Raw genomic sequence first — 112,486 nt, 5'->3', positions numbered from 1 at the left:
CGCACTGCGTGGTCGAGGCCGCGCAGAAGGGCGGCCCGGAGGCCGAGGAGAAGGTCCGGGAGGCCTCCGACGCGATCGCCCGCCTGGTCCGTAGCTGAAACTTCGAGAAGGAGCCTGATATGACCACCACCACGTACGCCGTCACCGGGATGACCTGCGGCCACTGCGAGTCGGCCGTCACCGAGGAGCTGACCAAGCTCGTCGGTGTCCAGGACGTGAAGATCGACCTCGTCGCCGGCGGCACGTCCGCTGTGCACGTGACGAGTCAGTCTGAGCTCGACGAGGCCGCCGTCCGCGAGGCCGTCGACGAGGCAGGCTACGAACTGGCGGCGTCGTGAACCGGGCCGTCGCGCTCCGGCTCGGCGCGTTCGCCGGTGCGCTCGTGCTCGCCTTCGCGGCGGCGTACGGCATCGGCTCCGCGGTCGACCCGATCGCGGCGGCCGACACGCCCGCCCAGGCCGCTCAGCCCACCGACGGGATGGCGGACATGGGTGCCGAGCACGGCGGCGGTCACGACTCCGGCGGGCAGCTGCCGGGCCTGGCCGTCTCCGATGCCGGCTACACGTTCGCACCGGCGACCACGTTCTTCACCAGCGGCGCGAAGACCCAGCTGCGCTTCACGATCCAGGGCCCGGACGGCAGGCCGGTCACGAAGTACACCAAGACGCACGAGAAGGACCTGCACCTGATCGTGGTCCGGCGCGATCTGTCCGGCTTCCACCACGTGCACCCGACGCTCGCCGCCGATGGCACGTGGAGCATCCCGTTCACGTTCACCGCGGGTGGGACCTGGCGGCTGTACGCCGACTTCCAGCCGGCGGGGCTGGACCGCAACCTCACGCTCGGCACCGACGTCAACGTCTCCGGCCTCTACATCCCGGTCCCGTTGAACGACCCGGCCGCCGTCACGAGCGTGCAGGGGTACGACGTGACCCTCGCGGGCACGCCCGTTGCGGGCAAGGAGTCCCAGCTGACGTTCAAGGTCAGCCGCGGCGGCAAGCCGGTGACCGACCTGCAGCCGTACCTGGGCGCCTTCGGCCACCTGGTCTCGCTGCGTAGCGGCGACCTGGCCTACCTGCACAACCACCCGGCGCAGCACGCCGAACCAGGCATGAAGGGCGGGCCGGAGATCACCTTCGCGACGACCTTCCCGACCGCGGGTACGTACAGCCTGTTCCTGGACTTCCAGCACGCCGGCGCGGTGCACACCGCCGAGTTCACCGTGAAGGTCGGCTCCACGGGTACCGCGATCGTCCCGCCCACCGCCGTACCAGCGCACGAGGAGCACGAGGAGGAGGACCACAGCCATGAACCAGTCCGTTGAGCTCATCATCGGTGGGATGACCTGTGCCTCCTGCGCGGCGCGGGTCGAGAAGAAGCTGAATCGGATGGACGGCGTGACCGCGACGGTCAACTACGCCACCGAGAAGGCGAAGGTCAGCTACCCCGACGGCGTTTCGCCCGACGACCTGGTCGCCACGGTCGAGAAGACCGGTTACACCGCGGCCTTGCCGTCGCCGGCCGTCGAGCCTGTGGCCGAGGCCGACGAGCTCAAACCGCTGCGGGAGCGACTGATCGCCAGCATCGTCCTCGCCGTACCGGTGATCGCCTTCGGGATGGTCCCGGCGCTGCAGTTCGACTCGTGGCAGTGGGCGTCGCTGACACTCGCCTTCCCGGTGGTGACGTGGGCGGCCTGGCCGTTCCACAAGGCCGCCTGGACGAACCTGCGGCACGGCGCCGCGACGATGGACACGTTGATCTCGCTGGGCGTGGTGAGCGCGTTCCTGTGGTCGCTGTACGCGCTGTTCCTCGGTTCCGCCGGTGCGCCTGGGATGAAGATGCCGTTCACGCTGATCCCCTCCCGCGGCAGCGGCGCGGAGGAGATCTATCTCGAGGTCGCGGCCGGCGTGACCACGTTCATCCTCGCCGGCCGGTACTTCGAGGCGCGGGCCAAGCGCCGGTCCGGCGCGGCCTTGCGAGCGCTGCTCGAGCTGGGTGCAAAGGACGTCGCCGTACTGCGCAACGGCGTGGAGACCCGGATCCCGGCCGACCAACTGGTCGTGGGTGACGAGTTCGTCGTCCGGCCGGGCGAGAAGATCGCGACCGACGGCGTGATCGTCACCGGGAGCAGCGCGGTCGACGCGTCGATGCTGACCGGTGAGTCCGTGCCGGTCGAGGTGAGCGCGGGCGACGCCGTGGTTGGCGCGACCGTGAACGCCGGCGGCCGGCTGGTCGTGCGGGCTTCGCGCGTCGGCTCGGATACGCAGCTCGCGCAGATGGCCCGGCTGGTCGAGGACGCGCAGAACGGGAAGGCCGCCGTCCAGCGGCTGGCGGACAAGGTGTCCGGGATCTTCGTGCCGATCGTGATCGGGCTGGCGCTGACGACGCTCGGCTTCTGGCTTGGGAACGGTTCGCCGGTCGAGGTCGCGTTCACCGCGGCGGTCGCCGTACTGATCATCGCCTGCCCGTGTGCGCTCGGGCTGGCCACGCCGACCGCATTGATGGTCGGTACCGGTCGGGGTGCGCAGCTGGGCATCCTGATCAGGGGGCCGGAGGTGCTGGAGTCCACCCGGCGGGTCGACACCGTCGTGCTGGACAAGACCGGCACCGTGACTACGGGCCGGATGGAGCTGGTCGACGTACTGCTGGCGCCCGGGCAGGAGCGGGCCGACGTACTGCGGTTGGCCGGGGCGCTGGAGCACTCGAGCGAGCACCCGATCGCCGCCGCGATCGCACGAGCCGCTGCTTCGGAGGTCGGGACACTTCCCGAGGTCGAGGACTTCGGCAACGTGGAAGGCCTTGGTGTGCAGGGGATCGTCGACGGGCACGCCGTACTGGTCGGGCGGACGCGGTTGCTAGAGGAGTGGAGCCAGCACCTGCCGTCCGAGCTCGCCCACGCGAAAGAGCACGCCGAGGCTGAGGGCAGTACTGCGGTGGCCGTCGGGTGGGACGGGGTGGCACGAGCCGTCCTGGTCGTCGCGGACACGGTGAAGCCGACGTCTGTCGAGGCGATCGCTCAGCTGAGGTCGTTGGGGTTGCGGCCGGTGCTGCTGACCGGTGACAACGAGGCAGTGGCGACGAAGGTGGCCGGCGCGGTCGGCATCGACGAGGTGATCGCCGAGGTCCTGCCGGCCGGCAAGGTCGACGTGATCAAGAAGCTGCAGGACGAGGGCCGCGTGGTCGCGATGGTCGGCGACGGCGTCAACGACGCCGCGGCCCTGGCCCAGGCGGATCTCGGTCTGAGCATGGGCACCGGCACCGACGTCGCGATCGAGGCCAGCGACCTCACCCTGGTCCGCGGCGACCTCCGCGCCGCCGCCGACGCCATCCGCCTCTCCCGCAGCACCCTCCGCACCATCAAGGGCAACCTGTTCTGGGCCTTCGCCTACAACGTGGCCGCCATCCCCCTGGCCGCCGCCGGCCTCCTCAACCCCATGCTCGCCGGCGCGGCCATGGCCTTCAGCTCCATCTTCGTAGTAACCAACAGCCTCCGCCTCCGCCGATTCGACCCTCTCAACTGATCCAAGCGGTGCCGGTCAGCGGATCCAGGCTGTGGCGTCGCTGGGGAGTTTGCCGTCGTCGAGGGGGGTGCTGCTCAGCAGCACCTCCTCGTGCGGCGGTAGGTCCACCGCGTCCGGGCTGAGGTTGGTCACGCAGGTGAGGCGCTCACGGGTGAAGGTGAGCACCTCGTCAGGCGACTCGACCCAGGACAGAGCGCCGTCCCCCAGCAACTCCCGCCGAAGCCGCAGTCCGTCGCGGTACAGGGTCATCATCGCGTTCTGGTCGTGCTGCTGGGATTCGACGGTCAGGTTCTTCCAGTCGGCCGGCTGTGGGAGCCACGGCGTACCGGCGCCGAAGCCGAACGGTGGTTCCTTGCCCGACCAAGGTAGGGGCACTCGGCAACCATCTCGGCCACGATCGGTACCGCCGGAGCGGATGAAGATCGGGTCCTGCAGGAGCTCGTCCGGCAGATCCTCCACCTCGGGCAGACCCAGTTCCTCGCCCTGATAGACGTAGAGGCTGCCGGGCAGCGCCATGGCGAGCAGCGCGGCGGCGCGAGCCCGCCGCTCGCCCAGCACGAGATCGGTCCGCATCCCGTGCTTGCGGTCCTGGTGCGAGAACGACGTGTCCGGTCGCCCGTACTTCGTCACCGGCCGCGTCACGTCGTGGTTGGACAGGACCCAGGTCGGCGGCGCCCCGATCGGTACGTGGGTCGACAGCGTCAGGTCGATCGACGCCTTCAGCTCCGCCGCCTCCCACGGGCGCGACAGGAAGTCGAAGTTGAACGCGGTCTGCATCTCGTCCGGCCGCAGGTACAGCGCGAACCGCTCCTGGTCCGGCATCCACATCTCGCCGACCAGGAACCGGCCGTCGTAGGAGTCGGTGATCCGCCGCCAGCCGCGGTACACCTCGTGCACCTCGTCGTGATCGGTGTACGACTCCTCGACGCTGTCCAGGTCCTTGAACAGTACGGCGGCGCTGTCGATCCGGATCCCGTCGACACCGCGGTCCAGCCAGAACCGGAGGATGTCGTGGAACTCCTCGACCACCTCGGGGTTGCGCCAGTTGAAGTCCGGCTGCTCGGGCGCGAACAGGTGCAGGTACCACTCGCCGTCCGCGACCCGCGTCCAGGCCGGCCCGTTGAAGATCGACTGCCAGTCGTTGGGCGGACCATCACCACGGCCCGGCCGGAACAGGAACCGCTCGCGCTCCGGCGACCCCGGTCCGGCCTGCAGCGCCAGGCGGAACCAGTCCTGCTGGTCCGAGCCGTGGTTCGGGACGATGTCGATGATCGTGCGGATGTTCAGCGCGTGCGCCTCCGCGATGTACGCCTCGGCCTCGGCCAGCGTGCCGAACGCCGGGTCGATCGCGCGGTAGTCGGCGACGTCGTACCCGCCGTCGGCCATCGGGGACGGGTACCACGGGTTCAGCCAGATCGCGTCCACCCCGAGCTCGGCCAGGTACGGCAGCTTGGCGCGCAGCCCGGCGAGGTCGCCGATCCCGTCATCGTTGCCATCGGCAAAGCTCCGCAGGTACACCTGGTAGATCGCGGCACCGCGCCACCATTCGTCGGCCATCGATTCTCCTCAACCTTTCAGGCTTCCCGCGGTGAGACCGGCCATGATGCTTCGCTGGAACACGAAGAACACCAGGATGGTCGGCAGGCTGGCGATCACCAGGGAAGCGATCAGCACGTTCTGGGGCATCTGCGCGGACAGGGACGCGATGCCGACACTGATCGACATCTTGTCCGTCTCTGGGAGGACGAGCAGCGGCCAGACGAAGTCCTTCCACACCGTCACGACGGACAGGATCGACACCACACCGATGATCGGCCGCGACACCGGCAGGATGATCGACCAGAGGATCCGCAGCGGCGAGGCGCCGTCGATCTCCGCGGCCTCGAGCAGTTCGCGGGGGATCGAGTCGAAGAACCGCTTGAGCAGGAACACGAAGAACCCGTTCGCCGCGGCCGGCAGCCAGATCGCCCACGGGGTGTTCAGCAGATCCGCGTGCAGGATCGGCAGGTCCTTCGCCACCAGGTACGTCGGCAGCAGCAGGACCATCGGCGGGATCATCAGGGTCGCCAGCATCGCGCCGAGTACGAGCTTGCCGAGGACCGGGCGCAGCTTCGAGAGTGCGTACGCCGCGGTGACGTCGACGGCGAGCGTGAACAACCAGGCGCCACCGGCGTACAGGGCGGTGTTCTTCAGGAAGACGCCGAGCTGGAGCTGCTCCCAGGCGTCCTGGTAGACGCTGAAGTCGAAGCTCTTCGGGAAGAAGCTGGGTGGGATCTGCGCCAGTTCGTCGGGCGACTTGAGCGCGCCGGTCACCATCCAGTAGAGCGGGAAGACGAACGCGCCGGTAAAGGTGACGACGGTGACGGTCAGGATCGTCCAGTAGATGATCCGGCCGCGCCGGGTGCGGAGGCTCAGCGGGGACACCAGAGTTCTCATCGGGCCTCCTCCTCGCGGGACACGCGCAGGTAGATCGTCGAGAAGACCAGCAGCACGATCATCAGCATCAGGCCGAGTGCGGAGCCGCCGCCGAAGTCGCCGAAGTTGAAGGCGTACTGGTACATCAGGTAGGCGACCGTGACGGTCGCGTTCTCCGGGCCGCCGCCGGTGAGCAGGTAGGGCTCGATGAAGACCTGCATGGTGGCGACGATCTGCAGCAGCAACATCACCAGGAGGATCAGCTTGGTCTGCGGGATCGTGACATGCCAGACGCGCTTCAGCAGGCCCGCGCCGTCGAGCTCGGCGGATTCGTACAGGTCCCCTGGGATGCTCTGCAGCGCGGCCAGGTAGATCAGCGTCCCGGTCCCCAGATTCATCCAGGTCGACACGATCACCAGACTGATCAACGCCGTACCGGTCGAGTCCAGCCAACTGAGCGGCGGGAGGTTCACCGCCCCCAGCGCCTGGTTGAACAGCCCGGATCCCGGATCGTAGAACCACTTGAACAACAGCACGGCAACGGCCGGCGGCAACATCACCGGCAGATACACGACAAACCTCAGGTAGGCCTTGGCGTGCCTCAGCTCGTTGAGCACCACGGCCAGCACGAACGGCACCGCATACCCGATCACCAGCGCAAGCCCGCTGAACGCGGCCGTGTTCAACCAAGCCGCCCGAAACGCCGGATCCTCGATCACGGTCCGGAAGTTGTCCAGCCCAACCCACTTGCCCGGGTCGACGAAGTTGTTCTCCTGAAAACTGAGCACAACCTCCCGAACCATCGGATACCAGGAGAACAAGGCAAAACAGATCAACGCCCCACAAAGAAACCCATAAGCAGTGAGGTTCCGCCTGACCGCCCTCCGCAGTGCGCCGTGGTCGTCCGGTGACGGCTGGTCCGCCGTCCCCGCTACCAGGGGACGGCGGACCTGCTCCTCAGTAACAGCCATCAGGTGTTCTTGGCCAGGATCTTGTTGGCCTTGGATTCTGCGTCGCTCAGGAGTTTGTTGATGTCGGCGTCCTTGCGGGTCAGGACTGCGGACATTGCCACGTCGAGGACGGCGTACAGCTCCTGGGCCTTGGGGGGCTCGAGTTTGTTGGTGATGTTGCCCTGGGCCTTGACGTACGGCGTGAAGTTGTCCACCGGGACGGTGGCGAACTGCTTGCGGAGGGCATTGATCTGCGTGCCCGGCGCCGTGGTGCCGTAGAGGTCGGGGATCGGGAGGCCCACCGGACGACCCTGCGCCTTGGAGCGTTCGTAGTTGAACTGCCCCTGGCCCGGCGTGAGCTCATGGAACTCCAGCCACAGCAGCCCGGCCTTGATCTTCTCCGGCGTCGCCTTCGGGTTGAACATGTACCCGTCGCCGCCGCTCAGCGACGACTTGCCGTCCGACTCCGGTACGGCGGTCACCCCGTAGTCCTCGAACTTGCCCTTGAAGTCGTTGTTCACCGACTGTACGACATCCGGCGCGCCGACCATCATGCCGAGCTTGCCGCCGCCCATCATCCGCATCAGGTCCTCCCACTGGAGGAGCTGCTTGGACCCCATCGAGTTGTCGTCCCAGCGCATCCGCTGCAGGTTCTCCAGCACCGCCTTGCCCTCGTCGCTGTTGAACGCGGCGGTCTTCCCGTCGTCGCTCACCATCGACCCACCGCGGGCGTACAGCTCGGCGGCGAAGTGCCATCCACCGGTGTTCCCGGCCGAGTACTCGCCGTACCCGACGTACCCCGCCCCGAGCCCGGCGATCTTCTTCGCGGCCGCGCGCACGTCGTCCCACGTCTTCGGCGGGTTCGCCGGATCGAGACCGGCCTGGGTGAAGAGCTTCCGGTTGTAGACCAGCCCCATGTTGTAGTTGTTCCGCGGCAGCCCGTACGTCTTGTCGCCGTCCTTGAAGACGCTCATCACGTCCGGCCGCAGGTCCTTCAGCGGCTTCACGCTGCCGACGTACTGACTGATGTCGGCGGCCTGCTTCTTGTCGATGATCTTCCGTACGTCGGTGTAGTAGACGTAGAACAGATCCTCCTGGGTGCCACCGGCCAGCTTCGCCTGGAAGGTGTCCGGGTTGATGCAGGGGAAGGCGTCCTTGCCCTGCACCGTGATGTTCGGGTGCAGCTTCTGGAACGCGGCGACGTCCGCCTCCCAGGCCTCGCGTTCCTTCGGGTTGCTCTTCGGCGGCTCGCAGCCGACCGTGATCGTCACCGGTCCGTCCGACGCTCCCCCGGCGGCCGGCTTGTTCCCGTCGTCCGACCCGCAGGACGCGGCCACCAGCCCGAGTCCCATCACCAGCAGCAGGCTGAGCCCACGGCGCGTTGTCCTCATCTCCACCCTCTCCCTCAGATCGTGCGATCACCGTAGGGAACTCAACCGTTGAGCGCAAGAGTTGGATTGTGGAATGCAAAATCGTGACTTCATCAAGGAAGAGCACAAACGCCAGCAGCCGCCGACCGGACGACCCAGTCAGCGGCTGCGGAGGTACGGCGACTAGATGCGGGCGCGCGCGGTTGACGCGCGGACCACCAGCTCGGGCTCGAAGAGGAGTTCGTCGGCCGGGACCGAGGCGCGTTCGATCAGGGCCACCAGCATGTCCACCGCGGCGCGGCCCATGGCGTCGATCGGCTGCCGGACGGTGGTGAGGGGCGGGTCGGTGCAGTTCATCATCGCGGAGTCGTCGTACCCGATCACGGAGACCTCGTCGGGGACGCTCAGGCCGGCTCGCCGTACGGCGCGGATCGCGCCCAGCGCCAGGATGTCGCTGGCGCAAACGATCCCGGTAACGCCCTTGTTCACCAGCCGGGTCGCGGCCGCGTGCCCGCCCTCGAGCGAGAACATCGTGTGCTCGACCAGGTCGAGGTCGGCCTCGTCCGCGGCCAGGTAGGCGTCCAGCTTGCGCCGTGACGGAATGTGGTCACGCGGCCCGAGCACCATGCCGATCCGGCGGTGACCGAGCGCGCGGAGGTGCCCGATCGCCATCTCCGCGGCGACGTGGTCGTCCGAGGAGACCTGCGGGAACCCGAGGTGATCGACCGCCGCGTTCACCAGCACGGTCGGCAGCTTGCGCTCCTGGATCAGCTCGTAGTGCTGATGCGGCGCGTCCGCCTGCGCGTAGAACCCACCGGCGAAGACGACACCGGAAACCTGCTGCTGGAGCAGAAGGTCCACGTAGTCCGCCTCGGACACGCCACCGACGGTCCGGGTGCAGAGCAAGGACGTGAAACCTTGCTGCGCGAGCGCTCCGCCGACGACCTCGGCGAACGCCGGGAAGATCGGGTTCTGCAACTCCGGCAGGACCAGACCGACGAGCCGGGCGCGATCGCCGCGCAGCTGCGTAGGACGCTCGTACCCGAGCACGTCGAGCGCGGTGAGCACGGCTTCCCGGGTCGCCTCGGACACGCCGGGCTTGCCGTTCAGGACCCGGCTGACGGTGGCTTCGCTGACTCCGACCTTCTTCGCCACCTCTGCAAGTCGTCGCGTCATGACGCAAACTGTACGCCTTCCAACGCAAGAACTTGCAACGACTTGCGTAGGGTTGAATCGGCTCCCTGCCGGGTCAGGATGCTGACAGACTGGTGCCGTGCCCCGATTCGTTGCCACCCGCCCGGACACCGGCCTGCTGTCGCTTCCCTGGGACGTGCCGCTGGAGGACTGGCCCGAGGACCAGCTGGTCGCGCTGCCGCGCGGTATTTCGCGGCACGTGGTCCGGTTCGTCCGGGTCAGCGGCACCGTGTACGCGATCAAGGAGGTGCTCGAGCACCTCGCGATGCACGAGTACCGCCTGCTGCGCGACCTCGAGCGGCTGGAGGCACCCTCGGTCGAGCCCGTCGGCGTGATCACCGACCGGATCGACCGGAACGGCGAGCCGATCGACTCGATCCTGATCACCAAGCACCTGCAGTTCTCGCTCCCGTACCGCGCCCTGTTCTCCAGCACGCTCCGGCCGGACACGGTGAACCGCCTGATCGACGCGCTGGTCGCGCTGATCGTCCGGCTGCACCTGCTCGGGTTCTTCTGGGGTGACTGCTCGCTGTCCAACACCCTGTTCCGGCGCGACGCGGGCGCGTTCGCGGCGTACCTCGTGGACGCGGAGACCGGCGAGCTGCACCAGGAGATCTCCGACGGACAGCGGGCGCACGACCTGTACACGGCGGAGATCAACCTGTTCGGTGAGCTGCTCGACCTGCAGGAGGGCGGTCTGCTGGACGAGTCGATCGACCCGCAGGAGACGGTCGAGTCGATCCAGAAGCGGTACGAGGCGCTGTGGGCCGAGCTGACCGCGCCGGAGGAGTTCGCCACCGACGAGATGCACCGGCTCGACTCCCGGATCCGCCGACTGAACGAGCTCGGCTTCGACGTCGCCGAGATCGACATCATCACCGACTGGGACGGCAGCCAGGTCCGGATCCAGCCGAAGGTCGTGGACGCCGGCCACCACTCGCGGCGGCTGCTCCGGCTGACCGGCCTGGACGTCGAGGAGAACCAGGCGCGGCGGCTGCTCAACGACCTGGACTCGTTCGCCGCCGCGACCGATCAGCAGAACGAGGACGAGGAGATCGTCGCCCACCAGTGGCTGACCGACGTCTTCGAGCCCGTCGTACGGTCGGTGCCGCGGGACCTGAACCGCAAGCTCGAGCCGGCCGAGGTGTTCCACGAGGTGCTCGAGCACCGCTGGTTCCTGTCCGAGCAGGCCGGGCACGAGGTCGACACGATGGAGGCGGCCCGGTCGTACGTCGACGACGTACTGAGCGCGAAGCCGGACGAGAAGCTGGCGCTGCCGACCTCTCCGGTCCCGGACATGGACTGACCCTTGCCATCTCGCCGTCTCTCGCCGCCGATGGGCTGGAACAGCTGGGACTGCTTCGGGACGACGGTGACGGAGCCCGAGGTCCTGGCCAATGCGCGGGTGATGTCTTCGCAGTTGCTGGCGTTCGGCTGGGACACGGTCGTCGTCGACATCGCGTGGTACGACCCGACGGCGCGGGCGCACGGGTACAACTCCGATGCTCCGGTTGTGCTGGATGGCTACGGCCGCCAACTGCCGGCGCCCAACCGCTTCCCCTCGGGATTCGCGGCGTTGGCCGCTGAGGTGCACGCGCTCGGGCTCAAGTTCGGCCTGCACATCATGCGCGGGATCCCTCGGCGCGCGGTCGAGCTCGACCTGCCCATCTTCGGTACGTCGTGGACCGCTGCCGAGGTCGCGGACCGCGACAACGTCTGCGCCTGGAACCCCGACAACTTCGGGCTGAACCACGACCATCCTGGAGCGCAGGCGTACTACGACTCTCAGGTAGCCCAGTTCGCCGCGTGGGGCGTCGACTTCATCAAGGCCGACGACATGCTCGCGCCGTACCACCACCGCGAGATCGAGTCCTATGCCGAAGCGATCAGACGCAGCGGGCGGGACATCACGCTCTCCCTGTCGCCCGGCACGTGGCTGTCCACCGACCACGTCGACCACCTCCGCGAGAACGCGGCGATGTGGCGAATCTCCGACGACCTCTGGGACCGCTGGGAAGACATCCACGCCCAATTCGCCCGCCTGGCCCGCTGGGCTCCTTTCCAGCAGCCCGGCGGCTGGGCCGACGCCGACATGCTCCCCCTGGGCCATATAGGCATCCGCGCCGAACGCGGCGACGACCGCGCCAGCCGCTTGACCCTCGACGAACAGAAGACCCTGCTAACCCTCTGGTCGATGGCCCGCTCCCCCCTCATGATGGGCGGCGACCTCCCCACCACCTCCCCGGAAACCGTTGCCCTACTGAAGAATCCGGCCCTCGCCGAACTCTTGACAACCTCCTACAACAACCGCGAGATCACCCGCGAGCCCATCGCCGACGGCGAACTCATCGTCTGGAGAGCCCGAGGCGAGCACTGCTCCTACGAGGCAACCTTCTGGACCGGCCCAACCCCGCACGCATTCCCTACCAACGGCCCAGACCTCTGGGGCGCCACCGACGCCCACATCCCCGCCCACGGCGTCCGCTGGTTCAAACTACCGCCAACGCCCTGAGGCGGCGCATCAGCGTGGGGGCATGCGGAGGGCGCCGTCCAGGCGGATTACTTCGCCGTTGAGGAGTTGGTTGTCGAGGATGTGGTGGACGAGGGCGGCGTACTCCGACGGCTTGCCCAGGCGGGAGGGGTGCGGGACCTGCTGCTCGAGGACGGTGCGGGTTTCTTCGGGGAGGCCGGCGAGCATGGGGGTTTCCATGGTGCCGGGGGCGATGGTGACGACCCGGATGCCCTTGTCGGCCAGGTCGCGGGCCGCGGTCAGGGTGAGGGCCACGATGCCGCCCTTGCTGGACGCGTACGCCGCCTGGCCGATCTGGCCGTCGTACGCCGCAATCGAGGCGGTCATCACGATCACGCCGCGGTCGCCGTCCTCGCCGGGGTCGGTGGCGATCATCCGCTCGGCCGCCAAGCGGACCACGTTGAAGGTGCCGATCAGGTTGACCTCGATCACCTGCCGGAAGGTTGCCAGCGGCAACGGACCCTTGCGGCCGACGACCCGCCCAGGGGTCGCGATGCCGGCGCAGTTGACGACCACGCGGAGGGTGCCCAGCGAAGCAGCCGCATCCAGGGCCGCGGTGACGGCAGTCTCGTCGGTGACGTCGGCCGGCGCGAAGACGACGCGGTCGCCCAGCTCCTCCGCGACCGCCTTACCAGCCGACGACGGCAAGTCGACGATGACGACCCCGAGCCCGTCCGCGGCCAACCGCCGTACCGTCGCCTCACCGAGCCCCGAACCACCACCGGTGACGAGAGCGACATCGGCCGGACCAAGCTTCATCACATGCTCCTAGGGTCCTGTGAGTGCTGTGACTCGAACGATAGCGGTGTCCAGGTGCGTGCATCGGGGTGCTTGGGCAGTGGCCTCGATGCGGAGCATCGTGGGCGCTGGCCAAGTGCCGCGAGGTGCGTGCCTGGGCGCCGATAGCGTCGAGTCACAGCACTCACAGGACCCTCAGAAGATCGCGGCTGATGACCAGCCGCTGGATCTGGTTGGTTCCTTCGAAGATCTGCGTCACCTTGGCCTCGCGCATGTACCGCTCGGCCGGGAACTCCCGGGTGTAACCGTACCCACCGAGCACCTGGACCGCGTCGGTGGTGACCTTCATCGCCGCGTCCGTGCAGACCAGCTTCGCGATCGCCGCCTCGCGCGTGAACGAGCGCCCGAGATCCCGCCGGCGCGCCGCGTGCAGGTACGTCGCCCGCCCGGACTCGACCGCCGCCGCCATGTCGGCGAGCAGGAACTGGATCCCCTGGAAGTCCGCGATCGCCTGCCCGAACTGCTGCCGCTCCCGCGCGTACGCCATCGCCACGTCCAGCGCCGCCTGCCCGAGCCCGATCGCGCACGCGGCGATCCCGAGCCGCCCGGAGTCGAGCGCGGACAACGCGATCCGCATCCCGTCACCCTCTGCGCCGATCAGGTTCGAGACCGGCACGCGTACGCCGTCGTAGTTCACCAGCGTCGTGGTCGACCCGGTCAACCCCATCTTCCGCTCCGGCGCCCCGAAGCTCAGCCCCACGGCGGAGGCCGGCACGTGAAACGCCGAGATCCCGTGCGTCCGGTGGTCGGACGTCCGGGCGAAGGTGGTGTAGAAGTCGGCGTGCGACCCGTGGCTGATCCAGGCCTTCGTCCCGGTCAGCACGTACTCCGATCCGTCGCGGACAGCCCGGGTGGTCATCGAGGTGATGTCGGACCCGGCCTGCGGCTCGGACAGCGCGTACGCGCCGAGCATCTCCCCGCCGACCATGTCCGGCAGCAACCGGGCCCGCTGCTCGTCGGTCCCGAACGTCGCCAGCGCGTACGACGTCATCGTGTGCACCGAGATGCCCACGCCGACCGACATCCAGGCGGACGCGACCTCCTCGAGCATCTGCAGATACACCTCGTACGGCTGCTCGGCGCCGCCGTACTGCTCCGGGTAGGGCAGACCGAGCAGCCCGGCCTTCCCCAGCGTCCGGAACGCGTCCCGCGGGAACGTCTCACTCTCCTCCGCCGCAGCGGCGTACGGAGCGAGCTCGTGCTCGCACAGGTCCCGGACCAGTGCGAGTAGATCGACAGATTCTTCTGTCGGCAGCAGACGATCGACAGCCATCAGGCACCCCTCTCAACCCCTGCCGGAATGATACTAGTAGTGATACTGGAGAACATAATCCCGTATCGTTCTATGCTGTCTCGATATGACAACAGTCGTTCCGGGGCGTCGCACCCGCCGGCAGTCCGAGCTGCTCGACCGGCTCCTGTCCCTGTTCCTCGAGCAGGGCTTCAGCCGGTTCACCCTGGACGACCTGGCCGCCGAGCTGCGCTGCAGCAAGACCACGCTGTACGCGCTCGCGCCGAGCAAGGAACAGCTCGCGGTCGAGGTGGTCAAGCACTACTTCAAGAACGCCACCGCCCAGGTGGAGTCCGCGGTGTCCCGGCAGACCCGCCACGACCGGCGGATCGCGGCGTACCTGAACGCCGTCGCCGACGCGCTCCGGCCGGCCAGCCGCACCTTCCTCGACGACGTCGCGACCTTCGCGCCGGCCCGGTCCGTGTACGAGCGGAACACCCGGATCGCCGCCGACCGGGTCCGGACCCTGATCGAGGACGGCATCAACCACAAGACCTTCCGGCAGGTCGACATCGCGTTCGCGGCCGAGATGGTCGCGCACACCATGCAGGCGATCCAGCGCGGCGACATCGCCCGCCGGACCGGCCTGAACGACGCCGAGGCGTACCGCGAGCTGGCGTCGTTCGTCCTGCACTCGCTGCGTCTGGACTGAGCCGCTGCAGGTCCTAGACTCAGCGCGCTGAAACGTTTGACGTCCGGAAGCTGCCAGACGTCCCATCAGAGCCGTACGCCCCGGAAGGCTGATGACATGAGATCCCTACGAAGCACCGCGGCCCTGGTCGCCGCCGCGGCTCTGACCGTCGGCGGCACCGTGGCGGTGACGGCGCCGGCCAAGGCCGACCCGGTCAAACCGCCCCGGTTGTCCGCCGCCGCGATCACCAAGAAGCTGAACGACCAGATCTACACCCCGGGTACGGCGTGGATGACGAAGCCCGACGGCACCGTCGTGGTGTCGTACGACCCGACCGTCACCGGCACGAAGCTGTCCCAGCTGACCGGCCTGACCAAGCAGCTCGGCCCGAACGTCAAGCTGGAGAAGCTGCCCGGCAAGCTGCAGAAGTACATCAGCGGCGGCATGGCGACGTACGGCGGCGAGTACAAGTGCTCGGTCGGCTTCAACGTGCAGCGGCGCGGGAAGTACTACTTCCTGACCGCGGGCCACTGCGGTGAGGTCGCGGCCCGCTGGTACCAGGACCCGAACCACCGGGTCTTCACCGGCGCGGTGCACCACGCCAGCTACCCGTGGAACGACTACTCCCTGGTCGTGTACCGGACCGACATCCCGATGAAGCCGCCGGGCGGCAGCGTCTACCTGTACAACGGCCACTCGCAGGACATCACCAAGGCCGTCAACCCGGGCATCGGGCAGTACGTGTACCGCTCCGGCGCGACGAGTGGCCTGCACAGCGGCCGGGTTACCGGCCTGAACGCGGTGGTCAACTACGGTGACGGCCGGGTGGCCGGTCTGATCCGGACCAGCGTGTGCGCGGAGCCGGGCGACTCGGGCGGCCCGCTGTTCTACCGGCAGTACGCGTTCGGCCTGACCTCGGGCGGCTCGGGTGACTGCAACACCGGTGGGGTGACCTACTTCCAGCCGGTGGTGGAGGCCCTCAACGTGTACGGGGTCTCGATCTACTAGGCGGAGGGTTTCCCTACGCTCCGAATTCAGCTGAATACTCAGGGAGATCCTGGGTACTAATGCTCACGGTTGAAGTCAAGGACGCCCCGCCCCGAAGGCGTCCTCATCGTGAGGAGGCTGAAACCGTGAACCTCAATTCCATCCGCCGTACCACCGCCCTCCTGGCCGCGGCCGGGCTTGCGACCGCCGGACTGCTGGCGACGCAGGCCTCGGCCGCGCCGATCGCCCCGTCGACCCTGTCGGCGTCCGCGATCACCGCGACCCTGAGCAAGGACGCGACGATCCCGGGCACCGCCTGGCAGACCAACCCCGACGGCCGGATCATCGTCTCGTACGACGACACCGTCAGCGGCACCAAGATGTCCAAGCTGAAAGCCGTCACCCAGCAGTTCGGCGACCGGGTCTCGCTGGAGCGGATCCCCGGCAAGCTGACGAAGTACATCGCCGGTGGCGACGCCATCTACGGTGGTCAGTACCGCTGCTCGCTCGGCTTCAACGTCCGCTCCGGCAGCACGTACTACTTCCTGACCGCGGGCCACTGCGGCAACATCGCGTCGACCTGGTACTCGAACTCCAGCCACACCACGGTGCTCGGGACGACCGCCGGGTCGAGCTTCCCCGGCAACGACTACGCGATCGTGCGGTACAGCTCGTCGTTCACGAACCACCCCGGCACGGTGGACCTGTACAACGGCACCTCGCAGGACATCACGTCGGCCGGCAACGCGTACGTCGGTGAGGCGGTCAAGCGCAGCGGTAGCACCACCGGTGTGCACAGCGGCACGGTCCAGGCGGTGAACGCCACGGTGAACTACGCCGAGGGCACCGTCACCGGCCTGATCCGCACCAACGTCTGCGCGGAAGGCGGCGACTCCGGTGGGTCCCTCTTCGCCGGCACGGTAGCCCTCGGCCTCACCTCCGGCGGCTCCGGCAACTGCTCCTCCGGCGGCACCACCTTCTTCCAGCCCGTCACCGAACCGCTCAGCGTCTACGGCGTGAGCGTCTACTGACCCAACCAACAACAGCGCCCCGGCTCCTGGTGGACCGGGGCGCTGTGCTGTGGTCGTTCAGGACGCGCGGCGGCGGGAGATTTCGTAGAGGGCTACGCCGGTGGCTATTCCGGCGTTCAGGGACTCGGTGGCGGACGTCATCGGGATCGAGACGATCAGGTCGCAGTTCTCCCGGACCAGACGGGCCAGGCCCTTGCCTTCGGAGCCGACGACCAGGACGACCGGCTCGGTGGCGGCCTCGAGCTCCGGCAGGTCGACCTCGCCGTCCATGTCCAGGCCGATGACCAGGAGGCCGGCGTCCTTGTAGGACTTGAGGGCGCGGTTGAGGTTGGTGACGCGAGCGACCGGGATCCGGGCCGCGGCACCGGCCGACGTCTTCCAGGCCGACGCCGACATCGACGCTGCCCGGCGCTCGGGGACGACCACGCCGTGCGCGCCGAAGGCGGCCGCGGAGCGGGTGATCGCGCCGAGGTTACGCGGGTCCGTCACGCCGTCGAGCGCAACGATCAACGGCACCTGACCAGCGTTGTACGCCAGCGTCAGCAGGTCGTCCGGGTGCGCATACTCGTACGGCGGGATCTGGATCGCGAGACCCTGGTGCGAACCGCCGGCGGTGACCCGGTCGAGCTCGGTCCGCGGGACCTCGAGCACCGAGATCCCGCGCTCGGCCGCAAGCAGCAGCGCCTCGCGCAGCCGGGCGTCCCGCTCGGTGCCTTCGGCAACATGCAGCGCGGCCGCCGGTACGCCGGCCCGCAGCGCCTCGACGACCGGGTTGCGCCCGTACACCCACTCGACCGTGGAATCGGTGTCCTTGCGCGCCGGGCGCCGGGTGCGCTCCCGCTCCTGGGCCCGCTCCTTCGCCTTGGCCCGCTTGTGGGCCGGGTGCTTGACCCGGTCGACCGCCTTCGGCGTCGGGCCCTTGCCCTCGAGACCCCGCCGGACCCGCCCCCCGGACCCCGCCGTCGCGTTCCCGCGCGGCTTCTTCCGAACGGCGCCCTTACGCTGACTACTGCCTGGCACTTCAGCTTCCTTCGTCTGTAGATGCAAGGGTCCATCGCGGACCCTGCGGGGTGTCCTCGACGACGACGCCGAGTGCCTTCAAACGGTCGCGGACTGCGTCCGCGGCCGCGTAATCCTTGCGTTCGCGGGCGGCCGTGCGCTGCTCCAGCAGCGCCTTGACCAGGCCGTCTACGACCTCCGTCAGCTCGTCGCCGCCCGACGCCCGCGACGCCCACGGCTCGGCCAGCGGGTCCAGCCCGAGCACACCGAGCATCCCGCGCACCGACGCCAGCGCATCGCGCAGCGCGGCCGAGTCGCCGTCGGCAACCAGCTTGTTCCCGTCGCGCACGGTGTTGTGCAGCACGGCGATCGCCGCCGGCGTCCCCAGGTCGTCGTCCATCGCCGCCGAGAAGTCGGCCGGCAGCTCAGCAGCCGCCTCGACCCCGCCGGTGACCTCGTCGGCCCGGGAGACGAACCCCTCGACCCGCTGGAAGCTCTTCGCGGCCTCGTCCAGCGCCTCGAAGGAGAACTCCACCACCGACCGGTAGTGCGACTGCACCAGGTAGTAGCGCAGCTCGATCGGGCGGACCCGCTCGACCACGTTGCGGACGACGGCGCTGTTGCCCATCGACTTCGACATCTTCTCGCCGGCCGTGGTGACGAGCGCGTTGTGCATCCAGAACCGGGCGAACTTCTGCCCGACCGCGGTCGACTGGGCCAGCTCGTTCTCATGGTGCGGGAACCGCAGGTCCAGCCCGCCGCCGTGGATGTCGAACTCCGCGCCGAGGTACTTCCCGGCCATCGCCGAGCACTCGATGTGCCAGCCCGGGCGCCCGCGGCCCCACGGCGCCGGCCAGGACGCGGTCCGCGGCGTGGCGTCGGTCCAGCCCTTCCAGAGGGCGAAGTCGCGCGGGTCCCGCTTGCCGCGCGGGTCGGCGTCGCCGGCCGGCTCCATGTCCTGGATCCGCTGGTGCGACAAGGCGCCGTACGCCGGCCAGGACTTCACGTCGAAGTAGACGTCACCCGACCCGTCCGGGGCGACGTACGCGTGCCCGCGCTCGATCAGCTGCTCGATCAGCTCGAGCATCTCCGGGATGTGCCCGGTCGCGCGCGGCTCGTACGTCGGCGGGCGGCAGCCGAGCACGTCGTACGCCCAGTGCAGCTCGCGCTCGAACTCGTAGGCGTGCGCCCACCACGGGACGCCGCGGTCGGCGGACTTGGCCAGGATCTTGTCCTCGATGTCGGTCACGTTCGCAATGACCGTCACCTCGAAGCCCGAGCGCTCGAACCAGCGCCGCAGGACGTCGAAGACAACCTCCTTGTAGATGTGCCCGACGTGCGGGGCACCCTGCACCGTCAGCCCACAGTGGTAGATCCCGACCTTGCCCGGATGGACCGGCTCGAAATCCCTCACTGCTGCTGTCGCGGTGTCGTACAAGCGAAGTGTCACCGGTCAAGAGTAACGGGAGTGACACCCCCCTCTTGACAAGATATCCACAGACGCCTACTCGGGAGGACGTGTCTTGTCGAACCAGGGGCCGTACGGGCCACCGCCGCAGGGACCGCAGTATCCGCCGCCACCCCAGTACGGACCGCCTCCCCAGCAGTACGGACCGCCGTCGCCGCAGTGGGGACCGCCGCCTGCCCAGCAGCAGCAGTTCGGCTGGGGCGCTCCGCCTGGTGGACCGCGGCCGCCGAAGAGCGGGAAGGGCCCGCTGATCGCCCTGGCCGTCATTCTCGGCGTGGTGCTGTTGGGTGCGGTCGGGCTGGCCGTGGTGTCCAACATCCTCAAGCACAACGGCAGCGACGACCCGTACTACAGCTCCCCGACGAACTCCACCTCGGAGTACACCCCGCCGGCCGAGACGCCGTCGGCGTACCCGACCGACGCGCCGAGCACCACCGCCGCCACCTCGGCACCCCGGACCACCGCGGCACCGCGGACCACTCGCACGCAGCCGGCGCGGCCGACTCCCACCAGGACCACTCCGCCGCCACCGTCCGACCTGGACCTCGTGGCGCGGAACCGGATCTACAAGTCCGGTGTTCAGGCATCGGTCGGCTGCCGTGAGCCGGCGGCGCGGCCGTCGACCGCCGGCGGCGCGCAGCGGTACTACCAGGGGATCCTGGCCTGCCTGAACAGGGCGTGGCCGAGACAGATCGTGAAGTCGGGCGGCCAGGTGCAGGCCCCACGCCTGGTCGTCTTCACCGGCGGTCAGGCGTCCAGCCCGTGTTCCGGGAACTTCCCAGGGGCGTTCTACTGCGGCTCGAACGACACCATCTACATGGACGCCGGCGACGACGTGACGTTCTGGCGGCAGTACGGCAACGTCGGCTATCAGCAGCATTACGGCCGGATGCGGATGGCCGACACCGTCGCGCACGAGTACGGCCACCACGTGCAGGAGATGGTCGGCATCATGGAAGCGCAGAACCGGATGCGATACGAGGCCGGGTCCGAGGCGGCCGCGCTGCAGATCTCCCGGCGGACGGAGCTGCAGGCCAGCTGCTTCGGGAATGTGTTCCTCGGGTCGAACCGGAACAGCCTCGGGATCAAGGGCGACCTGAAGTTCCAGCTCGACTGGCTGCACGCGCACCAGGGCGACGAGTACGGCGCGCAGCCGGACCACGGCAGCCGCGAGGTGCTGAAGGTCTGGACCGCGCGCGCCTACGCCAGCCGTAACCCGGCGTCCTGCAACACGTTCACGGCCTCACCCCAGATGGTTCGGTAATCTTTCACTGCGAACCCGGATTCGATGGTTGATTCTTTCCGAATCCGGGTATCACTCCGCCGAGCGCTCTGATCCGCCCCATCGCTCTCAGGAGGAAACCGTGAAGTCCGCCCTTTTCACGGGTGCCGCCGTCGCACTCGGCCTGCTGCTGGCCTCGACCGGCTCCGCCCAAGCAAGCACCACCACCGACACGCCCACCCCGACCGCTCGTCAGCACGGCATCACCAAGGCCGGCGAGGCCTACATGGGATGGCTGCAGAACACCACGACCACCAGCGCCGGCGCCGCACCGGCCGTGATGGCCCCCGATGCCGTTGTCGAGGGCATCGACGTCTCCAGTCACCAGGGCAACGTCGACTGGGCCTCCCAGTGGAACTCCGGCAAGCGGTTCGCGTACGTGAAGGCCACCGAGGGCACGTCGTACAAGAACCCGTACTTCGCCCAGCAGTACAACGGCTCGTACAACGTCGGCATGATCCGCGGCTCGTACCACTTCGCGCTGCCGGACAACTCCAGCGGTGCCACGCAGGCGAACTACTTCGCCAGCAACGGCGGCGGCTGGTCCCGGGACGGCAAGACACTCCCGGGCTCGCTCGACATCGAGTACAACCCGTACGGCGCCACCTGCTACGGGCTGAGCCAGGCCTCGATGGTCAACTGGATCAGGGACTTCGTGAACACCTACAAGTCCCGCACCGGTCGCGACGCGGTCATCTACACCAACCTGGACTGGTGGACGCGCTGCACCGGTAACACCACCGCGTTCAACACGACCAACCCGCTCTGGGTGGCCCGCTACGCGTCCGCTCCGGGCACGCTGCCCGGCGGCTGGCCGTTCTACACGTTCTGGCAGTGGACGTCCTCACCGCTCGACCAGGACCACTTCAACGGCGACATGTCCCGGCTGCAGGCCCTCGCCAACGGATAGCTGTGCCCAATCAATAAAGGGTTTGCGGAGGTCGCATAGTCTCGATCGGTGAGCTACTCGCTGCCGATCGAGACCGACCGCCTGACCCTTCGCCGGTACGTCGAGACCGACTACGACGACCTGCTGAAACTGCAGTCCGACCCGGATGTCACCCGGTTCCTGCTGTACGACGTCCGCACCCCCGAACAGGTACGGGAAGCCCTCGCCGGCCGGATGGCCGACGTCCCGATGGACACCAACGGCCAAGCGCTCACCGTCGCGGTGATCCTCCGGGAGACCGGCCGGCACGTCGGCGAGGTCACCCTGTTCATGGACACCGTCGAGCATCGCGGCGGCGAGCTCGGGTACGTCTTCCAGCCCGAGTTCCACGGCCGCGGGTACGCCGCGGAGGCGGCGGTCGAGCTGCTCCGCCTCGGGTTCGAGGAGCTCGGCCTGCACCGGATCATCGCGCGGCTGGACGCCCGCAACACCGGCTCGGTGAAGCTGCTGCAGCGGCTCGGCCTGCGCCAGGAGGCGCACTTCGTGCGCAACGAGTTTTTCAAGGGCGAGTGGTCCGACGAGCTCGTGTTCGCGATGCTGCGGGACGAGTGGCACAAACGTTCGTAAGTTTCTGTCACGGCACGCCGTCCCGCTGACAACTACTGCCACCGGGACTACCGTCGAAGGATGACCACCGCCCGTTCCGTTACCGCCCTGCTCGTCGGCGCGGTCGTGCTGAGCACCGGCACGCTCCCCAGCGAAGCCGTCAAGGTCGCCCCAGCACGGGAGATCGCCTACCGCACGTGGACGTCGACCTCCGACTTCCTCACCGGTGCCCAGTACGGCACCACCGTCACCGACGGCGCCCTCACCTTCGGTACGTCGACCGGTACCACGTCGTACGTCGATCCGTTCGGGGACGGCACCGCCAAGAGCTACGACCAGACCAGCTGGATCTCACCGCACGTCAGCACCGGCTTCGGACTGACCGAGCTGGTCGCGTCCTGGAACGCCACCACCCCGCCCGGCACCTGGGTCGAGGTGTCGATGGCCGGCGTCACCGACACCGGTGCCACCACCAAGTGGTACGTGCTGGGCCGCTGGACCAGTGGCGACGACACGGCCGCCGGCGACATCCACCGCACCTCGGTGCCGAGCCAGGGCGACGCGAACGGATCCGTTGCCGTCGACACCTTCCAGGCCGCCACCGGGCACTGGCTGGACCGTTGGCAGCTCAAGGTCACCCTGTACCGGCTGAGCGGGACGACGCAGGCGCCGGTGGTCCGGTCCGTCGGCGCGATGGCCTCCCGCCTCCCGTCCGACAAGAAGGTTGCCGCGAGCCCCCTTGGTGGCGCGGAGGGGATCACTCTCGACGTTCCGGCGTACTCGCAGGAGACGCACATCGGCCAGTACCCGCAGTGGGACGGTGGTGGCGAGGCCTGGTGCTCGGCGACCTCGACCGCGATGGTGCTCGACTACTGGGGCGCCGGCCCGTCCTCGACCGAGACAGCGTGGGTCGACCCGTCCTACAGCGATCCACAGGTGGACCACTCCGCCCGGTCGGTCTTCGACTACTCGTACGACGGCGCCGGGAACTGGCCGTTCAACACGGCGTACGCCGGCTCGCGTGGTGTGGACGGGTTCATCACCCGGCTGCGGTCGCTGACCGAGGCGGAGCAGTTCATCAAGGCAGGGATCCCACTGGTCGCCTCGCTGTCGTTCAAGAAGGGTGACCTGCCCGGTGCGGGCTACGGGACCAACGGGCACCTGATGGTGATCGTCGGCTTCGACCAGGCCGGCAACGTGGTGGTGAACGACCCTGCGTCGCACCTGATCCCCAGCAACGACCAGGTACGGACGACCTACGACCGGACCGCGTTCGAGAACGCATGGGTGCCGCACTCGGGTGGACTGGTGTACGTGATCCACCCTGAGGGTGTGGCGCTGCCGGGGCCGGTTGGTCCGCAGCACAACTGGTAACAGACGACAGGGCCCGTCCCGCCGGGGCGGCAGGACGGGCCCTGTTCTACAGCTCTACTGGGCTGTTGTGAGCTCTAGCGTGCGAACAGTGCGCCGGTCAGGTTCGTCGTGAGGTTGCGGAGCGAGTCCGGCAGGTACTGCAGGTGCCAGCCGCGCGGACCGCGGTACCACGTGAAGCCCTCGTCCTCCTCGTCCGGCGTGCTGTCCGTGGCGACCAGCGCGTCGATCCAGCGCTCCGATCCGCCCAGGACCACGGCGTACGGCAGAGCGCGCGAGCACAGCTCGGCGTGCTGGTCGATCGGCAGCTCGCTGACGTCCATCTCCAGCAGCTCACCGCGGATCGCGGCGACCTGGCCGAGCACCCGGCCGGCGGCCGGTGCCTTGGCCGGCATGTAGCGGCCGACGACGAGTAGGCCCACACCGACCAGGGTGATGGCGATACCGAGCAGACCCCAGGTGGACAGCAGCGCCAGCAGGACAGTCGCGATGACGCCGACCACCGTGGTGGCGATGCCGATCGTGGCCCACAGCGATCGGGTGCGGTCCGGGCGCTCGTTGAACCAGCCGCGCTTGACGACACCGTCGTACAGCGCGTCCTGCACCTGGGCCAGGTTGGCGCGGACCTGCTTGCCGAGCTCGGAGACGAGCACCGAGTCGGAGTCGCCGAAGATCGCGCGGATCAGGACGTTCTCGTAGCGCTGCAGCTCCTCGGACGGCGCGTTCGAGACCCGGCGCAGCTCCCAGTCCGGGCGCGCGTACTCGGTCGAGTGGTCCTGCTCGACGATCGTGATGTGCCCCCGGACGGCCAGGTCGATGATCGTCGCGGTGACATCGACCGGGTCGATCCGCTCGTCGATCAGCGTGCCGACCTCGCCGGGCCGCAGGTCGGACGGCGGGGTGAAGTCGATCTTCGCGTCGGTGCCGAGGCTGAACAGCGACGCCGGTACGACGCGCCGCGGGTCGACCTGGTCCCGGCCGCGCAGCCGGTACAGCACGAGCAGCGCGATCGCACCGAGCAGCAGCACCGCCAGCGCGGTGATCAGCTGCGCGGCGTCGGTCGAGAAGGCCCGCTTGACGGTGTGCCGGTACTCGACGATCGAGTTCGCCGCGATCTCGCCGTCGGGGAAGCCGATCGTCATCCGCATCGTGTTGCCGGGCGGCAGCCCCTGCTGCTCGAAGGTCGGTCCGGCCGTCTCACCGATCTGCGCCAACGTGCACGGGGTGTTGTCCATCGGCCCGGCGAAGCAGGAGACGTGCGAGACCCTGGGGGTGCTGTAGAGGATGTTCGCGTCCTGGACGGCCAGGTTGATCCCGGACAGCGGGCTGAACTGCATCTCGGTGCCGTTCAGGGTCTTCGCCACCGCACCCTTGACCGTGTAGCTGATGTCCAGCTGGGTGGTGGTGCCGCTGATGCTGTCGATCGCCATCGAGGTGACGTCACCGTCGGTCTTGACCGTCGGCTGCTTGTCCTGGCCGCCGACCTTGACCGCGACGTCACCGATCTGCTGCACGTGGTCGATGTCGTCCGGCAGGTGGTCGCGGGTGACCAGGAAGCGGGTGAAGGTCCCGTTCACGTTGCTGAGCTTCCAGGTCTCCGTCACCCGGAGCAGGCCGTCCCGCTCGACCCGAACCTGACTGTCGTAGTTGGTCACCACCGGGTCGGCTGTCGTACCGGCACCGGCCGCGGTGGCTGCGGAGGCCGGGACAGTCGAGAGGCCGAGCAGGCCGAGGGCACACAGGGAGAGCCCGAGCAGACGTAGACGCATCGCCCAATCACACCGTAGAAAGAGGGTCAGGTTGACACCGGGCACGATAGCGTCTGCGGAGTGTCAGGCAACCAATGGGGACCGCCCCCCGGCCAATTCGGTCCCCCGCCGCAGCAGGGCCCGCCACCTGGGTACTACGGTGGTCCGCCGCCTCCCCCGCAGCAGTACTACGCTCCGCCACCAGGCCCGCAGTACGGCTGGGGCCCGATGCCACCGCAACGCCCGCGGAAGTCCGGCGCGGGCAAAGCCCTGCTCGTCGTCGGCATCCTCGGCGTACTGCTCGTCGGCGGTGCGTTGATCGCGGTCAAGCTCGCGCACAGCGGCGGTCCGGCGGTCGCCGAGCCGGCGGCAACGACCTCGGCGACCGAGACTGTTCCGACGGCTACGTCGGCAACGAAGCCTGGACCGTTCCCGACCACGAGTTACGCGACGCCGTCGACCACGTCGTACACGCCGCCACCGCGGCCGCTGTCGGAGACCAACCCAGCGAAGTACAACGCGACCAGCCGGCTCTACAAGACCGGTGTGATGCGGTCGGTGAACTGCAAGCTGGCCAAGAGCTCGCCTGGCGCCGGCGGCTCGACCGCACTCGCGTACTACAAGGTCGTGAAGGCGTGCCTGGACCGTGCGTGGCCGAGAGCGGTCGCCGCGTCAGGCGGACGCTTCCGGTCACCGGGGATGGTCATCTATGCCGGCACGACCTCCTCACCGTGCGGTATCGACACCAACCGGTCCTTCTACTGCGGTGGCAACCACGTCATCTACATGAACGCCACCTACGACATCGACTTCCGGAGCAACCCGGCGCTGGCCCGGATGAACGGTGCGTTCACGGTGGCCCACGAGTACGCGCACTCGGTCCAGTGGATGACTGGTATCGGCGGCGCGTACACGAATCTGTACTACAAGTCGAACTCGAAGGCGCTGACGTACCAGCTGAGCCGGCGGCTCGAGCTGCAGGCGTCCTGCCTGGGCAACGTGTTCCTCGGCGCGAACCGGAACAGCCTGCCGATCAGCGGATACGCCTACCAGATGTGGCTGTACGACGTGAACAACTCGGGCGACCGGCCGCCGTACCCGCCCGACCACGGGACACCGAAGAATCACGGCATGTGGAGCCGGGCCGCGTTCGCCAGCCGGAACCCGGCGAGCTGCAACACGTGGTCGGCCGGGCCCGCCAAAGTCAGTTGAGGACGTGGAACTGGTCCACTTCGAGACGAATGGCCGGTGTAACTAGCCTGGTGGGTCCGGATCACGCAAAGTATGTCCCGGGGGAGGCGGCTTCGGCGCCCCGACTACAGACAGCATGGCACCACCCAGCATGGTCGTGAGGAGTTTCGATGTCGGACAACAGGAACCAGCCACCGGGGCCCACCCCGGCTGACGACAGTCAGCCCGGCGTACCCCCGGAGCGTGTTCCCGAGCGCCCGGAGCCGGACCGCTCCTCAGGTGCTGAGGCAGGTGCTGGTGGGGACGAGGCGGGCGGCCGGTCCGCGCAGTGGTGGGTCGGTGAGGCCGAGGCGAAGCGCGAGTTCCAGAACCCGACGCCCCCCGGCCGCCCCGACAACAACTGGTTCGCCGGCGGCTGGGACCCCACCCGCCGCGAACACCCCGACCAACCAACCCCCAACCGCACGCCCCAGGCACAAGCAGGCCAGGCGCCGACCCGCCCGCCTCAGGGCCAGGGCGGCCAGGCAGTCCCGCCGCAGGCAGCACCGACACAGCACCAGCCAGGTCCCACACGGTCGCAAGGCGGACCGGCACAAGCCGGCTCACCAGGCGGCCCCACCCAGGCCGGTTCAGCAGGTGGGTCCGCACAAGTCGGGCCACGAGGCGCGGCCACGCCGGCCGGGTCACGAGGAGGATCTGCACAGGCCGGGCCAGCGGATGGGTCCGCACAGACCGGGTCGCCAGGCGGTCCCGCACAAGCCGGGTCGGCAGGTGGGTCTGCACGGGCCGGTTTCCCCGGCGGTTCCACCCCGGGTGGTTCAGCGCCGGGAGGTTCGGCGCCGGGGTCGGCGCCGGGAGGTTCGCCGCAAGGCGGTTCGCGGCCTGCGCCTTCTTCGGGGCAGTCCTGGGTTGGCATGACGGGGGCTCAGGCGGGTGCGTCCGGTGCCGGTCAAGTGGGTCCGTCGTCGCGGGGGCAGTCGGGGCCGCCGCGGCAGGGGCCGCCGCAGTCCGGCCCAGGCTCGCAGTCGCCGTGGGCAGCACCAGGCCAGCCACCACAGCAGCCGCAGCAGCGGCCGACCGATCGGTCGGCGTCGAGTGCCTGGCAGACGTCGCCTCAGCAGTCGGCGCCGCCTCGGCAGCAGAGCGGACCGCTCTCCGAGGGCTCCTACCTGTGGGGTTCCGCCAACCAGCCCCCGCAGCAACCGGTCAGCCCGTGGAGCAACGCCCTCCCACCCCAGCAACAGCAGCAGCGCGGCCCCCGCCACGCTGCCGCACCCGGAGGCGGACCGAACCAGCTGGGCCCGATGGGCCAACCGGTCCAGCAGTCGCCGAACTGGCAGTACCCGCCGATCCCCATCCCGCAGCCACCCGGCGGCGCGCGCAGGCGGAAGCCGCGCAAGACCCCGCTCGGCCTGCTCATCGGCCTGGTCGTGCTCGCAGTACTGATCGTCGGCACCGGCATCACCCTGCTCGTCCGGAACACCGGCAAGGACACACCGACCGCGAACACCACCCCCACGACCCAGCCCTCGGAGACCCCGTCCTCATCCCCCTCCGAGAGCCCGTCCAGCGCCCCGACCCCGAGCACCCCGCGCGGACCCACCGTCGACGAGGTGGTGAAGGCCAGCAGGCTCTACAGCATCGGTCCGGTCGCCGCGTCGAAGTGCGTCGAGCCGCCGTACGCCCCGGTCAACGTCCCGGCAGCGCAGGTCTACTACAACCACCTGCTCCCCTGCCTCAACCACTCCTGGTGGCTGGCGCTGAAGAAGGTCAACCTGCCGTACCGCAACCCGAAGGCGCTCGTGTACGTCGGCAAGCTGGCGACCCCGTGCGGTGTCCAGCGCAGCGTGCGCGCGTCGTACTGCGGTGTCAACGAGACCATCTACGTCCCGTTCGCGATCGACAACGCGTACTACCGGTCCAACCCGGTGTACGCCCGGGCGCTGATGCTGAACACGTTCGCGCACGAGTACGGCCACCACGTCCAGAAGCTGACCGGCATCCTGGCGGCGTCGCTGTCGCGGCAGCAGAACCTGGCGCCGAACCTGAAGCTGCAGGAGAGCCGCCGGCGCGAGCTGCAGGCGACCTGCCTGGGCGCGGTGTACCTCGGCGCCAACGCGGCGTTCACCCCGATGCGTGGCCCGCTGCTGGACAGCTGGAAGTTCCTGATCGCGCACACCGGCGACGACTACTCCCGGCCGCGGATCCACGACCACGGCAACCGGGTCAGCAACTACCAGTGGTCGATCACCGGCTTCAACAGCAAGAAGCCGAACTCCTGCAACACCTTCACCGCAGCCGACATCCGGGTCAACTGACCTGGACTGACACTGTCCCCAGTCCAGGCGGCTCTTCCGGCTCAGCCGAAGAGCCGCCGGGCGGTGGTCAGCGAACCACCGAACGAGGTGACGAAGTTGCTCAGCGACTCCCCGATGTCGGACAGGTGCCAGTTCTCCGGACCGGAGTACCAGCCGATGCCCGCGTCCGGGTCGTCGTCGTCATCGGTGGCGGCGATCTCCAGCGCCCACTTCTCGGTCAGCCCGAGCACAGCGGCGTACGGCAGGCAGCGGGATGCGAACTCGAGCCGGTGGCTCTCCGGCAGGTTGGCGGACGTCTCGTTCGCCAGGTAGTGCTGCAGCCCGGCGACCCGTCCCAGCACGGCCGCACCCCGCGCGGTGCGCGCCGGCGCAGCCTGGCCGACCAGTGCAAGCGCCAGACCGGCTCCCATTACTGCGAAGCCGACCAGCCCGTACTTGCTCACGATGGCCAGCACGACGGTCAGTACGACGCCTGCCGCGAGCAGCACCACGCCAGCGGTGGTCCACCGGTTCCGGACAGCGTCCGGCCGGCTGTTGAACCAGCCCTGCGCGACGACGTCGGAGTACAGCTGCTCGCGGACGAGGTTCAGCCGCGGCCGCAGCGAAGGGCCGAGCGCGGAGACCACCACGGAGTCGCCGTCGGCGAACAGCGCGTCCAGCAGCGCCTTCTCGTACGGCAAGAGCTCCGGGCCGCCCTGGTGCATGCGCCGCAGCTCCCAGTCCAGCTTGCCGAAGTGTGACTCGCGCGGCAGCTCGACGATGGTCAGGTAGTTGCGCACGGCAAGGTCCAGCAGCGTCGCGGTGATGTCGACGACGTCGGCGGTCTCGTCCACCACCGTGCCGACCTGCCCCGGCCGGATGCCGTCCGGCGCCGCGAACTGCGGCCCGTCGGTCCCCTCCAGCACCGGGCGCTCGGGAGCGGCCTCGCCCACCTTGCCGGCGTCGCGGCCGCGGAAGAACCACAGCCCGACCGCGCCGAGCAGTCCGAGGCCGAAGACGATCACGGCCAGGCCGACGGTGCTCGAGTCGACCGTGAACGCGTGCCCCAGCGTCCACCGGGTCGCGAACTGGGCGTTCGGCTTGACCGTCGCCTGGTCGCTCAGCCCGACCAGGAACGTCACCCGCCCGGCCGCCGGTACGCCGTTCTGCTCGATCTGCAGCGCCGCGGACTCGGCCAACTGCGACGAGGTGCACGGCATGCTCGAGCCGGTCCGGCCCGCGAAGCAGGTCACCCACGTCGCGAACGGCACGTTGACGGTCAGATTGACCTTCGGCAGCGAGACACCGAAGCCCTGCACGACCGGCCAGCTCACCTCGCGGCCCTCGGTGGAGTCGGCCACCACGTTGTCCACCGTGTAGCTGTAGACGATCTTCGACTGGCCGGAGACGTTCAGCGTCAGCTTGCGGCCGTCGTCGGTCTTGGCGTTGTCGAAGCCCTGCGCCGGCTGTCCGTTCACCGTCGCCGACACGTCGGTCAGGTCGTACGTGCGGTCCCGCTCGGCGTCGGACCGGACCCGGGTCGCCAGCGTGCGGCTGAAGGTCGAGCCGCCTGCGGTCAGGTCGACCGTCTCCTTGACCTGCAGCTTGCCGTCCTTGGTCAGCGTCGCCTCGGCGGAGTACGCGGTGATCTGGTCGTCGGCGGCCTGGGCGGGCAGTGTGCCGATGGCAACGAACAGAGTGGCGAGCGGGGCGGTCAAGGACATCAGCAGGGCAGCCGGAAGGAGTCGGCGCTTCGGTGACATGGGTCGAGAGTAGTCTCGTGCCGGTTCGTGCAGCGAACTCGACCGACTGACGCTGGAGGCCAGACCTGTGAGCAGCCCGTACGGGTACGGCGGCCCTCGCCAGGGACCCCCGCCCGGACCGCCCCCGGGAGTACTGCCACCGCCCCAGGCCACGCCGTGGCCGGCGCAGCAGGACCGGCTCCCGCAACCTGGCCAGGGTCAGTTCGGCCAGCAGCCGCAGTACCAGGGCCAGTGGGGTCAGCAGCCGTACTACGGCGGTCCTGGCCAGTTCAACGGGTTCCAGCCGCCGCGCCGGCGGGGCGGGCCGCTCCGGCTGATCATGTTCGGCTTCGTCCTGCTGATCTTCCTCGGCGTGACGATCGCGGTGACCAGCGCGCTGCTCGGCAACCACAGCACCGAAGACACCGCCCAGCCCGGTGTCACCGGGCCGACGATCGTGCCGACGGCGACCACACACCCGCAGCAGGGCACGGCCGAGGACTTCCTGCTGAACGCGGACGTCTACCAGACCGGACCGCTCGCGGAGCAGAACTGCCCGGCGGCGAACCTCGCCGACGGCAGCCTGGCCGCCCAGAAGGTCTACTACCAGAAGCTGTTCAAGTGCCTGAACGACGCCTGGCGGCCGATCTTCCACCAGCTCGGCCAGGACAAGCCCGATCCGGGTTTGGTCGTCTTCGACAAGCCGGTCAGTACGCCGTGCGGGGACTTCCAGCCGCTGTCCGGACGGGTGCTGGCGTTCTACTGCTACGGCAACCAGGTCATGTACACCGACGTGAAGCAGATGAACCGGGCGTTCGGGCCGAAGGAGGACCTGGCGTACCTGATGACGATCGCGCACGAGTACGGCCACCACGTACAGGGCGTCAGCGGGCTGTTCTACGCCCGGAACGTCTACCTCCAGGACCACCCGGACCAGAAGCTGGAGAGCTCGCGCCGTAACGAGCTGCAGGCCTCCTGCTTCGGCGGCGTGTTCAGCAAGGCGGTCGAGAAGTCGTACCCGTTGACCAACCGCCTGGACGAGTTCAAGGAGCAGTCCAGCAACAGCTTCGGTGAGACGCCGGACACGCCACCCGACGAACGGACCCACGGTCTGGCCACCAGCCAGGGCTTCTGGATCCAGAACGGGTTCAACATCGGTGCCAACAAGGCGTGCAACACCTTCGCGGTGTCGGCCGACCTGGTGAAGTGAGCGACCGCCTGATCGGGGGGCGCTATCTGTTGGGGGAACCGCTCGGCTCGGGCGGGATGGGTTCGGTCTGGCGCGCCCACGACCAGCAGCTGGACCGCGTAGTGGCCCTGAAGCGCGCCCACCCCGGCGTGGACGACCCGGACGGCCGCAGGCTGCGTCGCGAGGCGCGGACCGGTGCCCGGGTGCACGACCCGCACGTGGTGACGATCTTCGACGTGGTGCAGGACGGCGACGAGCACTGGCTGGTGCTGGAGTACGTGCCGTCGCGCAGCCTGGACCAGCTGGGCACGCTCCCACCCGCTGAGGTCGCGCGGATCGGCGTACAGATCGCGTCGGCGCTGCAGGCCGTGCACGCGGCCGGCATCATCCACCGCGACCTCAAGCCGGCCAACGTGCTGGTGACCGCGGACGGTACGGCGAAGCTCGCCGACTTCGGCATCTCGCGCCAACTGTGGGGCGACCCAACGCTGACGGACAGCTCGACCGTCGGGACGCCGGCGCACCTCGCGCCGGAGGTTGCCAATGGCAATGATCCGACCACGGCGTCGGACGTGTTCTCGCTCGGCGCGGTGCTCTACGCGGCGCTGGACGGTCACTCGCCGTTCGGCACCGACCCAAACCCGCTGGTGGTACTGCGGAGGGCTGCGCGCGGCGAAATCGAGCCGCTGCGCCGGGGTGGTGAGCTGACGCCGCTGATCACCCGGATGCTGGCTGTCGATCCGGCGGACCGGCCGTCGGTGGCGGAGGTGGTCACGGCACTCGGCGGTACAGCGGCTGCGGCACCGGAGACCCGGCGGAAGCGGTGGCCGCTGGTCGCTGCGGCTGGGGTGGCGGCGGCCGTCGTACTCACGCTCGTAATGGTGCAGGTGTTGTCGGACCCGGACCAGCCGAATGCGACACCGCCACAAAACACGCCATCACAGAGCGCGCCCTCCCAGAGCACGCCCGCGCAAACGGCGCAGAGTGCGCCGGCTGGGCCGGTGGGTGATCCGCTGACCGTGGACCCGTGCGCGTTGATCGACGTCAAGGCGTTGGGCCGGTTCGGCCAGACCACGTTCGAGCCGGCGTACGGGAACTTCGACCGGTGCGACGTGGTGGTGACCGGCAAGGGCGCGGAGGTCGACGTACGGGCCGAGCTGAACCTGCCGAACACGTTGTCGCCCAGGGGTGACGTGCAGAAGTTCACAGGCAACCTGCGGACGGTGACGCGGGAGAAGTCCGAGGGCGACGACTGCGAGCGAGTGCTGGTGCTGTCGGACCGTACGCAGATCCAGGTGCAGGCGCGGCACACCGACGGGACCGGCATGGACGTATGCGGGATGGCAGACGCCGTCACGCAGAAGGCGATCAACGTGCTGAAGGCCGGGCCGATCCCCCGGCGCGCCGAGCCGCTACCGGCCGCCTCGCTGGCGCACGTCAACGCGTGCACGCTGCTGGACAGCAAGGATCTCGAGCTGGTCCCTGGAGTCGACGCCACGCACCCGGACACGTCGTTCGGGAACTGGTCGTGCGGCTGGGAGAGCACGACCAGCAACCAGTCCGTGGACCTGTACTTCGACCGGGGCCAGCCGCTGAACGCGTCGGACGGGACGCCGACCACCGTGGTCGGGCGGCCCGCGGTCGTGTCGAACGAGAACGACGGGCCGAAGACCTGTGCCGTGGTGATCGTCTACCGCACGTACGTCGAGTCGAACGGGCAGGATGCGGTGGAGCTGGTGACCATGAGCGTCGCCGGACCAGCGAAGCCCGCATCGCTGTGCGGGCTGGCCACCAAGCTGGCGCAGGCCGCCGCGCTGAAGCTCCCGAAGGCGTGAGAGATGGACCAGATCCGGAAGCTCCCACAGGACCAGGGCAGCCTGGCGTACGGCGTACCGGCCGCGCAGACCGGGACCATGTTCGTGCTGACCGTTGCTGGTGGAGTGGCCGCTGACCCGGCGCCGAACCGGACAGTCCTGTTCGGGCGGAACCGGCCTGAGGTGCATGTGTGCGTCGGTGAGGACGACCAGCGGGTCAGCCGTCTGCACGGGTCGATCACCTTCCGGAACGGGCAGTGGTGGGTCGCTGTCACCGGCCGGCTGCCGGTGCGGTTCCCACGCGAGCAGATGCTGTTCGGTGGAGAGGACTCGGTCCCGCTGGGCGCGGGGTACACGCCACTGTTCGTGCAGGGCTCCGCTGGACGCGAGCACCTGCTGGAGGTGTACGTCGTCGGCGACAGCGGGACCCCGCCCGTCCACCGGCACCGCGACCCGACGCACCCGCCGCGCGTGTGGCTCCTGTCCCCGGACGAGCGACTGGCACTGACTGTGGTGGGCCAGCGGTACCTGCTGCACGACCTGCACCCGCTGCCGCTGTCCTGGCGACAGGCAGCCGACCAGCTCGCCGAGCTGCGACCCACTGAGGGCTGGACGGCAAAGAAGGTCGAACACGTGGTGGCGAACGTCCGCAACCGGTTGTCGCGGGACGGCGTACCCGGACTCACTCGTGAGGAGGTCGGCGAACCGGTCGGCAACGCCCTGAACGACAACCTATTCAAAGCGCTCCTGCTGACGACGACCCTGGTACCCGCGGACCTCGACGTACTGGATCGCTAGCTCGGGAGGGGTCCCCGGCGACCGGACCTACCGTCCGGGCATGACGCGCGACAACTCGATCAACGTCCCGGTCTGACCGGAAGACCAGACGCATGGCGCCACTCGGTCGGTGACTGGTGGTGGGTGCGTTTGAAGGCCGTGCTGAAGGCGAAGGGGTCGTCGTAGCCGACCTCGCGGGCGATGCTGGCGATGGTCTGCGTGGTGTCGCGGAGGAGATCGGCGGCGACCGTCATGCGCCAGGCAGTGAGGTAGGTGAGAGGCGGCTGGCCTACCAGCGTGGTGAAGCGGGCGGCGAACGTGGCACGGGACAGGTTGGTCAACGCGGCCAGCTCGGCGACCGTCCAGCGACGAGCAGGGTCCTCGTGGATCTGGCGGAGCGCATCGCCGACAGCCGGAGCGGTGAGTGCGTGGTACCAGGACGGCAGCTCCGCCTCCGGACGTGCGCACCACGCGCGGAGTGCCAGCACCAGCACGAAGTCGAGCAACCGACGCAGTACGGCGTCCTGTCCCGGCTCCTCGCGCGCTACCTCGGTCGTGAGCATGTCCAACGCCGGACGGGTCTGCTCGGCTGCGGGGACGACAGCGACCGGTGGCAGCAGGTCGAGCAGTCGCTTGCCGACATCACCGCGCAGGTCGTACGCGCCCCGGACCATGGTGGTCGCACCCGGTAGCCCGTCGCCGTACGTGCGCGGCGCCAGGTACTCGTTCCACTCCACCGGCTCGCCGTCGAGCGTGTACTTCCGCCCGCCGCGGATCATGTAGGACGCCGGCGTCGCCGCAGAGTCCGCGACCGTATAGCTGTCGACCCGCGACACCAGCGCGATGTCCCCGGCCGCCAACGACACAGGTACGCCGTCACCCGTGCGGAGCGACGCGCTGCCGCCGAGGGTCGCCACCACCGTCAGCGACGGTACGTCGGCGTACATCACCGACCAGGGCGGCCGGGCGATGATCTGACGCACCACGACGTCCGCGGCCTGCGCTCGTTGCAGCAGATCGCTGAGGACGTCCACTCCGGCCACGCTAGACGATCACCCAGGGATTGGCGACGTTCTCCCATGGATCGTCCAGCCCACCTCACGGTTGGCTCGAGCCATGACGTTTCTCATCCTTGGCGGCACCGGCACTACTGGCCGCCGCATCGCCAACCAACTGAAGGCCAGCGGCCACCAGGTCCGTACGGCGTCCCGCACCGGCAGCGACGTACCACTCGACCTCGACCACCCCACCACCTGGCCTGCTGCTCTCGACAACATCACCGCCGCCTATGTCATGGAGCCGACCGTCCGCGCCGGCGACCGCCTGGCCCGCTTCATCGAGCTAGCGCTATAGAGCGGAGTACGACGCCTCGTCATGCTGTCCGCCGCGCTCGCGGCCAACGCCGACCACCCGCTGCATGCCGCCGAGCAGACGGTCCGCAACTCCAACGCCACCTGGACCGTCCTGCACCCCAACTGGTTCGCCCAGAACTTCAGCGAAGGCCCTTGGCGCGCCAGCGTCCAGCAAGGAACCCTTGCACTCCCCGCCGGCGACGGCAGAACTGCCTTCGTCGACGCCGACGACATCGCCGCCGTCGCGACCGCCGCGTTGACCGAAGACCGCCACCACGGCCGGACCTACGCGCTCACCGGCCCGACCGCCATCACCTTCAAGGAAGCGACCGCAGCCATCACCGCCACGGGCCACAAGGTCGAGTACGTCGACCTCGATCCGGACGAGTACACCGAGCAGCAGGTCGCCAACGGCGTACCGCGGGCAGGTGCCGAGCTCCTCACCCGCATCCTGACCGGAATCGCCAACGGACACGCGGATACCGTGACCGACGACGTGCGCCAGGCGCTCGGCCGGCCGGCCCGGACCTTCGCCCAGTACGTCGCGACCGCGCAGTGGAACACATGACTCGCGTTCTTCCACCGTTATCTGACCGGCAACCGAGCGGCGTATCATCCGGCGGGTGACGTTGCGACGCGGGGAGCTGGCGGCGCGGTCGCGGACGTTGGTGGATGTCCTCGAGGACACGGCCGGGCGGTTCGCGGACGAGCCGGCCCTCGACGACGGCAGCGTCAGTCTGAGCTACCGCGAACTGCTGGCCCAGACCACCAAGTTCGCCCAGCGGCTGAACGCAGCGGGGATCGGCCCGGGCGACCGGGTCGGAGTCCGGATCTCGTCCGGGCACAACGACCTGTACATCGCGATTCTCGGCACCCTCCAGGCCGGCGCGGCGTACGTCCCGGTGGACGCCGACGACCCGGACGAGCGCGCCGATCTCGTCTTCAGCGAGGCCGACGTCGCGGCGACCGTGGGTGACGAGCTCGCGCTCACGCTCACCCGCCCGCAGCCCGAGCCGATGGACAACGACAACGCCAACGGGTACTTCGACTACCCGTACAGCGCCCGCATGGACGCGCCGTCCCCCGCGCAGACACCGCGCGAGACGCGCGGCCCGGAGCCGACCGACGACGCGTGGATCATCTTCACCTCGGGCTCCACCGGCGTACCGAAGGGTGTCGCGGTCAGTCACCGCTCGGCCGCCGCGTTCGTCGACGCCGAGGCCCGGCTCTTCCTGCAGAGCGAGCCGATCGGCCCCGACGACCGCGTCCTGGCCGGGCTCTCCGTCGCCTTCGACGCGTCCTGCGAGGAGATGTGGCTGGCCTGGCGGCACGGCGCCTGCCTGGTCCCGGCGCCCCGCTCACTGGTGCGGACCGGTATGGATCTCGGCCCGTGGTTGGTTGCCCAAGGCATCACGATCGTCTCGACCGTGCCGACCCTGGCCGCGCTCTGGCCGGCCGACGCGCTCGACCAGGTCCGGCTGCTGATCTTCGGCGGCGAGGCCTGCCCGCCCGAGCTCGCCGAGCGGCTGGCGGTGGACGGCCGCGAGGTCTGGAACACCTACGGCCCGACCGAGGCCACCGTGGTCGCCTGCGCCGCCCAGCTGACCGGCGAAGGCCCGGTCCGGATCGGTCTCCCGCTCGACGGCTGGGATCTCGCCGTGGTCGATGCTCAGGGCAACGAAGTGCAAGAGGACGAGATCGGCGAGCTGATCATCGGCGGCGTCGGTCTGGCCCGGTACCTCGATCCGGCCAAGGACGCGGAGAAGTTCGCGCCGATGCCCACGCTCGGCTGGGACCGCGCGTACCGCAGCGGCGACCTGGTCCGCTACGACCCGAAGGGCCTGCTGTTCCAGGGCCGTGCCGACGAGCAGGTCAAGCTCGGCGGCCGCCGGATCGAGCTCGGCGAGGTCGACGCGGCGCTGCAAGCGCTACCCGGCATCTCCGGCGCCGCGGCCGCCGTCCGCAACAGCGCCGCAGGTAACCAGCTCCTCGTCGGGTACGTGGTACCGGAGGAGCCGACCGCCTTCGACAGCGCCAAAGCCACCGAGCGGCTCAGGGAAGCACTACCGGCAGCACTGGTCCCGCTGATCGCCGTCGTGGACACCCTGCCGACCAGGACCTCCGGCAAGGTCGACCGCAACGCCCTGCCCTGGCCGCTGCCCGGCATGGACAGCGACGGCCCAGCGGCCGAGCTCGGAGGTACCGAAGGCTGGCTGGCCGAGCGGTGGACCAAGGTCCTTGGTGCCAAGGTCACCGGGGCCGACAATGACTTCTTCCTTCACGGTGGCGGCAGCCTCGCAGCTGCTCAGCTCGTGTCCTCACTGCGCGAGCGATACCCGGACGTGACCGTCGGCGACATCTACGAGTACCCACGCCTCGGCGCGCTCGCGAACCGTCTCGACGAGTCGCAGCCGGTGACCGCTGAGCCGGTCGAGCTACGCGACATCCGGCCGACGCCCGCTGGCACGCAGGTGCTGCAGACCGTGCTCACGCTGATCCTGCAGACCGTTGTCGGTGTCCGCTGGCTGGTCTACCTGTTCACACTGAACAACCTGCTCGCCGAGCTGATCGAACCGCTCCCCTGGGCGCGAACCGTGTCCTGGTGGTGGATTCTGGTCGGCTGGCTGATCCTCATCACCCCCGCCGGCCGGATGGGCATCGCCGTGCTCGGCGCCCGCATCCTGCTTCGCGGCCTGAAGCCCGGCGTCTACCGGCGCGGCGGCAACGTGCACGTCCGGCTCTGGGCGGCGGAGAACCTCTCCGACGCCGCCGGCGCCGCCAACCTGGCCGGCGCGCCTTGGATCACGTACTACGCCCGCGCGCTCGGCGCGAAGATCGGCCGCGGCGTCGACCTGCACACCCTCCCGCCGGTGACCGGCCTGCTGACCATGGGCCGGGGCGCGTCGATCGAGCCCGAGGTCGACCTGTCCGGCTACTGGATCGACGGCGACCGGCTGCACGTCGGCCAGATCACCGTCGGCGCCGAGGCGGTCGTCGGCTCGCGCAGCACGCTGCTGCCGGGCGTCGAGATCGGCCGGAACGCCGAGATCATGGCCGGTTCGGCGGTCTCCGGCAAGGTCCCCGAGAGCGAGCGCTGGTCCGGCTCGCCCGCGACCAGGATCGGCCGGGCCCGGCACCCGTGGCCGGAGAACCGCCCGGCGCGGGCGCCCTGGTGGGTGGCGGCGTACGGCGTGCAGTCCGCGATCATGTCGCTGATCCCGGTGGCGGCCGCGGCGGCTGCGTTCGCAGTACTCGGTCACGCGCTGCGCGGTACGCGGACGCTCGGCGACGCGTCGCTGAAGGCGCTGTCCGCGGTCCCGCTGATGACGCTGGTCGGATTCGCGACCGTCGCGGTGCTCACGCTGATCGGCGTCCGGCTTCTCGGGATCGGGATCAAGCCGGGCCACTACCCCGTGCGCAGCCGGATCGGCTGGCAGGTGTGGGCGACCGAGCGGCTGCTCGACACCGCCCGGACGCTGCTGTTCCCGCTCTACGCGAGCCTCGCGACGCCCTGGTGGCTGCGGGCGCTCGGCGCCAAGGTCGGCCGGGACGTCGAGGCGTCGACGGTCCTGCTGCTGCCGAAGATGACGACCGTCGGCGAGGGCGCGTTCCTCGCCGACGACACGATGATCGCGTCGTACGAGCTGGGCGGCGGCTGGCTGCACGTGGCCGGCGCGAAGGTCGGCAAGCGCGCCTTCCTCGGCAACTCCGGGATGACCGCGCCGGGTCGCTCGGTGCCCAAGAACGGCCTGGTCGCGGTGCTGTCGGCCGCGCCGAAGAAGTCCAAGGCCGGTACATCGTGGCTCGGATCGCCGCCGGTGAAACTGCGCCGGCAGGCGGTCGAGGGCGACCAGAGCCGGACGTTCAACCCGCCGTTCAAGCTCAAGGTCGCGCGGGCGCTGGTCGAGCTGTGCCGATTCGTCCCGATGATGTGTACGGTCCTGATCGCGCTCGGCGTACTGCTCGCGCTGCAGGCGCTCGATATCTGGCTCGGTCCGTGGCCGGCGGTGCTGCTGTCCGGTGCGGTGATCCTGGCCGCCGGGGCGGTCGCGGGCGGCATGGCGACGGTCGCGAAGTGGGTCATCGTCGGCAAGACGCGCGCGGTCGAGTACCCGCTGTGGAGCTCGTTTGTCTGGCGCAACGAAGTGGTGGACAGCTTCGTCGAGCTGGTCGCGGCGCCCTGGTTCGCCAACGCGGCGGCCGGCACGCCGGTGCTCAACCTGTGGCTGCGGTCACTCGGCGCCAAGATCGGCAAGGGCGTCTGGTGCGAGACGTACTGGTTGCCGGAGGCAGACCTGGTCACCCTCGGCGACGGCGCCACGGTGAATCGCGGCTGCGTGCTGCAGACGCACCTTTTTCATGATCGAGTTCTCTCCATGAGCACAGTCACCTTCGGGCCCGGAGCAACGCTCGGACCGCACGGCATCGTCCTCCCGGCCGCGAGCGTAGGAGCAGGAGCTACCATCGGCCCGGTGTCTCTGGTGATGCGTGGTGAAGGGGTGCCGGCGGGTACGCGCTGGGCCGGGAACCCGATCGGTCCCTGGCAGGGCTGATGGTTGACGTTGACCCCTATGTGCCCACCCATGGAAACGCCGGCTACAAGGTCGAGTCGTACGACCTGGACCTCGACTACCGGGTCAGCAGCAACCGGCTGAGCGGCAAGGCAACGATCACGGCGTACGCCACCGAGGCGCTGTCCCGGTTCAGCTTCGACCTGTCCGGACTGCGGGTGTCGAAGGTGGCGGTGAACGGCCGCCGCCCGCAGCGGTACACGCAGCGCTCGGGCAAGCTCTACATCACCGCGAACATCCCGGACGGCTCCGAGTTCGCGGTCGACATCCAGTACGCCGGCAATCCCAAGCCCGAGGACAGCCCGTGGGGCGAGCTCGGCTGGGAGGAGCTGACCGAGGGCGTGATCGTCGCGAGTCAGCCAAGCGGCGCGGCGACCTGGTTCCCGTGCAACGACCACCCCGGCGACAAGGCGCACTACCGGATCACGGTCACCACCGACTCGCCGTACCAGGTGGTCGCGAACGGGCGGCTGATGTCGCGCCGGGTGAAGGCGAGCCGGACGACGTGGGTCTTCGACCAGGCAGCGCCGATGGCGACGTACCTCGCGACCGTGCAGATCGGCCGCTACGACGAGATCGACCTCGCCGCCACGCCCGTGACCACGCGCGGCGTGCTGCCGGCTCGGTTGGTACGCGACTTCAAGCACGACTTCGGGCGGCAGCAGGACATGATGAAGCTGTTCTGCGAGCTGTTCGGGCCGTACCCGTTCGGTGCCTACGCGGTCGTGGTGACCGACGATCCGCTGGAGATCCCGCTGGAGGCGCAGGGCGTTTCGGTGTTCGGGAGCAACCACGTCGACGGGCGGCGCGGCTCCGAGCGGCTGGTGGCGCACGAGCTGGCTCACCAGTGGTTCGGCAACAGCCTGACGCCGGCACACTGGCAGCACATCTGGCTGAACGAGGGCTTCGCCTGCTACTCCGAGTGGTTGTGGTCGGAGGCGTCCGGCGGCCTCAGCGCGGACCAGCAGGTCTCGAAGGCTCACTCGCGACTGCGCGGGCTGCCGCAGGACCTGATGCTGTCGGACCCCGGCCCGGAGTTGATGTTCGACGACCGCCTGTACAAGCGCGGCGCGATCACCCTGCACGTACTGCGCAAGCACCTCGGCGACTCCGCGTTCTTCGACCTGCTGCGCGCCTGGACCAGGACACACCGGCACGGCTCGGTGACCACCGCCGACTTCATCGCCCTCGCCTCCACCTTCAGCCCTGACGAGGAGACCCTCCGCCACCTCTTCGCCGCCTGGCTCGACTCGTACGAGCTGCCACCGCTGCCGCGGAAGCGTTGATGCGCTACCTTCTCGAGTTCGTCGGCGGGGTCACGCTGATCATCGTGGTGATGATCGTCGCCGGACGGCACTTGCGGCGGCCAGGGTCGCCCAAGGGTCCGACGTGGCGGAACCTCGCGATCGGCCTGGCGCTGTTCGTGGTGGCCAGTGCGCTGAACACGCTCCCGCCGCACGACATCGTGCTGTCGGTGCTCGTGCTGGTCCTTGGCGTCGGGTTCTTCGCCCTCGGCGTGGCGACGCTCGGTGGCGGCAACTTCAGCTACTACGGAGCCGCGGCGTGCGGGATGGCTGCCGTCCCGTTCTTCATGCTGCCGACGCCGATCGGGCTGCACCTCGTTGGCCACACCATCCAGTGCCGGGTCCGCGACTACCGCGGGCATGCGGTGACCGACTTCACCGCCGACTGCCCGGGCCGCAAGAGCTACGACTTCCACAAGCACGGCCTGCACACCTTCCCGGGCGGGCAGGTCGACGTTGTCGTCGACCCACACGGTCTCCTGCAGGCGCAGTACGTCGGTCAGGAGGACCTCGCCAAAGAGAGCGTCTGGGGAGGGCTCGGTCTGCTCGGCGCCGCCGGCGTCGTTGCGGCCGCGGCGTACAACCGCAAGCGGCTGCACGGCGAGGTCAAGCACGTGGTGAAGCCGCCGTTCTCGACTGGTCCCTAGCGACCTCGGCCGCGGCCTTCACGAAGCGTTCGGTGAGCGGTGTGCGGGTCGACCAGGCGGCTCCGGTCCACCAGGTCGCCGCACGACCAGGAAGCGGGACCAGCCGAAGCTCCGGTGGCGCGATGCGTTCGGCACTCAGCGGTACGACGGAAGGTCCGGCGCCGGCCGCGGTCAACGCCAGCACGGTCTGCAGGTCGCCGGACTCCTGAACTACTTGCGGGTGGCAACCGAGCTCGGCGTACAGGGTGTTGATCTGGGCCGTGAGCCCCGGCCCGCGGGATGGCGTCAGGCGGACCAGCGGGCGCGCGTCGATCCAGCGTGCCAGGTCGCGTGGGAGGTCCTGGGTGGCCGGTACGGCCAGGGCGAGCCGGTCGCGTCGTAACCGAAGGTGTTCGAGGCCCGCCGGCACCGGGAGCCGCACGAAGCCGATCTGCAGGCTGCCGGCCAGCAACCGCTCGCACTGGACCGCCGACGACATGTCCTCGAGCGAGATCGCCACGCCAGGCCAGCGGCTCCGGAACAGTGCGACCGCTCGCGGTGCCAGCTCGATCCCCGACAGGCCGAACCCGATCGCCAGCGATCCCTCGACCCCGGACGCCACCTGCGCGGCCCGGCGCTCGAACGCCTCCGACCGATCCAGCAACTCCAGAGCGTCAGCGAGCAGCAGCTCACCCGCCGGAGTCAACCGGGCGCCGTGCCGGCCGCGGACGAACAGGACCGTCCCGACCCGACGCTCCAGCACCTGGATCTGCTTGGTCAACGCCGGCTGGCTGGTGGACAACTCCTCGGCCGCGGCGCCGAACGTCCGCAGCCGGGCGACGGTGACGAACGCCCGGAGCAGACGGAGATCCATAACTCCAGGATATGGAATCAAGTCAATCAGCTATTGGACGTCATGGATGCTTCGGCGATTCGATAGTTGATATGACCCTCTTCCGCGCTGCCGTCGTCCAGTTCGAGCCGACCCCGGACCGCCCCGACCTCAACCTCGCGACCGTCGAGCGGCTGGCCCGGGACGCGGTCGCCGACGGCGCCCGGCTGGTCGTCCTCCCAGAGATGTGCCTGCTCGGCTACTGGCACCTCCGGCGGCAGACCGCCGAGCGGCTGCACCAGCTCGCGGAGCCGGCCGACGGCCCGTCGATCAGCCGCGTCAGTGCCTTGGCTGCCGAGCTGGACGCGGGTCTCGGCGTCGGCTTCCTCGAGCTTGCCGACGGCAAGTTGTTCAACGCGTACGCCGTGTGCCTGCCGGACGGCTCGGTCCACGTGCACCGCAAGCTGCACGCGTTCGAGCACGAGGCGATCGCCAGCGGGTCGTCGTACACGGTCTTCGCGACGCTGTGGGGATTCACCGCGGGCGTGCTGATCTGCTGGGACAACAACCTGGTCGAGAACGTCCGGATCACCGCGTTGCTTGGCGCAACCGTCCTGATCGCACCGCACCAGACCGGCGGGACCAACTCACGGAGCCCGCATGGGATGAAGCCGATTCCGCTCGAGGTCTGGGCCAACCGGAAGCAGGATCCGGCCGCGGTCGAAGCGGCGTTCAACGGGCCGAGCGGCCGGGGCTGGCTGATGCGCTGGCTGCCGGCGCGGGCGCACGACAACGGGATGTTCGTGCTGTTCAGCAACGGGGTCGGGCGAGACGACGACGAGCTCCGGACCGGGAACGCGATGATCCTCGACCCGTACGGCCGGATCGTTGCCGAGACCCCGGTACCGGACGAGGCCGTGGTGACCGGCGACCTCGACCTGGAGCTGGTGCCGTTGGCAACCGGCCGGCGGTGGCTGCGCGGGCGGCGACCGGAGCTGTACGGCCTGCTCACCCAGGTGATGGGCAACGAGCTCGACCCCCGGGCCGCGCGGTTCTCGACCGAGCCAGTGGCCGTGTCTGGTACCTCCGCGCAGTAGGCGGGGAGCTACCAGACACGGCCTAGTAGATGAGAGCGGTGGCGATGGCCATGATGCCTTCGCCGCGGCCGGTGAAGCCCAGGCCGTCGCTGGTGGCGGCGCTGACCGAGACCTCGGCGCCCAGCGCCTCGGTCAGGGCGTTCTCGGCCTCTTGGCGGCGGAGCATGAGCCTGGGCCGGTTGCAGACGACCTGAACGGTCACGTTGCCGATGTAGTAGCCGGCTCCGCGCACGCGCTCACCCGTCTCCCACACCAGCGTCACCCCGGCCACGCCCTTCTGCTCCGGATCGTCGGTGCCGAAGTTCGTGCCCAGGTCGCCGAGCCGGGCCGCGCTGAGCAACGCCGTACAGATCGCGTGCGCGACCGCGTCGCCGTCGGAGTGCCCAGCGGCACCCATCGTCTCCTGCGGCCAGTGCAGACCGGCCAGCCACATCGGACGGCCTTCCTCCAGCGGATGGATGTCGATACCGTTGCCCACCCGCGGGATCCTGCCGTCGATCACACCAGTCGCCTCTCAGCCAGTAACGCTTCCGCCAAGAGGAGATCATGGGGGCGGGTCACCTTGAAGGCGTCCGGCGATCCCTCGACGGTCTGCACGGTGATGCCGAGGCGCTCGCACATCATCGCGTCGTCGGTCGCGCCAACGAGCCCGGCCGCGTGGGCGCGCCGCAGTACGTCGGGAGCGAAGCCCTGCGGGGTCTGCACGGCGACCAGCGTCGACCGGTCGGGGGTACCGACCACCTCACCGGACGGGCCGACCTGCTTGATCGTGTCCGTCACCGGCACGACCGGTACGACGGCCCGCGCGCCCGACCGCACCGCCGCGACCACCCGCTCGATCACCGCGACCGGGACGAACGCCCGGGCCGCGTCGTGCACCAGGATGCAGTCGATCCCGTCGACCGGGACCACGGCCAGCGCCGCGCGGACCGAGTCCGGCCGCTCGACGCCCCCGGCAACCACCAGCAGCTGGGCGTCACCGACGTACGGCGCCAACTCCTTGCCGACCGCTTCCTCGGCGCCGGGTGGCACTGCCACCACGAAACAACTGAGGCCGGCGGCGGTCGCTGCCTTCAGCCCACGCACCGCATGGACCAGCAGAGAGTCGCCACCGACCTCTCGAAATGCTTTTGGTGTCTCACCACCCAGCCGCAGGCCCAACCCGGCCGCGGGAATCACGACCGCGCTGTTCATGCCGACGCTGGTTAGGAGGCGAGAACCTCGTCGAGGATGGCCTCGGCCTTGTCCTCGTTGGTGTGTTCGGCGAGGGCCAGCTCGGAGACGAGGATCTGGCGAGCCTTCGCCAGCATCCGCTTCTCACCCGCAGACAGGCCGCGGTCGCGCTCCCGGCGCCACAGGTCGCGGACGACCTCCGCCACCTTCAGCACGTCACCCGAGTGCAGCTTCTCCAGGTTCGCCTTGTAGCGACGCGACCAGTTGGTCGGCTCCTCCGTGTGCGGTGCACGCAGCACGTCGAAGACGCGCTCCAGGCCGGCCTGATCCACGACGTCACGCACGCCGACGAGATCGAGGTTGCACGCGGGGACCCGGACGACCAGGTCGTTCTGAGCGACGATCCTCAAGACCAGGTAGGTCTTGTCCTCACCTTTGATCTGACGGGTCTCGATGTCCTCGATGACGGCCGCTCCGTGATTGGGGTAAACAACCGTCTCGCCGACTGTGAAAGTCATGTGTGAAGTGCCCCTTTCCAAGATCAATACTACCACGCGGCGGATGGTCCGGTTCTGGCGTTTGCGCTGGTCAGGGGCCACTTCGTGCCTTGACAAACGCTCTCGGGCGTGCCTCGTACGCGCGCGGGCCGTTGCCGGGGACACCACTTCGGCACCCCGGCGTGGGCGGGCCGCTGTCCGGTCGGGAAGCGGTGGCGGCTAGGCTTTGGCCCGCCGGAGGCCCGTGCCTGACGGTGCCCACGGTGGCGAAAACAGCTTGCACGAGAGGGATTCCAGTGCCGATCACGTTGTCCTCGCGGTCCGTCCGGCGTACTGCGCTGGCGGGTGCCGCCGCCACTCTCAGTATCGCGCTGGCGGCGTGCAGCGCGAGCTTCAATGCGCCGACCCTGCAGCCGTACCAGGCCGCCGAGGGCACCAACGCGGACACCGGTTCGATCAAGGTGCGCAACCTGCTGGTGCTGGCCGATGCCGAGGGCAAGGGCGAGCTGCACGGCGTCGTCGTCAACACCGGCGACAACCCCGAGACGCTGGTCAAGTTCGACCAGGCGCCGGCCGGGACGCAGGACGGACAGGCCGGCTCGGACCAGCCGACGCCGGGTTCGGTCACGTTCAGCGAGCTCAAGGAGCCGGTGAAGCTGGAGCCGCACACCTCGGTCCTGCTGCCGGGCGCCGGCGCCTCGACCGGGAGTGAGACCCCCTCGGCCTCGGACACCCCGTCGTCCAGCGAGACCCCGGGCGCGGAGGGCGACGGCCCAGCGGTCTCGGTGACCGGCGCGAAGCCGGGTCAGATGGTGAACGTGACGATCACGTTCGGCCAGGCCGCCCCGATCACCACTTACATCCCGGTGCTCACCGACGACCACTACTCCCCGTCGCCGAACGCTTCCGAGTAGCTCTCAGCTCTTGGCGGCGGACGCTGCCTTCGAGAGGTCCGGCAGGACCTTGTCCAGGACCCACGGGACGCTCAGCACGCTGACGGCGCTCATCCCGGAGATCACCTGCTGGTCCCGCAGCGCGTACTTGGACGCCTTCAGCGACGAGTAGACGGGATCGGCCAGGAACTTCTGCGTCCCGATCCCGTCGACGTACGCGATCAGCACGTCGGCGTCGATGTCGGCGACCTTCTCCTTGCTGATCGTCAGCGAGAACTCCTTCTTGGCGTTGGTCTTCTCCAGCGCCTCGACCCCCGGAGAGTTCTTGAAGCCCAGCTCGTTCAGGATCTGCACCCGCGGGTCGCCCGGCATGTAGACGTAGTTGTCCGCGCCGAAGGAGCCGACCGTGACGGTCTTGCCCTTGAACTCCGGGTGATCGGCGGCAACCTGCTTGATCTTGTCCTGGATACCGGTGATCACCTTCTCCGCGTCGGCCTTCTTGCCGAGCGCCTCACCGACCAGCAGCGTCTGGTCCTGCCAGGTGGTCTGCCACGGCGCCCCGGGGTACGCCACGGTCGGCGCGATACCACTCAGCGTGTCGTACGTCGCCTTGTCGAAGCCCTCGTACGGCGCCAGGATCACGTCCGGCTTGAGCGCCGCGATCTTCTCGAACGGGTACTTGTCGCCGGTGTCCAGCAGGGTGGTCTTCGACTTGTCGAACTTGTCCGCGTCCCACGCCGTCACCCCGTCCGGGGTGGGGCCGTAGCTGACCTTGGGCATCCCGACCGGGGTCTCGCCGAGCGCGTAGACCACGTCCTGCGCGTTCCAGCCGAGGGTGACGATCCGCTCGGGCTTCTTCGGAACGGTGGTTTCACCGAAGGTGTTCTTCAACGTGACCGGGAACCCGGACGACGCCGCGCCGGCCGATGATGCGGCCTTGTCGTCGCCGTCACCGCCACAGGCGGCCAGCGTGGTCGTGGCGAGCAGTACGGCGGTGACCGCACTGACGACCCGGGTACGGGACCAGGACATGTTCGACTCTCCTTAGACCAAGTGCCTCAACTAAGGAGAGCCTAAGCTAACTTCACGGGTGGTCGCGACCCGTGACGCTGTGACTCAGGACTCGAACTTGTAGCCGAGACCACGCACCGTGACCAGGTGGGCGGGATTCGACGGGTCCTTCTCGAGCTTGGAGCGCAGCCGCTTCACGTGCACGTCGAGGGTCTTGGTGTCACCGACGTAGTCGGCGCCCCAGATCCGGTCGATCAGCTGGCCACGGGTGAGCACGCGGCCGGTGTTCCGCAGCAGCATCTCGAGCAGCTCGAACTCCTTCAGCGGGAGCCGGATCTCGGTCCCGGACACGGTCACCACGTGCCGCTCGACATCCATCCGGACCGGTCCGGCCTCGAGGGTGTCGGGTAGCAGCTCGACGTCCTGGCCACGCCGCAGTACCGCCCGGATCCGGGCCAGCAGCTCCCGCGGGCTGTACGGCTTGGTCACGTAGTCGTCCGCGCCCAGCTCGAGCCCGACGACCTTGTCGACCTCGGTGTCCTTGGCGCTGACGATGATCACCGGCACGTTGCCCCGGCTGCGCAGTGCTCTGCACACCTCGGTACCGGACAGGCCCGGCAGCATCAGGTCGAGCAGCACGATGTCCGCACCGGCGCGGTCGTACTCGTCCAGGGCGTCCGGTCCGGTCTCCGCGACGGCGACCTCGAACCCTTCCTTGCGGAGCACGTACGACAGCGCGTCGCTGTAGCTCTCTTCGTCTTCGACGACCAGCACTCGGGTCACGAAGCTGTCTCCTTTGTGATCTGCCCCAACGGGGTTGGCGTCAGGGATGCGGCCGGCTCCTCCTGGCTGGTGGAGTCGGTCTGGCCCGGCGCGGGTTCGAGCCGCAGCGGGAGTCTCACGGTGAAGGTGGAGCCCTGACCCTCGACGCTCCAGACCCGCACGTCGCCACCGTGGATGGACGCGATGTGCTTGACGATCGAGAGGCCGAGCCCGGTCCCACCGGTCTCGCGGCTGCGGGCCCGGTCTACCCGGTAGAACCGCTCGAAGATGCGTTCCAGGTCGCTGCTCGGGATACCGACGCCCTGGTCGGAGACGGTGATCTCGACCAGGTCCCCGATCGGGTGCGCGGCGACCGCGACCCGGGTGCCGTCGGGGCTGTAGTTGACCGCGTTCTCGACCAGGTTGCCGATGGCAATCGACAGCTGGTCCTCGCTGCCCATCACCTCGAGCTCCGGCTCGGTCTTCACCACGATCTTGATGTCCCGGTCCTCGGCGTCCACCCGGCAGCGGTCCACCGCGGACTCGATCACGCCGTTGATGTCGACCGGGCCCGGGTTCTCCAGCGGGTCGTCACCCTGCAGCCGGGACAGCTCGATGATCTCCTTGACCAGGCGGCTGAGCCGGGAGGCCTCGATCCGCATCCGGTCCGAGAACCGCTGCACCGCGTCCGGGTCGTCAGCCGCCTCGGAGACCGCGTCGGCGAGCAGGATCAGCGCGCCGACCGGGGTCTTCAGCTCGTGGCTGACGTTGACCGTGAAGTCCCGCCGGATCGCCTCCAGGCGGCGCTCCCGGGTCCGGTCCTCGACCAGGACCAGCACCAGCTGGCTGCCGAGCGGCGCGACCCGGGCACTGACGTACTGCGTCGCGCCCAGCCGGCCGCGGACGATCTCCAGGTCCTGCTGGCGGATCTCGCCGTCGCGGCGGACCTGGCGAACCATGGTGAGGATGTCGTCGACCACCAGCCGCTCGCCGCGGACGATACCCAGCACGTGCGCCGGGGCGCTGGCCTGCAGGACCTGGTCCTCGGGGCCCATCACGACGGCGGACGAGCGCAGTACCGAGAGCACGGTCGCGACGCCGGCCGGGACGATCGGGTCGGAGGTCTCCGGGATCTTCCGCTGGGCCCGCTCCGAAAGCATCATCGCACCGAGCGAAAGCAGGGCCAGGGCCGCGCCGATGACGCCGCCCAGCACCGCAGCCAGCGTGGGGTCCACGGCAACGATGCTACGCGGGCAACCAGCAGGGAAAGACCGAATGAGCACCGGATGACCGGGACACGTCTCAACTGTTCATCGGGCGTTCACCACTCGTCGCCGATCGGCAACCTCGACGGCATACGGTCACCGGTGGACGGGTACCGGACCACTCCCGACGTACCCTGTCCGCTGCGGTATCGGACACCACAGATCGGATTCGAACACCATGCGTGACAGTTACCACGAGCAGCTCGACGACATCCTCGCCGAGCTGGAGCGGATGACGCGGACGGTGTCCACCGCCGTACGCAGGTCCACCGCGGCCCTGCTCGAAGCCGACATCCGGAAGGCCGAAGACGTCATCGCGGCCGACATCCAGCTCGACGCCGCCGGTGAGGGCGTCGAGGAGAAGGTCTTCGAGCTGATGGCCCGGCAGTCGCCGGTCGCCAACGAGCTGCGGATGCTGGTCGCCGCGCTGCGGATGGTCGCCGACCTGGAGCGGATGGGCGACCTGGCCGCGCACGTGTCCAAGATCGCCCGGATGCGCTACCCGGCCCCCGCGATCCCGGCCGAGCTGCACGACGTGATCCAGGAGATGGGCAGCGTCGCGGGCAAGATGGTCGACGCCGCCGGCGACGTGATCTCCACCCGCGACGTCGAGGCGGCCGGCAAGCTCGAGGCCACCGACGACGAGATGGACAAGCTCCGCACCAACCAGTTCCGCCTGATGATGGACGACAGCTGGCCGCACGGTGTCGAGGTCGCCGTCGACATGGCGCTGCTGTCCCGGTACTACGAGCGCATCTCGGACCACGCGGTCTCGATGGCCCGCCGGGTCGTCTACCTGGTCACCGGCGAGCTCCCGGTCGCCATCGGTGGCACCGCCGCCGGCTCCGGCGCCGGCGCCTCGGCCCCGAACCCGAACGGCAACTGACCTCCCGATCTCCGTAGCCCCCGGCAACCATCGGTTGCCGGGGGCTACCGGTATATCTTCACCGCATGACCGACGCCGCCGAGACCGCCCGTCTCGTCAACACCGACCTCTCCACCCTGACCCCCACCGAACTCAAGGCCCACCTGGCCGAGGTCGAACGGCAGCTGGCGAACATCCTCCAGACCGAACGCGCCCTCCTGGAGGCGAACGCCGAGGTGCTGGCCGACCACCCCGAACTCCAGGCCAGGCTCGCCCACCTCCGCACTGTCCGGACGACTCCGGACGACTCCGGACGACTCCGGACGACTCCGGACGAGGAAATAGTCAACACTGATGACGCGTCCGGGGCGGCCGGCGGGCAGGCTGACGGCTGACAACCCCCAGCCGAGGAGCCCATCGTGACCGCCATCCTGACCTTCGACATCTTCTCCAGCTTCGACGGCTACGGCTCGCCCACCAGCCCGTACGGCGGCTACTGGGGAAAGGAAGGCCCCGAGTTCCTCGCCCACCGCTTCACCCAGTTCGGCGAGAAACAGCGGCTACTCCTCGGCGCCGGCACGTTCCGCCTCTTCGCCGCGATGCTGTCCTCGGCACCCGAGTCCTTCGACCCATGGGTCACCCGAATGCACAACCTGCCCACGACGGTGGTCTCGAACACCCTGCAAGCACCCCTCGAGTGGCCAGACGCAACCGTCCTCCCCGGCGACCCCGTCGAGTCGGTCGCCCGCCTCAAGGAGGAATCAGACCTCCCCCTCATCTCCCACGGCAGCCTGACCCTGAACCGAGCCCTCCTGACCGCCGGCCTGATCGACCGCCTCCGGGTCACGATCTTCCCGGTCCTCAACAACCAGTCCCAATCCCCCAAAGACCGAATCTTCGAAGAAACCGGCAACTTCGACCTAGAACTCCTCGATTCCCAAACCCTCGACACCCACACCCAACAACTAACCTACCGCCCAACTCGCCACCCCTGACCCGTCGCCCCGAATCGCTGTCAGGCGCGGAGAGCGGCGGCGCTTCCCAGCAGACCAACGCGTTCGAGGGAGGTGAGAACGTCGTCGACGCTGCCTGGGGGGTTCTGCCAGGCGTCGGCCATCCGTTGCACCTGGGCGTAGACCGCCTGCTGGTTCAGATCGATGAGATCGAGCACGAAGTCGTCAGCAGCCCCCCACTGACCCGATCACCTGGGCACGGCCTTGATCACAGCGGCGAGGACATCTCGGATCGCCCGGTTCATCAACTAACGCGTGCGATCGAGCTTGGCGGGATCGAGGCTGGTCCTGGTGAGCTTGAGGTTCCGAAAGGTCTCGTCGAGGATTTCCTCGGTCCACTTCGCCTGGACAAGACCGGCCTGCGCGACTCGGATGAGCAGATCGCGCAGGCTGTTGGGATAGAACGTTGGCGTCGTAGACGACGATGAACGACACGTCAGTACAGGCCCATGTCCCGGTTGAGCTCAGTCAGCTCGTCGGCGACCTCGCGACGGTCCTGGTCGTCCTTGCGCTTGTAGTCCAGCAGCGAATCGACGCGGACCCGGCGATGCGTCCCCACCTTGCGATACTCGATCTCCCCGGCGTCCAGCAGACCGATGAGATAGGGCCGAGAGACGTTCAACATGGCCGCGGCCTGCTGGGTCGTCAGCTCGGCATGAGCAGGAACCACCGACACGGTCTGACCGGCGGCCATATGCGCAAGCACCTTGGCCAGAAGCTCCACAGCACTCCGCGGAACAGCCAAGGCACCGTCAGGGTCACCGTCCACCACCACGCGAACTTCGCTGTCGTCGACATGACTGGCCAGGTATCGCTTGACTCGCCGCATGGCGACCTCCGCGGAATGAACCTGAGCAGCATCCAGCCGCTCAGCGGCCGCTTCTGCAGAGCTCATCACCACTCCTCCCGGATCGCCACGCGTCAACCGAAGTATCCGCAACAACCGCAATAACCGCAACTGTTCTCCTGACCTCCGCTGCCCCAGCGAAGACGTGAACCTTCCTACGCCACCGCGAACCCACCCACTGTCCCCCGAGCACGCCGACCTCACATCACCCGTCTGCGGCCCTGCGAAGGCGCCTGAAGACAGCCGCGCCGAAGGCGTGTTTCGTCTCGCTCAAGTCGCCCGGCGGCCGCTTGCGGGCGCAGCGAGTCCCGCGTGCCGCGGCTGGTCAGCCAAGGCAGTCTTCTGAGAGGTGGGTGTTACAGTGGGTATGCGCGAAGGAGTTCGCGCAGACGGAGTATGGGGAGTCAGTCCCAGCGGTTCATCACCGGATGCTCTGGCTGAAGTGGACGATCCGGGTTCGAATCCCGGCGCCCTCCTCACGGAGGGGTCGTAGCTCAATGGCAGAGCCCCACTTTTTCGTCAGTGGCGGGCCCGCATCGGGGCCCGCCACTTCTTATGTCGAGCGCAGTACGACGCGCATCGCCGCGGTGAGCTCGGAGACCGTCAGCTTGAGGCTGGCGTAGTGCCTGCGAGCCTTTCCTACTGCTTTCCGTTCGAGCTGATGCCGGTTCAGGATGCCGGGTTCCTCGGCGAGGACGTCTTCGATGACGAGCTCGGCCCACAAACTCCGCCGGAGTGAGTCGCGCAGAATGACGTTCGCCTGCCGTCCGAGAGATTTCGTCACGGCCAGGGTGAGGATGAGCTCCGGATGCCCGAACTCGACTCGGTCGCCGACCGCGATTCCGGCGAGCGACTTCTTCGTGATTCGCACCCAGCCGGCCTCCGCCGTCGGGGTCCACAGGCCAACTTTGTCGACGAGTGGTTGGTGCGCACGGCCACCGCTGTGGATGGTTGCGTTGCGCATCAGCCGCAGCGTGTCGATCTGGATGATGCTGTCCGCGTCGAACGTCTTACCGGTAGCGGACTCGATCGCGTCATGCAACTGAGCAAGGACCGCGTTGCAGGCATTCGCCGGCGCTTTTCCATCACGAATCAAGAGCCCGACGCAGGTCTTCAGGAAATCCTCGTGAAGTGCCAAAGCATACGGAACGCTCATCGCGCCGAGATGTGTGTCGGCGGACTGCAGGATGGCGAGCGCGGCTTCGGTGCGTAGGTTGAAGCGACGGATGTGCGGGACACGGGGGAACACGTCAGGCAGCAGTGTGTCCGATCCCTCGGTCAGCTGCAGCAGATGTGAGGCGAGCTGCGCGCCTGCCAACAGTCCCATCATCGCGTTGCTGGCGTCCTGCCGCTGAACCTCGAACGCTCGGTACTCGGCGAACTGCACGATCCCGCTTCCCACCTGTTTCCTTCCATTGGCCTCCCTGCCCTGCCCGAGCAAGCGCAGAAGAGTGAGAGCAATTTGTAGCAGATCCCGACTACATTCCGTGACCACTCCACTGAGAAGCGTGCGACCACAGCCGGTCGCACGGCCTCCGGGAAGAAACCAGCCGCATCGAGCGGGCCTTCTCGCCTCCATACAGTTGCTCGCCAAGCACCTAGGCGCGAACCCACCCCCGCACCCCGGCGAAGCCGGCAACAGACAGCCGCGCCGAAGGCGCGACCTCTCCGCGCGACACCCCCGAACCACCCGTACTCCGCCGAGTACGTCCGCCCGAGACCACGTCCCGCGCCCCGGCCGAGCCGGGCAACAGACGGCCGCGCCGAAGGCGTGACCTTTCGCGTATGTGGATTGTCCGCCAAGCACTTGAGCGCGGGATCAGCTCCTGCGCCCGGCGAAGCCGGTGATAAGAACAGCCGCGCCGAAGGCGTGTCCGTTTCGGCGCGGTCCCCGGATCCACTTGCACTTCGCCGAGTACGCCGGCGCCGAGACCACGTGCCGCGCCCGGCGGAGCCGGGGACAAGACAGCCGCGCCGAAGGCGTGTCCATTTCGGGGTTCCTTTGGCGCAGCTGTTGTGGGTTTAGCGGCCCTGGTTTTTTACGGCTTCGATGGCGTCTTTGGCTGCTTGGGGGTCTAGGTATTCGCCACCGGGGGTTACCGGGTGGAAGTCGTCGTCGAGTTCGTAGTACAGGGGGATGCCGGTGGGGATGTTGAGGCCTACGACGGTCTTCTCGTCGAGGTTGTCGAGGTGTTTGACGAGGGCGCGGAGGGAGTTGCCGTGGGCGGTGACCAGGACCGTCTTGCCGGTGCGGAGGTCGGGGACGATCGCGTCGTACCAGTACGGGAGCATCCGCTCGACGACGTCCTTGAGGCACTCGGTCGCGGGGAGGAGCTCCGACGGGAGGCCGGCGTACCGCGGGTCGCCGGCCTGGTCGTACTCCGAGCCGCGCTCGATCGCCGGCGGCGGGGTGTCGTAGGAGCGGCGGAACAGCATGAACTGCTCCTCGCCGAGCTCCTCCAGCGTCTGCTTCTTGTCCTTGCCCTGCAGGCCGCCGTAGTGCCGCTCGTTCAGCCGCCAGGAGCGCCGTACGTCGATCCACTGCCGGTCCGCCACCTCGAGCGCGATGTTCGCGGTCCGGATGGCGCGGCGCAGCACCGAGGTGTGCAGGACGTCGGGCAGCAGATCGCGGTCGCGGAGCAGCTCGCCGCCGCGGTGCGCCTCCTCGACACCCTGCGCGTTCAGGTCGACGTCCACCCAGCCGGTGAAGAGGTTCTTCGCGTTCCAGTCGCTGTGGCCGTGGCGGAGCAGGATCAGGCGATAGGTCATGCCTCGGAGTCTAGCGAGGCTCCAGCCAGCCCTTGAAAGCGTCCAGGTTCCGGGTGGACTCGCCGCGCGCGACCCGCCAGTCGTACTCGCGCCGGATCGACGACGCGAACCCCAGCTCGAGGATCGTGTTGAACGACGTGTCCGAGTATTCCAGCACCGCCCCCAGCAACCGGTCGACCTCGACCGGCGTGATCGCGTGCAACGGCACCCGCCCGTCCAGGTGGATGTCCCCAACGTGATCCACAGCAAAAGCAACGCCGTACATCTTCAGGTTCCGCTCCAGCAACCACCGATAAACGGCTTCCTGGTTCTCGTCCGGATGCCGCGCCACGAAAGCGTGCACATGCACCGCCTGCGGCCCGACCGTCAACGACACCGTCGTCTTGAGCTTCCGCTCCCCCGGCAAATCCGCCGCAAACGTACCCGGCTCGTCCTCGGTGAACGCGATCTCGTTCTCCACCAGCACCTGACGGATCACATCCGCCGCCGCCACCCTCACCCAGCCACCTCCGCAGCGATCTCAGCCGCCATCGTGTCGCCCGCGGTCCGGTACGCCGCCAGCGTCTTGCGGGCGGTCAGCTTCCAGCCGAACCCCTGTGCATGCTTGACCGCCGCCCGGCTCATGGTCTCGCGGGTGGCCGGATCCGTCGCGATCCGGGCCAGCGCGTCGGCGAAGTCGTCCACGCTGTGCCCGTGCACGAGCAACCCGGTCTGCCCGTGCACCACCGCCGTACTCAGACCGCCGACCGCCGCCGCGACCACCGGCGTACCGCAGGCCTGCGCCTCCAAAGCCACCAAACCAAAGGATTCCGAGTACGACGGCACGCACACCACGGACGCCGCCCGGTACCACTCGGCCAGCAGCGACCGCTCCATCGGCTTCACGAACCGCGTCACGTCGTCGACCCCGAGCGCCCGCGCCAACTCCGCGTGCGCCTCCGGATGCTCCATCCCGTTCCCCGAAGGCCCACCGATGATCGCCACCACCAACCGCGATCGCAGCGACGGATCGCGCGAGAGCATCCGCGCCGCCGCCCGGATCAACAGGTCGGGCGCCTTCAACGGCTGCAACCGCCCGACAAACGCCAGTACGACGGCATCCAAAGGCAAGCCCAGCGCCTGACGTGCGGCAGCGAGCGAACCCGGCGAGAACATCTCCAGATCCACGCCCGGATTCACCACCCCGACCTTCGCCGGCTGAGCGCCGTACAACTCGATCAGCTCCCGCGCCTCGTCAGATGTGTTGGCCAGCAGGCGATCCGCGGCCTCCACCACCTGTTCCTCGCCGAGCAACCGCGCCGGCGGCTCCGGTACGTCGTCCTCCGCAAGGCTCGCGTTCTTCACCTTGGCCATCGTGTGCATCGTGTGTACCAGCGGGACAGCCCACCGGTCGCGGGCGAGCAGACCGACTTGCCCGGACAACCAGTAGTGCGAGTGGATCACGTCGTACCAGCCCGGCTCGTGGATCGCCTCGGCCCGCAACACGGCCCGGGCGAACGTACACAGCTGCGCCGGCAGCTCGTTCTTCGTCAGACCCTCGTACGGCCCGGCGGCAACGTTCCGCACCATCACGCCCGGCAGCAGCTCGACCCGCGGCGGCAGCGCCGACGCGGTCGCCCGGGTGAACACGTCGATCTCGATCCCCAGCGCCGCGAGCTGCTTGGAGAGCTCGACCACGTAGACGTTCATCCCGCCCGCGTCGCCGGTCCCCGGCTGGTCCAGCGGCGACGTGTGCAGGCTGATCATCGCCACCCGCCGCAGCGGGCGGTCGGCGGAGGCTTCGGTCACCTGGTCAGGGTAACTCCGGGGTTTCCGCCGGGAATCGGGAGTTCTCCCTATCGGCGGCGGTCCAGCTGGCCAAGAGCCGCAGGTTCTGCTCGGAGGTCGAGCCGGGCTCGACCGTGTACGTCACCAGCAGTTGGTCCGGTTCGCCCGGCGGCTGCAACGTCTCGTACTGGACGGTGATGTCGCCGACCAGCGGGTGGTGCTGCGTCTTGGTCCCGAAGGTCTTGTCCTTCACGTCGTGCCGTGCCCAGTGCTCGCGGAACTCCGGGCTCTGGATCGACAGCTCGCCGATCAGCTCGGTCAGCTCCGGATCGGTCGGGTAGCGGCCGGCGTACATCCGCAGGTAGCCGACGGTCTCGTCCGCGACCGCCTCCCAGTCCGGGTAGAAGTCGCGCGACGCCGGGTCGAGGAAGAGCAGCCGCGGGATGTTCCGCTGCTTGCGGTCCAGGCCGTCGAAGTCGGCGATCAGGGCCGCGGCCAGCCGGTTCCAGCCGAGCACGTCCATCCGGCGGCCGAGGACGAAGGCCGGTACGTCGGGCATCGAGTCGAGCAGGCGCTGCATCCCCGGTCGCAGGCGCTCCGGCGTACGGCGTTTGGCGGCCCGGCGGACCGGTTTCGCCAGCAGGGCAAGGTGTTTGCGCTCGTCCTCGGTCAGCGAGAGTACGTCGGCGACCGCGTCGAGGATCTCCTGCGAGACGTTCTCCGCGCGGCCCTGCTCGAGGCGGACGTAGTAGTCGGCGCTCACACCGGCAGCCTGTGCGAGCTCCTCGCGCCGCAGCCCGGAGACGCGACGGCGGCCGCCGAATACCTTCAGCCCGAGGTCCTCGGGCTGCACCCGCGCCCTCCGCGACTTGAGGAAGTCGGTCAGCTCCGCACGTCGGTCCATGCCCTCCAGTATCCAGACCGGCCGGGTCCGCAACCTGGTCCTGTCAGAACCAGGCTCAACAGACCTCTGGGTAGCCGCTCGCGTCCGCCACAGGATCGGTGACATCAACCACCCGATGGAGGAAACGATGAACAACCTCACCGGCCGCACCGCAGTCGTCACCGGCGCCGCAAGCGGGATCGGCGCCGCGATCGCCACCCAACTGGCCGAGGCGGGCGCCTCGGTCGCCCTTGTCGCCCGGCGGCAGGACCGGCTCGACGACCTGGCCGGCAAGCTCGGCGCGCGGACGTTCGGCGTCGCGATCGATGTGACGTCGCAGGAGTCGGTCGACGCCGGCGTCGCGCGGATCCACGAGCGGCTCGGCCGGGTCGACCTCGTCGTCAACGCGGCAGGCGTGATGCTCGCCGCGCCGGTGACGGAGCGCCGGCTCGACGACTGGACCCGGATGATCGACACCAACCTGACCGGCGTACTGCGGCTCGTCCACGCGTTCACGCCCGACCTGATCGCCGCGGCGGCCAACGGCGGAACGGCAGACCTGGTCAACATCTCGTCGATCGGCGCCCACGTCGTCTTCCCCGGGTACGCCGTCTACGGCGCCACGAAGGCTGCTCTCACCCAACTGTCCGCGGCCCTGCGCGCGGACCTCTCGCCGTACGACGTCCGCGTCACGAACGTCGAGCCCGGCCTCACGGACACCGAACTCGCCACCCACCTCGACACCGACGGCCAGGAGCTGATCGCGGCCATGAACGACCAGATCGGCCCGTTGACCGCGGACGACATCGCCGACGTCGTCACGTTCACGGTCAGCCGCCGGCGCGAGCTCAACCTCCGCCAGATCATCGCCCTGCCGACCCGTCAGGCGTGATCAGGGTAGGCCTACCACCACCGTGATCGGCGGACTCGCTCCACTGTGCTCGGCGCCGTACGCCACAAGCATTGAGGACATGCGCACAGTCCTCGCAGAAGTGAAGTCCTGGCACCGGCCGCTGATGGTGATGGTGCTCGCGATGGCCGGTCTGGTCCTGGCCTCCGGCGTCGGTCTCGCCGTCGACCACCGGGAGATCCTCAACGAGTCCGTGTGGCTCAAGCCGTTCAAGTTCGGCATCTCGTTCGTGGCGTACGGCGCGACGCTGGCCTGGCTGCTCTCCAGGCTGCGCAAGGCGCGCCGGCTCGGCTGGTGGACCGGCACGGTGTTCGCGATCACCGGGATCGTGGACGTCGGGTTCATCGCGGTGCAGGCCGCCCGCGGTACGTTCAGCCACTTCAACGCCAACGCCGACACTTTCAACCAGGTCGGGCAGAAGGTCTTCATGTCCGGGGTGATGGGACTGTTCGGCGCGAGCCTGGTGGTCGCGATCATGCTGCTGTTCCAGCGGATCGGCGACGCACCCCTGAACCGCGCGATCCGGGTCGGTCTCGGGCTCGCCGTCGCCGGGATGGGAATCGCCTTCTACCTGGTCGGTTCGAACGGCGCCCGGCAGCTGACCACCGACGCGTACGGTCACCCGGTCACGCTCGCCGGCAGCCACGGGATCGGCGTCGAAGCCGGCGGGCCTGGTATGCCGCTGACCCACTGGAGCACCGTCGGCGGCGACCTGCGCATCCCGCACTTCGTCGGCCTGCACGCGATCCAGGTCCTGCTCTTCACGGTGCTCGCTCTGAGCCTGCTCTCCGGTCGCGTTGCCTGGCTACGCTCGGAGCGAGTCCGCACCCGCCTCATCGGCGTTGCCGCCTTCGGGTACGCGGGTCTGATGCTCACCGTGACCGTCCAGGCGTTCCGTGGACAGTCGCTGATTCACCCCGACGGCCAGACGCTGGGGATGCTGGGTGGCTTCGCCGTACTCACCCTGACTCTCCTGGGTGCGGTGGTTGCGGCTGCTCGCCGTACCACGGAGGTTGAGACGGATCGCAGGTTTGTCAGCACGGTTTGAGAGACTCGGTCCATGACTTCGAGCGAGCGTCCTCTTGCCGTCGTGACCGGTGCCAGCAGCGGGATCGGGGCCGCCTCTGCGCGGTATCTGGCCCGGGCCGGGTTCGAGGTGATCTGCGCCGCGCGACGGCTGGACCAGATCGAGGCGCTGGCCAAGGAGATCGACGGTCGCGCGGTGGAGTGTGACGTCACGTCCGCCGCCGATGTCGCCAGGCTGACCGAGGCCGTCGGCGACGAGCTGCAGGTCCTGCTCAACAACGCCGGCGGCGCGTTCGGCTTCGAGCCGGTGGCGGAGGCCGACCTGGACGCGTGGCGGCGGATGTACGAGGTCAACGTGATCGCCGTCGCCGCCGTCACCAAGTCGTTGCTCCCGGCCCTTATCGCCGGCCGCGGCATGATCATCGTGATGGGCTCGACGGCCGGCCAGGTCGCGTACGAGGGCGGCGGCGGATACGTCGCCGCCAAGCACGGCGCGAAGGCCGTCGTCGACACCCTCCGCCTCGAGCTCTACGACCAGCCGGTCCGGGTCACCGAGATCGCCCCCGGCATGGTCCGCAGCGAAGGCTTCGCGCTGACCCGCTTCGACGGCGACCAGTCCAAGGCCGACGCCGTGTACGCCGGCGTCCGTGAACCCCTCACCGCCGAAGACATCGCCGACATCGTCACGTACGTCGCCACCCGGCCCGCGCACGTGAACCTCGACCGGATCACCGTCCGCCCCCGCGCCCAGGCCGCCCAGCACAAGGTCTTCCGGGAGCAGTAACTGGCACGTGAGCCGCCTCACCAGGTTGGTGCTTGCAATTGCAAGCAGGTTGCTAGCACACTGGGGACATGGCCAGGTTGACGGACAAGGCGGCTGGGGCGGTGGGCTCCCTCGGGGAGTACCTCGCCGAGCAGCGACGGCACGCGCAGTTGTCGTTGCGGCAGTTGTCGGACCTGGCCGGGGTGTCGAACCCGTACCTCAGCCAGATCGAGCGTGGCCTGCGGAAACCGTCGGCCGACGTGCTGCAGCAGCTCGCGAAGGCGTTGCGGATCTCAGCGGAGACGCTGTACGTCCGGGCCGGCATCCTCGATCCGGACGAGAGCCCGGAGGGCACGAAAGCCTCCGGCGTGGTCGACGCCGTCCTGCTCGACCCCGCGCTGAACGAACGGCAGAAGCGTGTCCTGCTGGACGTCTACACGTCGTTCGTCCGGGAGAACCAGACCCCTGCGTAACACCTTCCTGCTGCAAACCTACCGAGGAGCACCCTGATGGCTACCCGTACGCCTGTGACCCCCTTCTACGCGCTCGCCGGCGCCGGCGACCTCGCGGTCGAGAAGTTCCGCGCGGTCAGCGAGGACGTCACCGCCCGCTTCGCCAAGCTGGACCAGAAGACCCTGCAGACCGAGCTGACCCGTGAGCTGACCAAGCGCCAGGCCGAGCTGACCAAGCGCGTCGAGGCCCTCGTGGCCGACGCCCGCACCGCCCCGGCCAAGCTCCGTGAGCTGCCGGCGTTCGCGCAGGCCGGTTTCACCACCGTGCTCGGTCAGGCCGAGGAGACCTACGAAGACCTGGCCGGCCGCGGCAAGGACCTGGTCGAGCGGATCCGCCACCAGAAGGCGACCGAGGACCTGATCGGCACCGCCAAGACCACGGTGAGCAAGGCCAAGGCCACCCGGACCACCGCGAAGAAGACCGCAAGCACCGCGACCCGCAACGTCAAGGCGACCGCGACCAGCGCCCGCAAGACCGCGAAGGCAGCCACCAAGGCGGCCGAGGACGCGGCCGGCAAGATCGGCGACTGACCGTCACCACATTCGGTGACGATTCGCCCACCGCAGGGTGAATCCTGGCCGCCGGCGGCCCGCAGCTGCGACTGAGCAGAGGTGGGCCGCCCGGTCTGTCGGCTAGGCTCTAGCACATGGGCCCGCTCATCACCTTCCAGAACCTGTTTCCTGGGTTCGCAGATCCGCTGTCGGTCATCTGGTGGGTGCTGCTCGCGATCAAACTGGTCGCCCTGCTGGACGCCGCGTTCCGGCCACGCGCCGTGTTCGTCGCGGCGGACAAGCTCACCAAGCCCGGCTGGGTGCTGATCCTGGTCACCTTCACGCTGGGTCAGATCTTCCAGGGCTGGCTGAGTTTCTTCGGCCTGGTCGGGATCGTCGCGTCGGCCGTCTACCTGGTCGACGCCCGCCCGGCCCTGCGCGCCGCCGCCGGTCGCGGCCGCGGCGGCTGGGGCGTACGCCGGCGCCGCGGACCGCGCCCGCTATAAGCCCGCTACCTCACGACCGGTAGACGATCACCTTGTCGCCGACCTGAACCTCGTCGAAGAGCACCTTGATCTTGGCCAGGTCCCGCACGTTCACACAGCCGTGGGACGCGCCGTTGTACCCACGGGCCGCGAAGTCCGACGAGTAGTGCACAGCCTGCCCACCGCTGAAGAACATCGCGTACGGCATCTTCGAGTCGTACAGCTTCGAGACGTGGTTCCGGCTCTTCCAGCCGACCGTGAAGCCGCCCTCGCGGGTCGCGGTCTTCACCGCGCCGAACCGCACGTCCATCTGCATCTTCACCACGCCGTCGACGACGTACCGCAGCTTGCGGGTCGACTTGTCGATGCACAACGCGACACCGGTCGCGCAGCGCGGGTCGAGCTTCCGGCCGTCGACCACGGGCGCCGGTGGGAAGAGCTCGGTCTGGGTCGGCTCGTGGGTGACCTTGACCAGCTGGTTCCAGGTGTTCTGGTCGACGTACCCGAGCTGGGGAATCCCCTTGGACCGCTGGAACTTCTTCACCGCGGACCGGGTCATCGTGCCGAAGTCGTTGTCCTGGTAGCGCTTCTCCAGCAGCTTCAGCTGGACCAGCCGGGCCTCGACCTTCCGTACGTCGGCGCCCGCGGAACCGTTCTTCCACAGGGCCTTCGGGTAGATCGGCAGCTCGCCGCTCACCTCGAACGGCACGGTCTTGAGGTCGGACGGCGCCGCAGTCGCACGCAGTCCGGAGCCGAGCAGCGCCGCGACGGCACCGCCGACGACCAGCCCACTCAACAGCTTCCGAACAATCAGCCCGCGCATCGGACACCCCTCTGATAGACCCCGTCCCTACACTCGTAGGACGTCCTCACTGGCCTGGTGGTTGGCACCAAAGCTTACCGGAGGTACCCGCATGGAGTTGGTCCAACGATCGGAGTCCCTCGCCTACCGCCAGGCGGGAACGGGTCGCCCGGTCGTCTTCCTGCACGGCAACCCGACCTCGTCGTACCTCTGGCGCAGCGTGATTCCGCCGGTCTCGGCGATCGCCCACTGCATCGCGCCGGACCTTGTGGGTATGGGCAGATCGGATCCGTCGGACGCCGAGGATGGCCGACGTTACCGGTTCGTGGACCACCGGCGGTACGTCGACCAGTTCTTCGACGCCCTGGGCCTGACCAGCGACGTGATCCTCGTCGGGCACGACTGGGGTGGGGTGCTGGCCACCGACTGGGCGCGCCGGCACCCGGATGCCGTCAGCGGGATCGCCTACCTGGAGACGCTGGTCGCGCCGGTCAGGTGGGACAGCCCGAATGCGCCGGCTCCCGAGCTGTTTCGCAGGCTTCGGAGCGCCGAGGGAGAGCAGTTGGTGCTGGGCGAGAACGTCTTCATCGAGCTGGTACTGCCGAGCGGCACGCTGCGCGATCTGACCGACGAGGAGCTGGCCGAGTACCGGTCGCCGTACGTCGAACCCGGCGAGAGCCGGCGCCCGATGCTGACCTGGGCCCGCGAGATCCCGATCGACGGCATCCCGGCCGACGTGCACGACATCGTCAGCGCCAACGCCGAGTGGATGGCGATGTCCCAGGTCCCGAAGCTGTTCGTCAACGGCGAACCGGGTGCGCTCCTGAACGGACCGCTGCGGGACCAGTGCCGGCGCTGGCCGAATCAGCGTGAGGTGACAGTGGCCGGCCTGCACTTCTTGCCGGAGGACTCGGGCGCCGAGATCGCGGCCGCGCTCGTCGAGTGGATACCGACCTGCTGGAATGGAGCATGATCGAGATCAGCCTGAGTACTGCGGACATCACGACCGTGCCCGCGGATGCGATCGTGAACGCCGCTCACCATGCGCTGCGGGGCGGTGGTGGGGTGGACGGAGCGATCCATCGGGCCGGCGGCCGGGAGATCCTGGACGAGCTGATCGAGCGCTATCCGAACGGAACACCCACGGGTACGGCGGTGTGGACCGGGGCGGGGGCGCTTCCGGCGCAGTACGTGATCCACGTCGTCGGGCCGAACTACACCGCCGGCCAGCGGGATCCGGCCCTGCTCGAGTCCTGCTACCGCGACGCGCTACGGATCGCGGACGAGCTCGGGGTGAAGACGATGACGCTGCCGGCGGTGTCGGCCGGGATCTACGGCTGGCCGGCACGGTCCGCGGCGGAGATCGCCGTACGGACGCTCCGCAGTACGCCGACCGACGTACAGACCGCGACCTTCTGCTTGGTGGAACCCAGGCTCTACAAGGCGTTTCAGAACGCAACAGCGGCCGGGAACTAGCTCCCGGCCGCTGTGCGGTGCTGGTTGGGTGATCAGCCCTTGTAGACGACGACCTTGTCGCCGACCTTCACCCGGGCGAAGACCCAGGCGATCTTCTTCTTGTCGCGGACGTTCACGCAGCCGTGCGAAGCGCCGTTGTAGCCGCGGGCCTTGAAGTCCGACGAGTAGTGGACAGCCTGGCCACCGCTGAAGAACATCGCGTACGGCATCTTCGAGTGGTAGAGCGACGACACGTGGTTCTTCGACTTGCGGTAGACCTTGAAGACGCCGGTGCGGGTGGGCGTGCGGGACGCGCCGAACCGGACGTCCATGACCTGGACCGGCTTACCGTTCACGACGTACACGAGCTTGCGGGTCTTCTTGTTGATGCAGAGAACCCGGCCGCGGGTCAGGCACCGCTTGTCCAGGTGGTACTTGCCGACGGTCGCGGTGGTCTTCGCCGCCGCGGTCGACTTCTGCGCCGAGGTCGCGACCATCGGTGCGGTCTTCGGCACCACCACGGCGTCGGCCGTCGTGGTCGCCGCCAGCGCGCCGACACCCACGAACGCGGCAGCCGTCAGAGTCGCGGCGAACTTACGCAGAATGCCCATGATTCCTTGTCCTTCCCCCAAAAAGTTGCTTCCACAAGACAGACGTCATGACTTCACGTCTGGTTGGTAACGATCCGGAATTTTCTTCCCCCGGTCACCGGCCGAGAATTATGTATCACAGTCCGATCCACCCGTGCCCGGGCTGCCCGCGGACCGTGTCCAGAACGTGTTCTAGCGGTTCAGATCTTGGACTTCCGGCCCAGCTTCGAGCGCTCGATCTGGGTCAGCGCGACCTTCCGCATCCGGATCGCGTCCGGCGTCACCTCGACGCACTCGTCCTCACGGCAGAACTCGAGCGACTGCTCCAGCGACAGCTTGCGCGCCGGCACCAGCTTCTCGAACTCGTCCGCGTTCGACCGGACGTTGGTCATCTTCTTTTCCTTGGTGATGTTGACGTCCATGTCGTCGGAGCGCGAGTTCTCCCCGACGATCATGCCCTCGTACACCTCGGTGGCCGGCTCCACGAACATGGTGCCGCGCTCCTGCAGGTTGATCATCGCGTACGACGTGGCCGCGCCGGCCCGATCCGAGACCAGCGAACCCGACGGGCGGGTGCGCAGGTCGCCGAACCACGGCTCGTACCCCTCGAACACGTGGTGCGCTATCCCGGTACCCCGGGTGTCGGTCAGGAATTCGGTCCGGAACCCGATCAGTCCACGGGCCGGGACCAGGAATTCCATCCGCACCCAGCCGGTGCCGTGGTTGGTCATCTGCTCCATCCGGCCCTTGCGGACCGCGAGCAGCTGGGTGACCGTACCGAGGTACTCCTCGGGGCAGTCGATCGTCAGCCGCTCGACCGGCTCGTGCCGCTTGCCGTCGATCTCGCGGGTGACCACCTGCGGCTTGCCGACGGTCAGCTCGTAGCCCTCGCGGCGCATCTGCTCGACCAGGATGGCCAGCGCCAGCTCACCACGGCCCTGCACCTCCCAGGCGTCCGGCCGCTCGGTCGGCAGCACCTTCAGCGACACGTTGCCGACCAGCTCGCGGTCGAGCCGGTCCTTGACCAGCCGCGCGGTCACCTTGGTGCCCTTGCTACGGCCGGCCAGCGGCGAGGTGTTGGTACCGATCGTCATCGAGATGGCCGGCTCGTCCACGGTGATCAGCGGCAGCGGCTTCGGGTCGTCCGGGTCGGTCAGCGTATCGCCGATCATGATCTCCGGGATGCCCGCGATCGCGACGATGTCGCCCGGGCCGGCCGAGTCGCCGGGCACCCGCTCGAGCGCCTCGGTGACCAGCAGCTCGGTGATCTTGACCTTCTGGATCGAGCCGTCGTGGCGGCACCAGGCGACCTGGGAGCCCTTCTTCAGCGTGCCTTCGTGCACCCGGACCAGCGCGAGCCGGCCGAGGAACGGCGAGGCGTCCAGGTTGGTCACGTGGGCCTGCAGCGGTGCGCCCTCGGTGTACTCCGGGGCCGGCACGTTGTTCAGGATCGTCTCGAACAGCGGCTCGAGGTCCTCGGAGTCCGGCATCCCGCCGTCGGCGGGCTGGTTCAGCGAGGCGCGGCCGGCGCGGGCCGAGGCGTACACGACCGGGAAGTCGAGGGCGCTCTGGTCGGCGTCGTGGTCGAGCAGGTCCAGGAACAGCTCGTAGGTCTCGTCGACGACCTCGGAGATCCGGGCGTCCGGGCGGTCCACCTTGTTCACCACCAGGATCACCGGCATCTGCCGGGCCAGCGCCTTGCGCAGCACGAACCGGGTCTGCGGCAGCGGGCCCTCGGAGGCGTCCACCAGCAGCACGATCGCGTCCACCATGGACAGGCCGCGCTCGACCTCACCACCGAAGTCGGCGTGGCCGGGGGTGTCGATGATGTTGATCGTCATCTGCTCGCCGTTGGCCATCTTGTGCCGGACGGCGGTGTTCTTGGCCAGGATCGTGATGCCCTTCTCACGCTCCAGGTCGCCGGAGTCCATCGCCCGCTCGTCGACGTGCTGATGGGCTCCGAACGCGCCGGACTGCCACAGCATCGCGTCGACGAGGGTGGTCTTCCCGTGGTCGACGTGGGCCACGATCGCGACGTTGCGCAGGTCGTTACGGACAGGCATGAGGAAGCGCTCCAAGCGGTAAGAGGGTTCTGGCGGTGGCTACGGCTGTTTTCACGTGCCACTCGACACAGGGCGCAGCACCTACATCCTACCTGTCGCTCTGCGTGTCCACGAATCGGGAAGACCTTTGACATTTGTTGACTGGACGTCCAGTCTATAATCGGCGCCTGGGGAGGGGCCGCAGGAAACGGGGGGTCGACCCAGGAGCGCCGGGGATGGGGGGTTGCCCGGCGCTTCGGGGCCACGACCGGGAGAGAGCAGGACCGTGCCGCGTTCGGCGAGCGCCAACCAGGAGATGCGCGAGCGTTCCCGCGAACGCATCCTGGCCGCAGCGCTGGAGGTCTTCGCCGCGAAGGGCTACGAGGCCGCGTCGATCTCCGACATCACCACCGCCGCGGGCGTCTCCCGGGGCCTGGTGTCGTACTACTTCGCGACCAAGGAGCAGCTGGCCGCCGAGCTCCTGGACCGCTGGCTGGACGGCATCGCCGGCATCCTGACCATCCAGGGAACTCCTGATGAACGGCTGGCGGGCATCATCGACGGCGCCCTGATGGCGGCCGCGACCACGCTCCCGATCCAGCGCCTGGCCATCACCCTGATGATGCAACCCACCACTCACGACGTCTTCGCCCGGGTCGAGGAGGCCAAGTCCGCCCGCCTGTCCCTGGTGGAAGACGCCATCCGCGACATCTTCACCGCCCGCGGCGCCCCCGACCCGGCCCTGGAAGAAATGTTGCTACGGGCAACCTTGGAGGGCGTGACCGTGAAGCTGGCGATCTACCAGGAGACCTTCCCGCTGGAGGACGTTCGGCGCCGCTTGTACGCCGGTTACACATTGCCGGCGCCCGCCGTACCCCTCCCGATCACGTCACCCCCGGTCCACCGCCTGCGCGCCAAATGACCCGGGCGGCGTCCAGTCGAACAACTTCGTCCCGGACCGCTGAGCGGGTCGCGGCGGGACGACGCGCAGCAGCGCGTTTCTCAGCCGCTGCCATCGCGGCCCGAGGTGCGCGCCGACCCGCGCCATCTGGTCCGACCTGCGCACAAGCTGCTGCGTACGCCGGTACCGCTGCGCGTCGTACTGCTCCGGGCTGAGCATCCCGACCGACACCCCGTCCTCGAGCGCCGAGTTCGCTCCCTGCCCCAGCGTCGGCAGCATCGGATGCGCGGCATCGCCGACCAGGACCACCTTGCCGCCCGTGTACCGCGGGAGTGGATCGGCGAGCGTCCAGACGTCGTGCCGGATCACCTCACGGGCCGCGTCGGCGAGGTCATCCACCCAGTCCGCGAAGTACTCCCGCGCCGCCGCCGGCTCGTCCGGAAACCGCACGCCACTCGCCATCGCGACGTACCCGTACCAGTAGACCTCCGTCGGGCTGATCCGCATCGCCCCCGACTCCGCGTTCGGCCCCCACGTCATCGCGAACCGGTCGCCGACCGACGTGTCCGCGACCACCGCCCGCCAGCAGCTGTAACCGCTGTACTTCAACTGGTTCGGGAACAGCGCCGCCCGGGTAACGCTGCGGATCCCGTCTGCCCCGACTACCAGATCGGCCGTCACGCTCTCCGTCCCCCACTCGACCCGCCCCGTCGCCGGATCCACCCGGGTCACCCGGGCGCCGGTGATCAGCTCCACCCCGTCGGCGGCCTCGACCAACGCCCGATGCAGTCGTTGCCGGTGGATCCCCACCATCCGGCTCATCGCATCGTCGCCATCAGGTGCCCTGAGCAACCATTTCCCGTCCCAGGACCGCGTCCCGGCCGGCTGCAGCGCGTACCCGTTCCGCCGTACCTGCTCGTCCGCCCCGATCGCCGCCAGCGCCCGCATCCCGTTGACGGTCACGACGACACCGGCGCCCACCTCGCCCAGCTCAGGCGCGCTCTCCAGCACCAGCACCCGCCACCCGGCCCGCTGCAACGAAGCAGCTGAGGCCAGACCGGCAATCCCGCCACCGACCACGACCGCGTATCCCATGGCGTCCACCATAGGTTGGCATGCTACTTATGCAAAGCTGGGTGCGTGCGGCCGGACCGCCCCCACGACGTTGTCGCCGCCGGTGAGGTCGAAGCGCAGGTGGTCCTCGATGGTCGGGTTGGTGATTCCGAGCCGTTGGAGGGTTGCCGCCATGACGACCTTGCGGGCTCGGGCGGTGCCGTCTTCCAGTTTCAGGGCGATGCCTCGACCGTCGGGGAGGCCAACGGCGTAGACGCCTTCGGCTCCTGCTTTGCAGAAGAGGCCGTGGGTGGCGCGCATCAGCTCGGCTTCGTCGCGGGTACTCCCGCTGGCGTACTCCGGGTGCGCGCGGAAGGCGTCCGCGATCTGACCCTCGTGGGTGTCCGGGGGCGCGGCAGCGAACAGCCCGAAGGAGCGAGCCAGGCCGGCCAGCGTGAGGGCGAAGATCGGAGCGCCGCAGCCGTCGATCGCGATGTACGAGACCTTCTCGCCGGCCGCGTCCTCGATCGCGCGGCGGATCTCCAGCTGCAGCGGGTGGTCCGGCGAGCGGTAGTCGGTGAGCGGCCAGTCGTTGAGCTTGCTGGTCAGGAGCATCGCGGCGTGCTTGCCGGAGCAGTTCATCACGACCCGCTCCTTGCCGTGCCCGGCCCGGACCCACTCGTCGCGCGAGTCGTCCATCATCGGGTACGCCGCAGGCGTCTGCAGCGCCGACTCGTCCAGCCCGGCGATCGCGAGGATCCGCCGTACGCCGTCGACGTGGAACTGCTCGCCCGAGTGCGAGGCGCCTGCCAGCGCCAGCAGCTCACCCGTCAGCGGCAGGCCGTTGCGGAGCATGCCGAGCGCCTGCATCGGCTTGTTCGACGAGCGCGGGAACATCGGCTCGTCCACCACACCGGCGGCCCAGGCCACGCTGCCGTCGGCGTTCGTCACCACGACAGAACCGCGGTGGTGGCCCTCCACGAAGTCGCTACGGACCACGTCGGCCAGGATCACAGGTTCGCTCACGGCTGCACTGTACAGGTGCAAAAAGACGTTTTGCGACTCACAGCCGGGAGCGCACGTGCAGCCCGACCTCTGGGTCGACGAGGAGCTCCTGGGTCGCCATCACCGTCGGCTGCTCCTCGGCCACAACCTGCAACTCGACCGCCGGGTCCACGTTGCGCTTGACCAGCGCGAGCGCGATCGGCCCCAGCTCGTGGTGCCGGGCCGCGGACCCCACGAACCCGACCTGCTTCTCCCCGGCCTGGACGGCGTACCCGTGCGCCGGCAGGTGGTCCACCGACCCGTCCAGGTGCAGCCGCACCAACCGCCGCGGCGGACGACCGAGGTTGTGGACGCGGGCGACCGTCTCCTGCCCGCGGTAGCAGCCCTTGTTGAGGTGTACGCCGACCCCGAGCCAGCCGACCTCGTTCGGAATCGCGCGCTCATCGGTGTCCAGCCCGAGCCGAGGCGCACCGGCCCCGATCCGCAACGCCTCGTACGCCCAAACCCCGGCCGCCGGGCCCTCGAGGCCGGCCAACTCCGCCCGCGGCAAGAAGACCTCGTACCCACCCAGCGAGTCGTCACCGCTCCGGGTCAGCGGCTGCCCTTCCGGTGCCGTCCCAGGCCGCCAGATGATTGCGTACTCGTCGCTGACCTCCGCAATCTCGACCCGCGACATGAACACCATCTTCTGCAGCCACTCCACCAGGGCGGCCGCAGCGCCCGGCTCCGTGTGCAGCCAGAACGTCTCCCCGTCGTCCACGCCGTACATCACATGCTCGATATGCCCGGTCGGAGACAGCAGCAGCGCCGTCGTCGACGTACCGGGCTTGAGACCCTCGAAGTACTGCGTCGTCAGCGCGTGCAGCCACGTCAGCCGGTCCGGGCCGCTGATCGTCACCACGTCCCGGTGCGACAGGTCGACGAACCCCTGCCCCGCCACCAGCGCCCGCTGTTCGCGCAGGTCGGAGCCGTAGTGCGCCGCGACTCCGGCGTCGAGTCCGTCGGCCTCGACCGCACCGGGCCGGTCCAGCAAGGGGCTGCGCTTACGTGACATGTCACCAGAGTACGTCGAGCGGCGTACGGCGATCGCCTCCCGCCGTGGGATGTGGACAGACCCCCGGTACGACGAGGCTGTGGTTATCACACAGGGGCTATTACACAGGCGAAGGGAGCAGGGCGATGAGATTCCGGTTCGGAGTGACGGGGAGCCCGACGTCGGGCGAGGAATGGGTCAAGACGGTCCGGCAGTCCGCGGACCTCGGGTACTCGACCGTGCTGATGCCCGACGGGCTGCAGCTGCCGTCGCCGTTCCCGTCGCTGGCGATGGCGGCCGCGGTCGCGGACATCCGGGTCGGCACGTTCGTCGCGGCGGCGACGCTGCGGACGCCGCGGCAGGCGGCCTGGGAGGCGCACACGTTGACCTTGCTGACCGAGGGCCGGTTCGAGTTCGGCATCGGCACCGGCCGGCCGATCGCCGAGAAGCAGACGGCGGACGTCGGGCTGCAGTGGGGCACAGCCCGCGAGCGGCGCGAGCGGATCGTCGAGACCCTCGACCTGTTGCGGGAGCTCGACGGAGAGACCCGTACGCCGATCATGTTGGCGGCCGGCGGTCCGAAGGCGCTCGCGCTGGCCGCGGAGCGTGCGGACATCGTCTCCCTCGCCAAGGACGCTACGACGCCGCGGTCCGAGGTCGCCGCCGTGGCTCGCAAGCTGCGCTCGTTGGCCGGCTCTCGGGCTGACGAGATCGAGCTCGCGATGAACCTGCTCGCCGCCGGCACCCGCCCGCTGCCGCCATGGACCAAGCGCGCGGCCGGCGTCGATCCCGACGAGCTCGAGGCGATGGACTCGCTGATGCTGCTCCGCGGTACGCCGCAGCAGATGGCCGACGAGCTCCTGCGCCGCCGGGACGAGATCGGGGCGAGCTACATCAGCGTCAACGCCGGCTACCTCGAGGACTTCGCACCGGTCATCGAGCTGCTCGACGGGAAGTAGCGGACGGAGCGTTGCCCGCCGGTCTGTGGTTCCGGCGGGCAGCGCTGGAGGGGTGGAGAGGTGGTCTAGTTGTCGACCCGGCCCGTGCCGACCGCTGCCGGCGTCGCCACTCCGGCCGTCACTGGTTCGGGTACGTCGCCTGCGTGCGTGTCGCCGGCCGCGAAGGCCGCCTCGTCGAACGGGTCCTCACCGGCGAACACCTGCCGGGCCTGTTCCTTGTCGAACTCGCCGACCCAGTGGCCGACCAGGACCGTGGCGACCGCGTTGCCGGCGAAGTTCGTCAGCGCGCGGGCCTCGGACATGAACCGGTCGATACCGACGATCAGCCCGACGCCGTCGACCAGCTCCGGCCGGTGCGACTGCAGACCACCGGCCAGCGTCGCCAGGCCGGCGCCGGTGACCCCGGCGGCGCCCTTCGAGGCGAGGATCATGAACAGCAGCAGCGAGATCTGCTGGCCGAGCGAGAACGGCGTGTCCATCGCCTCCGCGATGAACAGCGACGCCATCGTCAGGTAGATCGCCGTACCGTCCAGGTTGAACGAGTAGCCGGTCGGGACGGTGATACCGACCACGGACTTGTCGATGCCGAGGTGTTCCATCTTGCCGATCAGCCGGGGCAGGGCGGTCTCCGACGACGAGCTGGACACGATCAGCAGGAACTCGCGGCCGAGGTACCTGAGCAGCTGGAAGATCGAGAGCCCGGTGACCACCCGCAAAATGGTGCCCAGGACAACGACCACGAACAGCAGACAGGTGATGTAGAACGCCAGCATGATCTTCAGCAGGCTGAGCAGCGCGGTCGAGCCGGCCGCGCCGACGACAGCCGCGATCGAGCCGAACGCGCCGATCGGTGCGGTCCACATGATCATCGACAGGATCTTGAACACCAGCCGCTGGATGTGACCGATGCCGATCAGCACCGGCTGGCCCTTGGAGCCCATCGCCTGCAGCGCGAAGCCGACGAGCAGCGCGACCAGCACGGTCTGCAGGACCTGGCCCTCGGTCAGCGAGGACAGCAGCGACTTCGGGATGATGCCGAGGATGAAGTCCGTCGAGCTGGTGTGGGCGCCGGCAGCCTGCTTCTGCCCGGCGTCGCGGAGCTTGTCGGTCAGGTTGAGGCCGGAGCCCGGCTGCACGATGTTGCCGACCACCAGGCCGATGGCCAGCGCGATCGTCGACATCACCAGGAAGTAGACGAGCGCCAGACCGCCGACCTTGCCGACACTGGCGGCCTGCCGGACCGAGCCGATGCCGAGCACCAGCGTGCAGAAGATGATCGGGCTGATCAGCATCTTGATCAGGTTCACGAACCCGGTGCCGAGCGGTTTCAGCTCGACGGCGAAGTCCGGGAACAGCAGCCCGACACCGATGCCGAGCAGGACGGCGACGATGACGGCGATGTACAGGAAATGGGTCCGGTCGTTCCGCACCGGGGTCGGGCGGGGTTCGGTCGGACGGGATTCGGTCGGGCTCGACATGGGGGACACTCCTGGATCTGCCGGGCGGGGTGTTTGGGTAACTGTGACGTGACGCACAGGAGAAGCGCTCATTTCGTTCATATCGTTCGCGGTGCAGACTGTCGGCATGCAACGCCGACCGTGGGAGCTCCGCCGCCAGGTTCTCTGGCTGCAGACGGGCACGGTCACGGTCCTGATCGCCATGGTCTGGGTCGTCCTGGTGGCGCGGTCCCGCGCTCAGGCGGTGCGGGACGAGGCGCGGACCGGCGTACCCGCGCCGGACTGGTGGGACTTCGTCTGGATCGACCTGCGGTCGATGCTCGGGATCGCCTCGCTGATGCTCGGGGTGGCGACTCTCGGAAACGCGCTGGTCACCTGGCGGGTACGGCGGGCCACGCGCGGGATGGGTACGCAGTCGCTGGCCCGGATGCTCGACTTCTACGAGGGCGTGCTGCACGCGGCGCGCGAAGGGCTGCTGCTGCTCGACGCGGAGGGGCGGGTGCAGCTCGCGAACGACGAGGCGTTGCGGTTGCTCGGGCTGGTTTCCGTGTCTCCGGGTACGGCGTTGGACGAGCTGCATCTAGGGGATCCGCTGGTGGAGCTGCTGCGGACCGGGCGGACGGCGTACGACGAGCTGCATCTGGGGGCGCAGGGGGTCGTGGTGGTGAACCAGCAGCCGTCGCGGCGCGGGCGGATCGTGACGCTGCGGGATCACACCGAGTTGCAGCGGTTGCTGGGTGAGCTGGACGCCGTACGGAGTCTGGCGGAGTCGTTGCAGGCGCAGAACCACGAGGCGTCGAACCGGCTGCACACGGTCGTTTCGCTGATCGAGATCGGGCGGCCGGAGCGGGCGCGGGAGTTTGCCGTGTCGGAGCTGCAGTTCGCCCAGGCGATGACCGATCGGGTTGTCGGGACGGTTGGGGATCCGGTGCTGTCGTCGCTGCTGCTGGCCAAACTGGCGCAGGCTCAGGAGCGTGGGGTCGTGCTGACGCTGGACCTCGGGACAGAGCCGCTGAACACGCGCTTGCCGGACCAGGATGTCGTGACGGTCGTCGGGAACCTGCTCGACAACGCGATCGAGGCCGCGCGGGGTGGTCCGGCGCCGCGGAAGGTGGAGTTCCGAGCCGCCGTACTGCCGGACGCGATCGATCTGATCGTGACGAACACCGGGGTGGAGCTGGGTGCGGTCGAGCTGGCCCGCATGTTCGACCGCGGCTGGACGACGAAGGCCGAACCTGGGCACGGATTGGGACTGGTACTGGTCCGCAGTACGGTCGAACGCTGGCAGGGCACGCTGATGGTCGATCCCGACTCCGAGCTGGACGAGCTCCCCGCGTTGACGGTGCGCGTCCGGCTACCGCGGGCGGTGAGTGCGAGTGGCTGACCTGCGTGTCCTCGTCGTGGAGGATGATCCGGTAGCTGCAGAAGCTCACCGCACCTATGTAGATCGACTGCCTGGCTTCCACTGCGTCGGAATCGCCGGTACTGCGGGCCGCGCGCTGCAGGTGCTCGCACGTGGCGAGCTGGACCTGGTGCTGCTGGACATGAACCTGCCGGACGGCCACGGCCTCGACGTCGTCCGCCGAATGCGTGCCGCCGGCAACCAAACCGACGTTGTCGCGGTCACCTCTGCCCGCGAAGTCGCTGCCGTCCAGGCCGCGGCTCGGATCGGCGTCGTCCAGTATGTGTTGAAGCCGTTCGCCTTCGAGACGCTCCGCGACCGGCTCTCGGCGTACGCCCGCCAACGCCGGGCTGCGGAGTCCGGCCAGGTGGTCGCCGACCAGGAGGAGGTCGACCGCTTGTTGCACCCAGCAACAGTCTCGTCCGTCCCCAAAGGCCTGGCAGGCTCGGTCCTCGACCGCGTGGTCCACCTGCTGGCCGACCGCGAAGGCTGGACCGCCGAGGAGGTAGCCACCTCCCTGGGTACGTCCCGCATCACCGCCCGCCGCTACCTGGAACACCTGGCCGACCAAGGCCAAGCCCTCCGCACCCAACGCTACGACGGCCGCTCCGGCCGCCCCAAAGTCGAATACTCCTGGGTCTCCGAAAGCTGACCCACGCGGGTTACGCGGCCGCTCTGTCGTCGCTCCGCTCCTCCGACGCACCCGCTCCACCCGACTCCCATCCACGCTGCGGCTTACCGCCGGCATGCTGCCAGCTGGCGCTGGCGAGTTGCGAGCTACCGCTCGCGGGTGACTACCCCGGGCTGGCGTACTACTTGTCGTACTGCTGCTACGGGGTGCTGCTGGTAACCCAGCGCGGTGCTACGCACGGCTCCTTCGTCGCCGCACTACGCGCCGCCCCACCCACCCTGTTTGTTCGGGGCTGCCGCCCCGGTGCATCCGGCCGACGCCGGGGTTCGCTCGCTGCACTCGCGGTGACTACCCCGGGCTGGCGTCCTACCCGTCGTCCTGCTGGTGACGGGTTGAGGTGGTTTACCCAGGGCTGCTGGTGGTTCAGCTCGTGCGGTGCTGCGGTTGACCTCATCCGTCGGCCTGTCGGGCCGAACGCGCATGTTCGTGGACGTCGCCCCGCCTTTCCGGAGGAAAAGTGTCACCTGGTGGCACTTATGTTCCGCAAACCGACCCCCACGAGCCTGGCGACCCTCTACGGACCGTCAGTTTGAAGATCGGGCTGGTGGTGGCGACGATCGGCTGGCCGTTCATCGTCATCGCCGGGGTGATTACTCGCCACGCCCGCCGCCTTACCCGCCGTACCGCTCGTGCGGGCTGAGTTGTTCACGGCAGCGCGGTGCTACGCATGGCGCCTTCATCGCCTGGCTGCGCGCTGCCCACCCACCCTGTTTGTTCGGGGCTGCCGCCCCCGGTGCATCCGGCTGCCGCCGGGGCTCGCTCGCCGCGCGCTCGCGGAGTTGCTCGCTTCGCTCGCTGGTTGCGAACTGCCGCTCGCGGGTGAAAGCCCTGGGTTGGCGTCGTACCTGGACGGACCGTGAGCAAGGTACCGGTGGCGGCAGGAGCGACCACATGACCGAGTCGCCGCAGTCCCCCCGGGGTCAACCTCGGGCTGAGCGGGCTGCTGGTGAGCGCCTTCGTCCACGCCGCCGGTCGAGCGAACCCTCTAGCTCGGGGTGGGTCCTCCTGGGGATTGGAAGCCGGTTGCTTCTGCTGCGACGAGTGTTGCTAGTCCGGCGAGCAGGGCTGCGATCTTGGCGACCATCGATGCGTAGGCTACGTCCGCGCACCCTCGGAAGCCGCACGCTTGAGTGCTCTCGACGACCGTCCGCACAGTGTCGGGATGCAGCAGATCAACCGCAATGACAAAGAATCCGGCGAACGACACCGCCCCGAACAGCAGCGCCCGCGCCAGTCCTCCCAGGCGTGAGTGTCTGGCGGTCGCGTCCCGCTCGCCGGCGAGTTTTCGGTGGCCGGCGACCAGGGTTCGTGGTGGCGTGCGTCTCGGCCGGGTCTCGTTCGACGATTGTCCGCGTTGGGCGACCAGTGCGACGGAGGCGCCCACCAGCAGCAGGACCAGAAGGAGGATCGTGTACCAAGGCGTTGCGAGCATGGCCATCCAGACCTCTGAGCTGTAGATCGTCAGCACGAAGGTTGCGCTCACCACGACAAGGGAGAGGACGTCGCGCCGCGCGGCGCGACCGAACAGGGCCAACGCCGGCACTGTCCGTGTGTGCAGGATTCGCGGCTGGACGACGCCGAGCAGGCAGATCGTGGCCAGCGAATAGATCGCTGCACCGGCCGCCCAGAACGCAAGCCCTGCGAAGGTCTCCCGCCCAGCTGGTCGCAGGACGCGTTGCGCGGCCAGAGCGGTCAGCACGACCACGCCCGCGACAAAGGTCACGCCGACAACCGAACGGGCTGCCCAGGACAGCCTCGGCGCGGGGCGTGCCTTCCGACGAGGACGCCGTACGAGGAGACGGTTGAGTACCCGCATGGTGGCATCGACAGCTGCCGGAGCGTTCAGGATGACGAGAGCCAGCAGCGACGCCACGCCGAAAATGAGCCAGGCCGTTGGGTAGAAGCTCCCGAACGGCTCGCAGTAGTCGGGCGTGCAGTAGTCGCCTGACAACTCGTCTCGTAGCAGCAGGCTGTACAGCCATGCGGCGATCGCCGGAGGGACAGCCGCGACGAGATAGGGCAGGCGACGCGTCAGGGCTCGCAGCATCGGACCCTGATTGGCTTGACCTGGTTCTACCCGGTACGAGCTCGCCATTGACACCCCGGAGTCTTCATCGGGTGTCAGGGCGATTCGTTACCGCGGGTGGTCAGGCGCGGACGAGGGTTGCCCAGAGGTGGGGTTGGAGCGGTTGGCCTTCGGCGGCCATGTCGTACGCCCAGAGGAGTTCGCCGTTGACCTGGCCGTAGAGGCGGTGGCCGGCGGTTACTTCCTTCGCGGTGGTGGTGCGGGCTACGAGGTCGGTGGTCAGCTCGATCTTGGCGCCGTCGATGTCGCCGTACCAGATCTCGGCGATGCCGGTCGGGTGGGCGAGGATGACCTCGAGTTTGTTGCCGGGCTGCGGGCGCCAGAAGCCGGTCTCTACGGCGAGCGGGCGTTCCTTGGTGCCGTCTTCGCCGACGACGTAGGTCTGGCTGACGTAGTGCAGGTACGGCTTGCCGTTGTGGGTGAAGTCGATCTGCTGCCCGAACTCGAACTTCTCGATCGTCGGGTAGTCGCCGTGGCCGCGGCCCTCCCACCTGCCGAGCAACCAGGCGATGGGCATCAGGTCGGGGTGCAGGTCCGCCGGGATCTCGAACGCCATCAGTCAGCTCGCACGGCGGCCGCGGTACAGCCGGTAGACGACGAGCGCCGAGAACCAGCCCATGAACACACAGACCAGCACCAGCAACGTGGTGAACACGACATGCAACACGCGGCCAGTCTAAAGGATCCCCACCCCCACCCCTCCCCCACCCAACGTGACGTCCCGCACCAACCACCCCACAACTAGTACGTCGGCACGCGGGCCCCGGCTGGTAGTTCGGCACGCGGGCCCCGGCTGGTAGTTCGGCACGCGGGCCCTGGGCTGGTACTTCGGCAGCTCGGCCCCGGCTGGTACGTCGGCAGGCCGACCACGGCTGGTGTGGCGGCACATCTGCCCCGGCTGGCACTTCGACAGGTCGGCCAAGGCTGGTGTGGCGGCACGTCCGCCCCGGGCTGGTACGGCGGGGCGGCCGGGACGATGTGCTCGGGTACGTTGGGGCGGTGGCGCGAGCGTTGGTGATCAAGTTGACGGCGGGGGCTGACGAGGCCGAGCGGGCCAACCAGGCGTTTACGGTGGCGGCCAGTGCGGTTGCCGCGGGGGCTTCGGTTTCGCTGTGGCTGACTGGGGAAGCGGTCTGGTTCGCGGTACCGGGGCAGGCTGAGGACTTCAGCCTTCCGCACGCGGCGCCGCTCGCCCAACTCCTCGCCGCGGTGCTGGACGGTGGTCAGCTGACCGTCTGCACGCAGTGCGCCAAACGACGCGAGCTCACCCAAGCCGACCTACTCCCCGGCACCCGAATCGCCGGCGCCCCCGCCTTCACCGAAGAAATCCTCACCAACAACACCCAAGCCATCGTCTACTAACCCGCCACAGCCCCCCCTTCGGCAAGCCAACGCCCCCGAGCTGCCCCCAGCCGGGTCCGCGGTCAGCCGCGACCCGGGCGGGTCGGCGGTCAATCGCAGCCCCGGGTAGGTCAACCGTCAACCGCAGCCCGCGTGGGTCGGCGGGTCAGCCACGGCCGGGGTCGGCGCTCAGCCGCAGCCCCGGGTAGATCGGCCGTCAATCGCAGCCAGGGTGGGTCGGTGGGTCAGCCCGCAGCCGGGGTCGGCGGTCAGCCGCGACCCGGGGTTCTCGGTCAGCAGCGGCTCGGGTTCGGCGATTAGCCGCGCGGCCTGTGTCGGACTCCTGGCGGGTGCCTACGGTTGCGCCTGGGCGGGTTTGGGCGGCGACTCGGGCGGGTCGGTGGTCAGCCGCGACCTGGGTACGGCGGTCGGCCGCGGCCCGGGAGCTCGGCGGTCAGGCCCGGCCCGGGGCTTCGGTGGTCAGCCCCGGCCCCCGGGGTGGGTAGGTGGGTCAGCCGCGACCCGGGGTTCCCCGGTCAGCCGCAACCCGGGTGGGGTGGGTGCGTCAGCCGCGACCGGGGTTCGGCGGTTAGCCGCGGCCTTGGTCGGATTCCTGGCGGGGGCCTACGGCTGCGCCTGGGCGGGGTTGGGCGGCGACTCGGACGGATTCTGGGCGGGCACCGTTCGGGCCCGGCTCGCTGGTGCGGTCGGGGTTGGCTGCTGGTCCTCCGGCCGGGCCGCTGGCCCCGACGGTTTTCTTGAACTGCTCCATCTCGGCGTCGCTCATCGGCTTGGTCGCCTCATTCTGCTCTGGCGACTGGCCGTTGGCGCGGGCGTCGGCGATGGCGATGTCCTCGGCCGGCGGTCCGACTTGCTGAGCAGCGGCGCCGTCCTGCCCCGGCTGCGCTCCCTGCCCGTCCTGACCGTCGACGCGGTCCTGACCGCCGGGACCGTCCTGCCGGGCTTGCTCGGCGTCTGCGGCTTCCTGTACTTCGTTGGCGTAGCCGATGTCGCCGCCGGTCTTCAGCGCCGGTTCACGCTCGATGTCGACCGGCACCGACTCCTGGTCGGCCCCGGGCTGATCTCCCTCGAGCTCATCGGGCCTGCCGTCCTGCAGTACGCCGTTCTCGTCCAGGCTGTACCGGTCGCCGGCCTCCGCTGCGGCCGCCGGCGACCTGTTCCCATCAGCCTCGGTGAACAGCCCATTCTCATCGAGCTCGAACTGACGATCACCCTCAACCCCAGGCTCCTGCCCGTCCAACCCCGTCCCGTCCGCACCCAGAGCATCCACACCCTGGCCATCCGCACCAGGACCGTCCACATCCTGGCCATCCACACCCCGACCGTCCACACCCTGGCCGTCGACCGCGGCTGGGTCCTGGCCGAGTGCGGCCTGCTCAGCCTGTTGCTGCTGGTCCTCGTACACCGGCTGCAGCGTGCCGTTCTCGATGTCGAACCTGGTCGGCTCGCCGTCCGCCTGCGCGTCCCGCTGAGCCTCCTCCACCTCAACGCCCGTCAACCCCGCACCAAGGGTGGCGCCATCTACCTCGTCGCGCGCCTCAGCCGCCTCCTCGTTGTCGCGGATGTCCTCCTCGCGACGTTGCTCGACCTGGGCCTGTTGAGCGGTGTCCTCAGCTCGGTCGGCCCGCTCCTCGGCAACGTCCTCGCGCAGCTCCGCTGCGGCCCGATCGTCACGCGACTCCGCAGTAGCCTCTGTGCCCTCCGCGCGAGCCGCCGCCTGGTCGTCGAGGGACTGATTGCGCGCCTCGTCCGCGTGGATCTGGTCGGTGGTGTCGGGGATGCCGTTGTCGTCGTAGTCCAGCCGGTCCCTGAGATCCTGGTTGTCCCGCTCGGTCAGGCCGAGGTCCCGCTGCTGCTGGGCGGCGAGGATGTCTTGCCGCATCACCTCAGCGCGGCGCAGGAACTCGAGCTGGCTCTGCCGGAGCTGCCGGAGCTGGCTCTCGAGGTTGGCGATCCGGACCCGCGGGTCCGCCTGCTGCAGCTGCTGCTGCGCGTTCCGCTCCGGGTTGAACCGGAGCTCCTGGAGCTGCCGCTCCATGCCCTGCCGGAACCCCTCCCCACCGCGCTGCGCCCACGGCTCACCGGACAGCCGCTCCATGGCGCTCGTGTTCAGCTGGTCGAAGGTCACCCCGTGCCGCCGCATCAGCCGCTGGGCGAGCCTGAAGACCGCCATGGCCCGGCCGATCAGCACTTCCAGCAGTTCCTCTTCGACTGCCATCAGGCCACCTCGCTCGCATAGACGGAGTACCCGAAGCCGGCCTGCTCGATGCCTGGACCGGGCTGGGTCGCGTACAGATGAAATTCGGCGCCGGGCCGCAGCCAGACGGCGAGGTGCCGGCGGCGGCCGCGCCACTCGGCGGGCACGCGGGCATCGGATCCGGACCCGACGAACACCGGCGGTCCCCAGAACTTCCGGCCCAGCAGGAGCTGGTCGGGCCAGCGCTCGTCCAGGCCCTCCTCCGCGGCGGCAAGATCCGACGGACCGATCTCGTACGCCGACCAGCCGCTCCGCGGGCTCTCCGGCAGTACGGCGTCCGGCAGCACCAGCATCACCGTCTCGCGCGGCGTGATCAGGCCCCAGGTATAGCGGTCGGGATCGATGTCGCCCGGCGCCCACGGCCGCCAGCCGGTGACGTCCATGGTCCGCACGACCAGCGCGCGGATCGCCTCCAGGCCCGTGTCCGGCGGACCCCAGATCGACCTCCAGTCGGAGACCTCGGCGAGGTCGGCCATCGCCCGCTCGTCATCATCGGTCGACAGCTCCTGCGTCTTCACCCGCCACACTCCTCTCCTGAAGTCCGCCCAGCCTATGCCCCCGCCGGTTCCGTCCGCTCGGAATCCGACGCAGACCTGTGGACAACGGATCCCACCGGTACGCCGTTCGCGAGCAGTAACCGCGGTACGCCGGACAACCGGCCCGCGCCGGGTTGTGATGGAGACATGAAACTTCCGGCGCCTCCGAGCGAGAAGTCGTTCCCGTCGGCGTTGCACCACCCCCGGGTCGCGACCGCCATCGGCCGCTGGCTCGCCGCAATGGTGGTGATCTGCTTCCTCACCGGCCTGTTCAGCCACTTCCAGCAGGACACTCCGAGCTGGTTGCACATCCCCAGCCACCCGGCCTCGCTGTACCGCGTCACGCAGGGTCTGCACGTCCTCAGCGGGACCGTCGCCGTACCGTTGCTGCTGGCAAAGTTGTGGACGGTCTACCCCAAGCTGTTCGCGAAGCCGCCGTGGCCGCCGAGCCGGGAGGCGCTGGCGACCATCGTCGAGCGCCTGTCCATCCTCGTGCTCGTCTCGGCGATGGCCCTCGAGCTGTTCATCGGCTTCATCAACACGCTGCAGTGGTACCCGTGGCCGTTCCCGTTCCGCCAGACGCACTACGCGCTCGCGTGGATCATCGTCGGCGCGCTGCTCGTGCACATCGCGGTCAAACTCCCGCTGATCCGCGCCAACTGGCGCCGTCCACCGGAGCCGACGCCAGAATCCTTGCCGCCAGCAATCACCGGTCTGACCCGGCGAGGCCTGTTCCGCACGGTCGCCGGCGCCGCGACGCTGGTCGGCATCACCTCGGTCGGCCAATCGGCGCCGATCCTTGGATCCGTCGCAGTACTCGCGCCCCGCAAGCCGAACATCGGTCCGCAAGGGCTGCCGGTGAACCGTACGGCGGACGCCGCCGGCGTGACCGGGATCGACGCGGACTGGCGGTTCACCGTGGTCGGGCCGAAGCAGCTGTCGCTCAGCCTGGCCGAGCTGCAGCAACTGCCGCAGAGCCGCTCCGCGCTCCCGATCGCCTGCGTCGAGGGATGGAGTCAGGGCGGCCGATGGGACGGCGTGCGGATCCGGGACCTGCTCGAGCTGTGCGGGGCGTCGGCGCATTCGCGCGTCCGGGTCGTGTCGATGGAGAAGGGCGGGTTCTACGCGACGAGTGAGCTGCCGGAGCAGTTCGCCGCCGATCCCCTCACCTTGCTGGCGCTTCGGCTCAACGGAAGCGAGCTCGCGCTGGACCACGGGTTTCCGGCGCGGATCATTGCGCCGAACCGGCCTGGGGTGTTGCAGACCAAGTGGGTCCATCGGCTGGAGGTCATCGCGTGAAGCTTCGCATCGGACTAGTAGCTGTCGGGGTGCTGATGGGCCTGTGGGGTGTGTGGAAGATGTTCGAGGCGCTGGACGTGCGGGCGTTGGTCAGGTTGCCGCTGTGGCTGGGTGGGGCGGTGGTGGCTGACGACTTCATCCTGGTGCCGCTGACCGTCACCGTCGGATGGCTGGTGACACGGTGGTCGCTGGGCCCCGGCCGGCACCGCACGGTCGGCGTGGTCAGGACGACGTTGCTGTACGTCGGCATCACCACCTTGATCGCGCTGCCCCTGATCGCAAGGCAAGGCACCGGCGCCAACCCGACGATCCTCCCCCGCGACTACCGCCGCGACTGGTTATTGCTGGAGGCAACGATCGTCGCGGTCGGCGCCGTCGCGTTTCTCCTTCAGCGCTTCACGTTCAGGAGGTCGCGGGCCTCGTCCGGTGACATCGGCGGACGCTGAGCCAGCGTGGCCAGTGCCGCCGCTCGCTCGACCAGCTCCGCGTTGTGCGTCACCGGCTGTCCCTTCGCCAGCGTCAGCGTGTCCTCCATGCCGACGCGGAGGTGCCCGCCCTTCGACAGCGCGGCCAGTCCGACCGTCAGCGCCGTACGTCCGATGCCTGTGGCCGACCAGGACGTGACAGCGGCCGGCAGGGCGTTGACGGCTGCCACCAGCGCGTCCGCAGTACCGGGCATGCCACCAGGGACGCCCATGACCAGGTCGCAGTGCACGCGACCGCCGTACGGCAGGCCGTACTTGTCCAGCAGCCGGTGCAGCGCGGCAACGTGCCCCAGGTCGAACAGCTCGAACTCCGGGACCACCTCCCGCTCCTGCGTAAGCTGGTAGAGCTGGGTGACGAACGGCCACGGGTTCATGAACGCGTCGTCGCCGAAGTTGACCGTCCCCATGGTCAGCGAGCACGAGTCCGGTACGGCGTCCAGCACGCGGAGCCGGTGGTCGTACGGATCGGTCACGGCCCCACCGGTGGACAGCTGGACGATCAGCCCGGTGTTCTCCCGGATCGCGGCGACCGCGTCCGTCAGCCGGCTGAGCTCCAGCGTCGGCCGGTGCTCCCCGTCGCGGATGTGGAGGTGGATCATCGCCGCGCCCGCGGCCTCGCACCGTTTCGCGGTCTCGACCAGCTCGTCGAGCGTGGTCGGCAGCGCCGGGCAGTCCGCCTTCGCGGTCTCGGCACCGGTGGGAGCAACTGTGATCAGAGTCGACGCCATGGACGAATCCTGCCAGATACCGACCTCAGACGAGATATTTGCCTGCCGGAGGGTCCGATCACCGGACGATCTGCGGCACGGCACCATGGATCCATGAGAGCCGTCGTACAGCGAGTCAGCCGCGCATCGGTCACCGTCGAGGGCGAGGTGGTCGGCGCGATCGAAGAGCCCGGCCTGGTCGTCCTGCTCGGGGTCACCCACGACGACACCGAGGAGAAGGCCGCCGCCTTCGCGAGCAAGATCTGGACCCTGCGCATCCTGCACGGCGAGCGCTCCGCCGCCGACGAGCAGGCGCCCGTCCTCGCCATCAGCCAGTTCACCCTGTACGCCGATACCCGCAAGGGCCGGCGCCCGTCGTGGAACAACGCCGCCCCTGGCCCGGTCTCCGAGCCGCTGTACGACGCGTTCTGCAGCGCGCTCGAGGCGCTCGGCGCCAAGGTCGAGCGCGGCCGCTTCGGCGCCCACATGGACGTCGCCCTGGTCAACGACGGCCCGGTCACCCTCATCCTCGACGCATAAAAGAGCCGGCCCCCGGATCCGTCAGGGATCCGGGGGCCGGGGAGCTCTGCGTCGGTGAGGTTCGACTCAGAAGCGGGTGGGTCAGCTGACCACACCGGCGGCCGAGTGGCCGACGACAACCCTGGTGTTCAGGCTGTAGACGTCGATCACCAGCGCGTTGACCTCGATGTACCGCTGCTGACGCATGACCTGGTTGAAGGTCAGCCGGGCGATACCCGGGATGTTCAGCGTGGAGTTCTCCTTGGTCGGCACGGCGTACGTCTTGTGGCCGACCGTGATGGACGCGATCCGCGCGGACGAGCTGACGCCGCCCTTGCCGTCCTTGGTCTTCCAGGCCGACGCGGACGACTCGATCGCGCCGATGGCCAGGCTGCCGACCTTCACACCCGCGACGTGCGAGGTGAAGTTGATGTACGACTTGTTGGTGCCGATCGCGCCGTTCTTGGTGGTGTAGACGGCGCCGACGTACGCGACCTTCGGGATGTTCAGCTCGCCGATGGCGACCCGGACCGTCTTGCCCTCAGTCCCCTGGCAGGTGGTCTGAAGCGACGTCGGGCCGGAGACGACCAGCTTGTCGACGTTGGCCTTGGTGCCGTACGCGGACCCGATCACCAGCGCGGTGGCCGGCTTCGAGATCTCCGCGCGGGTCTTCAGCACCGCGACGTCGACCCCCTCGGGGATGTACTGGTTCTTCACGTTCGCGTGCAGCACGACGGCCTGCGCGTACGAGTAGATGCCCGACGCGGTCTTCACCCCGCCGACGCGGTTCAGCACGATGTAGCCCAGGCCCGGGACCGCGACCTTGGTGTTCCACTTCGGCTTGAGCAGCGACGGCACCGAGATGGCGCCGATCTTCACGCTCGCGAAGGTGGTGTTGCCGGTGTAGGACAGCTTGCCCTTCGAGTACTTCGCCGTGGTGGTGGTCTTCACACCCGTCAGCGTGAGCAGGTTGCCGACCTTGATGTCGACGGCGGAGGCGTTGCTGGTCACGCCGGTACCGCTCTTGTTGTTGAAGGCGTGCGTTTCCGTCCGCACGGTGCGCGCGATCGCCTGGTTGTTCACGTTCGCCGTGGCGAGATCGTTGCTGTCATGCCTGGTGGCGTCGGTGGTGCAACCGAACTTGCTCATGACCTGCGGGCCGCTGTTGGCCAGACCGGATTCGACGTCGGTGCCGTACGAGTAACCGCTGTATCCGAAAACCGGCGAGGCGGAAGCCGAACCCGAGGTCAGTGCGATCGTAGAAGCCACGCCGACAACCGCCGCAACTCCGACGGCAGCGAGCTTCTTGTATCCGATGCGGGGTCGCATTGACCCCTCCTCCCTGAGTGATGACGTGACCCGCTGGGCGGGTCAGGACACAGACTCAACTCAGGCGATTGCGGTAGGTGACGAGTCGACCTCGCTCCGAGACCAAACCGTTACCTGGCCGCTCGGTGCACGAGATTTTCCACGCGACCCGTAACTCCGGGGTGATGACCAGGAATCCCTGTCTGCACAGCCGGTTCCGGACCTGCCGAAGGGCCCGGACGCGCAAGGTCCGGGCCCTTCGGTGCTTACTTCAGGGTGGGCCACCGAGGGTGGTGGTGGCACCATCAGTAACGAGCGGACGGTCAGACGGTGACGGCCACTTCCGCGACCGCCCCGTACTGCGCGACCACCTGGCGGTCGACCGGGTCGGCCTTCGGCGCCAGCGTCCGCAGCGTCCACTCGCCGGGCTTGGCGAAGAACCGGAAGTGCCCGGTGGCCGAGGTCGGGACCTCGGCGGTGAACTCACCGGTTGCGTCGAGCAACCGGACGTAGGCGTTGCCGACCGGCTCCTCGCCGCGCAGCACCTGGCCCTGGATGACTGCTTCCTTGTCGACGTCGACGCCCTTGAGGTCGAGTCCGCCCTGCTTTGCTCCGCACATGGTCACGCCTTCCCGGGCTCGTCGCCGAGGGCAACGGGTACGCCGACCAGCGAGCCCCACTCGGTCCAGGAACCGTCGTAGTTCTTCACGTTCTGCTGGCCGAGGAGCTCGTGCAGCACGAACCAGGTGTGCGCGGACCGCTCGCCGATCCGGCAGTACGCGATCGTGTCCTTGCCGAAGTCCACGCCGGCGTCGGCGTACAGCTGCTTCAGCTCGTCGTCGGAGCGGAAGGTGCCGTCGTCGTTGGCCGCCTTGCTCCACGGGATGTTCGCGGCGGTCGGGATGTGACCGGCGCGCTGCGCCTGCTCCTGCGGCAGGTGGGCCGGGGCGAGCAGCCGGCCGGCGTACTCGTCCGGGCTCCGGACGTCCACCAGGTTCTTCACGCCGATGGCGTCGCCGACCTCGTCGCGGAACGCGCGGATGTTCAGGTCCGGCGCCTGCGCCTTGTACTCGGTCGCCTCGCGCTTCGCGACCTCGTCGGTCAGCTCGCGGCTGTCCAGCTCCCAGCGCTTGCGGCCGCCGTCGAGCAGCCGGACGTCGCTGTGGCCGTACAGCTTGAAGTACCAGTACGCGTAGGACGCGAACCAGTTGTTGTTACCGCCGTACAGCACGACCGTGTCGTCGTTCTTCACGCCGCGGTCGGACAGCAGCGCCTCGAACTGCTGCTGGTTCACGAAGTCGCGACGGACCGGGTCCTGCAGGTCCTGCTTCCAGTCCAGCTTGATCGCGCCGGCGATGTGGCCGGCGTCGTACGCCGAGACGTCTTCGTCGACCTCGATCAGGACCACGGTCGGGTCGGACTTGTGCTCCTCGACCCAGTCGGCCGAGACGAGCGCGGATTCCCTGCTCATGTGTGCTGCCTCTCAGTTGGTAGCGGTGGTTGGCGTACGAATGCGGTGGATCAGCAGATAGGCCTCGCAGCCGAGGCAGAGCCCGACGGCCGCGTTCACGAACGCGGCGACCAGGGCGAATCCGGTGGCGACCACGCCCAGCACGGTCACGCCGGTCAGGTACCCGACCAGACCGAGGACCGCGAAGCCGAGGCCGACCAGCTGGGCGAACCGCGGCGGGGCCGCGTCCTCCAGCTCCTTCGGCGGGGCCAGCCGGGGCCGGACCAGCCGTTTGAACAGCCACCCGTACGGCGATGCCTGGACGCCGAACGCGACCGAGATCGCGAACACGACGGCCTGCACCGCGAGCGGCCAGGGGTTGTTCAGGACGAGCGTCGACGCCAGGACGACCGTGGTCACCCCCGCCGCGAACCTGAGTCCGCGCGGATCGACCTTGGCTGCCGTCTGTTGTTCGGACATGACAACTCCCGGTGCAGGAGGGTGTCGAGCCGGAAACCGCCCGGGTACGCGGGAGGCGACGTACGCGGAACCGTGCTCAGCGACCGGTTCCGCAGCGCTCGGGACGCCGCCTGGTCAGCGGCGACGACACAGCGACGAGCGCATCCGGCAGTTGTCCACTGCCCTGCGCTTGGTCAGCCATGTCGTATAAACCACGCCTTGAGAGTACGGAACGTGGCTGGGCCTGCTGCCAGTTGTCCCATTGGCTGAGACAACTGGTCAGATAGTGGACTCGGCGAGTGGACTAGGTGCGGACGACGTTGGTCTCGGCCACCTTGTCGTGCAGCGCCTGCTTCTTGTCGTCCCAGAGCGGCCACAGGTCGTTGATCAGTCCGAGGAAGCTGAACAGCGTCCCGACGACCGGGATCACGGCAAGCAGGCTGATCCCCATGTAGAGGCCGTACCGCTTGAGCACGGCGACGCCCGGCGGGTTGCCGGGGCGGTCGCGCAGCCGGACGGCGATCCCGAGTGCCATCTTGCCCGGCGTCGCGCCCTTCTTGGTGAGGAAGAGGTACTCGTAGGCGAAGCTGACCAGCAGGCCGAGAGCGACGATCGGGATCATCCACTGGTACGCCTCGGACGGCAGGCCGAACGACGTCGGCGGCGTACCGGACGAGCTGGCGTCGACGGTGTCGTTGAAGTAGTCGAGGACGACCTGGAAGTACCGGTAGTAGAAGTACCCGGTCAGCGGCAGCGCGATGAGGCCGGCGAGCAGGCCGTCGATGACGCGGGCCCAGACCCGGCGCCACCAGCCGGAGAGCAGCTGCCCGTCCGGAGTCGTGTGCACCGCCTTGCCGGGGTAGCCGTAACCCGGACCGGGGTAGCCCGGCTGCTGCTGGTGCGGACCGTACTGCCCGTACTGCGGTTGGCCGTACTGCTGCCCGTACTGCGGCGCCTGCTGGCCGTACTGCGGAGCTTGCTGGCCGTACTGCGGAGCTTGCTGGCCGTACTGCGGGATCCGCTGGCCGTACTGCGGCGGCTCCTCCTGCTGCGGCGGCTCCTGACCGTACTGCGGGAACTGACCCGCTCCGCCGCCGTACACCTGTCCGTGCTGCGCCGGCGCTGGTCCCTGCTGCGGGCGGCGCTGCTCCATCCACGTGCTGCCGTCCCAATAACGCTGCTGGGACGGGTCCTGGGGGTCGTCGTACCAACCGGCTGGATTGCTCACCGGCAAAGTCTCGCGTACGGAGGGGCGCAACGGCTATTCGGTGGCACGTAACGGACGCGAGTCAGCTGGCCTGCCGGTCGATCGCGGTCGCCAGCGCGGCGATCACGTCGGGCTTCCGGGGCGCACCGCTGGCGCGTTTCACGACTGCTCCGGTGCTGTCCAGCACGAGCGTCGTCGGCGTCCGCAGGATGTCGAGCCGCCGGACCAGGTCCAGGTGGGACTCCGCGTCCAGCTCGACGTGCCGAACCCCTTCGACCATGCCCTCGACCTCGGCCAGCGTCCGCCGGGTCGCCCGGCAGGGCGCACAAAAGGCCGAGGAGAACTGCAGCAGCGTCGCCCGCTCCCCGAGCTCGCCGCCGACCTCCGCAGCCGTCAGCCGCTCCACGTCGTCCTCGCCCTTCCCCCGGAACCGTCCGTCGATCCAGGCCTTGAGCACGCTGAGCACCAGGCCGGCGGCGACCGCCGCGACCAGGACCCACGCTCCGAGACTCACAATCATCCACGGTACGACTGCCCGTTCGGTATTCAACTGCCCGTTTCACGCCTCGGACGGGACAATAGGGCGGTGGAGAGTGGATTGGAGGTCCGGTCGGGGGTGGTGATCCCGGACGCGGAGCTGGGTTGGCGGTTCTCGCGGTCCGGTGGACCGGGTGGGCAGTCGGTGAACACCACGGACAGCCGCGTCGAGCTGAGCTTCGACGTGGCGGCTACGACGGCGCTGAGCGACGTACTGAAGGCCCGTGCGCTCGAGCGGCTGCAGTCGCGGCTGGTCGACGGGGTCGTGACGATCGCTGCGTCGGAGTACAAGTCGCAGTGGCGCAACCGGGAGGCCGCCCGGGAGCGGCTGGCCGAGCTGATCCGGGAGGCGATCGCTCCCCCGCCCAGGAAGAGGCGGCCGACCAAGCCGAGCAAGGCGTCGGTGCGGCGCCGGCTGGACGACAAGAAGCGCAGGGGCCAGACGAAGAAGCTCCGCGGCCGGCCGCGGGACTAGGGCGGCCCTCTGGCTGGTTAGTCTTACCGCCGTGCAGGAAACGGGGAGCGGGGGAGCTGGGCAGGAGCCGGAGGAGGAGGAGCTCGGCGAACTGCAGGACCTGAAGGTGCGCGGCCGGTCCGTGCGGACCTGGGCGATCAGCGCCGGCGCCGTACTGCTGGCCATCTCCGCGGCCTTCGGCGGGCTCAAGAAGGCGGGTGACGAGACCCCGCGGGTGGACGCCGGTACCGCGATCGACGCCGGCCAGTTCGAGGTCACCATCCAGCGCGTGGTCACCGTGAAGGACCTCAAGCCGCTGTTCACGCCGGACGACGGCGGAGCGCTGATCGCGGTCGTGACGAAGCTCAAGCTCACCGACGACCTCGGTACGACGCCGCCCGCCGACCTGATCCGGCTGATCGGCGTACCGGGGATCAAGGACGACGAGCCGCCGCTCGGCACCACCAACCTGCGCGACGAGACGATGAGCCCGGTACTGACCCCGGACGCCGGCGAGGACGTCGCGTACGTGTGGAAGTTGCCCAAGGCCAAGGAACTGCCGACCGAGGTCAAGCTGACCGTGCAGGGCTACGAGCACGAGGACGAGTCGCTCCTGGACCACCACGAGAAGTGGCTGCCGGACAAGCTCGTCGCGGACAGCACGGTCAAGGTGAAGGACAACACCAAGTGACCGGCCGGAAGGTGCTGAACACCGGGCTGACGCTGGCCGTGCTGGTCGCGATCGTCGGGCTCTACCGGTTCACGCCCACGCAGAAGGACATCCAGGAACCCGTGCCGGTGAAGGGGATCGTCGGCCGCGCGGTCAAGACGCCGCGGTTCGACCTGACCGTCGAGGACGTCCAGGTCGGCAAGAAGCTCCGGGTGCCGCACTCGACGCCGGACCGCGACTCGCTGACCGACTTCGTGGTGGTCAACGCGGTCCTCACCGCCACCCGGGAACCGATCCACATCAACTCCGTCCGGATCAAGTCGTCCGACGGCGTGGTCTACCTCGGCTCGAACCGCAACGGCCTGAACGAGGTCGACCTGACCGGCGCCGAGCTGGCGCCGGACATCCCGGTACGCGGGTCGTTCGTGGTCGAGATGCCGGCCGACAAGGTGCCGGGGGCAACGTTGCAGGTGATGGAGAAGGCGATCCTGAACGACCTCGAGCCGCAGGCCACCGTCCCACTCGGCCCGGACGCGCCCGCGGTGAAGGACGTCGTGACCTTGACCCCGGCGAGCGACACGTGAGCGGCGCGCGCCGGGCCAGGCGCGGGTGGTTCCGCAAGAACGGTGCCGCGTTCGCGACGCTGGTGCTGGCGATCCCGCTGGCCGGTTGGTGGACCACCCGGAGCGACTACAAGTCCTGGTACGACAACGAGCCCCGCGATCCGGTGAACGTCGCGGCGGGCGGTACGTCGTACAACGGCGCCACCTGGTACGCCGCGAGCCTCGAGGAGAACCCCCAGCCGTCCAAGGACGGGCTACCTGACGAGCTGCCGGAGGGCACCACGCGGATCCGGGTGTACTTCCGGCTGAAGATCGACAAGGCCTCAGCCCTGGAGGGTCTCGGCGGGTGCCAGATACACCTGCGGGCGCCGGACGGCCGGGTGTGGGACGAGACCGCAGTCGCCGACGCCTACCAGGACCGGCCGACCGGGTGCACCGGCGGGTACGACGACAAGCCGCAGAGCTTCCGGGGTCCGCTCGCGCAGTACTACGTCAAGCCGACGCCGGGCAAGCCGTTCGAGACGGTGGCGGTGTTCGTCGTACCGAAGTCGGTGGCCGGGTCGGTGCAGCCGACGATCACCTGGGCGACGAAGCTTCCTCAGTACCTGGCATTCCAGAGGTAGCGGCGCTCAGGTCGGTGACGCCCTGATCGCCTTCCGGCTGCTGGTGCACCGCGTGGGTACGGCTCAGGTAGCCGGCGACGCCGCCGATCATCCGGTCGTACGCCGCGGCCAGCAGGCTGACCTGGAGCATGATCTTCAGCCCGTCGGTGACCAGGTTGAGCGGCTCGTCGATGACCAGCCAGAACTGCAGCGTGTGCGGGCCGAGCACCCACAGCTTGAGCATGATCCAGACCGCGCTCGCCGCGAACGTGACGATCGCCCAGGCGAGGAAGTAGCCGAGCATCGGCCGCAGGCCGGACCGGACCACCAGGCGGAACGCGTCGACGACCGGAGTCCAACGGTCCTTCCAGTCGGCAACGACCGAGTTGCCGGCCGCGCGGACGAACCGCGGCGTCTGCTGCCAGCGGTGCGTGATCCGGTCGAACCGCCACCGCGGTTTCTCCAGCTTCTGGACCGCGCGGCCGTAGATGACCGCGGTCATGGTGATCCACATCAGCGGGAGGACGGCGGCGCTCCACAGGTCACCGATGCCGGCCGCCACGAACCCGGTGACGGCGTCCCAGACCTCGCGGACCTGGCTGACGCCGAGCAGGTGGTCGAGAACCCAGAGGTAGGAGTCGTGGATCCACTGCCAGACCACGCGCTCCTCGAGCCACGACTTCGGCGACGGGATGAACGCGGCGGCCTGGTACGCGACGACGAACAGCCAGAGGGCTTCGAGGTACGTGACGAACAGCCGGCGGACCGGGCCCTCCTTACCCTTGCGCCACTTCTTGAACAGCAGCCGGAGCAGGTACGCCGTGACGCCGAGGCCGATGAACAACCAGGTGGAGAGCGTCTGCAGGCCCTCGGAGTCCTGTGGCGCCGTACCGCCGTTGAAGATAGTGGCCGCGGTCTCGTTCACCTTGTGGACGGCGAGTTGGTACTCGTAATCGAGCGCTTCGTTCTGAAGGAACTTGTATGCGGCGTAGAACGCGAGGAACGGGAGCAGCGCGACGGTCAACGCGTCCAGCGGGCGATGCTCCTTGCCCGGCTCGACCCCGTCCGGGGCGAGGACGCCTTCGTTGACAGCGCGGCGGTGGAAGGGGAGCTCGCCGCGCAGTACCAGAAACATGGTGACGTACATCGCAAGCGAGACGACCACGAGCAACGCGAGCACGGCGATACCTGCGGCTTGCGCCTTGGCGCCGGCCTCGACCGCAACCCACTGGAGCCCGCGGTGCGCGAGCTGGGCGACGAGAAAGACGGCGAACAGGCGCGGCCAGGCCTTCCCGAACAAGACCCCCGCGCGCCCCACCGTAGTGAGCAACGTCCCCGACTCCATCGCCACGGCGAAGAATGTACCTTCCCCGAGGTCCCCTCCGTGCCGCGCTGTGCCGGGCTGTGCGGGGGGCTCAGCCGGGGGCTCAGCCTGGGGCTCAGCCGCCGGCGAAGGGTGGGAGGGCGTCGACCTGGGCGCCTGCCGCGAGCAGCGTGCTCGGCTCGGCGCGTTCGCCGTCGAGGAGGAACGTGCAGATGGACAGCACCCGTGCGAGCTCGGGCCGATCGGCCGACACCGTCGTGACGAGCTCGCGGATCGAGCCGGCCTCGGCGGTGGCCGAGGACGCACCCGCGGCCGAGCGCGCGGCAGCGAAGTACCTGATGGTGACTTCCGGCATGTGGTCGGACGCCTCACTAATCGGTTAAGTCTTCGGCTATTATGTCAGCTTGCTGTTGCACCCAGTGTGTCTCAGGCCCCCGGCAACGACGCCGCCGGGGCCTGACGTGCAGGAGGACCGGATCGCGTCCATCGGATCCGATGACCAGCATTTGGAGACCGCGTGAGCACCTTGCTGCTGCTGACGAACGCGCTGCAGGCCTCCGCGGAGGTGCTGCCGTCGCTGGCCCTGCTCCCGCACCAGATCCGGATCCTGTCCGCCGAGGTGGCCGCTCTGGTCGACGCGCCGGACGCGGATGCCGTTCTCCTCGACGCCCGCCGTGACCTGGTCGCCGTCCGGAGCGTGTCCCGGCTGATCCGGACCACCGGTATCGACGTACCGCTGATCCTGGTCGTCACCGAGGGCGGCCTGACCGCGGTGAACGCGGACTGGGGCGCCGACGACGTACTTCTCGACACCGCCGGCCCGGCCGAGATCGAGGCCCGGCTCCGGCTGGTGATCGGCCGGCTGGCCGCGGTCCGCAACGACGAGCCCGAGTCCAGCCTGATCCGCAGCGGCGACGTGGTCATCGACGAGGCGTCGTACACCGCGAAGCTGAACGGGCGCGCGCTCGACCTGACCTACAAGGAGTTCGAGCTCTTCAAGTTCCTCGCGCAGCACCCCGGCCGGGTGTTCACCCGCGAGCAGCTCCTCCAGGAAGTCTGGGGCTACGACTACTTCGGCGGCACCCGCACGGTCGACGTCCACGTCCGCCGCCTGCGCGCGAAGCTCGGCCCCGAGCACGAGTCGCTGATCGGCACCGTCCGCAACGTCGGCTACCGCTTCGTCGTCCCGCCGTCCGCCGCGCGCGAACCGGTCGAGTCCACGGCTTAGCCGAATCCTCGGCGCGCCCTTCAGAAGAAGAACTTCACCAGTACGTACAGCAGGGCGGCCGCCGTCGTCAGCGACGCGATCACCGTCCCGAACCCGCGCCGGAACGCCGCAACGAAAGCGCCGAAGGTGATCGGCACCAGCATCACGAGCAGCGTCACTCCCGCCGCGTGCACACCCACGTGGCCCTGGGCGCTGAGCACCAGCCCCACCACGAACGCGAACGTCAGCCCCAGCCAGGAACTGGTCTGAACCGGTCCGTCCTCGGCTTCGAGGGCGTCGTTCTCGGTGATGCCGTACGCGCCGTCCACCACCCCGCCGGCCCGCTCGTCCATGCGCCGTCCGCGATGCGACGCCCGCGTCGCGCGCCGATGCGAAGTAGGAGCAACGTGCGCCATCGCTCACCTTCCGTAAAGAACCGAGTACGCAAGGTACCAGTCACCCCGACGGAACAACAACGCCGCCCAGAACCCCGTCTCGGCTGAAATGGTCCCGAAGGTCCCGACATGTAGCCCTGTGTGGGAGGACGAGGAAGGGACAAGCAGGTGGCTGACGATCACCGGCAGCGCTTCGAAGCCTTGTACGCCGCGACGCTGCCACAGGTGCTCGGCTACGCGCTCCGGCGGTGTGACAACGCCGAGGACGCTGCCGACGTAGCCGCCGAGACGTTCGCGATCGCGTGGCGGCGGCTGAGCGCCGTACCGGACGGGGACGAGGCCAGGCTCTGGCTGTATGGCGTGGCCCGCAAGGTCCTGGCGAACCACCGCCGCCGGGCCGGCCGTCGGCGGGACCTGTCCGCCAGGCTGGCTGCGGAGGTTGCGGAGGTTTACGAAGAGCAGCCCCGAGACGACGGCGAGCTCGCGGTCGTCGGCCGCGCATTCCGCGCCTTGCCGCCCGCGGACCGCGAGTTGCTGTCCCTGGTGGCCTGGGAAGGTCTCGGCACCGGCGAGATCGCCACGGTACTGGGCTGCTCGCGCAACGCCGTCCGCATCCGGCTGCACCGCGCCCGGCGACGGCTCTCCCACGCACTCTCCAACGCCAGCGAACCGACAACTACTGCGAGGACCCCATGACCGCCAATCATCCGCTGGACAGCCGGATCGGGGCGTTGGCCCGCGTCCGCGACGACGACCTGGTCGACATCGCCGGCACCCCGGCCGCGCAGGAGCTGTTGTTCGGCATCACCACCGCAGGCAGCGAAGATCGTGCAGCGGGTCGGCTCGCGGCACCGGATCCGACCGCTCGTCGCCGCCGTCGGACAGCTCTCGCCGCTGGCTTGCTGGTGGCGGCCAGCACGGCCGCCGTCGTCGGGCCGATCCTTGGTGACGGCGTGGGCGGCGCGTCGTCGTACGCCAACTCGGCCATCGAGGTGACGCGGGACGGTGACGACTTCGTCGCCAGAATCAAGGACCCGTACGCCGATCACGACCGCTACACCGAGGCGTTCCGTGCCGTGGGCAAGGATCTGGACCTGGAATTCGTACCGGTCGCACCGATCCACGTCGGACAGCTGATCTCGATGGATACCGAGCCGAACCAGCCGGCGGAGGTGCGGTCCGATCTCGTCGGCACTGGTCCGGGAGCAGTCGACTGCGTGGTGACGCCGGCGCGCTGCATGATCGTCATCCGAATCTCGACCGACACGGCTGCCACTGTCAGTCTGACCTTCGGGCGGGCCGCACGACCCGGCGAACGCCTCCAGGATCCGTCCCGTCCTCGGATGCCGTCCACCGGCTCGACCGCGTCGACCTCAGGTGGCGGGAGCGGTACGGGCGGGGGCGGTGGCCGGTGAGCCGCCTGACGCGGATCGCACTGTGGGCCACGATCGCTGTCGGCGCCGCCGGCCTGTCAGCCAGCACCGCGGTCCAGGCCACCACCGCAGTCCACGCCAGCACCGCAGTCCACGCCAGCACCGCTCCGCCGAGTCCGACAGCCCACGCTGCGACCAGCCGTCCGGTTCGTACGGCCGCGGGGCTTTCGGTCACCACCGCGGAACCGTCGTTCACGGGTCAAGCGGTCCATGCTTCGGAGCCGCTGAGGGTTCGACTGCCGACGGGAGACACGGTTCTGACGGACCGTGGACTGACCCACTTCGACTTCACGCCGGGTCCCGGCCGCGCCAAGGTGCCGTACCGGATCACCTCGGTCGGTGGCCGCCACTACGTCCTTCCCGCCGATGCAACGTCCGCAATCGCTACCGGAACGGCGAGCCTCGACGACTTCGAACTGACCCACCTGCACGCCTACAAGACCACCTCAACCCGGTCCACTGGGGCCGGAAGCACCGGAGTCCGTGGCGCCGGGGTCCGGGACACCGGGGTCCGGGACACGGGGGACGGCGCCGGTGCGGCGGTGTTGACGATCCGGTATCGGGATCGCGCCGGCCGGCCAGCCAACGAGGCTATGACGTTCCTCTTCGGTGTCCATTCGAACGTGATCCGCCTCGTGCAGCCCGGCCCCGACGGCACGGCAAAGGTCGAGCTCCCCGTCGGTCAGTACTCGATGGAGACCACGGTGGACACCCCCGTCGCAGGGACCGACGAGCGCAGCACCAGCCTGATGCTGAACCCGGCTCTCGAGGTCACCGCGGACACCACCGTCGTCGCCGACGCGAGGGTCGCGAGACCGGTCACGGTCGCCGTACCCGATCCGGGTGCCGCCCTGCAGACCATGACCGCGAACTACTGGCGGCGCACCGATCGTGGGCCGGTGATCACGACGATCGGCAGCCAATCGGGCCTGTACACCGCGCAGATCGGCCCCGCGCTCCCCGCGGATCACCTCAGGTCTGCGATCGCCGCGTACTACTCCGATCCGGCGAAGAACACCGTGTACGCCGCCGCCTGGCCCGAAGACGGCCGCCTCGTCACCGGATTCCGCCGGGTCGTGCGCGAGGCGGACCTGAGCACTGTCCGGGCTGCCCACGGCGCGGTGGTCCCAGGGCGGCCGGCGGCGAAGAGCAGCATCTTCGAGTTACCGCCGTACGGCAGGTTCGGGCACGTGGCGGATGCGGTGACAGCCCCGTTCACCCGCATCGAGCGCTACGCGGGACCGGTCCGCTGGGCCAATCAGCTGACCGAATTCACCCCCGGGGATCCGGAGCCCGAAGCAATCGTCAGCCAACAGCAGTCGCCGGCCCCTTATCGCGCCGGGCATCGGTACAGCGAGCGGTGGAACGTCGCCGGCTTCACCCCCGAGGCAGGAGTCACGCGTCTCGGAGACACGATGACGGTCGCGCCCCGGCTGTACGGCGATCTGAGCGGGCATGCCGGTACGTCGTCGTACCGCAAGGTCCGGCTCGTCCTGACGCGTGATGGTGTGCAACTCGGCGGCTCGGATCAACTGGAACACAACGCGTTCGAGGTGCCGGGAGGCTCCGCGCAGTTCCGCCTGACCGTGCACGCCGAGCGAGACTTCACCACGCTGGCGACCGCGGTCAGCACGACGTGGACCTTCCGGTCGTCGTCTCAGTCGTCGCCGAACGCGCAAACCCCGATCCGCCTACCGTCCGTCCGTTTCCTGCCGCCGCTGGATCTCCGCAATGAGCCGATCAAGGGTGCGCCGCGCCCGGTCGGTGTCGAGTCCACGGCTGCGCTGCGCAGCCTTCGGGTCAGGGTGTCCTTCGACCGCGGCGTCACCTGGAGCCGCGTACGCGTCGTCGGCTCCGGGCGCTCCCGTTTCGCGCTGGTTCGGTATCCGCACGGCCCCGGGACGGCCTCGTTGCGAGCCGAAGCGACCGCCACGGACGGCGCCACTGTCGACCAGACGGTCGTCAACGCATACCGCCTGCCCTGATCCCGTCCGGGCCGGTATGCCTAGCGGTGAGGCATACCGGCCCAGCGGGATCGACTGCTCAGGAGCCGACCGAGATCTCAGGAACCGCGAGTGCTCACGAACCGCGAGATCTCAGGAACCGATCGAGATCCGGTCTGTCGGGACCGGCGTGTACGGGTCGTGCGCGGTCAGGTAGTTCGCGAATGCGTCGATGTCGAGCCCGCCGAACACCTTGTTCGTCGCCGTTGTGAAGGCCGGGAAGCCGTCACCGCCGTCGGACAGGAAGTTGTTCGTGACGATCCGGTACGACGTCCCGTCCACCAGCGGCTGCCCACCGATCTTGATCGACCCGGCGACGACCTTCGACCCCGCCGCGGCGGCCGGGTTCCAGGTGTAGGTGATCCCCGCGACCTGCAGCACCTTGAACTTCGGCGCGTCCGGACCGTTCAGCCCGGAGAACTGCTGCTCCAGCAGCGCCTTGATCTGCGCGCCGGTCATGTCCATCGAGACCAGGAAGTTGTTGAACGGCTGCACGGTGAACGCGTCCCCGAAGGTCACCTCACCGCCGGTCGACGCCAGGTCGGCGCGGATCCCGCCCGGGTTCATGAAGGCCGCGACCGGCGTCTTCCCGCCCGAGACGACCGTCGGGTCGGCCAGCTGCGCATCCGCGATCAGGTTGCCCAGCGGCGACTCCAGCGAGTCGTCCGGCGTACGGACGACCGACGGAGTGGTGATGTGGCCGATCACCTTGTTCTTGATCGGGGCCACCAGCGCGTTGTACTTCGCGATCAGGTCGCTGGTCCGCTGGTCCGGCACCACGTCCCGGGTGACGATCTGGTTGTTCGCCAGCGTGTTCACCCGGTCGACGTCACCGGTCGCGTTGTCGACGCTCAGCCGGACCTCGGTGACCAACCGGCCAAACGAGGACGCGCTGGTGACGAGTCGCGGCTTGCCGGCCTTGTCCGGCAGGGAGCAGTTGTACGCCTGGTGGGTGTGCCCCGAGACGATCGCGTCGATCTCCGGGTCCAGGCCGGCGTTGATGTCGACGACCGGACCGGAGATGCCCGGGCAGCTGTTGTACGCCTTCGGGTCGGCCGGGAAGCCGCCCTCGTGCAGCAGCACGACGATCGACTTCACGCCCTTCTTCTTCAGCACCGGGACCAGCGCGTTCGCGGTCTCGACCTCGTCCTTGAAGGTGAGGCCCGCGACGCCGGACTTGGTGACGATGTTCGGCGTGTTCTCCAGCGTCATCCCGATGAAGCCGACCTTCTGGCCGTCCGCGAAGGTCTTGATCGAGTAGGGCGCGAACAGCGTCCGCTGGGTGTTCTCGAAGAACACGTTCGCCGAGAGGTACTTGAACTTGGCGCCCGGGAACGGGTGCTCCAGGTCCGGGCAGGAGTTCTGGTTGTTCGCCCCGTCGCCGTCCGGCAGGCAGCCGCCGGTCTGCATCCGGAGCAGCTCGTGCCACCCCTCGTCGAACTCGTGGTTGCCCACCGACGCAACCTCGAGACCCATCCCGTTCAGCGCCTCGATCGTCGGCTCGTCGTGGAACGCGGCCGACAGCAGCGGCGAGGCGCCGATCAGGTCACCGGCCGCGACCGTCACCGAGTCCTGCCCCTTGGCCTTGGCAGCCGCGCGCAGCTGCTTCAGGTGCGTCGCGAGATACACCGCGCCGCCGGCCGGTACGCCGTTGATGTTGCCGCCCGAGCCGGTCGCCGGCTCCAGGTTGCCGTGGAAGTCGTTGATCGCCAGCAACTGGATCTGCGTGTGCGTCGGCTTCGGCTTCCTCGCCTGGGCCGCCTTGGCCTGGATCGCCTGTACCTCGTCCAGGTACATCTGGGAAACGTCGGATTGCGCCACGATCGGCTGCGGTGCGGCTGCGGCTGCGGCTGCTGCCCGCGGTGCCTGTGCCGCCGTACCCGACTGCGTCGTACCGGCTGCCTGGGTCACGGATCCCCCCGCGGCCATGGCGAGCACCGCGGCCGTCCCGGCGGCGACCAGGCCGGCCACCCGCCGTCCGCCCAGCCGCGTCCTGTCTCGTCCTGTCAAGGCCATCTCTGCTCCGTTGCTCCGTCGTCTCGGTCACCGCGGTAGCGGTGGTGCCGCTTTTCGTCGCGGTCCCGGAAAGTTACCCGGATGTGCACGACCCGGCCAAGGACCTGAGCATGAACTGAGTAGGACCTTTTACGGTACTCACGTGACTCTCGAAGCCGTTCCCTCACCGTTGCCCCCGGCCACCGCGGCCGCCGTCACGCAGCTCGCTCGCGCGACCGCGCACAGCGACGGCGTCAATCCGCTGTCCGAACGTACCCTGCTCCACCTCGACGGCGAGCACCCGGACGACCTCCACGTCCTCGCGTACGAGGGCGAACCAGGCACGATCGAGGTCACCGGCCTGCAGAGCGCCCGCAACCTGGTCGGGTACGGCGCCCTGTCACCGGACGGGTCAGCCGAGCTGTTCGTCGGCCCGGAGGCTCGACGGAAGGGCTACGGTACGGCGCTGTTGCGCATGCTGCTCGACCACGGCGGCCTGCGGACGCACGTGTGGGCACACGGGCGGCTGCCCGGGGCGGATGAGCTGGCGGAGCGGCTGGGGCTCGAGGTCACGCGGGAGCTGTACTTCCTCCGCCGTACGAGAGCCGAGCTGCCGGACCCGGTGTGGCCGGACGGTATCGCCGTACGCACTTTCGTTCCTGGACAGGATGACGCGGCGTGGCTGGAGGTGAACGCGGCAGCCTTCGCCGACCACCCAGAACAAGGCAGCTGGACCGCCGCGGACCTCGCAGAGCGCCTGCAACAGCCATGGTTCGACCCTGAGGGCTTCTTCCTCGCCGTTGACGAGAGCAACAACACCATCGCCGGCTTCCACTGGACCAAGGTCGAGAACGACGAAGGCGAGGTCTACGTAGTAGGCGTCTCCCCCACCCACCAAGGCCTCGGCCTAGGCAAAGCCCTGACCCTCCAAGGCCTCCACCACCTCCAAGAAACCCGCCACCTGAACACCATCACCCTCTACGTAGACGGCACCAACAAAGCCGCCCACCACCTCTACACCACCCTCGGCTTCACCACAGCCGCCCTAGACGTCCAATACACCCCCACCCCCGCCCACCCGAGCGACGGGCCTGAGTGACGGCCTGAGTGACGGCGGGCCCGAGTGACGGCGGGCCGAGTGACGGCGGGCCGAGTGACGGCGGGCCCGACTGACGGCAAGAGCCGGGTGACGGCGGGAGCCGGGTGACCATGTGAACGACCTCACACCGCACTCAACCCCTCACCCCGCGTCATAACCCCCACCCCACCCCGTCCCACCCCTACCAGGAGCCGACCGCGCCACAAACCCCCCAGCCGGCCGGCTCCTGGCCCCACTTATCCACAACCCCCACCTTCCGCCCCCACCTCCACCCCCCGGACCCGACTACCATCAAGTCGACTACGGAGAGGTGACAAAGGTGACTAACCGCAACAGGCAGCCGTCTCTGCTCCTGACCTGCCTGACGACGGCCGTCCTGACAGCTGCCTGCACCTCCGGCAGCCCCGAAGCCGGCCACCCCGACACCGCGCCCCCGCCAAGCTCAAGCGATACTTCCGAAAGCACGCCATCAGGTAGCCCCAGCTCGACCCCGTCTGCTCCGGCAAGCGCTCCGCCCACACGCCCGGCGGCCGCGGATGGGCTAACCCTCGGCGCAGCGGAGGCTTTCTATCGGTACTACATCGATCTCAAGAACTACGCGGCCGCGACCGGAGACACCGCGGCACTGCTCTCTGCCAGCGAGTCTGGGTGCGAGGGATGTAACGACTACGCCCAGTACGTGGCGAAAGTAAACGAGGCCAACGGCGGCATCAGCGGGGACTACCGGGAACGTGTCAAGGACGTCTCTCAGCTCGTCCGTGGATCGACCGGGCGGGTAGGTGGCTCCGCCGTCATCGCGGTTGGAACCTTCACCACGAAGAACTCACCGACGTCGAAACCCATCATCTCCAAGCCGGCGGAGTACACGGACACGATCTCCCTGTCGCCGAAGGGCCAGAACTGGGTGATGTACGAGATGTTGTTCGAGGAACGATGAGCCGCCTCGCGTCGATCATCCTGGCGGCGGCAACGGCAGGAACGTTGCTCGGAGTGCAAGTCGCCGCGTTGTCCACTTCGGCAGCAGCGACCGGCCCGAACTCGACTCCGGCGCCAACGATCACCGGGAACACGACGACATCGGGCATCCAGTTGCGTGGACGCCAATCCAAGAAGTCGCGTCTCGATGTCGGCACACCTGTCGGGACACCGCACCGCAAGAAGACGACCGGGACCCCCTCGTTGCATCGTCCAGAGATGTCGAGCGTCACGACGGCGTCGTCCACGAGGCGGAAGACAACCCGGCTGAACATCGGCATGTGCGGCAGAGAACAGAACGACGGCACCATTCCAGGTCCTACCAGGTGCCAGCCTTACCAGCCGGATCGGCCGCAACAACCCGAGAAGCCCACCCAGACGGCAGTCACCCGGCAGCGCATTCCACAGCCGCAGGAAGTGACGTGGGAGCAGGTCCTCACCGAGAGCAAGGATGTCCTGTTTCCGGCCCTGACTGTCAAGGTGCAGCCGAGGGAGCGAACCCTCGTCAATCTGGACACCATCGTGTACACCGACGACAACGGGGTGACTGCGAACTGGGTTCGCGTGCTCGGGTTTCCCGTCCTGGTCGAAGCAACCCCGGTGAAGTACCTCTGGACGTTCGGTGACGGGTCGAGGCTTGCCACTCTGAAGGCCGGCCGGCCTTATCCGGCGAAGGACATCACGCACAAGTACATGAAACGTGGCTCGGTCGGTTTGACCGTCACGGTCATCTATACCGCGCGATTCTTCGTCGGCGGCGCAGGCTGGCGAACCGTTGCCGGCACGATCCCAGTCACCGGTCCGGTGACCCCTCTCCTGGTTCGGGAGGCGGTGCCTGTGTTGGTGGGGCCTGGGGGTTAGTGGAGGGCTTTGCGGAGGTGGGTTGTTAGGTGGGTGTGGGCCTCGCGGGTGGTGCCGGGGAGGGTTAGGAGGTTGGCGTAGCCGTGGGTTAGGGCGGGGTGGTGGGCGTGGGTTACCTGGTTGCCGGCGGCTGTTAGGGCCTGGGCGTACGCGATGCCTTCGTCTCGGAGGGGGTCGAAGCCTGCTGTGGTCAGGTAGGTGGGGGGTAGGTCGGAGAGGTCTTCGGCTCGGAGGGGGGAGACGATCGGGTCGGGGCGGATGGTGGGGTCGGGGGTGTAGTGATCTCGGTACCAGATGATGTCGTGCTCGGTGAGGATGAAGCCCTCCGAGAAGAGGTCCCGGCTGGGGCGGCGGGCTACCAGGTCGACCGCCGGGTAGATGAGGACCTGGAGTGCTGGGCGCGGCAGACCGCGCCATACGCATTGCTGGGCGACCACCGCGGCCAGGTTGCCGCCGGCGCTGTCGCCGCCTACTGCGATGAGGTCCGGGTCTACGCCTAGGTCTTCCGCGTGGTCGACCGCCCAGGTGAACGCCGCGATCGCGTCCTCGGCTGCGGTCGGAGCTGGGGCCTCCGGTGCCAGGCGGTAGTCGACCGAAAGCACCTTGATACCGGCATCCGCCGCGATCGCCCGGCAAAGGCCGTCGTGTGTCTCCAGGTCACCAACAACCCACCCACCCCCATGGAAGAACACAAGCAACCCACCAGGTCCATCGCTCCGCCCCCGCCGCGGCGGTACGCCGGTCCGCTCGCCCTCCTCACCCGCCCCAACTGGCGCCGGCCGGTCACCCACCTGACCCCCCTCACCCGAAGTCGAGCGCGACACATCCGCCCCGGCACCCACCTCAGCCGAAGCCGAGTGCGGCACATCCGTCCGGGCATCGGCCTCAACCGAAGCCGGGAGCGAACCGGACGGCCGCGCATCCGCCTCACCCGGAGCCGAGCTCGGCACATCCCTCCCGGCATCCGCCTCAGCCGCGGCCGAGCGCGGTCCGTCCGACCGGTCACCCGGCTGACCGCTCTCGCCTGAAGTCGATCGTGATCCAGCCAGCCGCGCACCCGATTCAGCCGGAGTCGAGCGCGATCCGGACGACCGGTCACCCGCATCGGCCGGAGTCGGGCGCGAACCGGACGGCCGGAGACCCACCTCGGTCGGGCGGGGTACGTATAGGCGGGCTCCCAGTTGGCCTGCTGCGCCCTTCACGGTTAGGGCGGTTACTCGGTGTAGTTCGGTGGGGGTGCCGGAGACGAGGTTGGTGAGGGTTCGGAGGTGGGTGCGAGCCGTCGCGGCGTCGGATTTTGTTGTGTGGGGCAACAACGACTCGACGCGGAGGAGGAGTTGGAGCTCGGGGTCGAGGGTGTTGCCGTCGATCTGGATCGGGGTGCCGGCCAGGCGCCGGCGGACCGTGGTGGGGAGGGCGTACAGCGGGGTCAGAGCGTTCGTCTGTACGGCCGAGAGCGCGCCGCGGAGTACCGATTCCAGTCGTGGATTCACAAGAACCGACGCTAGCAACCGCACCCCTGCGTGTAGGCAACGAAAACGTCACACCGGCCAATCCGCAGACGGCTACCCCTCGTTCACGAAAGGATGGGATGCTGGTCGGCGTGGCTGGAGACTTGCTGGCATCCCACAACCGGGAGTACGACGTCGAGCCGCCGTACGACATCAGTGCGGCCGGCGACCTACCGGTGCACCGGTTCTCCGATCGCGAGCTGAGCTGGCTCGCGTTCAACCAGCGCGTCCTCGAGCTCGCGGAGAACGAGAAGATCCCGCTGCTCGAGCGAGCCAAGTTCCTCGCCATCTTCGCCAGCAACCTGGACGAGTTCTACATGGTCCGGGTCGCGGGCCTGAAGCGACGGATCGTGGCCGGTGTCGCGGTGAAGGCGGCCAGCGGCCTGCTCCCCCGCGAGGTCCTGGACCGCAGCCTGGCGAAGAGCCGTGAGCTGATGGACCGGCACGCGGAGACCTGGCGGAAGTCCGTCCAGCCGGCGCTGGTCGAGCAGGGTATCGAGATCCTCCGCTGGGACGAGCTGCAGCACGACGAGCGCGAAGACATGACCCGGTTCTTCCGGGACCGCGTCTTCCCGGTGCTGACCCCGCTGGCGGTCGACCCGTCGCACCCTTTCCCGTACATCTCCGGCCTGAGCCTCAACCTGGCCGTCGTGGTCCGCAACCCCGACACCGGCGGTGAGCACTTCGCCCGGGTCAAGGTTCCGCCGCTGCTCCCCCGCTTCGTGAGGGTCGCCGAGGGCCGGTTCGTACCGCTCGAGGACGTGATCGCGACGCACCTGGGCCAGCTGTTCCCGGGCATGGAGGTCACCCAGAACCACACGTTCCGCGTCACCCGCAACGAGGACCTCGAGGTCGAGGAGGACGACGCGGAGAACCTGCTGGCCGCTCTGGAGAAGGAGCTGCTGCGCCGGAGGTTCGGTCCGCCCGTCCGGCTCGAGGTGGAGGAGTCGATCGACCCGCAGGTGAAGGCGTTGCTGCTGTCCGAGCTGGGCGTCACCGAGGCAGAGGTGTTCGAGCTGCCCGGCCCGCTGGACCTCCGTGGCCTGTTCACCATCGCCAGCCTGGACCGGGCCGAGCTGAAGTACCCGGCGTTCGTACCGTCGACCCACCCGCACCTGGCCGAGGTCGAGACGGCCAACCCGGCGGACATGTTCCACGCGCTCAAGCAGCGCGACGTGCTGGTCCACCACCCGTACGACTCGTTCTCCACCAGCGTGCAGCGCTTCATCGAGCAGGCCGCGGCCGACCCGCACGTGCTGGCGATCAAGCAGACGCTGTACCGGACCAGTGGTGACTCACCGATCGTCGACGCCCTCATCGACGCCGCCGAGGCCGGCAAGCAGGTCCTGGTCCTCGTAGAGATCCAGGCCCGCTTCGACGAGCAGGCGAACATCAAGTGGGCCCGTCAGCTCGAGCATGCCGGCTGCCACGTCGTGTACGGCGTCATCGGTCTCAAGACGCACTGCAAGCTGTCCATGGTCGTCCGCGACGAGCCCGACGGCCTGCGCCGCTACGCCCACATCGGTACCGGCAACTACCACCCGAAGACGGCACGGCTCTACGAGGACCTGGGGCTGCTCACCAGCGACAAGGTGGTCACCGAGGACGTCGCCCTGCTCTTCAACCACCTGTCCGGCTTCGGCCGCAGCGCTGGCTACCGGCGGATCCTGGTCGCCCCGCAGTCGGTACGGCGTGGGCTCATCGAGCGGATCGACCGCGAGGTGCAGCACCACCTGGCCGGTCGTCCGGCCAGGATCCGGATCAAGGTGAACAGCCTGGTCGACGAGGCCCTGTGCGACGGGCTCTACCGGGCGTCGCAGGCCGGCGTACCCGTGGACCTGTGGATCCGGGGCATCTGCACGCTGCGTCCCGGCGTACCCGGTCTGTCGGAGAACATCCAGGTGCGCAGCATCCTGGGCCGGTTCCTCGAGCACAGCCGGGTGTTCCTGTTCGAGAACGGTGGCGAGCCGGAGGTGTGGATCGGGTCCGCCGACCTGATGCACCGCAACCTGGACCGTCGCGTCGAGGTCCTGGTGCAGCTGAAGGAGCAGGACCACGTCAGCGAGCTCGGTGAGATGTTTGACCTGGCCATGGACGAGGGCACCGGCTCCTGGTGGCTGCAGGCGGACGACAGCTGGCAGCCCAGGCTGACCAAACCGGACGGCGAACCGTTGCGCGACCTTCAGGAGCGGCTGATCGCGACGCGCGGCCGCCGCCGAACCGTGGACCCGATTACCTAGACCGCGGAGCGACTTCTAGGGTGATTGCATGAGCAACCCGGCGACTGTCATCGCCGCGGGGGGAGTTGTCTGGCGCGAGTACCGCGGCGCCCGGCAGGTGCTGCTGGTGCACCGGCCCCGGTACGACGACTGGTCCCTGCCGAAAGGCAAGCTGACCGCGAACGAGCACGTCCTGCTCGCTGCGCAGCGCGAGATCGAGGAGGAGACCGGGGAGCGCGCGATCCTCGGTCCACCGCTCGGCGTGCAGCGGTACGCGATCCGCAAGAACGGCAGTACGGCGGAGAAGCTGGTGCACTACTGGTCCGCCGTACCGGTCCGGGAGAGCAGCTTCCAGCCGAACGACGAGGTGGACGAGATCGCCTGGTTGCCGGTGGACAAGGCGCGGATCAGGCTCAGTTACCCGCGGGACGTGGACATCGTGGACGCGCTCGAGGGCGCTGTACCGGTCGTTGCCTCGCTGGTGCTGGTCCGGCACGCCGACGCGGTCAAGCGCAAGGACTGGGACGGCAAGGACACTCTGCGTCCGCTGTCCCGGGTGGGCGAAGGAGTCGCCGAGCGGCTGGCCGACGTGCTGGGCGCACTGGGCGTGGACCGGGTGATCAGCAGCGACGCGGAGCGGTGCGTGTCGACGGTCGCGCCGTACGCCGGGGGCATCGAGCGGCACATCCACCTCTGGCCGGAGATCTCCGAGCGTGGGTACGACGCTGATCCGGACGGGCTGCGTGGCCTGGCCGAGCGGGCGTGGAAGCCGGGGAAGGTGACCGTCGTCTGCTCGCACCGGCCGGTGCTGCCGGCGCTGTCCCGGGAGCTCGGGCTGAAGGTGGGCAAGTTCGCCACCGGATCCTTCGTGGTGGCCCATCGGCTGGCCGACGGACGGCTTGTGCACGAGCGTTTCGGGGCACTCTGACGGTCGGAACACCACGGTGTGACACGGCTGGGTGACGATCCGGGCACACCCGAAGGTGCGTCCGGGTGACACTGGAGGTGACGGGTATGTTCCTACCCGAGGAGCCGGCGCCCCACCGGGTGCCGGTCTGAGGAGAGGTTCGGGGCGCACCATGACGATGATGCGAGAACTGACACTGATCGGGATCCGGATGGAATCGCCCAACCGGGCCCCGGTGATGATGCTGCGGGAGACCGAGGGCTACCGCTACCTGCCGATCTCGATCGGCTCGGTCGAGGCCACCGCGATCGCCTACGAGGAGCAGGGCCTGCGTCCGTCGCGCCCGCTCACCCACGACCTGATGCGCGACCTGATCCAGGCGTTCGGCGTCCACATCGAGGCCGTCGAGATCGTCGAGCTCCGGGACGCGGTCTTCTTCGCCGAGCTCGTCCTCGCCAACGGCGCCCGGGTCTCGGCCCGCCCGAGCGACTCGGTCGCCCTGGCCGTCCGTCTGGGTACGCCGATCCGCTGCACCGAAGAGGTCCTCCGCGAAGCCGGCGTCGCCACCCCCGAAGAAGAACAGGCCGAGCTGGAACGGTTCCGCCAGTTCCTCGACAGCGTCGCCCCCGAAGACTTTTCCAGCTGACTGACCCCGCCCAGTGCGTACGATCCGCAAGCGCACTGGCGGCAGGGGTGGCCACCAGGCGTCTCTGACCTGGGGGTCTCATGCGCAGAACCGTCGCCGTCGTCGCCGCACTCGCCCTGCTCATCGCGGGCCAGGCCCTGCCGGCCAACGCCGCTCCGCCGCCGGCACCGACCGACGTCCAGGTCACCTGGGCGGGCCAGATCCTCAAGATCACCTGGCACGATGCCGGCGAAACGAACCTGATCCGGGTGGAGTACCCGGATCTGAACCGGACCGATGTCCAGACCATCGTGTTCGGGAACGAGCCGAACGGCATCTTGTTCTACCCGGACTTCCTCGAGCAGGACCGGGTCAGGCTGACCGTGACGAGCCGGGTCGGCACCGTCGAGAGCGCCGCGACGCCGACGGCGTACTTCGACACCTGGCGGCCCGGCTTCCCGTTCGTCCAGGACGCCGACCTGCTGCCCGACCTCTCCGTCCGGCTCCGGTGGAGCCAGACGCCTCCGCACCCCGACACCACGCCGGACGACCCGATGGACCACCCGGACTACCCCGAGTACATCCGCGCGCGGATCGCGGGGCCGGTCCCGGCGGATCCCAGCCAGCAGGAGCGGATCCCGCTCACCGTCGGCAGCCTGACCGGCGTTCTGCCGCCCAGGCCGCGGCCCTCGAACATCTCGCTCGAGGCCGGGAACGCCTGGGGTGCGTGGTACCTCGGGCACGAGCCGGCGCACCGGCAGGTGTCCGTGGGCACGATGGCCGGGAAGTTCGCCGTACCCGCTCAGACGACGTTCGGCGACTACGTGAAGATCAACAGCTCCTTGGACGAGTACTTCTGTACCTGTGCCGAGCAGCGCGACAGTTCGATCCCGGTCTGGCTGCAGGCCCGGCCGACGGCTACCGCGCCGTGGACGACTGTCGGTCGCTACACCGGTGGCACCACGAGCTCGTTCCCGACCTGGATCACCTCGGTGGGTGGCCGACAGTTCCGGCTCTGGGTGCCGGCCCGCAAGCGGCTCGACCAGAACGCCGTCACGCTGACTCCCGCGTCGTCCACCGCTGCGCAGTCGACCCGGACAATGGCGCGCTTCAACGCGGCCGGGTTCAACGTCACCACCGCCCAGGTCGGCCAGATCGTCAAGCTCACCGTGAATGTGGCCCCCGCCGGGACGGTGAAGGGCGCGTTGCAGCGATGGGACGGGAAGTCCTGGCGGAGCGTGCTGACGGTGCCGATCACCAAGGGCAAGGCGACGATGTCCGTGCGTGCTGCCGGTCGGGGTACGACGACTACGTACCGGGTCGCGGTGCCGGGGATGATGTACTACGGATTGCCGGTCGAGACCACCGGGAGTCGTGCCTTCACGCTGACGGTGCGATGAGCCCTGCGTTACCAAAACGTGAGCGAATACCGGCTTGCCGTGACTGAAAGTTACAAATGCTCACTCAGTTCACCTGTTGGCCGCCTGTCGGCACGCCATACGTCGCACACGCTATCGGAATCGTTCACCGCTCGTTCACCGGCGACGGACCGCTCGGACACCTGCTCTCCCTACCGTCTGTGGAAGTTCTGAAGTCTGATTCCCGCAGAAGGGCAACATTCTCGTGTCCGTCAATCGCCTGCTCCGCGTCGGCTCCGTCGCCGTGGTAACCCTCGGCGTCCTCGCCCTGAGCGCCTGTGGCAGTGACCCGGAGCCGTCCGGTTCCTCCAGCCCGGGGAGCACCACCTCCTCGGCCGGCGCCGACTGCCCGAAGGGCACTCTGAACGCCGAGGGCTCCTCGGCGCAGAAGAACGCCATCGACGAAGTCATCAGCAAGTACAACGAGAAGTGCGCCGACGTCACGGTGAACTACAACCCGACCGGTTCCGGTGCGGGCGTCAAGCAGTTCAACGCAAGCCAGGTTGACTTCGCCGGCTCCGACTCGGCGCTGAAGCCGCCGGAGGTGGCCGCGGCCACCACCCGCTGCGCGAACAACCCGGCGATCGACCTGCCGATGGTGATCGGCCCGATCGCGGTCGCGTACAACCTCGACGGTGTCGACAAGCTGGTCCTCGACGGCCCGACCACCGCGAAGATCTTCCAGGGCACCATCAAGACCTGGAACGACCCGGCGATCGCCAAGCTGAACGCGGGCGCCAAGCTCCCGTCGGCCCCGATCTCGGTGTTCTTCCGCTCGGACGAGTCCGGCACCACGGAGAACTTCACCAAGTACCTGAAGGCCGCCGGTGGCGGCGCCTGGACCGGTGAGCCGGCGAAGAAGTGGACCGGTACCGGCGCGGGCAAGGAGAAGTCCGCGGGTGTCGCCGACGGTGTGAAGACCACGAAGAACTCGGTCACCTACGTCGAGTGGTCGTACGCCGTCGACAACAAGCTCGGCATCGCCCAGATCGACAACGGTTCGGGCACCCCGGTCGAGCTGTCCGCCGACTCCGCCGGTAAGGCCCTGGCCGCCGCGAAGCCGGCCGGCACGGGTTCGGACCTGGCCCTGAAGCTGGACTACGCGACCAAGGCGCCGGGTGCGTACCCGATCATCCTGGTCACCTACGAGATCGCCTGCACCAAGGGCCTCCCGGCCGAGAAGACCGCGCTGGTGAAGAGCTTCCTGAGCTACTTCGTCAGCAAGGACGGCCAGGCCTCGCTGACCGACCTGAACTACGCGCCGCTGCCGGCTGAGATCCAGTCGAAGGTCGACGCCGCGATCCAGGCCATCAGCTGATCGCGAAGCAGTAACTGATGCGAGCCCCGGCCGGTCCGATTCTTCGGAGGACGGCCGGGGCTCGCCTCGTGACACACCAACGTGACAGCCAACGTGAGACCAATGCGACGACACCACGACTCAGGCGCTTGGAGCACCATCGATGAGTAGTCCAGACGGCACGGAACCGCCCGGCCGGCCGAACGGCGAGCCCGCCGAGCAGGAAGCCGCCACGCGGCGGGAGGGTGCGGCCGCGGACCAGGTGGCCGCGGACTCGACCGAGCCGAGGATCGAGGACCTCGTCCACGAGGACAGCGGGCCGGCCCCGCGGTTCGGTGGTCTGGCCGAGGAACACGCGGAGCACGAGGCGGCCGTGGAGACCGTCGCTGCCCCGGCGGCGCCGGCCGAGACCGGTGCCAAGCTCGAGCTGGGCGCGGTCGGCCACCTCGGTGACCGGCTGTTCAGCGGGCTGGCCCGCGGCTCCGGCGGCGTCGTGGTCCTGATCGTCGCGTTCGTCGGCATCTTCCTGCTGGCGCTGGCGATCCCGGCGCTCGCCGACGACGAGAGCAACTTCCTCTTCTCCCGCATCTGGCTGCCCGGTGGTGACCACCCGCAGTTCGGGATCGCGGCCCTGTTCTACACGACCCTGGTCAGCTCGATCATCGCGATGGCCGTCGCGGTCCCGATCGCGGTCGGCGTCGCGCTCTACATCACGTACTACGCTCCGCGCCGGCTGGCCCGTCCGGTCGCGTCGGTCGTCGACCTGCTGGCCGCCGTACCGTCGATCATCTACGGGCTCTGGGGGATCGTGTTCTTCGCGCCGGTGATCCAGCCGGTGTCGCACGCGATCTCCAAGGTGCTGGGCTGGATCCCGGTCTTCAAGGAAGCGGCGAACGCCGACCGCGGCACGGTCTTCACCGCCGGCGTCGTGCTGGCGATCATGATCCTGCCGGTGATCACCGCGATCAGCCGGGAGATCTTCGCGCAGACGCCGATCGCGCACCGCGAGGGCGCGCTGGCGCTGGGCTCCACCAAGTGGGAGATGATCCGGATGGCGGTGCTGCCGTACGGGCGCTCCGGCGTGACCAGCGCCGCGATGCTCGGCCTCGGCCGCGCGCTCGGCGAGACCGTCGCGGTGATGATCATCCTGTCGCAGCCGAACCCGATCGCCCCGTGGGACCCGTCGATCTTCGCCGGTGGCGAGACGTTCGCGTCGAAGATCGCCTCCAGCGCCGCCGAGCTCGACACCCCGGCCAAGACCGGTGCCTTCATCGCCGCCGGCCTGGTGCTGTTCGTCGTCACCTTCATCGTCAACTCGACCGCCCGCATCATCGTCGCGCGGTCGGAGCCAGGCGCCCGGCGCAGGACGCGCCGGTCGCGGGCCGTCAAGCAGGGAGCCGCCGCGTGACCACGCTCGCCGCCGACCGTCCGGACCAGAACACCAAGGTCCTGGACCTGACCGGACGCTCCGGTTCTCGTGCCTTCCGCAACGTGCTGGCGACCGTGCTGGTCACGATCTG

General features: G+C 68.8%; 111 protein-coding genes (2 of these 111 cut by a window edge). 62 read left to right on the top strand and 49 right to left on the bottom strand.

The window, feature by feature from the left end; translation table 11 throughout:
• The 4 genes in view from AB0E69_RS16695 to AB0E69_RS16680 are tightly spaced (at most 21 nt apart) and all read left to right on the top strand, a layout consistent with a single transcriptional unit that may run on beyond the window.
• Window positions 1-98, top strand: the end of a protein-coding gene (locus tag AB0E69_RS16695) for a metal-sensitive transcriptional regulator (protein WP_360145631.1). 202 nt of this gene lie to the left of the window's left edge; the window shows 98 of its 300 coding nt (coding positions 203-300); its start codon lies beyond the left edge, outside the window; its stop codon occupies window positions 96-98.
• A 21-nt stretch (window positions 99-119) separates the two neighbouring features.
• On the top strand, window positions 120-338 hold the full coding sequence (locus tag AB0E69_RS16690; protein WP_360145628.1) for a heavy-metal-associated domain-containing protein: 219 nt from the start codon (window positions 120-122) through the stop codon (window positions 336-338).
• Entirely contained in the window at window positions 335-1,324 is a 990-nt protein-coding gene (locus AB0E69_RS16685) for a hypothetical protein (RefSeq protein WP_360145625.1), read from the top strand. Before AB0E69_RS16690 ends, AB0E69_RS16685 begins: the two co-directional genes overlap by 4 nt.
• Window positions 1,308-3,521 carry a heavy metal translocating P-type ATPase gene (locus AB0E69_RS16680; RefSeq protein WP_360145622.1) on the top strand — a complete coding sequence of 738 codons (2,214 nt, stop codon included), beginning with the start codon at window positions 1,308-1,310 and terminating at the stop codon, window positions 3,519-3,521. The genes AB0E69_RS16685 and AB0E69_RS16680 overlap by 17 nt, the downstream gene beginning before the upstream one ends.
• A 15-nt stretch (window positions 3,522-3,536) precedes the next feature.
• On the opposite strand, the gene AB0E69_RS16675 is transcribed toward AB0E69_RS16680, so the two are convergent.
• The 5 genes from AB0E69_RS16675 to AB0E69_RS16655 all read right to left on the bottom strand — a co-directional run bounded on the left by AB0E69_RS16675 (window position 3,537) and on the right by AB0E69_RS16655 (window position 9,432).
• Complete coding sequence (locus AB0E69_RS16675) at window positions 3,537-5,078, bottom strand: alpha-amylase family glycosyl hydrolase (RefSeq protein ID WP_360145619.1); 1,542 nt, start codon at window positions 5,076-5,078, stop codon at window positions 3,537-3,539.
• 9 nt (window positions 5,079-5,087) lie between these two features.
• Window positions 5,088-5,957: a carbohydrate ABC transporter permease gene (locus AB0E69_RS16670; RefSeq protein WP_360145616.1), complete on the bottom strand. Its 870-nt coding sequence runs from the start codon at window positions 5,955-5,957 to the stop codon at window positions 5,088-5,090.
• Window positions 5,954-6,739, bottom strand: coding sequence for a sugar ABC transporter permease (locus tag AB0E69_RS16665; RefSeq protein WP_360145613.1), 786 nt, complete (start codon window positions 6,737-6,739; stop codon window positions 5,954-5,956). The genes AB0E69_RS16670 and AB0E69_RS16665 overlap by 4 nt, the downstream gene beginning before the upstream one ends.
• Window positions 6,740-6,906: 167 nt before the next feature.
• On the bottom strand, window positions 6,907-8,277 hold the full coding sequence (locus AB0E69_RS16660) for an extracellular solute-binding protein (RefSeq protein ID WP_360145610.1): 1,371 nt from the start codon (window positions 8,275-8,277) through the stop codon (window positions 6,907-6,909).
• 162 nt (window positions 8,278-8,439) lie between these two features.
• The gene (locus tag AB0E69_RS16655) at window positions 8,440-9,432 is read right to left on the bottom strand and encodes a LacI family DNA-binding transcriptional regulator (RefSeq protein ID WP_360145607.1); all 993 of its coding nucleotides are present in this window, start codon (window positions 9,430-9,432) and stop codon (window positions 8,440-8,442) included.
• A 97-nt stretch (window positions 9,433-9,529) separates the two neighbouring features.
• Here AB0E69_RS16655 and AB0E69_RS16650 point away from each other — a divergent pair, with 97 nt between their 5' ends.
• Both AB0E69_RS16650 and AB0E69_RS16645 read left to right on the top strand, forming a co-directional pair.
• Window positions 9,530-10,756 carry a DUF4032 domain-containing protein gene (locus tag AB0E69_RS16650; protein WP_360145604.1) on the top strand — a complete coding sequence of 409 codons (1,227 nt, stop codon included), beginning with the start codon at window positions 9,530-9,532 and terminating at the stop codon, window positions 10,754-10,756.
• Between the two features lie 3 nt (window positions 10,757-10,759).
• Window positions 10,760-11,962 (top strand): glycoside hydrolase family 27 protein, encoded by a 1,203-nt coding sequence (locus AB0E69_RS16645; protein WP_360145601.1) that lies wholly within the window; start codon window positions 10,760-10,762, stop codon window positions 11,960-11,962.
• 9 nt (window positions 11,963-11,971) lie between these two features.
• On the opposite strand, the gene AB0E69_RS16640 is transcribed toward AB0E69_RS16645, so the two are convergent.
• Together AB0E69_RS16640 and AB0E69_RS16635 are read right to left on the bottom strand one after the other, a co-directional pair.
• The gene (locus tag AB0E69_RS16640) at window positions 11,972-12,739 is read right to left on the bottom strand and encodes an SDR family NAD(P)-dependent oxidoreductase (protein WP_360145598.1); all 768 of its coding nucleotides are present in this window, start codon (window positions 12,737-12,739) and stop codon (window positions 11,972-11,974) included.
• 163 nt (window positions 12,740-12,902) lie between these two features.
• Window positions 12,903-14,051 (bottom strand): acyl-CoA dehydrogenase family protein, encoded by a 1,149-nt coding sequence (locus AB0E69_RS16635; protein ID WP_360145595.1) that lies wholly within the window; start codon window positions 14,049-14,051, stop codon window positions 12,903-12,905.
• 85 nt (window positions 14,052-14,136) lie between these two features.
• On the opposite strand from AB0E69_RS16635, the gene AB0E69_RS16630 reads away from it, so the two are divergent.
• The 3 genes from AB0E69_RS16630 (at window position 14,137) to AB0E69_RS16620 (ending at window position 16,718) form a co-directional block, all read left to right on the top strand.
• On the top strand, window positions 14,137-14,721 hold the full coding sequence (locus AB0E69_RS16630) for a TetR/AcrR family transcriptional regulator (RefSeq protein ID WP_360145592.1): 585 nt from the start codon (window positions 14,137-14,139) through the stop codon (window positions 14,719-14,721).
• Between the two features lie 96 nt (window positions 14,722-14,817).
• Window positions 14,818-15,708, top strand: a complete 891-nt coding sequence (locus tag AB0E69_RS16625; protein WP_360145589.1) for a S1 family peptidase — start codon at window positions 14,818-14,820, stop codon at window positions 15,706-15,708.
• Window positions 15,709-15,833: 125 nt separating this feature from the next.
• Window positions 15,834-16,718 (top strand): S1 family peptidase, encoded by an 885-nt coding sequence (locus tag AB0E69_RS16620; protein WP_360145586.1) that lies wholly within the window; start codon window positions 15,834-15,836, stop codon window positions 16,716-16,718.
• 57 nt (window positions 16,719-16,775) lie between these two features.
• On the opposite strand, the gene rlmB is transcribed toward AB0E69_RS16620, so the two are convergent.
• The gene (rlmB, locus tag AB0E69_RS16615; RefSeq protein WP_360145583.1) at window positions 16,776-17,738 is read right to left on the bottom strand and encodes a 23S rRNA (guanosine(2251)-2'-O)-methyltransferase RlmB; all 963 of its coding nucleotides are present in this window, start codon (window positions 17,736-17,738) and stop codon (window positions 16,776-16,778) included.
• A gap of 1 nt (window position 17,739) precedes the next feature.
• Complete coding sequence (gene cysS, locus AB0E69_RS16610) at window positions 17,740-19,167, bottom strand: cysteine--tRNA ligase (RefSeq protein WP_360145580.1); 1,428 nt, start codon at window positions 19,165-19,167, stop codon at window positions 17,740-17,742.
• Window positions 19,168-19,240: 73 nt separating this feature from the next.
• Here cysS and AB0E69_RS16605 point away from each other — a divergent pair, with 73 nt between their 5' ends.
• From AB0E69_RS16605 to AB0E69_RS16590, 4 genes are all read left to right on the top strand, one after another.
• Window positions 19,241-20,449 (top strand): neutral zinc metallopeptidase, encoded by a 1,209-nt coding sequence (locus tag AB0E69_RS16605; protein ID WP_360145577.1) that lies wholly within the window; start codon window positions 19,241-19,243, stop codon window positions 20,447-20,449.
• A 100-nt stretch (window positions 20,450-20,549) separates the two neighbouring features.
• Window positions 20,550-21,377 (top strand): lysozyme, encoded by an 828-nt coding sequence (locus AB0E69_RS16600; protein WP_360145574.1) that lies wholly within the window; start codon window positions 20,550-20,552, stop codon window positions 21,375-21,377.
• A gap of 48 nt (window positions 21,378-21,425) precedes the next feature.
• On the top strand, window positions 21,426-21,983 hold the full coding sequence (locus AB0E69_RS16595) for a GNAT family N-acetyltransferase (protein WP_360145571.1): 558 nt from the start codon (window positions 21,426-21,428) through the stop codon (window positions 21,981-21,983).
• 60 nt (window positions 21,984-22,043) lie between these two features.
• The gene (locus AB0E69_RS16590) at window positions 22,044-23,336 is read left to right on the top strand and encodes a peptidase C39 family protein (protein WP_360145568.1); all 1,293 of its coding nucleotides are present in this window, start codon (window positions 22,044-22,046) and stop codon (window positions 23,334-23,336) included.
• Window positions 23,337-23,410: 74 nt separating this feature from the next.
• Here AB0E69_RS16590 and AB0E69_RS16585 read toward each other — a convergent pair whose 3' ends face one another.
• Entirely contained in the window at window positions 23,411-25,102 is a 1,692-nt protein-coding gene (locus AB0E69_RS16585) for a DUF2207 domain-containing protein (protein WP_360145565.1), read from the bottom strand.
• A gap of 207 nt (window positions 25,103-25,309) precedes the next feature.
• Between AB0E69_RS16585 and AB0E69_RS16580 the strand changes: the two genes are divergently transcribed.
• Complete coding sequence (locus tag AB0E69_RS16580; RefSeq protein WP_360145562.1) at window positions 25,310-26,293, top strand: neutral zinc metallopeptidase; 984 nt, start codon at window positions 25,310-25,312, stop codon at window positions 26,291-26,293.
• An 893-nt stretch (window positions 26,294-27,186) separates the two neighbouring features.
• A complete protein-coding gene (locus AB0E69_RS16575; RefSeq protein WP_360145559.1) occupies window positions 27,187-28,590 on the top strand; it encodes a neutral zinc metallopeptidase in 1,404 nt (467 codons plus the stop codon).
• 41 nt (window positions 28,591-28,631) lie between these two features.
• On the opposite strand, the gene AB0E69_RS16570 is transcribed toward AB0E69_RS16575, so the two are convergent.
• Window positions 28,632-30,332: a DUF2207 domain-containing protein gene (locus tag AB0E69_RS16570; RefSeq protein ID WP_360145556.1), complete on the bottom strand. Its 1,701-nt coding sequence runs from the start codon at window positions 30,330-30,332 to the stop codon at window positions 28,632-28,634.
• Between the two features lie 67 nt (window positions 30,333-30,399).
• Here AB0E69_RS16570 and AB0E69_RS16565 point away from each other — a divergent pair, with 67 nt between their 5' ends.
• From AB0E69_RS16565 to AB0E69_RS16555, 3 genes are read left to right on the top strand one after another with little or no spacing between them, the layout of a single operon-like run.
• Window positions 30,400-31,521 carry a neutral zinc metallopeptidase gene (locus tag AB0E69_RS16565; protein ID WP_360145553.1) on the top strand — a complete coding sequence of 374 codons (1,122 nt, stop codon included), beginning with the start codon at window positions 30,400-30,402 and terminating at the stop codon, window positions 31,519-31,521.
• Window positions 31,518-33,335: a protein kinase gene (locus AB0E69_RS16560; RefSeq protein ID WP_360145550.1), complete on the top strand. Its 1,818-nt coding sequence runs from the start codon at window positions 31,518-31,520 to the stop codon at window positions 33,333-33,335. Before AB0E69_RS16565 ends, AB0E69_RS16560 begins: the two co-directional genes overlap by 4 nt.
• A gap of 3 nt (window positions 33,336-33,338) precedes the next feature.
• Entirely contained in the window at window positions 33,339-34,112 is a 774-nt protein-coding gene (locus tag AB0E69_RS16555; protein WP_360145547.1) for an FHA domain-containing protein, read from the top strand.
• Between the two features lie 59 nt (window positions 34,113-34,171).
• Here the strand turns inward: AB0E69_RS16555 and AB0E69_RS16550 are convergent, their stop codons facing one another.
• Window positions 34,172-35,125: an AraC family transcriptional regulator gene (locus tag AB0E69_RS16550; RefSeq protein WP_360145544.1), complete on the bottom strand. Its 954-nt coding sequence runs from the start codon at window positions 35,123-35,125 to the stop codon at window positions 34,172-34,174.
• A gap of 82 nt (window positions 35,126-35,207) precedes the next feature.
• On the opposite strand from AB0E69_RS16550, the gene AB0E69_RS16545 reads away from it, so the two are divergent.
• From AB0E69_RS16545 to AB0E69_RS16525, 5 genes are read left to right on the top strand one after another with little or no spacing between them, the layout of a single operon-like run.
• The gene (locus AB0E69_RS16545) at window positions 35,208-35,444 is read left to right on the top strand and encodes an NAD-dependent epimerase/dehydratase family protein (protein WP_360145541.1); all 237 of its coding nucleotides are present in this window, start codon (window positions 35,208-35,210) and stop codon (window positions 35,442-35,444) included.
• A gap of 21 nt (window positions 35,445-35,465) precedes the next feature.
• Window positions 35,466-36,011 (top strand): hypothetical protein, encoded by a 546-nt coding sequence (locus AB0E69_RS16540; RefSeq protein WP_360145538.1) that lies wholly within the window; start codon window positions 35,466-35,468, stop codon window positions 36,009-36,011.
• Between the two features lie 55 nt (window positions 36,012-36,066).
• Entirely contained in the window at window positions 36,067-39,996 is a 3,930-nt protein-coding gene (locus AB0E69_RS16535; RefSeq protein ID WP_360145535.1) for a Pls/PosA family non-ribosomal peptide synthetase, read from the top strand.
• Complete coding sequence (locus tag AB0E69_RS16530; protein ID WP_360145532.1) at window positions 39,996-41,300, top strand: M1 family metallopeptidase; 1,305 nt, start codon at window positions 39,996-39,998, stop codon at window positions 41,298-41,300. The genes AB0E69_RS16535 and AB0E69_RS16530 overlap by 1 nt, the downstream gene beginning before the upstream one ends.
• Window positions 41,300-41,965 (top strand): hypothetical protein, encoded by a 666-nt coding sequence (locus AB0E69_RS16525; RefSeq protein WP_360145529.1) that lies wholly within the window; start codon window positions 41,300-41,302, stop codon window positions 41,963-41,965. The genes AB0E69_RS16530 and AB0E69_RS16525 overlap by 1 nt, the downstream gene beginning before the upstream one ends.
• Here AB0E69_RS16525 and AB0E69_RS16520 read toward each other — a convergent pair.
• The gene (locus tag AB0E69_RS16520; RefSeq protein ID WP_360145526.1) at window positions 41,925-42,818 is read right to left on the bottom strand and encodes a LysR family transcriptional regulator; all 894 of its coding nucleotides are present in this window, start codon (window positions 42,816-42,818) and stop codon (window positions 41,925-41,927) included. The genes AB0E69_RS16525 and AB0E69_RS16520 overlap by 41 nt on opposite strands.
• 71 nt (window positions 42,819-42,889) lie before the next feature.
• Between AB0E69_RS16520 and AB0E69_RS16515 the strand changes: the two genes are divergently transcribed.
• Window positions 42,890-43,873: a nitrilase family protein gene (locus tag AB0E69_RS16515; protein WP_360145524.1), complete on the top strand. Its 984-nt coding sequence runs from the start codon at window positions 42,890-42,892 to the stop codon at window positions 43,871-43,873.
• Between the two features lie 22 nt (window positions 43,874-43,895).
• Here the strand turns inward: AB0E69_RS16515 and ispF are convergent, their stop codons facing one another.
• The 3 genes from ispF to AB0E69_RS16500 are packed head-to-tail and all read right to left on the bottom strand — an operon-like array spanning window position 43,896 to window position 45,564.
• Window positions 43,896-44,375: a 2-C-methyl-D-erythritol 2,4-cyclodiphosphate synthase gene (gene ispF, locus AB0E69_RS16510; RefSeq protein ID WP_360145522.1), complete on the bottom strand. Its 480-nt coding sequence runs from the start codon at window positions 44,373-44,375 to the stop codon at window positions 43,896-43,898.
• Window positions 44,372-45,067: a 2-C-methyl-D-erythritol 4-phosphate cytidylyltransferase gene (ispD, locus tag AB0E69_RS16505; RefSeq protein ID WP_360145520.1), complete on the bottom strand. Its 696-nt coding sequence runs from the start codon at window positions 45,065-45,067 to the stop codon at window positions 44,372-44,374. Before ispD ends, ispF begins: the two co-directional genes overlap by 4 nt.
• Window positions 45,068-45,078: 11 nt before the next feature.
• Window positions 45,079-45,564 carry a CarD family transcriptional regulator gene (locus AB0E69_RS16500; protein WP_130446326.1) on the bottom strand — a complete coding sequence of 162 codons (486 nt, stop codon included), beginning with the start codon at window positions 45,562-45,564 and terminating at the stop codon, window positions 45,079-45,081.
• A 275-nt stretch (window positions 45,565-45,839) separates the two neighbouring features.
• Here AB0E69_RS16500 and AB0E69_RS16495 point away from each other — a divergent pair, with 275 nt between their 5' ends.
• A complete protein-coding gene (locus tag AB0E69_RS16495; RefSeq protein ID WP_360145517.1) occupies window positions 45,840-46,457 on the top strand; it encodes a hypothetical protein in 618 nt (205 codons plus the stop codon).
• 3 nt (window positions 46,458-46,460) lie between these two features.
• On the opposite strand, the gene AB0E69_RS16490 is transcribed toward AB0E69_RS16495, so the two are convergent.
• The 3 genes from AB0E69_RS16490 to AB0E69_RS16480 form a co-directional block, all read right to left on the bottom strand.
• Window positions 46,461-47,468 (bottom strand): iron-siderophore ABC transporter substrate-binding protein, encoded by a 1,008-nt coding sequence (locus AB0E69_RS16490; protein WP_360145514.1) that lies wholly within the window; start codon window positions 47,466-47,468, stop codon window positions 46,461-46,463.
• Window positions 47,469-47,552: 84 nt separating this feature from the next.
• Complete coding sequence (locus AB0E69_RS16485; protein WP_360145511.1) at window positions 47,553-48,230, bottom strand: response regulator transcription factor; 678 nt, start codon at window positions 48,228-48,230, stop codon at window positions 47,553-47,555.
• On the bottom strand, window positions 48,227-49,444 hold the full coding sequence (locus AB0E69_RS16480) for an ATP-binding protein (protein WP_360145508.1): 1,218 nt from the start codon (window positions 49,442-49,444) through the stop codon (window positions 48,227-48,229). The genes AB0E69_RS16485 and AB0E69_RS16480 overlap by 4 nt, the downstream gene beginning before the upstream one ends.
• 208 nt (window positions 49,445-49,652) lie before the next feature.
• Here AB0E69_RS16480 and phoU point away from each other — a divergent pair, with 208 nt between their 5' ends.
• From phoU to AB0E69_RS16465, 3 genes are all read left to right on the top strand, one after another.
• A complete protein-coding gene (gene phoU / locus AB0E69_RS16475) occupies window positions 49,653-50,360 on the top strand; it encodes a phosphate signaling complex protein PhoU (protein WP_360145505.1) in 708 nt (235 codons plus the stop codon).
• 65 nt (window positions 50,361-50,425) lie between these two features.
• Window positions 50,426-50,734 carry a hypothetical protein gene (locus AB0E69_RS16470; RefSeq protein ID WP_360145502.1) on the top strand — a complete coding sequence of 103 codons (309 nt, stop codon included), beginning with the start codon at window positions 50,426-50,428 and terminating at the stop codon, window positions 50,732-50,734.
• A 24-nt stretch (window positions 50,735-50,758) separates the two neighbouring features.
• Window positions 50,759-51,334, top strand: coding sequence for a dihydrofolate reductase family protein (locus AB0E69_RS16465; RefSeq protein WP_360145499.1), 576 nt, complete (start codon window positions 50,759-50,761; stop codon window positions 51,332-51,334).
• 20 nt (window positions 51,335-51,354) lie between these two features.
• On the opposite strand, the gene AB0E69_RS16460 is transcribed toward AB0E69_RS16465, so the two are convergent.
• From AB0E69_RS16460 to AB0E69_RS16430, 7 genes are all read right to left on the bottom strand, one after another.
• Window positions 51,355-51,510 carry a hypothetical protein gene (locus tag AB0E69_RS16460; protein WP_360145496.1) on the bottom strand — a complete coding sequence of 52 codons (156 nt, stop codon included), beginning with the start codon at window positions 51,508-51,510 and terminating at the stop codon, window positions 51,355-51,357.
• A 278-nt stretch (window positions 51,511-51,788) separates the two neighbouring features.
• On the bottom strand, window positions 51,789-52,247 hold the full coding sequence (locus AB0E69_RS16455; protein ID WP_360145493.1) for a helix-turn-helix domain-containing protein: 459 nt from the start codon (window positions 52,245-52,247) through the stop codon (window positions 51,789-51,791).
• Between the two features lie 505 nt (window positions 52,248-52,752).
• Window positions 52,753-53,778: a hypothetical protein gene (locus AB0E69_RS16450; RefSeq protein ID WP_360145490.1), complete on the bottom strand. Its 1,026-nt coding sequence runs from the start codon at window positions 53,776-53,778 to the stop codon at window positions 52,753-52,755.
• 443 nt (window positions 53,779-54,221) lie between these two features.
• Window positions 54,222-54,968, bottom strand: coding sequence for a phosphoglyceromutase (locus tag AB0E69_RS16445; RefSeq protein WP_360145487.1), 747 nt, complete (start codon window positions 54,966-54,968; stop codon window positions 54,222-54,224).
• 10 nt (window positions 54,969-54,978) lie between these two features.
• Complete coding sequence (locus tag AB0E69_RS16440; protein ID WP_360145484.1) at window positions 54,979-55,467, bottom strand: YbjN domain-containing protein; 489 nt, start codon at window positions 55,465-55,467, stop codon at window positions 54,979-54,981.
• Complete coding sequence (gene mshA / locus AB0E69_RS16435; protein ID WP_360145481.1) at window positions 55,464-56,756, bottom strand: D-inositol-3-phosphate glycosyltransferase; 1,293 nt, start codon at window positions 56,754-56,756, stop codon at window positions 55,464-55,466. Before mshA ends, AB0E69_RS16440 begins: the two co-directional genes overlap by 4 nt.
• A 4-nt stretch (window positions 56,757-56,760) precedes the next feature.
• Window positions 56,761-57,639: a helix-turn-helix transcriptional regulator gene (locus tag AB0E69_RS16430; RefSeq protein WP_360145478.1), complete on the bottom strand. Its 879-nt coding sequence runs from the start codon at window positions 57,637-57,639 to the stop codon at window positions 56,761-56,763.
• A 127-nt stretch (window positions 57,640-57,766) separates the two neighbouring features.
• Between AB0E69_RS16430 and AB0E69_RS16425 the strand changes: the two genes are divergently transcribed.
• The 6 genes from AB0E69_RS16425 to AB0E69_RS16400 all read left to right on the top strand — a co-directional run bounded on the left by AB0E69_RS16425 (window position 57,767) and on the right by AB0E69_RS16400 (window position 61,827).
• Window positions 57,767-58,510, top strand: a complete 744-nt coding sequence (locus AB0E69_RS16425) for an SDR family oxidoreductase (RefSeq protein ID WP_360145475.1) — start codon at window positions 57,767-57,769, stop codon at window positions 58,508-58,510.
• A 79-nt stretch (window positions 58,511-58,589) separates the two neighbouring features.
• Window positions 58,590-59,576 carry a hypothetical protein gene (locus AB0E69_RS16420; protein WP_360145472.1) on the top strand — a complete coding sequence of 329 codons (987 nt, stop codon included), beginning with the start codon at window positions 58,590-58,592 and terminating at the stop codon, window positions 59,574-59,576.
• A gap of 12 nt (window positions 59,577-59,588) precedes the next feature.
• A complete protein-coding gene (locus AB0E69_RS16415) occupies window positions 59,589-60,338 on the top strand; it encodes an SDR family oxidoreductase (protein WP_360145469.1) in 750 nt (249 codons plus the stop codon).
• Between the two features lie 68 nt (window positions 60,339-60,406).
• Window positions 60,407-60,790 carry a helix-turn-helix transcriptional regulator gene (locus AB0E69_RS16410; protein WP_360145466.1) on the top strand — a complete coding sequence of 128 codons (384 nt, stop codon included), beginning with the start codon at window positions 60,407-60,409 and terminating at the stop codon, window positions 60,788-60,790.
• Between the two features lie 36 nt (window positions 60,791-60,826).
• On the top strand, window positions 60,827-61,360 hold the full coding sequence (locus AB0E69_RS16405; protein WP_360145463.1) for a hypothetical protein: 534 nt from the start codon (window positions 60,827-60,829) through the stop codon (window positions 61,358-61,360).
• Between the two features lie 116 nt (window positions 61,361-61,476).
• Complete coding sequence (locus tag AB0E69_RS16400; protein ID WP_360145460.1) at window positions 61,477-61,827, top strand: DUF2516 family protein; 351 nt, start codon at window positions 61,477-61,479, stop codon at window positions 61,825-61,827.
• A gap of 10 nt (window positions 61,828-61,837) precedes the next feature.
• On the opposite strand, the gene AB0E69_RS16395 is transcribed toward AB0E69_RS16400, so the two are convergent.
• Window positions 61,838-62,629: a L,D-transpeptidase family protein gene (locus AB0E69_RS16395; protein WP_360145457.1), complete on the bottom strand. Its 792-nt coding sequence runs from the start codon at window positions 62,627-62,629 to the stop codon at window positions 61,838-61,840.
• Between the two features lie 91 nt (window positions 62,630-62,720).
• On the opposite strand from AB0E69_RS16395, the gene AB0E69_RS16390 reads away from it, so the two are divergent.
• On the top strand, window positions 62,721-63,581 hold the full coding sequence (locus tag AB0E69_RS16390; protein ID WP_360145454.1) for a haloalkane dehalogenase: 861 nt from the start codon (window positions 62,721-62,723) through the stop codon (window positions 63,579-63,581).
• The gene (locus AB0E69_RS16385) at window positions 63,578-64,084 is read left to right on the top strand and encodes a macro domain-containing protein (RefSeq protein ID WP_360145451.1); all 507 of its coding nucleotides are present in this window, start codon (window positions 63,578-63,580) and stop codon (window positions 64,082-64,084) included. The genes AB0E69_RS16390 and AB0E69_RS16385 overlap by 4 nt, the downstream gene beginning before the upstream one ends.
• 32 nt (window positions 64,085-64,116) lie before the next feature.
• Here the strand turns inward: AB0E69_RS16385 and AB0E69_RS16380 are convergent, their stop codons facing one another.
• The gene (locus AB0E69_RS16380; RefSeq protein ID WP_360145448.1) at window positions 64,117-64,674 is read right to left on the bottom strand and encodes a L,D-transpeptidase; all 558 of its coding nucleotides are present in this window, start codon (window positions 64,672-64,674) and stop codon (window positions 64,117-64,119) included.
• A 179-nt stretch (window positions 64,675-64,853) separates the two neighbouring features.
• Window positions 64,854-66,716: a translational GTPase TypA gene (gene typA, locus AB0E69_RS16375; RefSeq protein WP_360145445.1), complete on the bottom strand. Its 1,863-nt coding sequence runs from the start codon at window positions 66,714-66,716 to the stop codon at window positions 64,854-64,856.
• A 265-nt stretch (window positions 66,717-66,981) separates the two neighbouring features.
• On the opposite strand from typA, the gene AB0E69_RS16370 reads away from it, so the two are divergent.
• Window positions 66,982-67,617, top strand: a complete 636-nt coding sequence (locus AB0E69_RS16370) for a helix-turn-helix domain-containing protein (RefSeq protein WP_360145442.1) — start codon at window positions 66,982-66,984, stop codon at window positions 67,615-67,617.
• Here the strand turns inward: AB0E69_RS16370 and AB0E69_RS16365 are convergent.
• The 3 genes from AB0E69_RS16365 to AB0E69_RS16355 are packed head-to-tail and all read right to left on the bottom strand — an operon-like array spanning window position 67,585 to window position 70,708.
• Window positions 67,585-68,691 carry an FAD-dependent oxidoreductase gene (locus AB0E69_RS16365; RefSeq protein WP_360145439.1) on the bottom strand — a complete coding sequence of 369 codons (1,107 nt, stop codon included), beginning with the start codon at window positions 68,689-68,691 and terminating at the stop codon, window positions 67,585-67,587. The genes AB0E69_RS16370 and AB0E69_RS16365 overlap by 33 nt on opposite strands.
• A 27-nt stretch (window positions 68,692-68,718) precedes the next feature.
• Window positions 68,719-69,675 (bottom strand): asparaginase, encoded by a 957-nt coding sequence (locus tag AB0E69_RS16360; protein WP_360145436.1) that lies wholly within the window; start codon window positions 69,673-69,675, stop codon window positions 68,719-68,721.
• A 37-nt stretch (window positions 69,676-69,712) separates the two neighbouring features.
• Window positions 69,713-70,708, bottom strand: a complete 996-nt coding sequence (locus AB0E69_RS16355) for a glycine cleavage T C-terminal barrel domain-containing protein (protein ID WP_360145433.1) — start codon at window positions 70,706-70,708, stop codon at window positions 69,713-69,715.
• A 125-nt stretch (window positions 70,709-70,833) separates the two neighbouring features.
• Here AB0E69_RS16355 and AB0E69_RS16350 point away from each other — a divergent pair, with 125 nt between their 5' ends.
• Window positions 70,834-71,646, top strand: coding sequence for an LLM class flavin-dependent oxidoreductase (locus AB0E69_RS16350; protein WP_360145430.1), 813 nt, complete (start codon window positions 70,834-70,836; stop codon window positions 71,644-71,646).
• 65 nt (window positions 71,647-71,711) lie between these two features.
• On the opposite strand, the gene AB0E69_RS16345 is transcribed toward AB0E69_RS16350, so the two are convergent.
• Window positions 71,712-73,124, bottom strand: a complete 1,413-nt coding sequence (locus tag AB0E69_RS16345; RefSeq protein ID WP_360145427.1) for a cation:dicarboxylase symporter family transporter — start codon at window positions 73,122-73,124, stop codon at window positions 71,712-71,714.
• A 106-nt stretch (window positions 73,125-73,230) separates the two neighbouring features.
• Between AB0E69_RS16345 and AB0E69_RS16340 the strand changes: the two genes are divergently transcribed.
• Both AB0E69_RS16340 and AB0E69_RS16335 read left to right on the top strand, forming a co-directional pair.
• On the top strand, window positions 73,231-74,487 hold the full coding sequence (locus AB0E69_RS16340) for an ATP-binding protein (protein ID WP_360145424.1): 1,257 nt from the start codon (window positions 73,231-73,233) through the stop codon (window positions 74,485-74,487).
• On the top strand, window positions 74,480-75,157 hold the full coding sequence (locus AB0E69_RS16335; RefSeq protein WP_360145421.1) for a response regulator: 678 nt from the start codon (window positions 74,480-74,482) through the stop codon (window positions 75,155-75,157). The genes AB0E69_RS16340 and AB0E69_RS16335 overlap by 8 nt, the downstream gene beginning before the upstream one ends.
• A gap of 1,024 nt (window positions 75,158-76,181) precedes the next feature.
• Here AB0E69_RS16335 and AB0E69_RS16330 read toward each other — a convergent pair.
• Both AB0E69_RS16330 and AB0E69_RS16325 read right to left on the bottom strand, forming a co-directional pair.
• On the bottom strand, window positions 76,182-77,243 hold the full coding sequence (locus tag AB0E69_RS16330; protein ID WP_360145418.1) for a hypothetical protein: 1,062 nt from the start codon (window positions 77,241-77,243) through the stop codon (window positions 76,182-76,184).
• Window positions 77,244-77,343: 100 nt separating this feature from the next.
• Entirely contained in the window at window positions 77,344-77,838 is a 495-nt protein-coding gene (locus tag AB0E69_RS16325) for an FABP family protein (RefSeq protein WP_360145415.1), read from the bottom strand.
• A gap of 443 nt (window positions 77,839-78,281) precedes the next feature.
• Between AB0E69_RS16325 and AB0E69_RS16320 the strand changes: the two genes are divergently transcribed.
• Window positions 78,282-78,644, top strand: coding sequence for a DsrE family protein (locus tag AB0E69_RS16320; protein ID WP_360145412.1), 363 nt, complete (start codon window positions 78,282-78,284; stop codon window positions 78,642-78,644).
• A 568-nt stretch (window positions 78,645-79,212) separates the two neighbouring features.
• Here AB0E69_RS16320 and AB0E69_RS16315 read toward each other — a convergent pair.
• Both AB0E69_RS16315 and AB0E69_RS16310 read right to left on the bottom strand, forming a co-directional pair.
• Window positions 79,213-80,862 (bottom strand): hypothetical protein, encoded by a 1,650-nt coding sequence (locus AB0E69_RS16315; RefSeq protein ID WP_360145409.1) that lies wholly within the window; start codon window positions 80,860-80,862, stop codon window positions 79,213-79,215.
• Entirely contained in the window at window positions 80,862-81,419 is a 558-nt protein-coding gene (locus tag AB0E69_RS16310; protein WP_360145406.1) for a hypothetical protein, read from the bottom strand. Before AB0E69_RS16310 ends, AB0E69_RS16315 begins: the two co-directional genes overlap by 1 nt.
• A gap of 165 nt (window positions 81,420-81,584) precedes the next feature.
• On the opposite strand from AB0E69_RS16310, the gene AB0E69_RS16305 reads away from it, so the two are divergent.
• Together AB0E69_RS16305 and AB0E69_RS16300 are read left to right on the top strand one after the other, a co-directional pair.
• Window positions 81,585-82,736 (top strand): molybdopterin-dependent oxidoreductase, encoded by a 1,152-nt coding sequence (locus AB0E69_RS16305; protein WP_360145403.1) that lies wholly within the window; start codon window positions 81,585-81,587, stop codon window positions 82,734-82,736.
• Entirely contained in the window at window positions 82,733-83,182 is a 450-nt protein-coding gene (locus AB0E69_RS16300; protein WP_360145400.1) for a hypothetical protein, read from the top strand. Before AB0E69_RS16305 ends, AB0E69_RS16300 begins: the two co-directional genes overlap by 4 nt.
• Here the strand turns inward: AB0E69_RS16300 and AB0E69_RS16295 are convergent.
• The gene (locus tag AB0E69_RS16295) at window positions 83,125-83,949 is read right to left on the bottom strand and encodes a 3-keto-5-aminohexanoate cleavage protein (protein ID WP_360145397.1); all 825 of its coding nucleotides are present in this window, start codon (window positions 83,947-83,949) and stop codon (window positions 83,125-83,127) included. The two genes, AB0E69_RS16300 and AB0E69_RS16295, sit on opposite strands and share 58 nt — an antisense overlap.
• A 93-nt stretch (window positions 83,950-84,042) precedes the next feature.
• Between AB0E69_RS16295 and dtd the strand changes: the two genes are divergently transcribed.
• Complete coding sequence (dtd, locus tag AB0E69_RS16290; RefSeq protein ID WP_360145394.1) at window positions 84,043-84,468, top strand: D-aminoacyl-tRNA deacylase; 426 nt, start codon at window positions 84,043-84,045, stop codon at window positions 84,466-84,468.
• Window positions 84,469-84,549: 81 nt separating this feature from the next.
• Here dtd and AB0E69_RS16285 read toward each other — a convergent pair whose 3' ends face one another.
• The 6 genes from AB0E69_RS16285 to AB0E69_RS16260 all read right to left on the bottom strand — a co-directional run bounded on the left by AB0E69_RS16285 (window position 84,550) and on the right by AB0E69_RS16260 (window position 89,391).
• The gene (locus AB0E69_RS16285; protein ID WP_360145391.1) at window positions 84,550-85,716 is read right to left on the bottom strand and encodes a choice-of-anchor P family protein; all 1,167 of its coding nucleotides are present in this window, start codon (window positions 85,714-85,716) and stop codon (window positions 84,550-84,552) included.
• Between the two features lie 362 nt (window positions 85,717-86,078).
• Window positions 86,079-86,375 (bottom strand): DUF1416 domain-containing protein, encoded by a 297-nt coding sequence (locus tag AB0E69_RS16280; RefSeq protein WP_360145388.1) that lies wholly within the window; start codon window positions 86,373-86,375, stop codon window positions 86,079-86,081.
• Window positions 86,376-86,377: 2 nt separating this feature from the next.
• Window positions 86,378-87,226, bottom strand: coding sequence for a sulfurtransferase (locus AB0E69_RS16275; protein ID WP_360145385.1), 849 nt, complete (start codon window positions 87,224-87,226; stop codon window positions 86,378-86,380).
• Between the two features lie 12 nt (window positions 87,227-87,238).
• A complete protein-coding gene (locus AB0E69_RS16270) occupies window positions 87,239-87,685 on the bottom strand; it encodes a DUF4395 domain-containing protein (protein ID WP_360145382.1) in 447 nt (148 codons plus the stop codon).
• A 283-nt stretch (window positions 87,686-87,968) separates the two neighbouring features.
• Window positions 87,969-88,892: an RDD family protein gene (locus AB0E69_RS16265; protein ID WP_360145379.1), complete on the bottom strand. Its 924-nt coding sequence runs from the start codon at window positions 88,890-88,892 to the stop codon at window positions 87,969-87,971.
• 61 nt (window positions 88,893-88,953) lie between these two features.
• Window positions 88,954-89,391, bottom strand: a complete 438-nt coding sequence (locus AB0E69_RS16260) for a thioredoxin family protein (protein WP_360145376.1) — start codon at window positions 89,389-89,391, stop codon at window positions 88,954-88,956.
• A gap of 66 nt (window positions 89,392-89,457) precedes the next feature.
• Between AB0E69_RS16260 and arfB the strand changes: the two genes are divergently transcribed.
• The 4 genes from arfB to AB0E69_RS16240 are packed head-to-tail and all read left to right on the top strand — an operon-like array spanning window position 89,458 to window position 91,718.
• Window positions 89,458-89,883, top strand: coding sequence for an alternative ribosome rescue aminoacyl-tRNA hydrolase ArfB (arfB, locus tag AB0E69_RS16255; RefSeq protein WP_360145373.1), 426 nt, complete (start codon window positions 89,458-89,460; stop codon window positions 89,881-89,883).
• Between the two features lie 31 nt (window positions 89,884-89,914).
• On the top strand, window positions 89,915-90,553 hold the full coding sequence (locus AB0E69_RS16250) for a hypothetical protein (protein WP_360145370.1): 639 nt from the start codon (window positions 89,915-89,917) through the stop codon (window positions 90,551-90,553).
• The gene (locus tag AB0E69_RS16245; protein ID WP_360145367.1) at window positions 90,550-91,116 is read left to right on the top strand and encodes a hypothetical protein; all 567 of its coding nucleotides are present in this window, start codon (window positions 90,550-90,552) and stop codon (window positions 91,114-91,116) included. The genes AB0E69_RS16250 and AB0E69_RS16245 overlap by 4 nt, the downstream gene beginning before the upstream one ends.
• Window positions 91,113-91,718: a hypothetical protein gene (locus AB0E69_RS16240; protein ID WP_360145364.1), complete on the top strand. Its 606-nt coding sequence runs from the start codon at window positions 91,113-91,115 to the stop codon at window positions 91,716-91,718. The genes AB0E69_RS16245 and AB0E69_RS16240 overlap by 4 nt, the downstream gene beginning before the upstream one ends.
• Here AB0E69_RS16240 and AB0E69_RS16235 read toward each other — a convergent pair.
• Both AB0E69_RS16235 and AB0E69_RS16230 read right to left on the bottom strand, forming a co-directional pair.
• Window positions 91,672-93,042 (bottom strand): hypothetical protein, encoded by a 1,371-nt coding sequence (locus AB0E69_RS16235; protein WP_360145966.1) that lies wholly within the window; start codon window positions 93,040-93,042, stop codon window positions 91,672-91,674. The two genes, AB0E69_RS16240 and AB0E69_RS16235, sit on opposite strands and share 47 nt — an antisense overlap.
• 94 nt (window positions 93,043-93,136) lie before the next feature.
• Window positions 93,137-93,376 carry a MoaD/ThiS family protein gene (locus AB0E69_RS16230; protein WP_360145361.1) on the bottom strand — a complete coding sequence of 80 codons (240 nt, stop codon included), beginning with the start codon at window positions 93,374-93,376 and terminating at the stop codon, window positions 93,137-93,139.
• Window positions 93,377-93,538: 162 nt separating this feature from the next.
• Here AB0E69_RS16230 and AB0E69_RS16225 point away from each other — a divergent pair, with 162 nt between their 5' ends.
• Window positions 93,539-94,249, top strand: coding sequence for a response regulator transcription factor (locus AB0E69_RS16225; protein WP_360145358.1), 711 nt, complete (start codon window positions 93,539-93,541; stop codon window positions 94,247-94,249).
• 20 nt (window positions 94,250-94,269) lie between these two features.
• Here AB0E69_RS16225 and AB0E69_RS16220 read toward each other — a convergent pair whose 3' ends face one another.
• Complete coding sequence (locus AB0E69_RS16220) at window positions 94,270-94,644, bottom strand: hypothetical protein (protein ID WP_360145355.1); 375 nt, start codon at window positions 94,642-94,644, stop codon at window positions 94,270-94,272.
• A 147-nt stretch (window positions 94,645-94,791) separates the two neighbouring features.
• Here AB0E69_RS16220 and AB0E69_RS16215 point away from each other — a divergent pair, with 147 nt between their 5' ends.
• The 3 genes from AB0E69_RS16215 to AB0E69_RS16205 are packed head-to-tail and all read left to right on the top strand — an operon-like array spanning window position 94,792 to window position 98,041.
• Window positions 94,792-95,319 (top strand): RNA polymerase sigma factor, encoded by a 528-nt coding sequence (locus tag AB0E69_RS16215; RefSeq protein WP_360145352.1) that lies wholly within the window; start codon window positions 94,792-94,794, stop codon window positions 95,317-95,319.
• A complete protein-coding gene (locus AB0E69_RS16210) occupies window positions 95,316-96,038 on the top strand; it encodes a hypothetical protein (RefSeq protein WP_360145349.1) in 723 nt (240 codons plus the stop codon). Before AB0E69_RS16215 ends, AB0E69_RS16210 begins: the two co-directional genes overlap by 4 nt.
• Window positions 96,035-98,041 (top strand): hypothetical protein, encoded by a 2,007-nt coding sequence (locus AB0E69_RS16205; protein ID WP_360145346.1) that lies wholly within the window; start codon window positions 96,035-96,037, stop codon window positions 98,039-98,041. The genes AB0E69_RS16210 and AB0E69_RS16205 overlap by 4 nt, the downstream gene beginning before the upstream one ends.
• Before the next feature lie 111 nt (window positions 98,042-98,152).
• Here AB0E69_RS16205 and AB0E69_RS16200 read toward each other — a convergent pair whose 3' ends face one another.
• Entirely contained in the window at window positions 98,153-100,075 is a 1,923-nt protein-coding gene (locus AB0E69_RS16200; RefSeq protein WP_360145343.1) for a bifunctional metallophosphatase/5'-nucleotidase, read from the bottom strand.
• A 142-nt stretch (window positions 100,076-100,217) separates the two neighbouring features.
• Between AB0E69_RS16200 and mshD the strand changes: the two genes are divergently transcribed.
• From mshD to AB0E69_RS16185, 3 genes are all read left to right on the top strand, one after another.
• Window positions 100,218-101,153 carry a mycothiol synthase gene (mshD, locus tag AB0E69_RS16195; RefSeq protein ID WP_360145340.1) on the top strand — a complete coding sequence of 312 codons (936 nt, stop codon included), beginning with the start codon at window positions 100,218-100,220 and terminating at the stop codon, window positions 101,151-101,153.
• 319 nt (window positions 101,154-101,472) lie between these two features.
• A complete protein-coding gene (locus tag AB0E69_RS16190; protein ID WP_360145337.1) occupies window positions 101,473-102,090 on the top strand; it encodes a DUF6318 family protein in 618 nt (205 codons plus the stop codon).
• Complete coding sequence (locus AB0E69_RS16185; RefSeq protein WP_360145334.1) at window positions 102,087-102,989, top strand: hypothetical protein; 903 nt, start codon at window positions 102,087-102,089, stop codon at window positions 102,987-102,989. Before AB0E69_RS16190 ends, AB0E69_RS16185 begins: the two co-directional genes overlap by 4 nt.
• Here the strand turns inward: AB0E69_RS16185 and AB0E69_RS16180 are convergent.
• Window positions 102,986-104,482 carry an alpha/beta hydrolase fold domain-containing protein gene (locus AB0E69_RS16180; RefSeq protein ID WP_360145331.1) on the bottom strand — a complete coding sequence of 499 codons (1,497 nt, stop codon included), beginning with the start codon at window positions 104,480-104,482 and terminating at the stop codon, window positions 102,986-102,988. The two genes, AB0E69_RS16185 and AB0E69_RS16180, sit on opposite strands and share 4 nt — an antisense overlap.
• 98 nt (window positions 104,483-104,580) lie before the next feature.
• Between AB0E69_RS16180 and AB0E69_RS16175 the strand changes: the two genes are divergently transcribed.
• The 7 genes from AB0E69_RS16175 to pstA all read left to right on the top strand — a co-directional run.
• Window positions 104,581-106,740, top strand: a complete 2,160-nt coding sequence (locus AB0E69_RS16175; protein WP_360145328.1) for an RNA degradosome polyphosphate kinase — start codon at window positions 104,581-104,583, stop codon at window positions 106,738-106,740.
• Window positions 106,741-106,768: 28 nt separating this feature from the next.
• Complete coding sequence (locus AB0E69_RS16170) at window positions 106,769-107,647, top strand: NUDIX domain-containing protein (protein WP_360145325.1); 879 nt, start codon at window positions 106,769-106,771, stop codon at window positions 107,645-107,647.
• 160 nt (window positions 107,648-107,807) lie between these two features.
• Window positions 107,808-108,272 carry a bifunctional nuclease family protein gene (locus AB0E69_RS16165; RefSeq protein ID WP_360145322.1) on the top strand — a complete coding sequence of 155 codons (465 nt, stop codon included), beginning with the start codon at window positions 107,808-107,810 and terminating at the stop codon, window positions 108,270-108,272.
• A gap of 80 nt (window positions 108,273-108,352) precedes the next feature.
• Window positions 108,353-109,651, top strand: a complete 1,299-nt coding sequence (locus AB0E69_RS16160) for a hypothetical protein (protein ID WP_360145319.1) — start codon at window positions 108,353-108,355, stop codon at window positions 109,649-109,651.
• 223 nt (window positions 109,652-109,874) lie between these two features.
• Complete coding sequence (gene pstS, locus AB0E69_RS16155; protein ID WP_360145316.1) at window positions 109,875-110,987, top strand: phosphate ABC transporter substrate-binding protein PstS; 1,113 nt, start codon at window positions 109,875-109,877, stop codon at window positions 110,985-110,987.
• A 142-nt stretch (window positions 110,988-111,129) separates the two neighbouring features.
• The gene (gene pstC, locus AB0E69_RS16150) at window positions 111,130-112,374 is read left to right on the top strand and encodes a phosphate ABC transporter permease subunit PstC (protein WP_360145313.1); all 1,245 of its coding nucleotides are present in this window, start codon (window positions 111,130-111,132) and stop codon (window positions 112,372-112,374) included.
• Window positions 112,371-112,486, top strand: the 5' portion of a protein-coding gene (pstA, locus tag AB0E69_RS16145) for a phosphate ABC transporter permease PstA (RefSeq protein WP_360145310.1). It continues 805 nt past the right edge of the window; 116 of the gene's 921 nt are visible here — the first part of the coding sequence; the start codon lies at window positions 112,371-112,373; its stop codon lies off the right edge, out of view. Before pstC ends, pstA begins: the two co-directional genes overlap by 4 nt.

It is taken from the genome of Kribbella sp. NPDC026611 (genome assembly GCF_040638345.1).
In the GTDB taxonomy this organism is placed as follows: domain Bacteria; phylum Actinomycetota; class Actinomycetes; order Propionibacteriales; family Kribbellaceae; genus Kribbella.
Note: the sequence above shows the minus strand (reverse complement) of the source record. Positions and strands in the feature narration are given on the sequence as shown.

Bases quoted from the DNA above. Each gene is read 5' to 3' on its own strand.
- AB0E69_RS16690 (WP_360145628.1), top strand. From the start codon at position 120: ATGACCACCACCACGTACGCCGTCACCGGGATGACCTGCGGCCACTGC.
- AB0E69_RS16680 (WP_360145622.1), top strand. From the start codon at position 1,308: ATGAACCAGTCCGTTGAGCTCATCATCGGTGGGATGACCTGTGCCTCC.
- AB0E69_RS16675 (WP_360145619.1), bottom strand. From the start codon at position 5,078: ATGGCCGACGAATGGTGGCGCGGTGCCGCGATCTACCAGGTGTACCTG.
- AB0E69_RS16670 (WP_360145616.1), bottom strand. From the start codon at position 5,957: ATGAGAACTCTGGTGTCCCCGCTGAGCCTCCGCACCCGGCGCGGCCGG.
- AB0E69_RS16665 (WP_360145613.1), bottom strand. From the start codon at position 6,739: ATGGTTCGGGAGGTTGTGCTCAGTTTTCAGGAGAACAACTTCGTCGAC.
- AB0E69_RS16660 (WP_360145610.1), bottom strand. From the start codon at position 8,277: ATGAGGACAACGCGCCGTGGGCTCAGCCTGCTGCTGGTGATGGGACTC.
- AB0E69_RS16655 (WP_360145607.1), bottom strand. From the start codon at position 9,432: ATGACGCGACGACTTGCAGAGGTGGCGAAGAAGGTCGGAGTCAGCGAA.
- AB0E69_RS16640 (WP_360145598.1), bottom strand. From the start codon at position 12,739: ATGAAGCTTGGTCCGGCCGATGTCGCTCTCGTCACCGGTGGTGGTTCG.
- AB0E69_RS16635 (WP_360145595.1), bottom strand. From the start codon at position 14,051: ATGGCTGTCGATCGTCTGCTGCCGACAGAAGAATCTGTCGATCTACTC.
- AB0E69_RS16630 (WP_360145592.1), top strand. From the start codon at position 14,137: ATGACAACAGTCGTTCCGGGGCGTCGCACCCGCCGGCAGTCCGAGCTG.
- AB0E69_RS16625 (WP_360145589.1), top strand. From the start codon at position 14,818: ATGAGATCCCTACGAAGCACCGCGGCCCTGGTCGCCGCCGCGGCTCTG.
- AB0E69_RS16590 (WP_360145568.1), top strand. From the start codon at position 22,044: ATGACCACCGCCCGTTCCGTTACCGCCCTGCTCGTCGGCGCGGTCGTG.
- AB0E69_RS16585 (WP_360145565.1), bottom strand. From the start codon at position 25,102: ATGCGTCTACGTCTGCTCGGGCTCTCCCTGTGTGCCCTCGGCCTGCTC.
- AB0E69_RS16580 (WP_360145562.1), top strand. From the start codon at position 25,310: ATGCCACCGCAACGCCCGCGGAAGTCCGGCGCGGGCAAAGCCCTGCTC.
- AB0E69_RS16575 (WP_360145559.1), top strand. From the start codon at position 27,187: ATGACGGGGGCTCAGGCGGGTGCGTCCGGTGCCGGTCAAGTGGGTCCG.
- AB0E69_RS16570 (WP_360145556.1), bottom strand. From the start codon at position 30,332: ATGTCACCGAAGCGCCGACTCCTTCCGGCTGCCCTGCTGATGTCCTTG.
- AB0E69_RS16555 (WP_360145547.1), top strand. From the start codon at position 33,339: ATGGACCAGATCCGGAAGCTCCCACAGGACCAGGGCAGCCTGGCGTAC.
- AB0E69_RS16545 (WP_360145541.1), top strand. From the start codon at position 35,208: ATGACGTTTCTCATCCTTGGCGGCACCGGCACTACTGGCCGCCGCATC.
- AB0E69_RS16540 (WP_360145538.1), top strand. From the start codon at position 35,466: ATGCTGTCCGCCGCGCTCGCGGCCAACGCCGACCACCCGCTGCATGCC.
- AB0E69_RS16530 (WP_360145532.1), top strand. From the start codon at position 39,996: ATGGTTGACGTTGACCCCTATGTGCCCACCCATGGAAACGCCGGCTAC.
- AB0E69_RS16525 (WP_360145529.1), top strand. From the start codon at position 41,300: ATGCGCTACCTTCTCGAGTTCGTCGGCGGGGTCACGCTGATCATCGTG.
- AB0E69_RS16520 (WP_360145526.1), bottom strand. From the start codon at position 42,818: ATGGATCTCCGTCTGCTCCGGGCGTTCGTCACCGTCGCCCGGCTGCGG.
- AB0E69_RS16515 (WP_360145524.1), top strand. From the start codon at position 42,890: ATGACCCTCTTCCGCGCTGCCGTCGTCCAGTTCGAGCCGACCCCGGAC.
- ispD (WP_360145520.1), bottom strand. From the start codon at position 45,067: ATGAACAGCGCGGTCGTGATTCCCGCGGCCGGGTTGGGCCTGCGGCTG.
- AB0E69_RS16500 (WP_130446326.1), bottom strand. From the start codon at position 45,564: ATGACTTTCACAGTCGGCGAGACGGTTGTTTACCCCAATCACGGAGCG.
- AB0E69_RS16490 (WP_360145514.1), bottom strand. From the start codon at position 47,468: ATGTCCTGGTCCCGTACCCGGGTCGTCAGTGCGGTCACCGCCGTACTG.
- phoU (WP_360145505.1), top strand. From the start codon at position 49,653: ATGCGTGACAGTTACCACGAGCAGCTCGACGACATCCTCGCCGAGCTG.
- AB0E69_RS16470 (WP_360145502.1), top strand. From the start codon at position 50,426: ATGACCGACGCCGCCGAGACCGCCCGTCTCGTCAACACCGACCTCTCC.
- AB0E69_RS16455 (WP_360145493.1), bottom strand. From the start codon at position 52,247: ATGAGCTCTGCAGAAGCGGCCGCTGAGCGGCTGGATGCTGCTCAGGTT.
- AB0E69_RS16450 (WP_360145490.1), bottom strand. From the start codon at position 53,778: ATGGAGGCGAGAAGGCCCGCTCGATGCGGCTGGTTTCTTCCCGGAGGC.
- AB0E69_RS16445 (WP_360145487.1), bottom strand. From the start codon at position 54,968: ATGACCTATCGCCTGATCCTGCTCCGCCACGGCCACAGCGACTGGAAC.
- AB0E69_RS16430 (WP_360145478.1), bottom strand. From the start codon at position 57,639: ATGGACCGACGTGCGGAGCTGACCGACTTCCTCAAGTCGCGGAGGGCG.
- AB0E69_RS16425 (WP_360145475.1), top strand. From the start codon at position 57,767: ATGAACAACCTCACCGGCCGCACCGCAGTCGTCACCGGCGCCGCAAGC.
- AB0E69_RS16420 (WP_360145472.1), top strand. From the start codon at position 58,590: ATGCGCACAGTCCTCGCAGAAGTGAAGTCCTGGCACCGGCCGCTGATG.
- AB0E69_RS16415 (WP_360145469.1), top strand. From the start codon at position 59,589: ATGACTTCGAGCGAGCGTCCTCTTGCCGTCGTGACCGGTGCCAGCAGC.
- AB0E69_RS16410 (WP_360145466.1), top strand. From the start codon at position 60,407: ATGGCCAGGTTGACGGACAAGGCGGCTGGGGCGGTGGGCTCCCTCGGG.
- AB0E69_RS16405 (WP_360145463.1), top strand. From the start codon at position 60,827: ATGGCTACCCGTACGCCTGTGACCCCCTTCTACGCGCTCGCCGGCGCC.
- AB0E69_RS16400 (WP_360145460.1), top strand. From the start codon at position 61,477: ATGGGCCCGCTCATCACCTTCCAGAACCTGTTTCCTGGGTTCGCAGAT.
- AB0E69_RS16395 (WP_360145457.1), bottom strand. From the start codon at position 62,629: ATGCGCGGGCTGATTGTTCGGAAGCTGTTGAGTGGGCTGGTCGTCGGC.
- AB0E69_RS16390 (WP_360145454.1), top strand. From the start codon at position 62,721: ATGGAGTTGGTCCAACGATCGGAGTCCCTCGCCTACCGCCAGGCGGGA.
- AB0E69_RS16385 (WP_360145451.1), top strand. From the start codon at position 63,578: ATGATCGAGATCAGCCTGAGTACTGCGGACATCACGACCGTGCCCGCG.
- AB0E69_RS16380 (WP_360145448.1), bottom strand. From the start codon at position 64,674: ATGGGCATTCTGCGTAAGTTCGCCGCGACTCTGACGGCTGCCGCGTTC.
- typA (WP_360145445.1), bottom strand. From the start codon at position 66,716: ATGCCTGTCCGTAACGACCTGCGCAACGTCGCGATCGTGGCCCACGTC.
- AB0E69_RS16365 (WP_360145439.1), bottom strand. From the start codon at position 68,691: ATGGGATACGCGGTCGTGGTCGGTGGCGGGATTGCCGGTCTGGCCTCA.
- AB0E69_RS16355 (WP_360145433.1), bottom strand. From the start codon at position 70,708: ATGTCACGTAAGCGCAGCCCCTTGCTGGACCGGCCCGGTGCGGTCGAG.
- AB0E69_RS16350 (WP_360145430.1), top strand. From the start codon at position 70,834: ATGAGATTCCGGTTCGGAGTGACGGGGAGCCCGACGTCGGGCGAGGAA.
- AB0E69_RS16345 (WP_360145427.1), bottom strand. From the start codon at position 73,124: ATGTCGAGCCCGACCGAATCCCGTCCGACCGAACCCCGCCCGACCCCG.
- AB0E69_RS16340 (WP_360145424.1), top strand. From the start codon at position 73,231: ATGCAACGCCGACCGTGGGAGCTCCGCCGCCAGGTTCTCTGGCTGCAG.
- AB0E69_RS16330 (WP_360145418.1), bottom strand. From the start codon at position 77,243: ATGCTGCGAGCCCTGACGCGTCGCCTGCCCTATCTCGTCGCGGCTGTC.
- AB0E69_RS16325 (WP_360145415.1), bottom strand. From the start codon at position 77,838: ATGGCGTTCGAGATCCCGGCGGACCTGCACCCCGACCTGATGCCCATC.
- AB0E69_RS16315 (WP_360145409.1), bottom strand. From the start codon at position 80,862: ATGGCAGTCGAAGAGGAACTGCTGGAAGTGCTGATCGGCCGGGCCATG.
- AB0E69_RS16305 (WP_360145403.1), top strand. From the start codon at position 81,585: ATGAAACTTCCGGCGCCTCCGAGCGAGAAGTCGTTCCCGTCGGCGTTG.
- AB0E69_RS16295 (WP_360145397.1), bottom strand. From the start codon at position 83,949: ATGGCGTCGACTCTGATCACAGTTGCTCCCACCGGTGCCGAGACCGCG.
- dtd (WP_360145394.1), top strand. From the start codon at position 84,043: ATGAGAGCCGTCGTACAGCGAGTCAGCCGCGCATCGGTCACCGTCGAG.
- AB0E69_RS16280 (WP_360145388.1), bottom strand. From the start codon at position 86,375: ATGTGCGGAGCAAAGCAGGGCGGACTCGACCTCAAGGGCGTCGACGTC.
- AB0E69_RS16275 (WP_360145385.1), bottom strand. From the start codon at position 87,226: ATGAGCAGGGAATCCGCGCTCGTCTCGGCCGACTGGGTCGAGGAGCAC.
- AB0E69_RS16270 (WP_360145382.1), bottom strand. From the start codon at position 87,685: ATGTCCGAACAACAGACGGCAGCCAAGGTCGATCCGCGCGGACTCAGG.
- AB0E69_RS16260 (WP_360145376.1), bottom strand. From the start codon at position 89,391: ATGATTGTGAGTCTCGGAGCGTGGGTCCTGGTCGCGGCGGTCGCCGCC.
- AB0E69_RS16235 (WP_360145966.1), bottom strand. From the start codon at position 93,042: ATGGAGTCGGGGACGTTGCTCACTACGGTGGGGCGCGCGGGGGTCTTG.
- AB0E69_RS16230 (WP_360145361.1), bottom strand. From the start codon at position 93,376: ATGCCGGAAGTCACCATCAGGTACTTCGCTGCCGCGCGCTCGGCCGCG.
- AB0E69_RS16220 (WP_360145355.1), bottom strand. From the start codon at position 94,644: ATGGCGCACGTTGCTCCTACTTCGCATCGGCGCGCGACGCGGGCGTCG.
- AB0E69_RS16210 (WP_360145349.1), top strand. From the start codon at position 95,316: ATGACCGCCAATCATCCGCTGGACAGCCGGATCGGGGCGTTGGCCCGC.
- AB0E69_RS16200 (WP_360145343.1), bottom strand. From the start codon at position 100,075: ATGGCCTTGACAGGACGAGACAGGACGCGGCTGGGCGGACGGCGGGTG.
- AB0E69_RS16185 (WP_360145334.1), top strand. From the start codon at position 102,087: ATGAGCCGCCTCGCGTCGATCATCCTGGCGGCGGCAACGGCAGGAACG.
- AB0E69_RS16175 (WP_360145328.1), top strand. From the start codon at position 104,581: ATGCTGGTCGGCGTGGCTGGAGACTTGCTGGCATCCCACAACCGGGAG.
- AB0E69_RS16170 (WP_360145325.1), top strand. From the start codon at position 106,769: ATGAGCAACCCGGCGACTGTCATCGCCGCGGGGGGAGTTGTCTGGCGC.
- AB0E69_RS16165 (WP_360145322.1), top strand. From the start codon at position 107,808: ATGCGAGAACTGACACTGATCGGGATCCGGATGGAATCGCCCAACCGG.
- AB0E69_RS16160 (WP_360145319.1), top strand. From the start codon at position 108,353: ATGCGCAGAACCGTCGCCGTCGTCGCCGCACTCGCCCTGCTCATCGCG.
- pstC (WP_360145313.1), top strand. From the start codon at position 111,130: ATGAGTAGTCCAGACGGCACGGAACCGCCCGGCCGGCCGAACGGCGAG.